Below are 115,343 nucleotides of genomic sequence, written 5' to 3'. Positions count from 1 at the left end.
AATCCTGGCCAAGGCCTATATCAATGGCGCCTTGGCGCAGAGCTATCAGGTAGGCCGTGGTCCCGGCCCCTTAGGTCGGCCCGGGGCTTGTCTGGCCGCCGAGCTTATGCCTGTCATCTGGCCGCTAGAGGATTATCCCTGGGCCAACCCAGCCCAGGTGCTCGGTGCCCCTTGGCTTGCAGCGCCAACCTCTGCTGATGCTGTTAGTGCTAAAGGTGTTGGTGTTAAAGGCGTTAGTGCTGAAGGCTTCAAAACGCTGCCCCATAATTTGGGTATCTACCCGGTCGTGGCCGATGTCGAATTGCTGGAAGCCTTACTCAAGGCAGGTTGCCGCACTATTCAATTGCGTCTCAAGGAGGAAGTGCTGCCCGGCTCGAGCGCCGAGCAGGCGATCATTCGCGCCATCGCGCTCGGGCGCCAATACCAGGCGCGGGTGTTTATCAATGATCACTGGCAACAGGCCATTGCCCACGGTGCCTTTGGTGTGCACTTGGGCCAGGAGGATCTCAGCCAGGCATCCCTTGAGGCCATTCAAGGGGCCGGTCTGGCGCTGGGGTTATCCAGTCACGGTTATTTCGAGGCGCTGCTTGCATTACGCTACAGGCCCAGTTATCTGGCCCTCGGGCATATCTTTGCCACCACAACCAAAGTGATGCCATCTCTGCCCCAGGGACTGGCGCGCCTTGGCGCCTATAGCGAAACTTTCGGCTCCTTGGTGCCGACGGTCGCCATTGGCGGCATTGACGAGCATAACCTTGATGCCGTCAAGCATACCGGAGTGGCCAATGTCGCCGTGGTGCGGGCCATTACCGAGGCCGCCGAACCGGTAACGGCCTTCAGGCGCCTGACACAAAGCTGGTTAGGGCGAGCAGCCACGATTGCAAGCGGGATTAGCTATGCTCAACAAAATGCCGGGCTTAAGGACGATGTCGGGGTTCAGGAAGGTGCAGCTGAGCAGGAAAATACTGGAGTTCAGGACTATGCCGGGCTGAGCGACCGCGACTTTATCCGTTACGGTAGCCAGTTGCTGCTGCCCAGAGTCTCAGAAGCGGGGCAGCTCGCCTTACGGGCAAAGACGGTCGCCATAGTGGGGCTCGGAGGCCTTGGCCATCATCTGGCGCACTCTTTGGCCGCCGCCGGAGTAGGGCGTCTCATTCTTATCGATCCCGATATTGTCGAGCTGGGTAATCTGCCGAGGCAACTGCTCTACAACGAGCAGGATATCGGCCGTTTGAAGGTCGACGTGGCCAAGGAAAAGCTGGCGCGCGATTATCCAAACTGCCTGATTGAGATTGAGCCCGAACTGTTTGGCCCCAAGAGCGCGGAGCTTATTCGCCAGGCGTCACTGGTATTGGATGCCAGCGATAATTTCCTTTGTCGTCATAACCTTAATCAAGCCTGTGTGAAGCTGGGCAAAGAGCTGATTGCGGCGGCGATCAGCGCCGATTCCGGCCTATTGTGTCATACCGCCCCTTGGCTTAACCCCGAGGCGGGCTGTTATGAATGCCTGTTCCCTCGGGATAGCACAGGCTCGGGGCGCTGCCGCGACATGGGGGTGCTGGGTCCTGCGGTGCAAACCCTGGCGGCGATGCAGTCGCTGGCAGCCATCAATACTCTGCTTGGAGAGCGCAGCACCCTGGGGCGGCTCATCAGCTTGGATTGCCGAACCTTAAGCGTGCGTGAGGCTGCGCTTTGCGCCGACCCGGCATGTCTTTGCTGTCAAACCCAAACTCAGGCTGGACATAAAACACAAGCCCAATTTATGACAGGGGGCTCTGAGCTTAGCCGTGAGGAGAATTGCGATGCAAATTAAGATAAACAATCAAGTCAAAGAGTTGCCTGAGGCTATGACGCTGTTACAGCTGCTCGAATGGTGTGAAATAGCGCCTGGCAGCGTGGCGCTGGTGCGTAATGGCGCCGTAGTGCCCAGATCTCAGTGGCCAATGCTTGAATGTCAAAACGGAGACTGTCTCGAGCTGTTTTCCGCCGTAGCCGGAGGTTGATATGTTGCAAATTGGCGAGTTTGAATTTCAATCCAGGCTATTTGGCGGCACCGGCAAGTTTGCTTCGGCAGAGCTGATGCAACGCTCGCTCGTGGCCAGCGGCGCCGAGTTGGTCACTGTGGCGATGAAGCGGCTCGATTTTAACCAGGGCAGTGATGAATTGCTGGCACCGCTCAAAGAGCGCGGCGTGCAGCTGCTGCCCAATACCGCCGGGGCTCGCAATGCCAGGGAGGCAATTTTTGCCGCCGAGCTGGCACGGGAGATGCTGGGCACCCAACTATTGAAGCTGGAGATCCATCCGGATCCCCGTTATCTATTGCCGGATCCGGTAGAAACACTGGAAGCGGCCCGGGTCTTGTGCGCCGAAGGCTTCACTGTTCTGCCTTATGTGCATGCCGATCCCGTGTTGTGCTTGCGCCTCGAAGAGGTCGGCTGCGCCGCCGTGATGCCGCTTGGCAGTCCCATAGGTTCCAATCAGGGGCTGGCCACAGAACCCTTTTTGAAGATCATCATAGAGCAGGCCAATGTGCCTGTGGTGGTGGATGCCGGGATCGGCGCGCCGTCTCAGGCGATGCGGGCGATGGAGTTGGGCGCCGATGCCGTGCTGGTCAATACTGCCATCGCCGCCAGTTCGGAGCCCGTGACCATGGCGGGCTGCTTCAAAGATGCGGTGCGCGCCGGGCGAGCGGCCTATCTTGCCGGACTCGGGACCATCAGCAATCGGGCCCAAAACACCAGTCCGCTGACCGGGTTTCTCAATCTGGGAGAAAACCATGGCTGATTTTCTTGAGCGTTTTACCGCTATCGACAGAGATCTACTGCGCCTTGCTATTGCCAGTGTCAGCGCTGCCGAGGTTGAGCGCTGTCTGGCGCGGCCCGAGACGATAGCGCACAATCCCTCGGCCTTGCCCATTCTCTTGTCACCGGCGGCCCGGGAATTTCTCGAGCCTATGGCGCAGCTCTCTGCTGCGCTCACCCGCAAGAAGTTTGGCGCCAACATAGGTCTCTATGCGCCGCTCTATGTTTCCAATCTATGCGCCAATGATTGCGACTACTGCGGTTTCAGCATGAGCAATAAAATTCGCCGCAAGACCCTAAGCCAGGCCGAACTGGATGCTGAAATTGCCATTCTCAAGCAGCGCGGCTTTGATTCTGTATTGCTGGTTTCCGGCGAACATGAAACCAAGGTAGGGCTGGAATATTTTGCCCAGGCGCTTTTGAGGCTCAAGCAGGACTTCAGCTATCTGGCGATTGAAGTGCAGCCCCTCGCAGAAGCGGGTTATCGACGCCTGGTTGATGAGGGGCTGGATGCCGTGATGGTATATCAGGAGACCTATCAGCCCGCCACCTATGACCGCCATCATCTCAGAGGCAATAAAAAGGACTTTGGTTTCAGGCTCAATACACCGGACAGAGCCGCCAGGGCCGGGGTCGACAAGATAGGCCTGGGGGTCTTGCTCGGGCTGGATGATTGGCGCCTGGACTCGGCACTGATGGGATTGCATCTGGACTATTTGCAGCAAAAGTACTGGCGTAGCCGCTTCAGCGTATCGCTGCCAAGGCTCAGGCCTTGCGTTGGCGGAGTAACGCCGGCTGTGACTCTGGATGATGCCGGATTGGTACAGCTAATCTGCGCCATGCGCTTGTTCAGCCCGGCGCTGGAGTTGAGTCTCTCTACCCGGGAGAGCGCCTCACTCAGGGACAATCTATTGCCTCTTGGGATCACCCATGTGAGTGCCGCCAGCTCAACAGAGCCAGGTGGTTACAGCAATCCCAAGTTGCAGCTGGATCAGTTCCAGATAAGTGATGAGCGAACCGTCCCTGAGGTGGTCAGCGCCATTCGAGCACAAGGCATGCAACCTGTGTGGAAAGATTGGGACGCGAGCTGGCTCGCAGGCGCCTCTTTTGCGGTAACCCATCAAGGTGCATGAACCTTTCGGGCTGTACATTTGCACTGAATTGGCCAATAATTGTTCAAAGCTGTGGCTGAAATGGTAGCAACTGATTTTAACCGCAGAACGAAAATCCACAGTCCAATACAGACAAGGGGCAATCATGCAAATTCCATCGGCTTTTTCGGCGGGAGTTCAAGGGCTGCAAAGCGCCCAGTCCGGCCTGACTCAGGCAACAGTGGATATCGCCCGTCCGGCACCTGCGCAGCAGGCCGATTCGACCCGCCCGGTTGAGGAGGCAGACAAAACCTCGGCATTGGTATCGGCATTGGAATCCAAGGCCCAGGGTCAAGCTTCAGTAGAGGTGATTGAACGCGCATCCGACACCTTGGGCAGTATCATAGATATCGAGGTGTAATATATGGTTGGCGCGCTGGCCGGCGCGGGGCTGACGGCAACAGCCGTGTCCCAGCGGCCAAGCTCGTCAATTGCCAACTTAAGCAGTGGCAGCTCCATAAACCAATCGCCTATCAGCGCCAACCCTGTCGGTAAAATCTCCGCCAGTCAAAATCCCTCTCAGGTAAGTGGCGTAAAGCCAAGCCCAATAAACCTGAGCCCATTAAACCCGAGTCAATTAAACCCGAGCTCGGGAAATCAAAGCCCAGTCAATACAAGCCCAGCCAATACAAGCGCACTCAATACAAGTTCAGTCAATCCAAGCTCAGTCAATTCAAGCCCGCTCCAAGGTTCAGCTTCACAACATTCAGAGCCACAAACCGTAAAGCCGCCGCGGGAAGCACTTGTCAGTTTGACTAAAGGAGCCCTTGGGGCCGCGGCCTTGTCCAGCTCCGGCCATTGGCATGGAGAGGTTCAAGCATCGATGCCGCTCGCGGGGACATCGGCTCAAGCATCTGCCTTTTCCGGCCAAGGGGCTGACATTGTCGGCGGACCTGCGATACCAGTGACTTTAGCGGGAGAAGCGCCTGAGGTTCCCGCTTTTAATGGCATAAATACTTCCGCCAACTCTATGGGTGGGGCAGAGCAGGATTTTGACAACACTTCCGGCAGCTCTTCGAGTCGCTCATCGAGCCAGGCTGGCAGCGAAGTAAAAGAAGGGGACGAAGGGGCGGCTCGTCAGTCAACCGGGGAGTCGAATACGACAAGCTCCGCCGAACCCAAGCCGGATGAGGCGCAACAGAAACAGCAGCAGAACCGTGAGAGTCGTGAGCAACAGGCGCTTGAGCGGGAAATCGACTCCCTGATGAAACGCGATACCCAGGTGCGCTCCCATGAACAGGCTCATGCCGCGGTAGGCGGGATCCATGCCGGACAACCGGCATTTGAATTCGAGAAAGGACCCGATGGCAAACGTTACGCGGTGGAAGGTGAAGTTCAGATAGATGTCTCTGTAGTGAACGGCGATCCGCTGGCGACCATGGCGAAAATGAAACAGGTCTATGCGGCGGCGATGGCACCTGTCGATCCCTCCATGGCCGATATCCGGGTTGCCGCCGAGGCGATGCGTAAATATAACCAGGCAAGAGAAGAGGCCGGAACCCAGAGACTTGCCGCCGCACCAAAGCCTGAACTGAGTCAAAACCTGTTGGGAGCCGCAGATTCGGCTGCTGAAAAGTCCGCGTCTTCATTTGAGCCCAAGGCTGGCGACTCTGCAAACTTCCCCATAGGCCTGTCTCGTTTGATGGGCGCCATAGCGCAGCAGTCAAATGCCTTGAATGAACAGGCTTTCAGTCCACCCAAGGCCGAATTGCAGCTCGAGTCGGGTTCAGTTGCCGATGTGATAGCCGCTGAGCAGCAACAGGCGCAGCGCATTCGGGATGAGAGTCGTTAGCGCTTCGCGCTTTGAATTTACCTTTGAGTCCAACAGCCTTACCGGCCGTCGCAAACACCCTTAGCTCCTTCAACCCTTACATATTTGATATATCTATTGTGGTTGCTGTTCTTTTCAGAGGGACTACCGGTTAGTGCTGGTAGTGCTGGTTTTGGACGAAGGATGTTTTTCATACGCGTTTATTGTTGACTATTTGTCACATTGTAGTAACTTTGTTTCTGTCAGGTTAACCCCTTGATGTGGTTATGTTTGAGAACTCGATGTGATTAAGAAATTCGAGTGACAATAATCTAATGGAATGAAGAATATGACAGCAATAAGTAATGTATCAAACGCAATAAGAGTGGCCTTGTTTGCCTCTTCTGGCGTGGCTTTGTTAGCAAGCCCTGGTGTTTATGCAGAAGAAGAACAACAAATAGAACGTATCGAAGTTACTGGGTCAAAAATTAAGCGTATCGGTGAGTTATCTCCAACGCCAATTACAGTAATTACGGGTGCGCAAATGATGGAGATGGGTATCACTAACGTTGCTGATATCTTGAACAAACTGCCATCATCAACAGTTGGTATTTCACCAGAAACTTCTAATAATACTATTTTTGCCAGCGGGTTAAATAAGACTAACCTACGTGGTTTAGGTAGTGACCGTACACTTGTTTTGGTTAATGGTCGTCGCTTTGTGGCTGGCTCAAGTGGCGATTCTGCGGTTGATTTGAATACCATTCCTACCGCGATGGTTGCTCGAATGGAGGTCATTACCGGAGGTGCCTCTGCAGTTTATGGATCAGACGCAATCGCTGGTGTGATTAATATTATTACGCGTGACGATGTGCAAGGTGTGGAGCTTGATGCTTCTTACACGCAGCCAGAACAGAGTGGTGGGGAAGAGAGCCAATTTTCCGTTACTGCTGGCGGCGATTTTCTTAATGACAAACTTTCAACAGTTTTCAATTTCACCTATGCAAAGCAGAAAGAATTACGTCCTACCGACCGAGATTTTTTAAATAATCCTGTAAGTAGTATTTATAATCCTGATACTTCGGAAGGTGCTCCTACACGAATTCCATATTATGGGCGTAAACCACTTTCTTATATTAATGAGGCCGGTACATTTTTTGCTAATGATGGCCAACAGTATACTTTTGATAAAGATGGAAACATGAAAATCTTCGATTATGGAGAAGGTTTGATTGATGGTCCAGGTACCAATGGTAACTACTGCGGACCGAGTTGTGAAGGCTATGATCCTGTAGACTATGGACAAATCCGTACGCCGCTTGAGCGTAAAGTGTTCACATTAAATACTGATTATGAGATTAATGATAATCATAAACTATTTTCTGAAATCACTTATGTAGATTATCAGTCGAATGGCGAGAGTACACCTGTTTTCCATACAAGCAATAGATTGTATGCGGATAACGCTTTCCTTACTGATGAAGCACGACAGTTGATGACAGATACAGGAATGTCAAGCCTAAACCTTTATCGTATAGATAGAGAGTTCGGTAATCGTACTTATAACCAAGATCGCGAAACACTGCGTGTACTTGTTGGTATCGAAGGTGTTATCAGTGAAAACTGGGATTACTCTTTCCACGCCCAACGAGGTCAGCTAGATGAGACAACGGTTTGGAGAGGTGAAATTTGGGCCGATCGTTACGACCAAGCTAAAGACGCTGTTTTCGCCGCTGATGGTAGCATAGTATGTCGAGATCCTGACGCACAAGCTGCTGGATGTATTCCGCTAAATCTATTTGGTGAAAATCAGGCAAGCCAAGAAGCAATTGATTGGGTTAGCACCAGTGCCGGTCGCACGGCGAAGACTACACAAACGACAGCAGGTTTAGTCGTTAATGGTGCAATGTTTGAGCTGCCAGCAGGATATATCAGTGCAGCATTTAGTGCCGATTATCGTAAAGAAGAGTCGGAAACAACACCTGATCAAGCACTTATCGACGGTACTATTTTTGGTAATACGGCTAACCCTATGAAAGGTGAGTATGATGTTACAGAGCTTGCCGTTGAATTTAGTATTCCATTATTGTCAGATACATTCCTTGCGCATGATTTAGACCTTGATTTAGCTTATCGATGGATGGATTACAGCACGGCAGGCCAAGATGATGCGTGGAAAATAGGCTTAAACTGGGCTCCTATTAAAGATCTGCGTATTCGTGCGACTAAGTCAAAATCTGTGCGGGCGCCCAATATTGGCGAATTGTTTGACCCAGCAGGGCAAACTTTTGAAAGTTTCACCGATGTATGTGATGCTATCAACGTTGAATTAGGTCCAAATGCTAATCGTAAGAAAAACTGTCAAGCTGTTGGATTACCGCAAGGTTGGAACCCTAGTGATGAGTGGTACTTGAGTAATCACCCAGGTAGTAATGCTGGTAACCCAGATTTAAAAGCTGAAACTTCTAACGATTACACAATTGGCGCCATTTATACCCCAAGTTATATAGAAGGTTTGTCGTTAACCGTTGATTACTGGGCGTTTGAGATTACTGATGCTATTGAGTATATTGATGTCGGTACTGCAGTACGTTATTGCTACGACTCTGAATCATTGGATAATGTCTACTGTGGCCGTTTTACTCGTGATGCATCTACCGGTGATATTATCGATTTCGTACAGTCGCCCGTTAACTCGGCATCATTTGATGTTAAGGGGGTAGATATTGAAGCCATATACGATATTCCAACGGATAATTTTGGTGACTTCAAGATCCATGTTATCGCAACATATCTAGAACAGTGGGAAACTAATCCTACAGGATTTGCTGCAGATCTTCAGGTTGATGTTGGTGAGTACACTGATCCACGCTGGAAGGCTATGTTTAGTCTTGCATGGGAATATGATGCACTGAGTCTTGAAGCGAGAAGTAACTACCGTCATTCTGCTGTAGCTTCTAATGATTGGAAACCTGAGAACAACAACTATAACGATATTCCGTCGTATACAGTTTGGGACTTCACGGGTTCTTATGACTTCACTGATTCGTTTTCTCTTCGTTTCGGTGTGAAGAATGCGTTCGATATTGCACCGCCGCGTAACCCATATGTTTATGATGGCGCCGGTTATTACGATACTACCGGACGTGCATTCTTCCTTGGTGCAAACTATAAGTTATAGCCTGATTTTTAAGGTATGATTTATTGATAACAGAAAACCAGTTGTTAACAGCAACTGGTTTTTATCGTAATTAGAAATTATATAATCGGTAAATATGAAGTTGCTCAGTTTTTCACTATTTATAATGAGCTCAGATTTATACTGAGCCAGATTTATGCTGAGCCAGGATCAGTGATTCCAGCAGCTTACAGGCCGGGCCTTGTTTGTCTCTCTGTGGCACTACCAGACTGAGCAGTATCTTGCGACTGCTGGAGCCTTTGAGACTGAGCCGTACCAATTGCCCATTTTCCAGCTCCTGCTTGACCAGATGCGCCGGGATCCAGCAAAAACCTATGCCTTTGGCCAGGATCACCTTGGCTTCGTGGAAGTTGCTGACGGTCCAGCGCTGCTCGGCCTTGAGCCAGCCGATTTCCTGCTGACTATTGACGCCGGTATCTTTGATCACAATTTGCAGATGTTGGGCCAGCACTCTGTCGTCTTCAATTTCAACTTGGGCCGCCAGCGGATGGGAAGGGTGGCAGAGCAGGTAGAAGTCCAGATCGCAAAGGGGCTCAGAGATATAACCCATGGGCGGGGTACCGCAAATCGCAATATCTACCTGATGGTTTTTGATCATCTCCTGGGTGCCGCTGATCACTGTGTCCCGCACTGTGACCCGGGTTCCGCGGCTCTGGGGCAGAAAGGCGGCCAGCGCCTCGGTCAGGGTTTCCATGGGGTAGACCAACTCCCTGGCGATGCTCAGACTCGGCTCCCAGCCCTGTTCCAGATTGCTGGCGAGCTGCTCCAACTCCCCCACAGCCTGAGTGACGTGACGAGAGCGACGAAGCAGTACTTCGCCGCATTCGGTCAGATAGGCCTTGCGGCCACGCACTTCGAGGAGTTGGATCCCCAACTGATGCTGCAGCTTGGCCACAGCATGGTTGAGGGATGATTGGCTCTTGTTGAGCTGCTCGGCGGCCTGGGCGTAACCACCGAAGTCGACGACGGCCTGCAGGATCCGCCACTGTTCCAATGTGGACTTGGGTCTGTTCATTTTCTAAAAACTCGTCAGATTTCGGCCTATCATGGGTGGAAACTGCCAGTTTTTCAAACTATTTAGCCTTTTTCGTCGACTCGGTCGCCTGTTTGACCGACTCGAGTGGCGTCACCTGCATCGGCAGGTATTTTCGGGTCGCCTTGAGCTCACTCAAATAGGGGCCTTTATGCAGTTTTTCCGGCCATTTGAGCAGCATCATCGCCAGCACATTACGGTGTTCACCCAGGGCCAGCGCCGGGTTACCTTTGGGGGAGCGAATAAAGTCTACTTCAGGATCGAAGGAGTTGATTATGTGCGCCTGGGTGGCTTTCACCATGGGATGATCTTTGCCCTTGCCGGCGAGCAGATAGCTTATTCCTACTTCGGCAATAATGTCGTTGGTGGCATCACTGAGGATCCGTTCGCGGTTGGCTTCGAAGTAGTCGAGGATCCAGGCGAATTCCTTGGCATCAACCGGGTGCTGATAGTATTCACTGGCGGCGAAGATAAAGTGAGTCATGCCATAGAGCTTATTGCGATATTGTGCCTTACTGAGCTTGTCATCCTCGGCATCAGGGTAGACACGTTTGAAGGCGGCCTTGTAGTCTTCCAGGTAATCGCCAACGCCAAGCTGCTTGGCCCAGTAAACATAATTGATCAGCTGCGCCGCCCAGGCTTCAATCATGGCTTCGTCGGTCAGGCCGTGCTGCAGATCTGTACTCTTGAGCCCTTTGAGCAACTTGTCGTGGCAGGGCCCGGTAAATCCCAATTCATCTATGCGACTGGCGTAGCGCAGCAGCACATCGGTATAAAACAGAAATTCGGGGAAGGGTTTGAGCGCTTTTTTGCGTGCCTTGGCCCGGGGGCCATTGCCCAGTTGGGATATCGCCTTGAGCGATTCACTTTTGACAAATTCAGGGTCGTCCAGTTGGCAGGCATAGAAGCTTTGCGCTTCAGTAACCGCAAACAGATCCACCAATGCGGCGTTGGCGTACTGCTCGTCACCTGTCATCCGATAGAGACGGATCCCGTAATGACCCTGCACCCTGGGTGGCAGCTGGTAGAGATGCTGCTCCAGATTCTGCTGAATGCGTTGATAAACCTCGTCAGCGCTGGGCTGGCTCTTGGCGGCCAGCGTACTGCTCATCACTCCCAGGCAGAGGGCAAGAGTCAGTTGACCGGTTCTCTTGAGTATTGGCATCGCGTATCCTCCGGATGAGTGTGGCCGCATCGGCAGCGCCAAACAGGCTTTGCAAACGGGCGGCCATAGGTTGGGCTGATTCGTTGACCAGCAAGAGATCAAATAGTTGCGCCGGGTTGCAGCCCCGGGTGTGAACATCTATGGCTTTGGCAAGTTGCTGTTGCCAGAGCCCAAGATAATAGAGCGGCCCCTGATCGCTGATGGCGCCAAAGCTGTAGCTATAGTCACTGACTTCGGGCCAGGAGCCATTAAAACTGGCTTCAAACGCCTTGTGCAGCTGTGGGTATTGGCTGTTGCCAAAGGCTTCAAAGCTGGCGAGGGCCACTTTGGCACGAAACACCTTGAGCTGCTGCTGGTATTCTTCGGCCAGTTGTTCGCGAGAGCCGGGAGCCGGCTTGAGTGAAAATGCAAAGGCGCCGGCCAGATAGCGCTCAAGCCAGGCTTTGCCCACACCGGCGCCATCCTGAGGCAACTCCAGACTGTTGTTGAGATAATAACGGCCGCCGCCACTGAGTTGGGCTATTGCGGCGCTCAGGGAAGAAACTGCGGTCTGATAGTCCTTGAGCTTCACTTGCTGAGGCTTAAGCACCAGCTCGCTCTGGCCGGTTTGTTGGCCGACAACGGCGCGGCGCAGCATTTTATGGCGGTTGTGTTTGCCTTCGCTGATAAGAAGTTCACCCTGCAGCCGACCATGGTGATACACCCTGAGCCAGTCGTCGTTAATCTGCTCTGTGGTTAATCCCAGCGGTTTGAGATGGTCAAACAGGGCTTTTAGTACTTCAGAGCCTTTGAGCGCGACCATTTTGGTTGACTGGGCCTGCTGTAACTCGCGGCCCAGATCCCAAGGGGCGTAATCCAGTTTTTGGGTGCTGGCATCGAGAAACTTGGCCACATCGCTTGGCGTGCTCAGCAACTGAGAACTGAGGATAAAATCACTGTAGCTCGGGTAACCGAGCGCCTTGGCTTGCTCTTGTCTCAGGGCAAAAACGGATGACAGCGGCAGTTGATTGCGTAATCTGGCGCGGCCCTGATAAGTGCGCCAAACCTTGGCGCGACAATCACCATCGGCCTGTTGCATCAAGTAAGAGGCGATATTGACTGCAAAAAAGCCGGGCTTTTGGGCTGATTGAGCGGCTTCCTGCTCCGCTGAATTCTCTTCGGGATTGAGAGCCTGTTGCATGCCGGGCAGGGCACATTGTCCCAACTCCAGCTTGAGATCGTCACTGCGCATTCCCTGGCGAATGCTGGCCTGGGCGCCATGAAGACGGGCCTTTTCCTCTATGCCCAGATGTTGCTGCATCAACCAGTCCAACCTCTGGGCCAATGCCTGAAGCTGTGGCTCATCATCCTGGTTAAGTTCGGATGTCAGGCTTATCAGCGCCGGTTCGCTCAGGAATCTATCCATGGTGTCGGCCAGTTTCAACTGACACTGCAACAGCAACTCATGCTGCGCCGCTGACAGGGGAAAACTCCGATAATAACCGAGGCGGTCATTGATATTGTGCAGCCCGAGGGTTTGTCGCTCAAGCAACTGCAGATCCTGAAATTCAGGTTGAAAATTGCTGCTGTATTCGACACATTGGGCCGTCAGCAAGGGGACGGCATCAGGCGCGGCCAGGGCAGGGGAAATGCCCGAGGCCACAGTCGATGCCAGCAGCGACGCCAACACCGACAGTGGCAGCCTGGACTTGAGGCGAGATGGACTCAGGCCGGAGTTAACGGCTGGCAAAGTGCTTCTTGGCATAAGCGACCCGTTCTTCCACTGACATGGGTTTGCCCGTCATTCTTTCCACATGCTGCAGCCTTGGCAATATCCCCATGCCATTGGCTATCTGGATGGCAAGCCCGGGACGGGCGTTGAGCTCCAGCAGCAGTGGTCCCTTGTTTTGATCCAGTACCATATCGGTCCCCAGATAACCCAGTTCGCACATCTCATAGGCGCTCGAGGCCGTGTGCAACAAGGTATCCCAGTGGGGCACCTCGATTTCAATCAGGTTACGCCCCGTGTCCGGATGCAAATCGACCGGGCAGTCAAACTGCACCGCATGCAGGCCGCGGCCGGTAGCGATATCCAAGCCGACACCAACCGCGCCCTGGTGCAGGTTGGCCTTGCCATCGGAAGCGGCGGTGGACAACCTGAGCATTCCCATTACAGGAAACCCCTTGAACACTATCAGGCGGATATCCGGAACCCCTTCATAGCTGAAGCCATCGAATACGGGATCGAACTCAATCAAGCCCTCAATAATGGCCACATCCGGCTTGCCACCAAGGGAGAACAGGCCGCTGAGGATGTTGGAAACGTGGCGATCGACCTCGCTCGGGGTGACTTCATTGCCATTGGGCTTATAGAAGCGACCATTCTCGACATGGGTGATCACCAAGATCCCTTTGCCGCCCGAGCCTTTGGAGGGTTTGATCACAAAGCCGCTGCGATCTTTTACCTGCTCGGGAATACTATTGATACCGTGTTGCTCGCGCACCACACCTATCAGATCGGGCACGGCAATATCATTGGCAAGCGCCAGTTGCTTGGTGGTGAGCTTGTCGTCCACCCGTTTGTAAAACTTGCGCGGATTGTAGCGGCCAATATAGTCGATATTGCGCTTGTTCATATTCAGCACGCCAGCGCGGCGCAGCTGCCATGGCCAGGCAAAATTCATCTTATTCTCCTGCCAGTGGCTTGAAGCGCTTGAGCTCCAGCAGTCGATAACCCGTGTACTGACCCATCAACAGCACCAGCGCCAAGATCACCAAATGGATACCCAGGAAGTTGAACACCCAGTGCTGTACCCAAGTGGCGCTCATGGCCAGATAAGCCAGAGTGGCTACCAGGAGTGAACCGCCACCTTGCACCATCACCTCTTTGGCGCCTTCCTCTTCCCAGAGGATAGACATACGTTCAATGGTCCAGGCGAGAATGATCATCGGGAAGAAGGTGATAGTCAGGCCTTCACTGAGCCCAAACTTGTACGACAGCAGGGTAAACAGGCCTATGATGCCTATCACCACTATGATCACCGCCGATATTCGCGAAATCAGCAACAGGTTCAGATGCGATAGATAGGAGCGGATCATCAAGCCAAAGGCCACAATCAGCAGGAAACCTATCAGGCCGGTCAGCAGTGTGGTCTGGATAAAGGCCAGGGCGATAAGCACAGGCATAAAGGTACCTGAAGTCTTTATTCCTATGATAACCCTAAGGAATACTACCATCAGCACCCCGATAGGGATCAGCAAAATACCCTTGAACAGGCTCTGTTCTTCCAGCGGCAGTTGATAGAGGGAAAAGTCGATGGCGTTGTTTTTGGCCATCATGTCTATGGAAGTCGCCAGGGCTGAACGTGTGTCTTTCAGCATGGAGAAGTTGACCTGGGAGTTGCTGCCACCCAGTACGTCCAATACCGATTTACCGCTGCGCTCCCACAGCACCATGTTTTCCGGACGGCCCTCTGTGCCTTTGACCAGATCGAACAGGTGCCATTTACCGTCCTGATAGACTTCGACAAAGGGGGATAGTTGCTGCCGACGGCGCTGATCTTCCAGATACAGACCATTGACTTCCTGAGTGGGAATACCGCGGCTATTGAGCATATGGACAAACAGCTTGGTGGGTGAGTTGGCCGACAGCAGCAGCTCTATGTTCTGACTGCGATCGCGACCGGCAATGGCGCGCATGATCTCACGGGCAAAAGAGAGGTTACCGGCACTGCGAGCCCAGGCTTCGTCCATCACCTGCTCGGCGGCGGCTTTCTCGGTCGCAGACCAGATATAAGGTGCCGGAGGCAGAGGTTCTTCCTGAGCCTTGAGTATTTCACGGCCAGTGGGGATCAGGGTGACTTTGTAATAGAGGTCCTGTTGGCCATTGGCTTGACGAATCGACCAAAGCGCGCGGCGGCCCTGTTCATTGTTGCTGATAGTCAGGCCATAACCCGGGGAGGTGGCATTTTCCATCAAGACTTCAAATGCCGGATCCTGTGGCAGGGAGAAAGAGACTTCTGCCGGGCCACCCGTACCCTGAAAACTGACTTTGGCATCGACAGCCCAACTTTGTACCTGCTCACCGGGCAGGAAGGGCACATTGTGTTCAATACCACGATAAATACTGGCGCTGAGCCCAACAATAAACAGCAGAGCTACCACCAGGTAGAAAGGTTTCCGTGAATGCATTACCGCTCCTATTTATGGCTCGAAATCACTAAGTCTTTGGCTTTGCCGTGCAGGTAAGCTTGGCCTACATCGACAACGGCTATGTCTTTCATAAACTTGCGGCCGAGCAGCAAAGGATATTCGAGGTGACTGCGGTCGGTAAGGTTAAGATCGGTTTCGGCGGCATATTTGCCTATTTTGAGGTGGGCGTGGATCACCGGACGGCGATCGTCTTTTTCATCGGCGTCTTGCTTGATACGGACAAAACGTACCACCTTGGATTCGAAAGTTTTTCCCGGCGCATCCGCGCCATTGATCATCACATCGAATCTAACCCATTGGGCGCCGTCACGCTCAAACAGAATAATGTTGCGGGCATCGAGTGAAGAGGATTCGGCACCGGTATCGATACGGGTATCGAAACTGGCATTCAGCTCATCGATAAAGACGCTCTCGACTTCACCGAGAATATATTTGTCGCCAATAGGTGAAGCTTCGCAGGGCGCAGGCACCTGTACTTCCTTGATGGTTTCCTTGGGGGGCTGCTGCAGTTTCTTCATCTGCTGTTGCAAACCCTGAAGCTGAGTATTCAAGGCATCCAGATGCTGTTGCTGTTGATTCTGAGCCTGAGCAATCACATTGACTATGCTGGCTTCCTGAGAGGCGAGGTTGGACTGCAAGGTCTGGGCGTCGACCGGCACCGGGGCATTTGCCACTTCCTGAGTGCTGGCGCAGCCGCCGGCAAGTGTTGCCATGGAGGCCATGACGGCGATTGAAATCGTCTGTTTCAACATAGTGCTTCCTGTATTCTGTTTTCCAGATTGCGTCACTTTTATATAGGGTTCGGTGAACTCGACTTACTTAATCGCGATAAAGGTTGCCCGTTTGGGGGCGGGGTAACCTTCCACTGTCAAATTGATGTCGGTCGGATCGAGGTAATCCACCAGAGATTCGTTGCGCATCCAGGGCGTGGAGCGTTGCTCGGCCAGTGAAGTAACATCAAGATCGACACAGCGAACCTCACGAAAATCGCACTTCTCAAGCCAGAGTTGCAACGCGGCAACGGACGGAATAAACCATACATTATTCATCTTTCCATATCTATCCCGTGGCAGCAGTACGGCATTTTCATCACCTTCTATGACCAAAGTCTCCAACACGAGTTCACCTCCGGTTCGCAATTGATCACGCAATTGCAACAAGTGGTCAATTGGTGAGCGCCTGTGGTACAGCACCCCCATGGAGAACACAGTATCGAAGGCGTCCAGTGGCGGCAGTTCTTCTATACCCAAAGGCAGCAGGTGCACCGGCGGAGTCCCGCCGGTGAGGCGTTTGACCGCTTCAAACTGGCATAAAAACAGTGAAGAGGGGTCGACACCGACAACCATTTTGGCGCCTTCACCATACATGCGCCACATGTGATAGCCGCTGCCGCAACCTACGTCCAGCACGGTTCTGCCTGCCAGTGGGCTGATATGGGGCGCGACCCGCTCCCACTTCCAATCGGAGCGCCACTCGGTATCGATATGAATGCCATGGATATGAAATGGCCCCTTGCGCCAGGGATGCAGCAACTGCAGCAGGTTTTCCAGTTTTTCCCGCTGTCCTGTTGCTAGTTGCTCCCCGGAGCCTATGGTGACACTGTCTTTGAAATCCAGGCTGTCGGGGCTGGGGTAATTGAGCTTGGCGAGCACTTTCTCCCACTTGGGCAGGGCACCGTGCTTGTGCTCTCTTTGCCAGTCGCCGAGTTTGGCCGGCAGTGTTTCCAGCCAATGCTGCAGATTGGAGTCGGCAATCTGTTGATAGAAATTACTGAAACTGATCACTTGATAGCTACCATGGATGTGAAATTGAAGCACTGGAACCAGACACCGTAATGGGCAAAACCGGCCTGGGATAATCTGTTGTAGTGATTGTTGAGTTGATCAGGTTTCATCACGTTTTCCAGTGCGCTGCGCTTTTGGCTGATCTCCAACTCGCTATAGCCATTGGCGCGTTTGAAATCCAGATGATGTTCATCCAGTACTTGCTGGATAACCTCATCGCCGAAGCGGATTTTTTCCGACAGCACCAAGGCGCCACCGGGTCTTAAGCCAGCATATATTTTCTGGATCAGGGTATCGCGATCCTCGGGCGGCAGAAACTGTAAAGTAAAGTTGAGCACCACCAAGGAGGCGTCTTCGATGGCGATATCACGGATATCACCACAAATAAGCTGCACTTTGGTATCGCTGACATAAGCATTGAGATATTCCTGGCAGCGCTCGGTCATCGCCAGCGAGTTGTCGACGGCGATAATCTCGCAGCCCTTGCCTTCAATACGCCTACGAATACTTAAAGTTGCCGCGCCAAGAGAACACCCTAAATCATAGACTTTACTGTCTTGTGTCACAAAGCGCTCGGCGAAGTCGCCAATGGTGTTGATTATCTGGCCGTAACCCGGCACAGAGCGGCGGATCATATCGCTGAATACGCCGGCTACCCTGTCATCAAAAGCAAAGTCTGAGACCTGACCGCAGTCAGTCGCATATATGGTGTCTTGAGAAGTGTTCATCTGAAATCTTGTGCGGGAAAATCAGTGACGTATTTTACCGAATCCCGCGTGAAAGCAGCAAGTGCGCTCTGGTAATTGACGCAAATTTTTTGTCTAATAGTGCAGGAATAACAAAATAATTACATCGCCTTACCAGGAAATAAGCACTTGAAATCGCTGACCTCTCTTTTGAGTCTATTGTGTGTGCTCGTATGTCTGCCGCTGGATGCGGCCACTCAAGTCCAGTCCCCCGCCAAACCACTCGTCATAGTGATGGGGGAGGATAGTTATCCCTACCAATTTGTTGATGATGCCGGCCAGCCGCAGGGGATCCTGGTTGATCTCTGGCAGGAATGGAGCCGGGTCAATCAAAGACCCATCACACTAGTGGCGCGGCACTGGAACGATTCCCTGAAGCAGCTCAAAGAAGGCAAGGCGGATGTACACCTGGCGTTAGCGCTGACCCCAGAGCGCGAGGCCGAATTTGAATTTGCCAAGCCCATCAGTCGTATTGACACCTACCTCTATCTGCACTCTGAACTCAGGCACAAGGACAGTTTTGAGAAGCTGCTGCCGTATCGGATAGGGATAGTCAAAGGCTCGTCCCACGAATCGGATCTTAAGGCTCAGGAGTCCGGCCTGTCATTTGCCTTATACCCAGGTCGCGACGCATTGCTCAAGGCGGTATCCCGCGGAGAAATCAAGGTGTTTGCCGGCATGGAAGGGTATCTTCGTGACCGGCAATTGGCCCGCAGTATTGCCCAGCAATATCCCACAGCCAACCGGATGCTGATAAAGCATTCGCCGGTGGCGCCGGCTGTCGTCAAAGGCAGGCAGGCCTTGGTGGCTGAAATCAATAATGGCTTTGCCCAGATCACTCCTGAGTTTATCGTCCAGACCCAGAGGCGCTGGTTGGGGTATCGTGCCGATCAGCATGGGATCACGGTTGCCATGCCACTGAATATGGAGCCGTTTTCCGATCTTGGCCCGGATGGCTTACCCCATGGCCTGTATGTGGATATCTGGCACAAATGGTCCGCCAAAACCGGGGTGCCGGTGGAGTTTGTTGCCGGTAGCATGAACAGCACTCTGGAGCAGGTCAAGCAGGGGATTGTCGATGCCCATATAGGCTATCCGGAAAGTGACGATCTCAGCTCTGGACTCAAGCGTGCCTGGCACTTACACACCCAAAGCAGCCGTCTGTTTCTCAAAGGCCAGATGGAGAGTCCGCTGGCGCTATTGGACGGCAAACGCTTGGGGATTTTCCCGTCATCGCCTTATATCACAGAGCTGAAACAGGCCTTGCCCAAGGTACAGCTCAAGTATTTCGACTCTCTCGATGCCATGGTCAATGCCGCCGACCGGGGCGATATCTCAGGCTTCGTCTCGCCCTCGGCCTGGACTCAGCACTATCTGTTGACTCATGGACTCTGGGCCGGTTACCAGCAAGCAAAAGCCTTGCAGTTCAGCTCAGATATCTATGTGTTGACCCGCAGGCAGGACGATGGCCTGACCCAAAGGCTGATCGCAGGCTTTAACCTGTTGACCCGCGACGAGTTGGCGGCGCTGGAAAACAAATGGATGCTCAATAGTGACGATCATGTTTACAGCAGGGATCAGAGTCGGCTGCCATTGACCCAGGTAGAGCTAGGCTATCTTGAAAGCTTGCCCGAGCTTAAAGTGGGTTACCTCAAGGATTGGCCCCCCTTTGAATTCAAGGATGAGCAGGGGCAGTTTGCCGGAATTAATGCCGACGTGATGACGAGGGTGGCGCAACAGTTGGGGCTTAAACTGCTGCCCGTGGCTTTCGATGAGTGGCGTGATCTCCTCAAGGCGCTTGGTAGCGGCGAAGTGGTGATGGCCGCCAGTCTGGCGGCGAGGGACGAGCAACATGCTGCGCTGGCTTTTTCCGACGGTTATTGGCCATCGCCCTGGGCCATGGTTTCCACCGTGGATCATCTGAATCTTTATAGCCTGGGACAACTCAATGGCCAGCGAGTGGCGATTGTTGAAGGTTATCAGTTGGCCGGTGAGCTTATGGCCAAGAGCCAGGGCATAAGCCCAGTGTTGGTGCCCGGCATGCGCGAAGGGTTGGAAGCCGTCAACCTGGGAAGGGCAGATCTCTTTATTGATAAAGTGGTATCGCTGGCCTCGGCACTTTCTACCGGGCAATATCCGGCGCTGAAGATGAACCTGATAACCGATATGGCCGATCAAAAGAGTCATATTGGCGTCACGCCCGGCTATAAACCCTTGGTGCCTTTGATTAACCGGGTAATAAGCGGTATAGATGACAGCCAACGGCAAAGGATCCATGAAAAATGGGTTGGCACTGTGATTACCGACAAGAGCCAACAATACAAGGAGTGGTTGGGCTATTTTCTGCTGGCACTCTTGATTGCGCTGTTTATTGTACTGCTGGTGTTGCAGCTCAATCGGCGCCTCAGCAGGGAAATGAGCTTAAGGCGTGAGGCCGAGCTCAAGATGAAGCATCTTGCCAATCACGATCCGCTCACCGGCTTACCCAACAGGGCACTGCTCGATGACAGGTTGGAGCAGGCGTTTTTGCAACATGCCAGAGAGCAGGAGCGTTTTGCGGTGCTGTTTTTGGATGTCGATGGCTTCAAAGCCATAAACGACACCTATGGTCACGAGGTGGGTGACAGAATGTTGGTGCAGGTCACTCAGCGCCTGGCAGCCGTGATCCGTAAATCTGATACTCTGGTGCGCTTTGGCGGTGACGAGTTTGTGGTGATACTCAATCGAATTCAGGATTTCGATGCCGTCTGTCAGGTGGCGGATAACTTGATCCAATCGCTTGCCGGACCACTCAAGTGGCAAAACATCAGTGTGCAGCTGTCACTCAGTGTCGGGATCAGCGTGTATCCGGTGGACGGCGACAACGCCATCGAACTGCTCAAACGGGCCGACCAACTCATGTATCGCGCCAAAGAGAGTGGCGGCAGCTGTTATCGCAGTGCCTGATTGTTGTTATTTTGAACGCTCGTGCCTTGACCTTGGTTCAGCCACTGGTCAAAGGGAGCAAACTGTTTGATACTTCACCGTCTGAAAGTGAAGTACTTTGGTAAGTGGCAGATATTCTCTATAATGCCGCTCTTATCGTGTTGAATCGTTCCAGAGCTCAGCAGGCCGGAATAAAGGATATAAAGCAGATGCGCAGTCATTATTGTGGGGACGTAAACAAGTCCCACGTTGGACAAGAAGTGACCCTGGTGGGTTGGGTGAACCGTAGCCGCGACTTGGGTGGTGTGGTGTTTTTGGATCTCCGGGATCGTGAAGGACTGATCCAGGTAGTATATGACCCGGACTTGCCTGAGGTTTTCGATGTCGCCAGCACACTGCGCAGCGAATTCTGTGTTCAGGTTAAAGGTGTTGTCAGAGCCCGTCCAGACAGCCAGGTCAACGCTCATATGCGTACCGGCGAAATCGAGGTGCTGGGTAAGGAACTGACCATAATCAACGCCGCTGACCCTCTGCCGCTGAGTATGGATAACTTCCAGAACAACAGCGAAGAGCAGCGTCTCAAGTATCGCTATCTGGACCTGCGTCGTCCGGAAATGGCCCAGCGACTGATTTTCCGCGCCAAGGTCACCAGTGCCGTGCGTCGTTTTATGGACAGCAACGGCTTTTTGGATATCGAAACCCCTATTCTGACCAAGGCCACGCCGGAAGGCGCCCGTGACTATCTGGTGCCAAGCCGCACTTACAAGGGGCAGTTCTTCGCCTTGCCTCAATCGCCTCAGCTGTTCAAACAGCTGTTGATGATGTCAGGTTTCGACCGTTACTACCAAATCGTCAAATGCTTCCGCGACGAAGACTTGCGCGCCGACCGCCAGCCTGAATTTACCCAGATTGATATCGAAACCTCTTTCATGAGCTCTGAGCAGGTGATGCAAAAGACCGAGGAGATGGTGCGCGGTCTGTTCCTCGAACTGCTCAACGTGGACCTGGGTGAATTCCCAACCATGACCTATGCCGAAGCCATGCGCCGTTTCGGTTCCGACAAGCCGGATCTGCGTAACCCACTGGAACTGGTGGACGTGGCCGATCTGGTCAAGGATGTTGAGTTTGCGGTATTCAACGGCCCGGCCAACGATGTTGAAGGCCGTGTGGCGGTAATCCGGGTACCGGGCGGCGCCGAGTTGTCCCGTAAGCAGATAGACGACTACACCAAGTATGTCGGTATCTATGGCGCTCGCGGTCTGGCCTGGATGAAGGTCAACGACCTGGCTGCCGGCATGGAAGGCATTCAGTCACCTGTGCTCAAGTTCCTCAATGAAGATATCGTCAAGGCGCTGCTGGAACGCACCGGCGCGCAAAGCGGTGATATCATTCTGTTTGGTGCCGACAAGGCCAACGTGGTTGCCGAAGCTATGGGCGCGCTGCGTCTGAAACTGGGTGAAGATTTCAACCTGCTCAAGGGCGAGTGGGCGCCGCTGTGGGTTGTTGACTTCCCTATGTTTGAAAAGGCCGACGGCCGTTTGTACGCAGTACACCATCCGTTTACCGCGCCAAGGGGCGTGACTCCGGCTGAGCTGGAAGCCAACCCGGCCGAGACGGTATCCGACGCCTATGATATGGTACTCAACGGTACCGAACTCGGCGGCGGCTCTGTGCGTATCCACAATCAGGAGATGCAGGCCACCGTATTCCGTATTCTCGGGATCACAGATGAAGAAGCCAAAGAAAAATTCGGCTTCCTGCTGGAAGCACTGCGCTACGGCACACCACCGCACGCAGGTTTGGCCTTCGGTCTCGACCGTCTGGTAATGCTGATGACAGGCGCCAGCTCGATTCGTGACGTGATGGCATTCCCGAAAACCACTACCGCAGCCTGCCCGTTGACCAATGCACCGGGTGAGGCCAATCCACAACAACTGGTGGAATTGGGTATCAAGGTTGCTGAAAAGGCGGCCGACAAAGCTGAAGTCTGAAGGACTGAGCTTGAAGTCATAAAAGTGTGAATCAAACCGGGGCATAAGCCTCGGTCTGTTTTTTTACCGGTCTGAATTTAAACCGGTATTGAGAGGAGATATACCTATGGCAGGTCATAGTAAATGGGCCAACATCAAACACCGCAAGGCAGCTCAGGATGCCAAACGCGGTAAACTGTTCACCAAACTTATCCGCGAGCTGACAGTATCGGCCCGCGAAGGTGGCTCAGATCCGGATTCCAACCCCCGTTTACGTGCCGCTATCGACAAAGCGCTGTCCAACAACATGACCCGTGACACAGTCGAACGTGCGGTTAAGCGCGGTGCCGGTGAGCTCGATGGCCAGTCGCTGGAAACCGTGGTTTATGAAGGCTACGGCCCAGGCGGCACCGCCGTTATGGTCGAGTGTATGACAGACAACCGCAACCGCACTGTGACCGGCGTACGTAACGCCTTCAATAAGTCCGGCGGCAACCTGGGGACAGATGGCTCAGTGGCTTATCTGTTCACCAAGCAGGGCGTTATCAGCTACGAAGAGGGCGTTGATGAAGATGCCATCATGGAAGCCGCGCTGGAAGCCGGCGCCGAGGATGTGGTCAGCAATGATGACGGCTCTGTGGATGTTTACACAGCACCTGCCGATTTCGGTGCGGTGAAAGACGCGCTGGATGCCATTGGGGTTGAAGCGGTGAATGCTGAAGTGACCATGGTGCCATCTACCAAGGCCGATCTGGATGAAGATACCGCCGCCAAGTTCCTGCGTCTTATCGACACGCTGGAAGATCACGACGACGTTCAGGAAGTCTATCACAACGCGGAAATTGCCGATGATGTGATGGAACGCCTCGGCTAAGGCGGACTATGGCGATTATTTTGGGTGTCGACCCTGGCTCGCGGATCACAGGCTACGGAGTGATCCAGTGTCAGGGAAGGCACCAGATTTACCTCGGCAGCGGTTGCATTCGCACCAGCTGCGAGGATCTTCCCTCCCGTCTCAAACAGATATTCGACGGCCTGTCGGAGATTATCCGTCAATATCAGCCGGAGCAGTTTGCCATTGAGAAAGTGTTCCTGGCCAAAAATGCCGATTCGGCGCTGAAATTGGGGCAGGCCAGAGGCGCGGCCATAGTGGCGGCCACAGTGGCGAATTTACCGGTGGCTGAATACACGGCAACCCAGATAAAGAGCGCCGTGGTCGGGACGGGCAGGGCCCAGAAAACTCAGGTACAACACATGATCCAGCAGCTGCTCAAACTGCCAGCCGCCCCGCAGGCGGATGCGGCAGATGCGCTCGCCGTGGCCGTGTGTCATTATCATACTTGCCAGAGTCTGGTTGCCCTCGGCGGCCGGGCAACGGCCCGCAGCTATGGAAGATACAGATGATAGGGCGTTTACAGGGAATATTGCTGGAAAAGCAAGCTCCGGAAGTGTTGTTGGATGTGCATGGCGTGGGCTATGAACTGCAGATGCCGCTGACCAGCTTTTATGAGTTGCCGGAACTGCAACAGAGCACCACTCTCTATACCCACTTTGTGGTGCGTGAAGATGCTCAGCTGCTGTATGGTTTTATTACCAAGCAGGAAAGAGCGCTGTTCAGGTTACTTATCAAGGCCAATGGTGTCGGCCCCAAGTTGGCGCTGACCATACTGTCGGGGCTGACGGCGCAGGAATTTGTCAGTTGTGTCGAACGCGACGATATCGCCACCTTGGTGAAACTGCCGGGGGTGGGCAAGAAGACCGCCGAGCGTTTATTGGTTGAGATGCGCGACAAGCTAAAGAGCCTGATGGAAGCCTCCAGCGGCAATGAGCGTGAGTTTGTGCTCAAGTCCAACTTTACCCCGGTAGAAGCGCCCAACAGCGCCGAAGAAGATGCCATTGCAGCCTTGCTCTCTTTGGGCTATAAACCCGCCCAGGCCAGCAAAGCGGTTTCCAGCGCCTTTGTTGAAGGCATAGATTCAGAAACCCTGATCAAGGCTGCACTCAAATCCATGCTGTAACATGGAGCGGATAACTGAGGAATGAAGGTAAAGGCATGATAGAGGCCGACAGACTGATCCAACCCCAGAGCTCTCCTCAGGAGGAGCTTATCGATCGGGCGATGCGTCCCAAGTTGCTGGACGAGTACACAGGTCAGAATGAGGCACGCGCTCAGCTCAAGGTGTTTATTCAAGCCGCCAAAAACCGCCAGGAAGCCTTGGATCACATGTTGATCTACGGCCCGCCCGGGCTTGGCAAGACCACCTTGGCAATGATAGTCGCCAATGAGATGGGGGTGAATATCAAGTCCACCTCGGGGCCTGTGCTGGAAAAAGCCGGCGATCTGGCGGCATTGCTGACCAATCTTGAGCCGGGCGATGTCCTGTTTATTGATGAAATTCACCGTCTCAGCCCAGTGGTGGAAGAAATTCTCTATCCGGCGATGGAGGACTATCAGCTGGATATCATGATAGGCGAGGGCCCGGCAGCCCGCTCCATCAAACTGGACTTGCCGCCATTTACCCTGGTGGGAGCCACCACCCGCGCCGGTGCGCTGACGTCTCCGTTAAGGGCTCGTTTCGGGATCCCGCTGCGACTTGAGTTTTACAATGTGGACGACCTCAGCACCATAGTTGCCCGCTCTGCCAACATGTTGGAACTGCAGATGGACTCTGACGGCGCCAGGGAAATCGCCCGCCGAGCCCGCGGAACCCCGCGGATTGCCAACCGCCTGCTCAGGCGGGTGCGTGATTTTGCCGAGGTGAAACACGATGGCCGGATCACCAAGTTGGTGGCCGAGCAAGCGCTGGATATGCTGGATGTGGACGGCGAAGGCTTCGATTACATGGACCGCAAGTTGCTGCTGGCGATCATCGACAAGTTTATGGGGGGCCCAGTGGGGCTCGACAACCTGGCGGCGGCCATAGGCGAAGAACGGGAAACCATAGAAGATGTGCTGGAGCCATTTCTTATCCAGCAAGGTTTTATCCAGCGTACTCCCAGGGGCAGGATAGCCACTGCCAGGGCCTACAGCCATTTTGAGATGATAAAGCCCGAATAACGCACCGGCCAAAGTCCTAGGGCAGAATGGGAATAAGACAAATAAGACGAAAAAGCGGCAGCTGAAATGTTGCCGCTTTTTTTGTGATTTTGGAACAATGCCGAGGCTAGGACAGCAAACTTTTCTTGATAAGCTCGGCCAGGCGCTCGGGCGCTTCCAAAGGCAACATATGGGTGGCGTCTTTCACCAATCTTAGTTGAGCACTCTCAACTAGGTTTGAGGTCTGCTCACTGACCAAGCGAAACAGTGCCCGGGTATCGCTGCCGTGGGCAATTATCAAGGTACAGGTTTGGGGGAGCCTGAAGGCTTTCAAGGCATCTTTCGTGATGGCAGGGCTCTCGGTTTGATTGAGCTGCATCGGCAAAGTATAAGCCAGCGCCAGTTGGGGCTTGCGAATATCCTCGGCCTGGCGGCTAAAGTAGCCGGGCTTACCGCCCGAGCCATCTATCAGGGCTTCAACAGCTGCAGCCAACTCGCCTTTGGCGACCCGTTCAAATATCGGCGCAAACATATTGTTGGCATCTTCCCCCCAGCTTTGCATCACTTGACCTTCGAGTGCCCCAGGGTAACCGGGTTCATAGAGAAATATCCCTGTGGGCATAACAGAATGCTTTAGCAACAGATTGAGGATCACATCGCTGCCATAAGACCAACCGGCAAGGTACAAAGCCTTCTTCTGCGGTAATTTGTTTATCTGTGCACACAGGTCATCGGCGTGGGTATTGAGGCCGAAACCGCCGTCCGTTTGGCCTGTGAAATGGCGTAAGTTGACAGGGATTATCTCAAACTCATTTTCAAGGTGGGGGAGATGCGGTTGCCACATCTCGGCATTGGCCAGCGCACCATGCACCAAAATCAGATAAGGGCGCTTATCTGAACCACTGTTTTCCATGTTTATTTTCCTTTTTGAACTTGGCTTTGCTAACCGGTGTAAACCACGCCGGCCAAGCAATAGAGCAGATACTGGATTGCAGACCTTAACCCAGCTCACTGTCCGAGCAATAATTCTCCCTCTATGGGGAAGAATTCGCTGGCAGCATTGATCAGAGCCAGCGAAGTTAATTCGGGAACGGCGTAAACCTCAACCCGTTTACCTTTTTGACGTAGTTTTTCGGCCAACAGGGCAAAATCGCCGTCACCGGACAGCAGCACTATGGTGTCCACCACATCTGCGTATTCCAGTGCATCTATGGTAATTCCCACATCCCAGTCGCCTTTGGCCGAGCCATCGGCGCGTTGGATAAAGGGTTTGAGTTTCACCTCAAAGCCGATGGCCCGCAGGATATTTTGAAATTCCCGTTGCTTCTTATCGCCCCTGTCTATGGCGTAGGCGAAGGCTTTAACCAGCTGCCGTTGACGGGTGACTTTGGACCAGAGCCGGTTGTAGTCAAGATTGCGCCCGAGCGCTTGCCTGGTGGTGTAGTAGACGTTCTGCACGTCAACCAGGATCAATACTCTGCCTCGCTGCTCACTCATAGCGGGTGTTCCTTCTCTTCAGGGCGCTAACTTTTGTCGGCAATCTGAGCCACTTTCAGGTTCAGAGGCCTGTCAGCTGCATGCTATATTCTCTGTGGCCTGTGTCGGCGCAGGTTTGTTCGCCAATAATCACAGCTCCCCTGCGTTGATAAAAATCGACACTGGCCTGGTTGTCGCAATAAACACTTAAGGTCAGTTGTTCTCTTTGCTGCCTGGCGTGATCGAGTAAGCGACTGCCAATTCCTAATCCCTGCATCGCAGGTTTGACAAATAAAGCCGCCAGGCTGTTCTCGTAGAGAGAATAAAACCCCAGCACTTCGGCGCCATGCTGGTAGACATAGTTCTCGGCTGCTGGAATATAGACCCGGCGCATATTATCCAGTTGGGATTGCCAAAAATCTGCGGCGATAAAATCGTGTGCATCGATGGAGGCGGTCAACCAGATTTCCAATAGTGGATACATGTCTTCCTTGGCGAATGAACGGATCATATAACTTCCTTGTGGATTATTTTAATTGGTTACGGGATTAGGAGGCTTGCCACCCCAATTGGCTAGCGGGCTCGGCAAATCCCTATGATGGGGGGCAGAATAGCAAACCGGGCAAGCTAAAAAAATGATAAATGGCTCAAAGCCTTACTTTTATTGCTTTAATACCGTCAACTTAGGTTGTGTCCCGTCAGTTGTTGGCAACTGAACCAGTCTCGCAGGCAGAAACAGGTGTTAGGCAAAAATTTACACCGTCATTCTGACAGTTAACCGGCATAAGGAAAGTGCGAATAAGTCCTCATGGCTTTCTCTTTTGTCGAGAGTGGCTTGCACAGCAATTGGCGTTCAAGGCATCTGACTGAAGGCATGCCGGGGCCTGTCGAAGTCGGATAACGCAGAGAGCCGTTTGCTGTGAAAGCCCCAAAGGGCGTGGCTTACAGACCTGTTTGCTGTGTTGTGCTTCTTGCAAAGGACTAGGGCCATTTGCCGCGAACCACGCCTTGCATCCAGGCCTGTAAGCCGACGCAGAGCACACATGGGACTTGTTTGCACTTTCCCTAAGCCAAAAGTGGATTACACTTTAAATCAGACATAGCGTACTGTATTGAAAAGTACTTGATGCCGAATTGTGCTGCCGCAGCGATTGCGGTAACCATGCTGATTTCATCTGAACTTCGGCTCTTGGGTTCAGCGACCTGAAGTTCAAGAGCCTAGGTTCAGTAAGTTGGCCGAGGCAAATAGTGCTGAGTACCGGGCAGGGCATAGAGCGTCTGCAGGTTTTGTCCAAGTAATAACGCGGGCAAAGTGACTGAGGGATTAGTGACTATGATCGATGATTTTCTGTTTTCGTCTGAAACATCGCCGGAAGAGCCCCATCAACGCGACAATAAGTGGCGTATTCTGGCGGTGGATGATGATGTCAAATTCCAGAACTCGCTGAGTTTTGCCATCAATAAAATGACCCTGATGGGGCGTCCTCTCGAACTCATACAAGCCTACAGCATGGCTGAGGCGTCCAGTTTGCTTGGTAAAGATGCCGACTTTGCCGTAGTCCTGGTCGATGTGGTAATGGAAACCGAAGATGCCGGTCTCAGGTTAGTCAAGGCGGTGCGGGATCTGCTGGGGATATCCGATACCCGTTTTGTGCTTTTAACCGGCCAGCCGGGAATGGCACCGGCCGAGTCTGTGATGCAAGACTATGACTTGTCTGATTATGTGCTTAAGTCCGATCTCGCCAGCCGCGGCATTCGCAACATACTTACGGGTGCTGTGCGTAATTATCACCAGCTCAAGACCATTTCCTCTGCCCGCCGTGGTTTGCAACTCATTGTCGAGTCCAGCAATCGTTTGCTTGGGCTGCGAACGCTGGCACAGATAGCCTCGGTTACCTTAAGTGAAATCGCCAATCTTATTGATGTGCCGGATGAGGGGCTGGTTTGTGTCAATCGGGGGCGTCATAGCGCAGATGGCTCGGGGCAGGAGATCTTTGAGCCCATGACCATAGCCTGCAGTGGCCGTTTCCGGCAGTATGCCAATCGTGCCCTCAGGGAGTTGCCGGATCCGACCATTCAGTCCATGGTGGAACAGGCGCTCAGGGAAAAACGTTTTGTCAGTACCGATGAGAGCCAGGTGCTGTTTTTCCCGAAATCGGCAGCATTGGCCGAATTTGCCATCTATGTGGCCACAGATCGCACCTTGGACGACACCGAAATGGAGCTGCTAAAGGTGTTTGCCGCCAATGTTTCCAAGGGCTTTGGCAACGTAGCCCTGATAAGCCGGCTCGACAAGATTGCCTACCAGGATGAACTGCTCGGCATCCCCAATCGCAGTGCCTTGCTGCGGGAACTCTCCAGGTTGCAGGCTATGTCCAGCGCAAGTGCGCACAATCTGCTGTTATTGGATTTGGATCATTTCTCCGGCCTCAATAATCTGTTTGGCTCAGTGTTTGGCAATCAGGTGCTGCAGGCGGTAGCCCAAAGGTTACAGGAGGTTTTTCCGCAGCCGACTGTTATTGGACGACTGCATTCAGATCTGTTCGCCGTCGTTGGCCACAAGGAGCAGGTGAATATCGACAGGGCGCAGCGGGTGTTCAGTGCGCCGTTTGAAATCGATAACAGCCGTCATATTCTCACCGCCTGTATGACAGAAGTCTCTCTGGCCATCAGTGGCCAGGATCCCGCCGAACTGCTGCGCACCGCAGGTACAGGGCTCAGAAATGCCAAATCCCGAGGGCCTGGCAGCATACAGGCGTTTGATCCCGAATTTGAGCATCAGGCGGCACACAGATTCAAGTTGATGCAACGGCTGCATACCGCCATTCAACGCCAGGAGTTTGTACTGCACTTCCAGCCACAGATAGATCTTAAGAGTGGTGAGGTTGTCGGCGTGGAGGCCTTGCTGCGCTGGCAGACCGAAGACGGTATGGTACCTCCGGGCACCTTTATCCCGTTGGCAGAGCAGTCGTCTTACATTCACGGCATAGGCGACATAGTGGTTGCGTTATCTTGTCAGGCGGTACATGCGCTGGATCAGGCCGGTTTTACCGATATTCTGGTCAGTCTTAATTATTCGGCCCGCCAACTGGATAAACCGGATGTACTCGACAGGCTCAAACAACAATGCCGTCTGGCAGGTGTTGAGCCTAGCCGTCTGTGTTTGGAAGTCACCGAAACCGCCATGATGCAATCGTTCCAGCAAGTTGCGAAAATTCTCCAGCGTCACCGTGCCTGGGGCGGCACAGTTGCGATAGACGATTTCGGTACCGGGCTTTCGTCACTCGAATACTTGCTGCAGCTGCCGGCCGATCACTTGAAGATAGATATGACCTTTGTCGCCAGGCTGGATGAAGATGAGCGCAGCCGTTTTCTGGCGTCGATGATCATTGAGTTGGGGCGGCGATTGAATATTTCTGTGGTTGCCGAGGGGGTTGAGACCCGCAGCCAGGCCAACTGGCTCAGGGATAATGGCTGCCATATCGCTCAAGGGTGGCTGTATGGTAAGGCCATGCCACTGGATGAGCTGTTGTTGTGGCTCAGTAAACGCTGAATGGGACCCCACTTATGTCGATAGAGTTGCCCGAACAGGCCGTGATGGCACCACTGATTTCGGGGGAAACCTCATCCAAGAGTCAGAAACGCAATAAGTGGTTGACCTGGGTCAGTTATCTTTTGCCTTGGTGGCTGCTGGTACCGCTGGGAAGCTGGCTTATGTACCACTATGCATCCCAATGGCAGATAGATCAGGTGCGTTATGCCCAGCGGGAGCTGGTAGACAGAGACGCTCTGGTACTCGATGCGCAGTTGACCAAGGTACATCAGGATGTCAGCCTGCTATCACAAATGACGGCATCGGTACTGGCCGACCCAAAGCTTGACGAGAGTGAACAGCTGAGCTTGTTACAACGCCTGTTTGTTGATTTCAGCAAGGCCTATCCCAGTTATATGCAAGTTCGCTGGATAGGCACCTCAGGAGTTGAGCGGGTCAGGGTTGATCATACAGATAATCAAAGGCGGGTCGTTGCCAACGACGCATTGCAGGATAAATCATCACGCTATTACGTAATTGAAGCCAACCGACTGGCTCCAGGGGCGGTTTATTACTCTCCTTTTGATCTCAATATCGAAGGCGGTGAGATAGAGAAACCCTATCGTCCCACCTTACGCGCCGCCACCAAAGTGATGGATACCAATGCCAGCGAGCTTGGACTGGCATTGGTAAACCTGGATGGCAGTGGTTTACTCGAGCGTTTACGCCAGTCCGGCAAGACCATGCTGCTGAATGCCGAAGGCTATTGGCTGCTTTCAACTTATGGCCACAGGGAATGGGGCTTTATGTTCGGCGATCCCGAGCAGCGTCTGGCGGTCGTCCACCCCAAGGTCTGGCAGCGCATTCAGCAGACCAGCCAGGGGCAGTTTATCGATGAAACCGGTATGTGGACCTTCTCTCGGGTGGGCCCGAGCTTAAACAATGGCAGCCAAGTGCCCATGCTTTACACCTTGTCCCATGATGAGCAGCCTTTGCTCATTCAAGCCAGGCTGAGGCAGCTCTATACAGGTGTCGGCGCCGTGGTGCTTCTGTGCATGACTTTACTGGGGGCATTTTTGGCGCGATCCAATCTGCGTCTGGGGGATAAGGCTCATGAGTTGCAACAGAGCAACGCGGCATTGGCACTGACATTGGCTCAACTGAGGGCATCACAGCAGGAACTGGTTCGCACCGAGAAACTATCGTCCCTGGGCTTGATGGTGGCCGGAGTGGCTCATGAACTCAATACGCCTATTGGTGCCGCCATGTTGTGTGTCACTGCGCTGAATGAAAGGGTGGATGAGCTCAAGCGTGGGTATCACAGTGGCAATATTAAACGCTCGCAGTTGGAGGAGTTTATTGAATACCAAGCGGAAGGTTTAACCCTGGCCGAGCGCAATCTCAAACGTTCAGCCCTGCTTATTCAACAGTTCCGTCAGGTAGCATCTGACAGGGCCAATGCCGATAGGCAAGCCTTCTGGCTCCACGAGTTGATAGCGGACATCCTGGCACTGAATCACGGCCAGTGGAAACACAGCCATCATAAGTTGACCACGGATATTCCCAGCGATATTCATATGCACAGTTATCCCGGCCCCCTGGGGCAGGTGATCCAGAACCTGGTACACAATGCGCTGATCCATGCCTTTGAAGAACCCGACCGGGGCGAAGTGCATATCTGTGCCCGCAAGCTGCAAAACAAGGTGGAGATCTGCGTGATGGATAACGGCATAGGGATTAAGGAGCAGGATAGTCAAAGGGTGTTTGACCCTTTTTATACCACCAAGCGAGGTAGCGGTGGTACCGGGCTCGGTCTGCATATAGTGCACCATCTGACCACTGAAGTGTTGGGAGGAAGTGTGCGGGTATCTTCGGGAGTCAATGGCATAGGAACGTCGATGATATTGCTGTTGCCGCTGGAGCAAACAGCGGTCAAGCCCGCAGCTAAAGAAGCCGATATGGCATCGGCCTGAAGCCAAAGCTAAAAGTCCTTGCCTGAAATAAAAGCTTATAAAGTTTAACCTCAGCCCCTTGTTATTCTGCGTATTTTTACAATAACCCGATGGTATCTGTCATGTATGAGTGAACTTTTCCCTGGTTGACGGCAAACAACCTTGAGATAGATGCGTTCCATGCATAAAGTATTAACCCTAACTATTTAGAACGAAAAACAGGATGTTATCAATTGGCTACCAATACTAGCAGTACCAGTATCCGAATCGCTAATTCTGCCGATGCCCAGGCTATCAGTGATCTGATTATTCCCCAAACCCGCAAGTTTGTATTGCCCTCCTGTGGTGTTCAGGTTCATGCAATGCTGCTTGATTCCATGTCGCCTGCCAGTGTCAGCGGCTATTTAAACGGAGATTACCATTATCATCTGGCTGTCAATGATTCAGGTGAGCTCCTGGGGGTAGTCGGCATGAGGGAAAATCGCCATCTGTATCATCTGTTTGTTCGCGAAGATGCTGCAGGTCAGGGGCTGGCACGGCGACTTTGGGATGTGGCCAGAAAGGCATGCCTGGACAAGGGCAATGAAGGCAAATTTACGGTTAATTCAGCCGTCACTGCCGAGAATGTTTACCTGAAATTCGGTTTTAAACGTATAGATGGCGTTCGTGAGCGAGAGGGAATGGTGGATATTCCCATGAGCCTGACGTTATAGCAGCCAAAGAGTCGTTAAGGCCTCTTGGGTGGCTTAAAATATGAAAAAGCGCCCTTTTGGGCGCTTTGTACTTTGATACTCAAGTTTACGCAAAATGAGATAAGGCTCAGTCCGCGAGGGAGTCACCTGTCTTGGCTGCTTGGGGCTTGCTGCTTGGCAGCAGCAGGTTCATCACTATGGCCACAATACCGCAAAGGCTGATACCGGTCAGGCTGAATGAACCGATACCGAAAGCCATGCCGCCGATACCGAATACCAATGTTACCCCAACGATGGAGAGGTTGCGGGGCTCGCTGAGATCCACCTGATGTTTGATCAATGAGTTGAGGCCCACAGCGGCAATAGAGCCGAACAGCAAACACATGATACCGCCCATCACAGGTACTGGAATCGTCTGCATCAGGGCGCCCAGTTTACCAACAAAGGCCAGCAAAATGGCGGTAATGGCAGTCCAGGTCATAATTCTGGGGTCGAAGTTGCGGGTCAGGGTCACAGCGCCCGTCACTTCAGAATAAGTGGTGTTTGGCGGGCCGCCAAAAGCGGTGGCCGCTATGGTGGCGACCCCGTCACCGGCAAGAGTGCGATGCAAACCGGGCTTTTTCAAATAATCTTTACCGGTAACATTGGAGATAGCCAAAATATCTCCTATGTGTTCCACGGCAGGGGCTATGGCAACCGGGATCATAAAGGCAATGGCATGCCAGTTGAACTCGGGGGCAACGAAGTTGGGCATGGCCAGCCACGCGGCCTCATGTACCACATTGAAATCCACTATGCCGTAATACAGACTCAGGCCGTAACCTACTATGATACCGGCCAGGATCGGCATCAACCTCAACAGTCCCTTGGCAAAGATGGCCACGGCTATGGTGGTCAGTAGTGATGCCAGAGAAACAATAAGGGCGGTATCCTGGGCAACCAGTACCTGACTGCCGTCACCACTCTTGCCGAGCGCCATATTCACGGCAACCGGTGCCAGACCTAAGCCTATGATGATGATCACAGGTCCCACCACCACAGGAGGCAGGAGCCTCATGATTACGCCGCTGCCACGCAGTTTAACCACAGAGGCCAGTACCAGATAGACGCATCCTGCAGCCATCAGGCCACCCATGGTCGCGGGGACGCCCCAGGTTTGTACGCCGTACATGACAGGTGGAATAAAAGCAAAGGAGGAAGCAAGGAAAACAGGGATTTGACGTTTGGTGATCAACTGGAACAACAGGGTGCCGAATCCGGCGGTGAACAGGGCTACGCTGGTATCTAGGCCGGTGAGCAGCGGCATTAGCACCAGGGCTCCGAAAGCGACAAATAACATCTGTGCGCCTTGCAGAGGACGGGCAAGGTATTTCATTTTTTTATCCGTATTTAGGTTAAACCGGCCAATATTACCAGTTCACTGTAAATCGTGGGGGACTATTTGCCGTTTTAGATCAAATTTTTCACAAATTCTATCGCTAAACCCGAGATGAACGAAGCGGGAGGTTTTTCATCTCCATCGGCTCGCCAAGTGAGGCATATATGATACACTTTTGCCATTCCGACCATTTTTTACCGTCGCAAAGATGCTGAATTCATTTATAAAGCCAGTCGTTTTTCTCTCCCTGTTTTGTGCCACAACTCTGGCCCAGGCTGTTGAGGTCAAACGTTTGGATGAAGCCACAGTAGCCGTGGAATCCCGAACCAGTGCCGAGAAGAGCAAGGGGCTCAAGAAGGCATTGGAAGATGTTATTTTGAAAAACTCCGGCTCCCGTAGCGCCCTCGAAAGCCCGGAAATTCAGGCCAAGCTCGCCAATGCCGATGCCATGGTCAGTCAGTTTGGCTATCTGGATACCGAAGAGGGGCTAAAGCTGAAGGCGAATTTCGATCACCGCAAGATAATCAGCATGCTGCGCGAAGCCGGCTTGCCGGTCTGGGGCAAACAACGTCCCCTGACTCTGTTTTGGCTCAGCACGGATATCAATAATGAGAGGGTTATCCTCAGTGATGATTCGAGTGCCGAAGAGCGCAAGGCGTTTGCCAATGCCTCGATGGAACGTGGTGTGCCTTTGATGTTTCCTTTGATGGATCTGGACGATCTGATGCGCATCAATGTCAATGATGTGCGCGGTTTGTTTGCAGATACCGTCGCTACCGCTTCAGGGCGTTACCAGGCGGACTTCTTTGCCATGGGTACACTGGAAGCCAGCGGCAGTGAATTCAGCTATCAACTGGTGCTTTATCCCAAGACAGATGTCAGTCAGTCTTTTGGCCAACCTCTGCTCAGCCGTCAGGGGCGGGCCGCCAGTAAGGACGAAGCCGTGGCCGAGATGATGCTGTCACTGTCTGATTACTTCGTTTCCCGGTACGCGATTGCCGATTCCGGCGATGGCCTGTTGAGCAAGGTGCGTTTTATCGGCATCAACCAAATGAAACAGTTGGTTGAAATAGAGGCATTTCTCAACCAACTCAGTGCGGTGCGTAAAGCCAGCCTCAGTACTCTGCAGGGTGACAGTGCCACTTTCAACGTGCAGCTTTTTGGCTCGGAAGAGGACTTGAAAAACCTGCTGCGTCTGGAACCACGTTTATCTTCTGCCGAGACTGGTTTTCAGGATGTGGCTGGCGGGCAGGGCAACGACGGCATGAATACATTGCCGCAGCCATCCAAGACCACAGAATTCAGCGATAATGTGAACCAGCCCATAGGCCCATACCAATGGCACAGCCGTTGAGGTTTTAACAGCGGCGCCAGTCATGCTAGACTTGGCGCCCGCATTACTTGATTTACTGCGATTTGGAACGATCCTGAGTGACACAAAACTCACCCTTGCAACTTTCACTGCCCGTTCACTTGCCGGACGATGAGACTTTTAACAGTTATTATCCTGCGGCAGGAAACGATGAACTGATCCAGACCTTGAGGGCCTGTGCCGAAGGCCGCAGCCAGGGAGCCGTCTACCTATGGGGACCGGTTAAGTCGGGACGAACCCACTTGATGCACGCCGCCTGCGCTCATGCCAATGAGTTGGGACGCAGCAGCTTCTATATTCCCCTGGGTATTCATGCCAGTATCTCCACCGCTTTGCTTGAAGGCTTGGAGCAGCTCGATCTTGTCTGTATTGATGATGTCGATGCCATTGCCGGTCACCCTTTGTGGGAAGAAGCGATATTCGATCTCTACAACCGAGTCGCCGAGCAGAAACATTGTGCTTTGGTGGTCAGCGGCAGTGCGGCACCCATAGATGCCGGTTTTGCCTTGCCGGATCTGGTCTCAAGGATGCAGTGGGGGCTCAATTATCAGCTGCAACCCATGGCCGATGAGGAAAAGTTGGTGGCATTGCAGCGCCGCGCCGCCATGCGTGGCTTGCAATTACCGGAAGATGTGGGCCGTTTTCTGCTCAATCGTTTGGCCCGGGATCTGCGCACCTTGTTCGATGTGTTGGACAGGTTGGACAAGGCCTCCATGGTTCATCAGCGTAAGTTGACCATTCCTTTTATCAAAGAGATGTTGCGCCTCTGACTGTCGAGTCTAAGCCTGTTACTTTAAACGCATTCAAAAAGCGCAGCAGAAGCTGCGCTTTTTGATGCTCGAATAAACCGAAAAGCGCGTCAGGGTCTGTTTACTCCTACGGGGGTTTTGTGGCGATCGCCACTTAAACGCAGCGGCACTTGGGTCTGCTCAGGCCCTTGCTGACGCTGGACATTGCTCTTCGGCGCCACAAGTGTGGGTGATATGCCGAGGTTGGCCGCCCAGCTCAGGCCTGGTTGCATCTGCAGCGGCGCCGGCAAACTATCCAGCAGCAGCTGAGCATTGAGCTCAGGCATCATCTCGCTCAGCACCAAGCCTGTACGGTTTCTGAGGACCGAAGCACCGATACGTCCCCGCTGGCCCCAGTCGACACTGATGCTGTTTGCGGTCACTGTTTCGGGTTTGTCTGTAATTGCCACATCACGCTGCACACCAAGACGGTAGCTCATCATGGCTTCTTCAAACAGCATGGCGGCATCTTCCCTGGGGGTGCTGTAGTTGTAAAAGTCATTGGCTCTGTCTGCGGAGAAGAAGCCACTGACATCCCCGGGCATATATGCCTTTTGGGTGGCGGTGGCGGTTTGGCCCATAAAGCTCACGCCGGCCAGGGCGCTCATCTCTGTGCTGCCCAGCGGATAGGCGCTGCTGAGCTGATCCGATATCAAGGCTTTTTGCGCCGTGCGTCGGTAATAGTCATCCAGCAAAGTCGGCCCCTCAAGGCTTTGGTGGACACTGCGCGGGAAAAAGTCATTGGCATGGGCCAACTCGTGATAAAGCAGCGAGGAGAGATCGGTTGTCAACTCGCTGATAGGGCGGTTGCTGCGCTGGCTGCGATCACGATAGACAGAAGCATAATCGTTGTCTTTGACATAACGCCAGGGGATCAGGAACTGCAGCTCATTACCGAAACCGGCACGGTAATCCGGCGCTTCATTGATACTGTCGCGCTCAGTTGCCGTCAACCAAAGATCTTCCGGATCCAGATAGATAGCACCTGTGACCACCCAGTAAAAGGACGGGCGGACATCGTAACTTATCACCACTGCGGTGACAGATTGCAGCAAGGTGGCAAAGTCACCATGAGTGTCCATTTGATCGAGGAAGGCTTCAAAATTACGTCCCATCCAGTCGTGGGATACCAGTACCCGGTTCATTATTGCTTCTTTATCACTGATGCCGCCGGCACCTTGTCCTATCAAGGGCAAGGTACTGAGCTGGCAAGCGCTCAACTGATTGGAATAAGTGCAGCGCTTTAACACTTCGGCATAAGGCGAGTTGCGTTTGTAGGCATGGGTGCGGGCGATGGGCGCATCAAAGTACTCTGAGGTGATTTGCGCTTCATCTGTTATCAGTATGCTGACTTCATCGCTTAAGGTCTCGCCATTGACACTGGCGCTGGCTCTTAAGATCACCCCTGTGTCCTGATTGACCTCGGGCGCAACAAACAAGGGGCGTTCAGGGTTGGTCAGATCCAGGTTGAGCTCAGGTCCGGCGGCAATACACCAACTGATGTTGTTTGCCACAGTGCCGTTGACTCTATCCAGTCGTACGCTGACATTGTTGCCCTCTACCACTTGGTGATCCTGGCGGATATTAAGGCCACTACCGTCCATCACTGTCAGGGTTACCGTCTCCTGCAGGCTGAGATCACTGCTGCTGACATTCAACTGAAAGCGGTAATCACCGCTTTGCGGCGGCACAAAGGCCAGCACAGGGCTGTCATTCATGTCCATATCGACACTGGGCCCGGACAACTGTTGCCACTGGAACTGCATATTACGGCTGTTGAGCGTTCCCAGAGTGGCCAGAACGCTGCTTTGCTGTCCGGCTAAATAGCGGCTTTGCAGCTTAAAAACCAGACCAGAGGCTGTGGTTTGGTTGTCGAATTCACTTTGTTGTTCACAACGCGACAAGGCCGGGGGTGGGGTAACGACAGGAGGGATAAGGTCGCTGCCATCATCGTTGCCACCACCGCCACAGGCGGTGAGCAATAGAGTACAGGTGAAGGGGAGGTAAGGCAGTATCTTCATGGCACGACTCCACTTGGTTGACTGCTTGTTATTATTTGTTGTTGTTTTATATAAAAATGGTTGTGTTGCTTGGGCACTATAGCACGGGCCAGCAGGGTGACCAATAGTCCTTAAGATGGGAAAAATTGTTGCAAATTATGCCAGTATGCGAGGGAGTCAGAGCAAGAGCTGAACAGAGTACAAAAAAGGGGCCATTATCGTCGGCCCCTATCTATTATCCGGGTTTACTCTTTGTCTTTGGCGCGTTTCTTGAGTCCCAGACCCAATTCGCGGCCGCGCTTGCGGGCGTAGAAGGGCATGCTGATAAGTAAGCATGAGATCAACAGACTCTCAATCAGCGCAAACCACCATTCATTGCCCTTGGCTATGTAAAGCAAGGTCAAGCCGTGCAAAAAATAGAGACAGAGAATAAAGCTGGCCCAGGCAAAGGTATAAGGATTACCTTTAAGGATCCCAGGCAACGGCAGCAGCAAGGGCACCAGCCAAAGACTGGTGAACAGCAGCGAGTATTCGCCGTCGAGTCCTTTACCGATAAAGGCATAGGCCAACAAGGCCGTTAGTAGCAGATAGCCCGTGCGTGAGATCTGTAATAACGCATAACTGCTCATTTACAGGATCGCCAACACGTTTTCCGGTGGGCGGCCGATGGCGGCCTTACCGTTGGCCAGGACGATTGGGCGCTCTATCAGCTTGGGGGTGGCAATCATGGCGGCAACCAATTGAGCTTCGGTCAATTCCGGATTATTCAGCCCCTGAGCCTTGTATTCCTCTTCCTTGGTGCGCATCAATTCACGGGCGCTGATGCCCAGTTTAGCCAGCAGTTCACTGAGGGTGGCAGCATCCGGTACCTGCTTCAGATACTCGACAATCTGGATCTCGACGCCTTTGGACTCCAGCAGTGCCAGTGTTTCGCGGCTCTTGGAGCAGCGAGGATTATGGAAAATAGTGACCTGGGTCATGGGTTTTCTCTTTACCTTGGCTGAAAAGTGCGACGATGATAGCAAAAATCTGCGGTTACGTCAGGGGAAAGTGGCCCGATTAACGGGCCAGTGAAAGCCAGCATAATCAAAGTGTAAGCCGATTATTTCTTCAATTCGTCCAGCGCTCGGTCGGCGACACGGAACTGGCGTATCTTGGCCTCGATTCTGGCAATCTGCAGTGGTTGGCCGTCGGCGGCCTTGTAGGCAAAGTTGAGCTGATCGATAGCCCCTTTATAGTCGGCCCTGAGTGCCATGGACTCGGCATTGGAGAAGTGTTCCAGCGCCTTGTTACCGGTTTGCTTGTAGGCTTCGGTCAGCAACTGATAGGGCAAGGGGTTTTGCTTATCCAGAAACGCCATGTCCTCGAGGATCGGGATTGCCCGCTGTGGCTGTTTACTTTCGAGATAAACACTGGCCAGGTTGGCGTTGATCACTTGGGAGGTGGGTTTGAGGCGTCTTTGGGCTTCCAACATCGTTATCGCGCCCTGATAATCCTTACGCTCCACCAGCAGATCGGTTTTGGTATCAAGATAGAAGAGGTTGTCCTGATCTTTTTCCAGTAATTGATCTATGAGCTGCTCAGATTGTTTGAAGTCCTTGAGGCGAAACAGTGCCAATGCCTTGCCATAGAGGGCCGCATCTTTAAAGGCATAGTTGTGCTTGGCTAACTGGGTTTCAAACAGCGACAGTGCCGCATCGTCGCTGTAGCTGGAAAAGCGCACCTGGATCCTGGCCTTGGCCAGGTGGAAGTTAAGGTTGTCTGCCACATATCTGTGGGGATACTGAGCCGCGCGGTTACGGGCATCAGTGATCCGCGACTCGGGCAGGGGGTGAGTCAGCAGCATTTGCGGCGGTTTGGAGGTAAAACGGTAACGGGCCGCCAGTTTGCCGAAGAAGTTGGCCGAGGCGTTGGGATCGAAACCGGACTCCACCAGAATTTGCATGCCTATCCTGTCGGCCTCTTTTTCATGCAAGCGGGTATAGTTAATCTTGGATTGAGTCGAGAGTGCCTGGGTGGTGGCCAGTGCCGCCATCCCGGCTTGAGGCGCTGCTATGGTCAGCAAGATGGCGCCGAGCAACCCGGCAATGGTAGCCGGGCTGGCTTTCTCCTGGGCTTCGAGTGAGCGCGCCAGGTGCCTCTGGGTTACGTGGGTAATTTCGTGCGCCAGTACCGAGGCCAATTCACTTTCATTGTCGGCGTTGAGAAACAGGCCTGTATGGATTGCCACATGGCCGCCGAAAAAGGCAAAGGCGTTGATTTCATCGTTTCGCAACAGGAAAAAATAGAAGGGGGTCTTAACCCCGGTGGCATGGGCCACCAATTTGTTACCCAGTTCGGTGGCATATTGGCTCAACACAGGATCGGATAACACAGGCGCCTGGGAACGAATAACCCGCATATAGGCGTCACCATAAACCATCTCTTTTTCGAGACTGAAGGTGTTGACGGCGGCGGTACCGAGATCCGGCAGGTCGTTATTGGCGAAACTTTGGCTGGCGGTGGCAATTAAAACAGCAGTGGCACCGGCCAGAATGGAATGTCGGAACTTGGAAAAAGTCAATGTACTCAAGCTGATTAGATTTCCTGTATGCCACTAATGCATAACTGCCTGGCTTGTGGTTTGAGTTGCAACTTAGGATAATAGCCGAAGTTTATGTTTAGCAAGCTCATCATGGTTTTAATTGATTTAACTCAGAGTCGTTGTCCCGAAGCCCTGGTCAAGGCCAAGATGGCGATGAAACGTTTGCGGCCCGGTGAAACTCTGTGTCTCTTGCTTTCAGACCCGGGATCGCGGCAGGATGTTCCCCGCTTTGCCAAAAAACAGGGCTATGATTGTCGGATTGAGTCCGACGAGCCGGCCGTATTGCGCTTACAGGTGTCCGTTGCAGAATAGAAGCGCAGGACGTAACTACACAGCTTCTTGAAGAAGCGATAATCAAGATGGCGCAGCCATCATCACCACAGGAATCCCGGATGTTTAGCTATTTGAGTCGTTGGTACCAGGCCCGCTTCAGTGATCCTCAGGCTCTGACACTGCTGTTTATTCTGCTTGGTATTGCCTTGACCATCTATTTCGCCGGTGGCTTATTGATGCCGCTGCTGGTCGCTCTGGTATTGGCCTTTCTGCTGGAGTGGCCGGTGGCACAGATGGCAAGGGTAGGGATAAGCCGCACCGCGGCCGCCTCTTTGGTACTGATCCTCTTTATCGGCTTGATGATCTTGTTGTCATTCGGTCTGATCCCCAGTATCTGGCGCCAGGGTGCTGCGCTACTGACTGACCTGCCCACCATGCTGGACAAGGGGATAATCCTGCTGCAGGAGCAGGCGCAGCAGTATCCGCAGTTTATCTCTACAGATCAGCTCGATACCATGGTGTCCGAGCTCAAAAAATTGCTCGACACCCAGCATCTTTTGGATATCGCCAAGCAGCTTCTCGGCTATTCGGCATCCTTGCTGGTGCTGATGGTTTACGCCATCCTGGTGCCTTTGCTGGTGTTCTTCTTTCTCAAGGATAAAGATGAACTGATCCGCGGCAGTAAGCGTTTTTTCCCCAGCAATCGTGAGCTGGCCCGTAAGGTTTGGTTCGAGATGAATCAGCAGATCTTCAATTACATTCGTGGCAAGGTGATTGAAATTGTAATAGTCGGGGTCGTGAGCTACGTATTCTTCGCCCTGATGGATCTGCGCTATGCGGCGCTGCTTGGGGTGTTGACCGGGCTTTCAGTGCTTATTCCTTATGTCGGTGCCACCCTGGTGACCTTACCTATTGCCCTGGTTGCCTTCTTCCAGTGGGGTGTCAGCCCCGAGTTCGGTTATCTGATGCTGGGTTACGGCATCATTCAGGCGCTGGATGGCAACCTGCTGGTGCCTTTGTTGTTCTCCGATGCGGTGGACTTGCACCCGGTGATCATCATAGCCGCAGTGTTGGTCTTCGGTGGCCTTTGGGGTGTTTGGGGCGTGTTTTTCGCGATCCCGCTGGCTTCTCTGGTCAAGGCTGTATTGAACGCCTGGCCCAACGCCGAAGCAGATGCGGCCAAAGCCGCTTTAGAGGCGCAAGCCGAATAAGGCGGTAAATTTCAAGTTTACTGACACAGGCGGCCTATGGTCGCCTGTGTTTTTTCAACCGCTATTCATTCGGACAACAAGTGATTTCTGGCACTCGCCGCCAATGCCCTGAATACCAGAGTGGTCTGCTTGGCCTTAAGGTTCCAGTGTTGCCAGTAAAGCGGTACCCGCATCCGCATCATGGGTGTCAACTCTATCAAGCGCCCGGATGCCAACAGCGGCTCGGCCTGCAGATGGCCCACCAGGCCATAACCCAATCCCTGTAGAATCGCTTCCAAGAAGCCTTCCGATGACGGCACTGTGTGTTGCCACCATTGTCCCGGCAGCATTTCGAAGTAGCGCTTCAAGTACTTTTCATGCAGCTTGTCGCGGGTGGAGAATACCACTGCCGGCGCCGAGGCCAGCGAGTCGGTATCCGGCAAGCCGTCGAAAAAACGTTCGGCAAACTCAGGCGTGGCCACACAGGCATACTCCATCACCCCGAGAAACTCGCTGGAGCAGCCGTTCATCGCTTGACCCAAGGTGGTCACGCAGCCGACAGCCTCACCGTTTTTCAACAGGTGATGAGTGTAAGATTCATCATCCACTATCAATTCCAACAACCAACCTCGGCGGGCGAATATGGCGCTGATGGACGGTAGAAACCAGGTTGCCAGACTGTCGGCATTCACCGCGATTCTCACCACAGTGGGCATGGCCGGATCGTCGGCGTCCATTTCGGCTCTGAGCTCAGTCTCCAGCAGTTCGACCTGGGCATAGTGGCGCAAGAGCCGCTTCCCTGTTGGTGTCGGCACTACGGGATTACTCCTGACGAGCAGTGCTTGACCCACTCTTTCCTCAAGCTGCTTTATCCGCTGTGATACCGCCGATTGGGTCACATGCAGCCGTTTGGCTGCTCGCTCAAAACCGCCTTCGGCGACCACCACAGACAGGGCTTTGAGGTGACTGTAGTCCAGCATAAAAACTCCTTGGGTTAATCCTTGCTCGATTATAAGTTTTGCTAATGACCAATAAAAAACATTAGTTATATTAATTTTCTTGCCGGGAGTAAACTGCCGCCATTGAAAACTTTTATTGGTCGCCGGCTATCGCGGCGAACTGCTGTTGGAGAGATTATGCAAACCGCTTTCATTCAGGGCATGGGGATAGGTGCCAGTCTAATCATTGCCGTGGGAGCTCAAAACGCCTTTGTGTTGAAGCAAGGTATCAAGCGTGCTTATCCGTTTCCCATCGCCTTGACTTGCTCTTTGATAGACGCCCTGATGATTACTGCTGGCGTTGCCGGGCTAGGGCAGTTGATCTTGGCCGTGCCGGCCATCAAACATCTGGCGAGCTTTGGCGGCGCGGCCTTCCTGCTGTGGTACGGCTTCAATGCACTGCGCTCTTCATTCAAGAGTCAGGGGTTGCAGACCGGGGATGCTGAAGCGGCGGATTCATTTCGCAAGGCGATGATCACCACCTTGGCGATCAGCTTTTTGAACCCACACCTGTATCTGGATACAGTGGTTTTGCTCGGCAGCATAAGTACCCAGTTTGATACCGAGGTCAGGGGCTGGTTTGGTGCCGGGGCGGTGCTGGCTTCCTTTATCTGGTTCTTTAGTCTGAGCTTTGGCGCGCGCCTGCTGGCCCCCGTGTTCAGCCGTCCCGCGGCCTGGCGTTATCTGGACAGATTTATCTGGTTGACCATGTGGTCAATCGCCCTGGCTATTCTGTGGCCCTATTTTCAGGGAAGGGGCTTCTGAGGTAAGTTCAGGTATCTTGCAGAAAAACAAAAGCCCGCATTGCGTAATGCCGTTCACTTAGTGTGAACGGCATTTTTCTTAGGCTTAATGGGATACTTGTTTTTACTCATTTTTAACGCACGTGGATAGGCTCTATCCCGTTTCCCATCAAGCTTGAACTGCCTCGCATTACGCACTATGTCCAAGACCTCTCTCGGGACATTTCCAGGCGTTTGAGATGACAGTTGAGTCAGTTTAAAAATGATATAACTCGATGCATCTCTAAAGCTTAATTGGTTCGGATGTAACGACGGTAAGCTCTTAGCCATCAACATCATCTTGTATCTGATGAGGTTATAGGCCAATAGTACCCCCCACAATTCTTGGATAACCAACTCTGGCAATTGACTACGCAACGTAAAGCGACTCTCCAGAAGATGCTGCTTCATCTCCCGATAGCCCACTTCTATCTCCCATCGATGGGCATATAAATCCGCTATCTCTGCCCCCGGATAACGCAAGGGGTCTGTTAATGAGGTCAAAATGGAAACCGACTTACCTTTTATCGTCTTTGTCAGTAAGCGAGCTTCAATATTGTCAGGTAGCATAGGCCACTTCTTTCTGGCTTGAGGCGTGGTGGCTAACTGCACCAGTTGGTCGTGTTTTCCTAAAGAGCGTACCACTTCATATTGTGTCCCTTTCTTCAACGGCAGCAGCCAGTGACTGTTCGGTTGAGCCTGTTGCCAGGCGTGCAAAAGCCCCAACGAATAAAAGCCTCTGTCAAACAGCGTCAGGCTGTTATTGGGTATGCTTGATATCAGTTCGGCGGCTAAATTCATTTCACTGACAGCAACAGAATCAAAGGCACTGTTCAATACCAGGTGGCTGCTTAACTCCATCATGCAAACCATGCGAATTTGAGGATAGGCAGCATCACCAGAAGCGTTGGCGGTTTTGGCGAACACCTGATTGTTTTGCTCACTATCAGGTGTTCGCCACACGACACCATCGACACCGTAGAGGTTGAGCCCACACCAATGAGGATGCTCTGCTCTTTCATGCCAGGTCTTGGCACTTCGCTTAAACACATCCTGAACAACGTCAGAGCCCAATCGCTTACGCGCTTGCGTGACAGCACTGCGCGCAACGTAATCCACCTCTTGCGGTAAGACGATATCAAGCTTATTGATGAGTGAACGGACGGACTCGCCTCTGAACAGAGCCATACCAATCACCGCCCAAATCATGGCATCCATAGGTAACTTACGTCGTCTTAAACTGGCAACACCATGTGAATCAAGGCACGACTGAATTAACTCAGGCTCAAGTACATCGGCCAGACAGGTGAATTCGGTAAGACGATTGATATGAGTACGCGCCAAAGCTTCTGAAAGTTGCATAAAAAAATCCGATGACATGGGGTCATCGGATTTTGATCCTTTCAGTGAGATCGTCAAGCGATCTGTCTTAACTGATCGGCATTACGCCCTGAAGCGCGTTTTTTGGATAAGAGTTCGTTAGAAGTTGGCGCTTCTTGGGGCGCGAGGGAAGGGGATCACATCGCGGATGTTGGAAACACCGGTAACATAAGACACCAGACGCTCGAAGCCCAGACCGAAACCTGAGTGAGGCACAGTGCCATAACGGCGCAGATCTCTATACCACCAGTAATCTTCCTTGTTGAGGTTCATCTCGGCCAGGCGCATATCCAGTACATCCAGGCGCTCTTCACGCTGTGAACCACCGATAATTTCACCTATACCGGGGGCCAATACGTCCATCGCCGCCACTGTCTTGCCATCTTCGTTGAGACGCATATAGAAGGCCTTGATATCTTTTGGATAGTTCTTCACTACCACAGGAGCCTTGAAGTGCTCTTCGGCCAGATAACGCTCATGCTCGGATTGCAGATCTATGCCCCACTCGACATCGTACTCAAACTGCTTACCGCAGTTTTTGAGGATCTCAACGGCATCTGTGTAATCCACCTGGGCAAAGTCACTGCTGACAAAGTTCTCCAGACGCTCAATCACGCCTTTATCGACGCGCTGGGCAAAGAACTGCAGATCGTCCATCCGCTCTTCCAGCACCGCCTTGAAGGCGTACTTGAGCATGGCTTCGGCCAGACCGGCAATGTCGTTCAGATCGGCAAAGGCCACTTCCGGCTCAACCATCCAGAACTCAGCCAGATGACGGCTGGTGTTGGAGTTTTCGGCGCGGAAAGTAGGGCCAAAGGTGTAAATCTTTGACAGGGCACAGGCGTAGGTTTCGCCGTTGAGTTGGCCGGATACGGTCAGAAACGCCTCTTTGCCGAAGAAGTCTTCGTCATAGTTCACCTTGCCATCGGCAGTGCGTGGCAGGTTTTCCATGTCCAGCGTCGATACCCGGAACATTTCACCGGCGCCTTCACAGTCTGAGGCGGTGATCAGTGGGGTAGAGACCCAGATAAAGCCATTTTCGTGATAGAAACGGTGAATCGCCTGTGACAGGCAGTTACGTACCCGGGCAACTGCACCAATGATGTTGGTACGTGGACGCAGATGCGCCAGTTCCCTCAGGTGTTCAACCGAGTGACGCTTGGCGGCCATAGGGTAGGTATCAGGATCTTCAACCCAGCCAGTGACTTCCACTTGGGTCACTTGCAGTTCAAAGTCCTGGCCTGAGCCTGGGCTTTCAACCACTTCACCTGTGACAATCACGGAGCAGCCGGCAGTGAGCTTCAGCACTTCGTCATTGTAATTGGGTAAGCTATTTGGCACCACGCCCTGGATAGGATCGAAACAGGAACCATCATAGACGGCAAGAAACGAGATGCCGGCCTTGGAATCACGACGGGTTCTAACCCAGCCACGTACAGTGACCTGTGAACCGACCGCATGCTCACCTTTAAATACAGATGCGACAGATGCAATGCTCATTATTGCTTAGTTCTCCAATGAAACGTTTTATGCTTCAACTCGGCCCCGAAAATAGTTCGAGAGCAGAAATCAGGCAAATCCCTGACTATATTGATGACACAGGAAAAAATTTGGAGGTTTATATTACCTTGCTGGTGGCTTTTCTCAAGCTGAAAAAGGTATTCTGGGGGTAATATCCCCCTTCAGACGGAAGGAGTTCGGATGAAGAAGGTGAAAATCTTTCAATATCTGTTGGCAAGCCTATCGATTATAGGCTGGTCACTGGCAATTTATGCCCTGCTGGTATTCGATAAGGCGAGGCCGGACAGGGCCGTAGGCTACTTCTTCAGCAAAGGGGCGCCGGTGCGTTTGTACTGGGACCCTCAGCAAACCATGCTATTGGAATACATCATCTGGGCTTGCGCCGCCATCAGTTTCCTCAGTCTGGCTTTTAACTGGTATGTGGCCCATCACAGCCGTTTGGGTTACTGGTTCAATATTCCACTGTTGCTGCTCTCATCCACCGCCGCCGGCTTGTATCTGCGTTTCTTTATCTAAGCCTTCATGTTGTGTTGTCAGCGCAGTTGCCGACAGAGCATATCGATAATCGCCGCTGTCGCGCCCCAAATAAAGTGCCTGCGATAGGGAATAAAGGTGACAGGGTAGAAATGGCCGCGGCGCTCGAACATTGCCGTGTGACGATTTTCCTCTTCCAGTAAAAACGCCAGCGGCACCCGAAACAGCTCCTGCACTTCGCCCGGGTCAATTTTGGCCTCAAAGGGCGATTTTACCCAGCCAAGTACAGGGGTGATCTCAAAGCCGGTAAAGGTGGGGTGATTGGGAAGTTGACCTATGATTTCGACATTGTCCGGTGCCAAACCTATCTCTTCTTCGGCCTCTCTGAGGGCTGTCATGATAAGGTTCTGATCTTCGGCTTCCGGTTTGCCGCCTGGAAAGCTCACCTGACCGGGATGAGCCTTAAGATGCTTCGGCCTCTGGGTCAGGATAAGCTCCGGTCCCTGTAAACCCGGCTCCAGTGCGATAAGTACAGCGGCGGCTCTGAGTTTGGCCGGGGTCAAAGGGCTAGAATGGTATCGACTCAGGGCTCTGAGTTGAAAACGGGTCAACAGCTCGTCTTTATCCATAGCGTCCTTGAAGTCGATTGAAGTAATCAATAACCCAAGCCATTATTGTCCTGTCTTCGCAAAGAAGTCTCAACCAGCTTGAATGCAGGTATCAGGCTAAGGCGAGTCTGGCTCCGGGGCTAATAGCGGCAGTATTCGACTCACTTTATCATAGGTTTCCTGGTATTCGGCATCCACGTCTGAGTCGGCCACTATACCGCCGCCAGCCCAGCAATAGAGCTGTCCGGAATCGGCAACCAGGGTTCGAATGGTGATGCTGCTGTCCATTTTGCCATCCTGACTCAGATACCCGATGGCGCCGCAGTAGAGTGAGCGGCGACTGGGCTCCAGCTCTTCGATAATTTCCATGGCGCGGATCTTGGGCGCGCCCGTGATAGAGCCGCCGGGGAAGGCGGCCCTCAGCAAGTCTGTGGCCTGATAACCCGGTGCCAGTTCGGCGGTTACTGTGCTGACCAGATGGTGCACCGCCGGAAAGCTTTCTATGGCAAACAGATGCGGCACGGCCACACTGCCGGGGCTGGCAACCTTACCAATATCGTTGCGCAGCAGATCCACTATCATCAGGTTTTCGGCTCGGTCTTTTTCCGACCCCGCCAGCTGTTTGGCAAGTTCCCTGTCTTGCTGTTCATCGGCACTTCGGGGCAGGGTGCCCTTGATGGGCTTGGTTTCAATATGGCGATTGGAACCCAGGGCAATAAAACGCTCGGGTGAGATGGACAGGATACAGTTGTGCTCCAGGCGAATAAAGGCAGAAAAGGGCGCGCCGTTGGCTTGCCTGAGCTTACGATAGGCTTGCCACTCATCACCTTGATAGTCGGCCTGGAATCTTTGGGTCAGATTGATCTGATAACAATCGCCGCTGTGAAGATATTGCTGCACTTTGGCAAACTTGTCGCCATATTGCTCGCGGCTGAGCTGCGAGCGCCACTCACCGCTGAGTCGGAACGCTTTCTGGTCAAGGTGCTTATTGGGGCTGTTTGTGACTTTGGACGTCAGCCACGACAGGGTTGCTGTCAGCGCCTTTTCGCCGCGGTAGTGCACCAATTGCCAGCACTCTAATTGCTTATCGCGAATAAGAGCCCAGTCATAAAGACCGACATTCATCTCCGGCAGAGCGATATCGGCTGCGGCCAGTTTTGGCAGTTTTTCAAGTCTGCGGCCAAGATCGTAGCTGAAGGCGCCCACCGCGCCGCCGCTAAAAGGCAGATTGACCTGCATGGCATTGGGAAAATACTGTTGCAGCAGTTGTTGCAGCAAGGCAAAAGGATCGTCACTTGAGCGTCGTACGCCGCTCGCCTCAGAGATTTGGGTGGTTTCAGCCATGGTCACCAGTCTGGCTATTGGCTCGGCAACTATGATGTCGTATCTGGCGTCACTGTGCTTGGCATCGGCCGAATCCAGCAGCATGGCCCAAGGCTCACTGCTGAAGTGGGAAAACAGCTCTAAGGTTGAGAGTTGCCAATCAAGAACGCGAATGGCGGGAGGGCAAATAGCCTGCTGGTACATCGAACGACCCTATCTGAAAATGTGATGTAGCCCAAAAAGGAACGAAAGAGTATCATAACGGCCACAAAAAACTAATAAAACCACCCCTGGCCCTTGGTGAAAACGCGTTGTATCACGGCTTTGCTGTCGTTTTGAGCATTTTTGTGTCGCAAAACCGACAAGCGGAGCCTGAAATTCAAGGCTTTGGCTTGAATCTCTGTTGAGCGTTGATCCTGAGCTGAAGGGGCGGATCCTTAGGCTAATGGAGCGCCAAACATGTCTGTAATCAAGCAAGCTGACTTTATCGACAGCATCAGTGATGCCCTGCAATATATCTCCTATTACCATCCCAAAGATTTTATCGACGCCATGGCCGCCGCCTATGAGCGTGAGCAGAGCCAGGCTGCCAAGGATGCAATTGCCCAGATTTTGATCAACTCGCGCATGTCTGCCGAAGGGCACAGACCCCTGTGTCAGGATACCGGCATTGTGACCTGTTATGTCTATCTGGGGATGGGCGTGCAGTGGGACAAGACTGATATGACAGTGCAGCAGATGGTGGATGAAGGCGTGCGCCGCGCTTATACCAATCCTGATAACCCGCTGCGGGCCTCAATAGTGGCCGACCCGGCCGGCAGTCGCAAGAATACCCGCGATAACACACCTTCTGTGGTGCATATTCAGATGGTTCCCGGCGATCATATCGAAGTGGCCATTGCCGCCAAGGGCGGCGGCAGTGAAAACAAGGCCAAGATGGTGATGCTCAATCCATCTGACGATATCGCCGCCTGGGTTGAGAAGACACTGCCAACCATGGGCGCCGGCTGGTGTCCACCGGGTATGCTGGGAATAGGTATTGGCGGCACCGCCGAGAAAGCCGCTGTGCTTGCCAAGGAAGCCTTGATGGAGAGCGTGGATATTCACGAGTTGATGGAACGCGGCGCCGAAACCACGGAAGAGAAGCTGCGTTTGGATATCTTCGAGCGCGCCAACAACTTAGGCATTGGTGCCCAGGGCCTGGGCGGTTTGACTACTGTACTGGACGTTAAAATCAAGACAGCACCAACCCACGCCGCCTCCAAGCCTGTGGTGATGATCCCTAACTGCGCCGCCACCCGTCATGTGCATTTCCATCTTGATGGCAGCGGCCCAGCCGAGTTGACTCCGCCAAGTCTTGATGACTGGCCGGAAATCACCTGGGAAGTGGGTGAGAGCGTGCGCAGGGTCAATCTCGATACCGTTACCCAGGAAGAGATTGAAAGCTGGAACAGCGGCGATACTCTGCTGCTCTCGGGTAAGATGCTCACCGGCCGAGACGCGGCTCACAAACGGATCCAGAGCCTGATTGAAAGCGGTGAAGGCTTGCCTGAAGGAGTTGATTTCACTGGTAAATTCATCTATTACGTAGGTCCAGTCGACCCGGTAGGTGATGAAGTGGTTGGCCCGGCCGGCCCGACAACCGCTACCCGTATGGATAAGTTTACCGATCTTATGCTGGATAAGACGGGTCTGATGGGCATGATAGGCAAGGCCGAACGTGGTCCGGCCACAGTCGAATCTATCCGCAAGCACAAGGCGGTATACTTGATGGCCGTCGGCGGCGCTGCTTATCTGGTGTCCAAGGCGATTAAGCAATCCCGTGTGGTGGCGTTTGAAGATCTCGGGATGGAAGCCATCTATGAGTTTGACGTCAAGGATATGCCTGTTACTGTAGCGGTTGACTCCAACGGGGTGAATGCGCACGAAACCGGCCCGGCAATCTGGAAGGTGAATATCCAGAACGCCAAGGCTTAAGCTGAACCTTGAGGGGCCAATTGGCCCCTTTTGCATTGCAATCAACAACCAATAAGAAGATTTATAATGAAAACCAACCCACTATTGATGGCGCTGCTCGCCGCAGGTCTGGCTCTGCCGGCGCTGGCTGCCGATAAGGCACCTTTTACTGTCCAGGATCTGGTCAAGCTCAACAAACTCCATTCTGCCGCTGTATCCAATGATGGCACCAAGCTTATCTACGGCCTGAAGAAGGTCACCGACGATGGCAGCAGCTCAGATCTCTATCTTTTGGATCTCAGTGACAAGAACGCGGCGCCCAAGCAACTGACTTCTGCACCGGGTACTGAGCACGATGTGGCCTTCAGCAGCGACGACAAGCAAGTCTATTTTATCGCCGCCCGTGATGGCAGCAGCCAACTGTATCGCTTGCCGCTGGATGGTGGTGAAGCCCAGGCCGTATCTGATTTGCCTCTGGGTATCGACGGCTACAAATTATCGGCCGATGGCAAGCAGGTGGTGATGAGCATTCGTGTTTTTCCTGAGTGCGACACCCTGGAATGTTCAAAAGCCAAGTTTGATAAAGAAGCCGAGCGCAAGAGTACAGGTCGTGAATACGATCAGTTGATGGTGCGTCACTGGGACACCTGGTCTGACCATGCCCGTAATCACCTGTTTGTGGCGCAGCTTGAAAACGGCAAGCTGGGTAAGCCGGTGGATGTGACCAAGGGCCTGGATACCGAAACCCCACCCAAGCCATTTTCCGGCATGGAAGAGGTGACATTCAGCCCGGATGGCAAATATATTGTCTACAGTGCCAAGGCACCGAGTAAAGATCAGGCCTGGACCACCAACTACGATCTCTGGCAAGTGCCGGTCACAGGTGGCAAGGCCAAGAATCTCACCGAAGATAACCAGGCCTGGGATGCTCAGCCGGTGTTTTCCGCCGATGGCCGCTATCTGGCCTATCTGGCGATGAAAAAGCCCGGATTCGAGGCCGACAGATACCGCATCATGCTCAAAGACACAGTCACGGGTCAGAGCAAGGAAGTGGCGCCCATGTGGGACAGAAGCCCGGCCTCGCTGAGCTTTGGTAAAGATAACAACACCCTGTATGTGACCGCTCAGGATCTGGGGCAGGTGTCTGTATTTGCCATCAACACCCAGTTTGGTGATGTGCGCGCCATTTACAACGATGGCAGCAACAGCCTGGTGGGTCTGGCGGGCGATCGTTTGATCATCAATCATAAGTCTTTGGTGGAACCGGGCGATCTCTACTCCATCAACATGGAAGGGCAAAACCTGACCCGTTTGACTGAAGTCAACAAGGCCAAGCTGGACAAGGTCAAGTTCGGTGAGTTCGAGCAGTTCAGCTTCAAGGGCTGGAACAACGAAGAGGTTTATGGTTACTGGCTCAAGCCGGCCAACTTCAAGAAAGGCAAGCAGTATCCGGTGGCCTTCCTGGTACACGGCGGCCCACAAGGTTCATTCGGCAACAGTTTCAGCTTCCGCTGGAATCCTCAGCTGTGGGCCGGTGCCGGATATGCTGTGGTGATGGTGGATTTCCACGGCTCTACCGGCTATGGTCAGGCCTTTACCGATTCCATCAGCCTGGACTGGGGCGGTAAGCCTTTGGAAGATTTGCAAAAAGGTCTGGCTGCGGTTGCCAAACAGCAGAAGTGGATAGATGCCGATAACGCCTGTGCCCTCGGTGGCTCCTACGGCGGTTACATGATGAACTGGATCCAGGGCAACTGGAACGACGGTTTCAAATGCCTGGTTAACCATGCCGGCTTGTTTGATATGCGCTCCATGTACCATGTGACCGAGGAACTCTGGTTCCCTGAGCATGAGTTTGGCGGCAGCTACGAGCAGGCCAAGGATCTTTATGAGAAGTTCAATCCGGCCAACTATGTGGAAAACTGGAAGACTCCTATGTTGGTGATCCACGGTGAGAAAGACTTCCGGGTACCTTACGGTCAGGGTTTGGCGGCGTTCAGCTATATGCAGCGCAATAATATCCCTTCGGAGTTGCTGATCTATCCGGACGAAAACCACTGGATCCTCAACCCCAATAACCTTGAGCAGTGGTACGCCAAGGTACTGGGCTGGATGGACCGCTGGACCAAATAAAGGTGGCGATAGCGTTTAGTCAACAAAACCGGCCTGATGGCCGGTTTTTTCATGGCTTGAATAAAGGTGTTTTGCAGCCGAAGAGTCCCACTCGTTAATGGGCTGCTGGTAGGCGTTTTTTGTGGTCGCTGTCTTGCTAATTCTACCTTTGGCGCATTGTATTGCGGTGACATCTGGGTTAGATTGAAACAAGTGTTTAAATCTAACGTTTAAAGAGTCTGCTGATGAATCCCTACCAAGCTCCGTTAACCGATATGCGCTTTTTGCTTGAGCACGTCTTTGATGCCGAACAAACCTGGTCTTCATTGCCTGCGATGGCCGATGCGGTCGATCTCGATACTGCCGCTGCCATCCTCGAAGAAGGCGCCAAACTGTGTCGCGACCTTATCCATCCTATAAACCGCAATGGTGATGAACAAGGAGTAAGTTTCGAGGCTGCCAAGGTGATCACACCCGATGGCTATAAAGAGGCCTATGCCGAGTTTGCCGCCGGTGGTTGGGTAGGGCTGTGCGGCGATCCTGAGCTGGGAGGAATGGGGATGCCGAAAATGCTCGGTGTCATGGTCGATGAAATGGGTTATAGCGCCTGTAACGCTTTTACACTTTACAGCGCACTGACCGCAGGTGCTGCACTGTGTATTCATGCCCACGGCAGTGAGGAGCTCAAGGCCAAATATTTGCCAAAACTCTACTCAGGCGAATGGGCCGGCGCCATGGATATGACAGAGCCTCAGGCAGGTTCGGACCTGCGTAATATCCGCACCCGCGCCGAACCGACCGACAGCGGCAGTTTCCTTATCAGTGGTTCAAAAATTTTCATCACAGGTGGCGATCAGGACTTGACCGAGAACCTGGTTCACCTGGTGCTGGCCAAAATCAGCGGCAGCAAAGGCATCTCGCTGTTCCTGGTACCTAAGTTCAAGGTGGCCGATGACTGCAGTTTGGGCGAAGCCAACGGTGTAACCGTCGGTGCCATAGAGCACAAGATGGGCCTCAAGGGCTCGGCGACTTGTGTGATGAATTTTGATGATGCCGAGGGTTACCTTATCGGCGAGCCCAACCGTGGCCTGGTGTGCATGTTCACCATGATGAATTATGAACGTCTGTCCATAGGTATTCAGGGGCTTGGTAGTGCTCAGGGCGCATATCAAATGGCGGCCGACTATGCCAAAGAGCGCCTCCAGGGCGTTGCTGCCGGCGGCTCACCAACCGGTAGCGATTCCGATCCTATATTGGTACACGGCGACGTGCGCCGCATGCTGCTGAATATCCGCGCCATGACAGAAGCGGGAAGGGCCTTGGCCATGCTCACAGGTAAACAGCTGGATCTGGCCAAGTTTGCCGAAGATGAAGCGGTTAAAGCCAAAGCCAGTCGTTACGTGGGCCTCCTGACTCCTGTCGCCAAGGCGTTTCTGACCGATCGCGGTCTGGACGCCACCATAATGGCGCAGCAGGTATTCGGTGGTCACGGCTATATTCGAGAGACAGGCATAGAGCAGTTGGTGCGTGACACCCGTATCGCCCAGATTTATGAAGGCACCAATGGTATTCAGGCCATCGACTTTTTGGGACGTAAGCTCACAGGTGACCGCCTGGCGACCCTGAATGAGTTTATCGCCGATATCAAGGCCGATATGGCGAGCTTCGAAAAAGTATCAAATGAGCAGAAACAGCGCGTTGAAAGCCTTTTCGACCAGTTTGCCAGCGCGATTGCCGCTATTAACGAGCAAAAAGGCGATAAGCCTGCGCTCATTAACGCCTTGGCGGTTGAAGCCTTGGATGCCTTTGGTTACATACTCTACGGTTACCTGTGGCTGTTGATGGCAGATAAGGCACTTGCTGCAACCGATACGCTCGAGCCGGGCTTTGCCGAGGTCAAGAGCCAACTGAAGGAGTTCTACTTTGCCAAGTTGTTGGCCAAAGCCGATTTCCACTTGAGTCAGCTGGTCAGTGGTGATGACAGTGTGATGGCCCTTGCGCCCGAGCTGTTCTGAGAACGCAGAAGTATTCAAGCTAAATTGAAAGAGCCGCGATAAGCGGCTCTTTTCTTATGGCTTTATTACTGTTTTAAGAGCTTTGAAGGTGCTTCACTAACGGGCGCTGACATTAAGCTCTGTCTGCGCTTTGTCCTGCTGTGTTGGTTTGGGCTTGTCTTGCTCTTTTGCCGCCAGTTGGCTTTCTGCGCGGCTGTTTGCACGGTAATCTGTCAGCCCCTGCAGCAAAAGTGTGGCAAAGGGCGCGGCTTCAAGCTCCTTACTCTGGGGGCTCAAACCATTTTCCAGTACCACAAACAGGTATCTGGGCACTTGCTTGTCACTGTTATCGGTAACATAACCGGCCAGATTCACCACACCCTGCATACTGCCTGTCTTGGCCCAGACTCTGCCCTTGAGCGGTTTGTTGGCGTAGCGCTTGCGGTACTTCAAGGTGCCGCTGTGGCCGGAAACCGGCAGCTTGTGCATCAACCACTGGTAATCTGGGGTATCGGCAATCAATCGCAGCAACTGCGCCAGTTGTCTGGCATTGAGCAGGTTGTAGCGTGACAACCCAGAGCCGTCTATCAGTTGGGCTCTTTCCAACACTACGCCCTTTTCCGCCAGCACTTCCCTGATGGCCTTGGCACCGGCACTGAAACTGGCGCCATCACCATAATAGTGTTTACCCAGCTGTTTAAGCAGGCTGTCGGCAATCAGGTTGTCAGATTCCAGCAGCATGGTTTCCAAAAGCTCGGGCAGGGCATCCGAGGCATGACTGGCCACCACCCTTGAGCTGGCCGGTAGCTGATTGGAGGTCAGTATCTTGCCTTTGATACTGAGTTTGCCCTTGATAATGCCGGCGACGCTGTCGATGGCATATTGGCCGGGGTCGTTGACCGCCAGTGCCAACGGCAATACCTGGGAGCCCGGGAAACAGCCACTGAAATGAAAGTGGTTGCCGGGTAATCGGTCGAGTTGCAGTTCGCAAAAGCCCTGCTTGTGGCCCTTGTCGAAGATGGCGTTGGTGGTCAGTTTGACTGGCAGATAAACCGGCGCGGAAATTTTGGCTTTGTCCGAGGCGAGTGTGGGCTCGAGTTTGCCATGGACACAGTTTTGGTTGATCACATAGCTGGAGACGGGCGCCGCGTAGCAGATCCCCAAATCATCCCATACCCAACCGGGCGCTCGCAGCTGCTCATGGGTTTCTCCTATCAAGATAAGATTGCCCTGGACCTGGCTAATACCCGCTTCGGTGACACGCTTGAACAGCTCAGTCAGATCCCGGCGCGTTAAGGTAGGATCGCCACTGAACAGCAAATAGAGATCGCCTTTAAGCACGCCGCTTTTTGGCGAGCCGGTACTGAGAATACTGGTGTGATAGCGAAACTCTTCTCCCAGCAGCTCGGTGGCTGTTACCGCGGTCAGCAGTTTTTGGGTACTGGCCGGGATCATCAGGGTTTCACTGTTGTGGCTCAGCAGTTGCTCGCCGCTTTGCAAATCTTCTATCCAGACGGCAGTTTGCGATGAGGCCGGGGTAATCAGATTTAAAAGATCATCGAGAGAGGTATTATCGGCCTTCAAAGAGGAAGACAGCGCCATGGCGCTCAATAATAACAGTGGACGTGCCAAGCCCTGCAAGGACAGCTGTGGCATGGAAAAGCCTCCGGTTCCGTGAATGCTTTTGAGAGTATAACCTGCAGGGCCTTAGCTGTCGTCCTTGTCCATCAGCGAATAAAGTTTCAATGTGACTATCAACACCAGACCGATAAACAGTGGCAGTACCAAAGGGCCGAGATAGGTTTTGAAGTGAAACAGGGCCCAGGCCGCGAGCAGGGTGCCAATAAGAGTGAACCAGAATTGTTTGTTCATTGTCGTCCAGTTTGAGTTCAGTAAGTGAGAGGCTCAAGGGCATATTAGTGTATAAGGCTAATGCGCTGATAACAGGGCTGCCATCACAAAAGCGTGATCTGGGTCGGCTTAAGAGTGCAAGCCGCATTATAGAGAGCGCTTTTTGGGTTAAATAGCGCCGAAATCGTGAACCAATAGCGACTGTTGGCGAGAAAAGGCTTGCCCGGGCCGGGACAAGTGGGTAATTTCTATTGCCTTATTCGCCCCGCAGCGGATCTTTGTCGATCTCGCCATACAGGGGAAGGACATTCTTGCCGGGAAACACAGGGAGCGAGTGGATTGCCGGAACATACAGTGACAGGAGGATACCTTGCTGGATAAGCTGGGTGGAATTGCCATAGCGCCGGATGCATTGCACTGGTTGCTGACCCCAAGTAACTTCAAACAGACCTTGATTGAGCGGATCCGTAGCGCCAAAGAGGCTATCTATATTGCGGCACTCTATCTGGAAGACGATGAGGCCGGACGCGAAATACTTGCCGAACTGCTGGCGGCCAAGGCAGCCAGACCCGAACTCGAAATCAAGGTGTTGGTGGATTTTCACCGTGCCCGTCGCGGCCTTATCGGCCACAAGGGTGATGGCGGCAACAACCTGATGTACCGTCAGGTGATGGCGCAAGCACAGCAGCGCTTCAACATTTATGGTGTGCCGGTGAAATCCCGCGAGTTTATGGGAGTACTGCACCTCAAGGGCTTTATTGTCGATGATGCCGTGATATACAGCGGCGCCAGCCTCAATAATATCTACCTGCAGCAGAAAGATAGATACCGTTTCGATCGCTACCATGTGCTGGAGTCGACCGAGCTGGCTGCCAGCATGCGAGAGATGATTGACAGTGCCATTTTGAGCGACAAAGCGGTCAGTTGCCTGAGCTGTCCGGAAGAAGAGGAAGTGCTGCCTGAAAAAATTGATGTCAGAAGCTTTAAACAGCGACTGTCGGCGGCAAGCTATCAATTCAAGGGCGTTGAAGAGGGATTGCGGGTCACGCCGCTTTTGGGGCTCGGACGCAAGCGCAATCCGCTCAACAAGGCGGTACTCGCCATGGTGGAGGAGTCCAAGGAATCACTCTTTATTTGCACGCCCTATTTTAACCCGCCCTATGCTTTGGTGCGGGCGCTGGTTAAACACCTGCGCAACGGAAAGCGCCTGGATATTCTGGTGGGTGACAAGACGGCCAATGACTTTTATATCCCACCGGAACAGGATTTTTCCACCATAGGTGCCTTGCCGTATCTCTATGAGCAGTCGCTGCGCAAGTTTGTCAAACGCCAGCAGTGGGCGGTGGATCAGGGGCTACTCAATATCCATCTGTGGAAGCATGACAACAACAGCTATCACCTCAAAGGGGTGAGCATGGATGGTCGCAAACACCTGCTCACCGGCAGCAATCTCAATCCGCGGGCCTGGGCCCTGGATCTGGAAAATGGTTTGCTGCTGCATGATGACAAACAAGTGCTGGCCGAGTCTTTTGTCAAAGAGCAACAACATCTGCTGCTGCACAGCCAGCGTTTGTATCATTACAGCCAGATAGATACCTTGCAGAGTTACCCCAAGCCGGTAAAGAAAATCATGAACCGCATTCGCAGGCTCAAGGCCGACTTTCTGCTGCGGCGTATTCTCTGATAGCGCTTTCCCCAAGCGCTTGGCCGAATGAGAGCATGATTGCAGAACTTCATTCCGTTATGGTTTAACCTTGGCTTATTCAGTCAAGGTTAAATCCAGCCAAGGTTAAACACAGCCAGAATGAGTGATATCGTCCGCTTATCCCGCATCAATTTCCGTCATCTTCTGGTGCTTAGGCAACTGCTGGAAGAGCAAAGCGTCACCCAGGCGGCCACGCGTCTGTGTTTGAGCCCTTCGGCGGTCAGCAAAATACTCTCCCAGCTCAGGGATTGCCTCGACGATGAGCTCTTCTACCGCCAGGGTAACCAGCTGTTGCCGACAGCAAAGGCCAAACGACTCGGGCCGGTTATCAGCGCCATGCTCAGAGAGATGGACAACTTGTTTACCGAAGAGGGCTTTCGCCCGGAAGGATTTCAAGGGCGGATGAATTTGGCGCTGAGGGAAAGCAGCTTCGAACTGCTTGCGAGCGCTATCGCCAGCGTGCAGCAGCAGGCGCCGGGAATGACACTGGCGGTGCATGCCAAAGAGAGCACGGGGTTTCAATCCCTGTGTGAAGGACGGGTGGACTTGCTGGTTCTGCCTCACGATTTGGGACAGCCGCCAACAGGCCGCAATGAACTGATTTGGGAGCGCTTGGCAGAGGACGAGATGTGTTGCCTGATGCGAGCCGAGCACCCGCTGGCAGCAAAAGAGCTGACGCTGGATGCCTATCTGAGCTTCGCCCATGTGGGCATTTTGGATGCCGATCTGCAGCAACCCTTTTTCGAGCAGTCATTGGCACAATTGAGCCGCAGGCGGAATCTGGCGATGGAAGTCGCCGACTTCGGCGCCGCCGCCAGTATCTGTCGTCACTCGGACTTGCTGTTTACCTGCTCGGCGCTGTGGGCTTCAATGGCGGCGCAGGCAAGCGGCATGGTGGTTAAGCCATTGCCCTTTGCCTATGGCAAGGTGGGCTATAGCATGGTGCATCATCAAAGTGGCAGCCGGGATCCGGCGCTGCAATGGCTAAAAGCAACCCTGCTCAATGGCTTTAAGCAGTCCATCAGCCAAGGTTAACCGGTGGCAGACTGATATTGGCTATGCCGGCGCGGCTGAGCGCCTTGGCCAGGTCATTAATCTGCTGTTGGCTCGCCTTGGGCCAGCGCAAGGCCTCGCCTTTGACACCATGATGATTGTAACCGTTTAGGCGTAGCCGCATCGGCTCACCCTTCAGCGCTTGCCGGCGTTGTAAGTCCAGCAAAAACGACGCCAGGGCGTCAAAGTGTTGCCAATAATCACTCTTTCCGGGTACTTCCAGTAGCCTGACTTCCGCCAGTTTCCCTGCTTCGGCCAGCAGTTGCAGGCTCTGCTTGACCTTGATGTTGCCACGGCCTGTCAGTCGTCGGTGAGCCGGCTCATCCCAGGCTTTCAGGTCAACCATGGCGCCATCAAGCCAAGGGAGCAGACGTTGCCAACCACTTTCTCCCAGGCTGCCATTGGTATCCAAAAGGCAAGTCAGGTGTTTGAGCTCTGGGCTTTGTTTAATGGCCTTAAACAGGTTACTGACGAACTTCAGCTGCAAGCTGGCTTCTCCGCCACTCAAGGTGATACCGCGGATAAAGGCTTGCTGCCTTTTAATCAGCGCCAACGCTTTTCCGACTGACAGGCGTTGGGTCTTGGGCTGGCTGCTCGAAGGGCAAACATCGAGACAGGTGTCGCAGCCGATGCAGCTTGTACTATCCCAGGCAAGCCTGAGAGATGCCTTGCTATTGGGAACTGCTTGAGTGTCAGTCGCAGTTGATTTAAGGCTCAAGGCGCCTGCCGGGCAGTGCGCAATACACTCTCGGCAGGCGTCACACAGAGTGATGGTTTCCGGATTATGGCAACCCGGGCAGCGAAAATTGCAACCCTGAAGGAAAAACACCATGCGATTGCCCGGGCCATCTACGGTCGAGAAGGGCAGCACCCTGGCGACTTCGGCACTGGTAACCTCGAAGCCCATAGCCAATGCCGAAGCATCGGTATCGCCGCTACTTAACTCACGGCTATTCGACTCACACCCACTCAGCTTATAGCGATTAAGCTCAGAATGATTGAACGGGTTATCAAACACTCCGGGAGCTGCACTCTTCATAAGTTACGCCCTTACACCGGGGACTTGCCGGCGGCATGGAACTCGGCGCTCACTACCCGTGGTGCCCTTTGGGTTACGGCCGTGGTTTCACTGGCCTCTGTGCCCAGGAAGGTGGTGTTGGTACGTGAGCCTTGTTGCCGGTAACTGGCGATCTGCGACTTTTTCACCATATAACCTGTGATGCGCACCAGATCGGTATCGGCGGTATTGGCGGTAAATTCACGAAAGCCGGCATCCAGCGCGCCGATACACAGCTCAAGCAGGGCTTCAGGATTGGCCTTGATGGTTTCATCCAGAGTCAGGATCTCGCTGATCCCGGAAGAATAGAAAGCGTGTTGAGGCGCCAGCGCTAACACATGAGTGACAGGATCCGGCTCGTGGCCATAGGCGATTCTGGCGCCCGGAGTGGTGCCTTTGTCGATGGAAAGCCCCCCCTGGGCATGAAGTAAGGCGCGGCCATTAAAGCCGAAACTGACTTGGGTCGTGGTCACTCTATCACTGAGCGCGCGGCTAATGGCTAAACCGAGCGCATTGGCCTGCTCACTGTGACCATATTCGCCCCTCATACCTGCCAACTGCTGCAGATGATTGACGGCTTCGGCCATGGCATAGACGCCGAACATGGGTGCAAAGCGGGATTCGTCAATGAGGCCTTCTTTTACCAGGAATGAGTCGAAGAAATGGGACCGGCGGTGTAAAAACTCACAGCGCAGCTCAATCAGTTCATACATCAGGTTGCAGTAATGGGGCAGGGTGCGCTCGAGCATTTCCTCCAGGGTACCGGCTTCTTCGGCGACGGCTTTGAGGTTAAGTCTGACCAGCGTATTGGCCCCGCCTCGGGTGGGGAGCGCGTTATAACAGCTGACAATGCCGAACGTTTGATTTGGCGCCTCACCGGGAGCACAGGCAAAGGTTTGGGCATGTATCGGCCAGTTGCCGATGTGAGGTTTACTGCAGGCAATGATATTGTCTGTTGCCAGTCGCAGCAGCGCTTTGGGGGTGCGCTTGGGGTCATACATAAAGGTTAGATTGGGGGCCACCTGCTTGAGCTCGGCATCAATGCGCAAAATAGTGCGGCAGACACGGTTGTCCTCTGGACCTATGTTGGCATGCATAAAGGCGTCCGGCAGGGTGCGATCCAACTGGATCCAGAAGCGTTTCAGTTTCTGATACAAGGCGTCATCACTGACGTTCTGGCAGTAAGGCAACAATAAACTATCGAGATAGCCAAGAAACACAGGGATATTGGTGACTGACGGTACATGGTGATACAGCACCATCAGCTTCATCAGGGCATCATCCAGATCTTCGGCCGGTGTCAACTCCAGGTACTCGGAGCCTTGCTCTAGAAAACGTTGGTAATCGGGCAAAACATATCTGGGTTTGAACGGGGCATGACCCTCAAACATATCGCAGATAATGCCTTTATCCATGGCTTGGGTCAGTGCTTCACTGCGAGGCAGATAGGGAATACTGGCATCGGCGGCACCGGCCAGCGCCAGGGTCTTTTGCTTGGGGTCAAGCAAGGGATCGGTAATAAGACTGAGAAATTGATTGTCCATAGTGAGACTCCGCTAAAAGCAAGGCGCTAACCGGCGCAATGGCCGAATTGGCTTTCAAACACAATAATTGAAACGGCTTTTAACCTGAGTCTAAGTAGGGGCTTTATTTTCCGGAAGTGAAATGTGCTTGATGATACTTGTCGAAAATGGAAATCCGCTGCTTTGCATCAAGTATTGCATGGGCAATGGAGAAGCTGGGAGATATCGAGTGAACGCAGACGGATAAAAACGGGCTATGGTCGCTTGAGAAAGACCTCGGCCTTGGTAAGACAGAGTAACTGGCATAAAAAACGCCTGCACTCGGCAGGCGTTTGGCTTTGAACTCGGATTACTTGGCTGTCATCAAGGCAACGGCGTTGTCCAGCATACGGTTGCTGAAACCCCACTCGTTGTCGTACCAGGCCATGACTTTCACCAGACGTCCCTTGACGCGAGTCTGGGTGGCGTCGAAGTTGGACGAGAAGGCGTTGTGGTTGAAGTCGATGGAAACCAGAGGCTCCTTATTAACCGCCAGCACTTCGTTCATGGGTGAAGTCTTGGCAGCCGCTTCTATGATGGCGTTAACTTCTTCCACTGTGGTGTCGCGGGAAGCGATAAAGGACAGGTCAACCAGAGACACGTTGACAGTCGGGACCCGAACCGCCAGGCCGTCGAATTTGCCCTGAAGCTCAGGTACAACCAAACCAACAGCCGCCGCTGCACCTGTTTTGGTTGGGATCATCGACAGAGCCGCCGCACGGGCACGACGCATATCGCTGTGATACACATCAGACAGACGCTGGTCATTGGTGTAGGCGTGAATGGTGGTCATCAGGCCGGATTCAATGCCGATAGCATCGTTCAATGGCTTGGCCACAGGCGCCAGACAGTTAGTGGTACAGGAAGCATTGGAGATAACAGTCATCTCTTTGGTGATTTCCTGGTTGTTAACCCCGTAAACCACAGTGGCATCAACATTCTTGCCGGGAGCTGAGATGATAACCTTCTTGGCGCCGGCATCCAAGTGTGGTTGTACCGCTTCTTTGGAAGTGAAGATACCGGTACATTCGAAGACTACGTCTACCTGCAGCTCAGCCCATGGCAGCTTGGCAGGATCGCGCTCCTGGAAGGTTGGGATCTTGTCGCCGTTGACATAAATAGCTTCGTCGTCGTGTTCTACTTTGGCGTTGAAGCGGCCGTGAACAGAGTCATACTTGGTCAGGTGAGCGTTGATGGAAGCGTCTCCGAGATCGTTGATGGCAACGATTTGAATTGGATAGTCTTTCTCGCTCTCGTATAGAGCACGCAGAACATTGCGTCCGATACGGCCATAACCGTTAATTGCTACGCGGATAGTCATCTCATATCCCTCTGGTGAATGTAAAAACAGTAATTAGTAGTAAAATTACAAAAATGACGCGGGTCGTCAAGTTAAATCACGCTGTAACTGGCTATTCCGTTAACAAATTAGGTGTTTTTATTACAGCGATCGCGAAACAATGCTTTTATTGTGCGACCGGCAGGCGTAAATTACAAACTGGCAAGTAATTTGCCGCCCGGAGAATACATCATCAGTTTTGTTTGGCCCCTTCGGTGCTTTTCTCGAGCTTGCTGTCGCTATCAATGGGTTTGCTATCAGCGGCTTGCTTTGTTACCGGCTCAGTCTCAGCTTGTTTCCCATCATCTTTCCCCTCATTGCCTTGCAGGCGTTTGGGCCAATCACTCTCAAGGTAATCACCGCCTTTCAGAGCGTCCGCCAGACTACTTGCCTGCTGATCCAAATGAGTACTCAACTGACTATTGTTGCCTATCATGGCTGTCAGTTGAACCTCATCGACCGGGTTGTCGGTCAAAAGCAGATTGGTTCTCGAGAGCAGATATGCCTGCTCCATATCCTGCAACTGCCTGGAAGCACTTGCCAGCCCCAACAACCAATCAGGGTCGAAGTTCTCTTTGGTGCTCTTTGCCAACACCTTAAGATAGAGTTGTTTCGCTTTGATGGCATCAAACTTGAGATAATAGCCCGCGAGTCCGGCAAGGATCTCGGGCGAATCTATCTGTTGTTGTTTCTCTGCCTCCAGTAATACCTTGAGTGCGGCATCGTCACCCAAATGTGCCCAGTGATAGAAGGCAATATAGATGTCATTGCTGCCCTTGGTAGAGGCTTGCAGCTCAGACAAGCTTTGCGCGCTCAAACCATAGGCTCTGGCTCTGTCATTGGTACGTTCAGGATTGAGAATATGCTGTACTCCGGCGGCAAGCCCCACACAGCGATTGTAGTTTTCCAGATTAACGAGCAAGCGATAGACTTGTTCGCCTGAGGGCTCCGGCGTGGTTTTGACCTGATAGCGCTGAATGATCAGGCTGGCCTTTTCCCGTCTGCACCAGCTGTCCTTATGCAAATCGTCACAAAGTTCAGGATTATTCTTACAAATAGTGGCGGGGTTACCGCCATTATCACAGCCACTAACCCCGGCTAAAAGGATAAATGATGTAATTATTACTAGATTACGCGTCAAAATACGCTCCAATTGACTAAATCTGTAATTTAATTAGAGATTTAGCGAAAATCTCCTACTAGCCTGACGCAGCAGTTTTCATTACAATAGCGCCGACCAAAAGGGGCAGGTTTAGCTGTCATAAATATGATTATTGGTCTTTTCTTTTTGTTACTCAAACCTTTCCCGACAATAAAGTGGAAAAGTGAGATAAAGGATCTGTAAATGAGCGCTGATAAACACCTACAAAGTTGGCAAGAACGCTTCGAACTGGCGGAGGCTATGCAGCCCCTGTTGGGCAAGTTGTATCGCAATCAGGGCGTAGAAGTGGTGGTTTATGGTAAACCCCTGCTGATCGCCTCCACCATCGATATTATCAAGGCCCATCGTCTGGTTCGTCGCCATGTGGGCGATAAGCTGCGCCTGCGTGAGAGCTTCCCCTTCGTAGAAGCCCTGAGCAAACTGGATGTCAAACAGTGCAAAGTGGATATAGGTAAACTGGCGGTTAAATACTGGCGTAACCACACCGACGGCAGCGAAATCGAAGCTTATATGAGCCGCGAGCTGGCCAGTGCCATTGAAAGCAAAGATGAAGTTGAGCCACGTAACGTTGTACTCTACGGTTTTGGCCGCATCGGTCGTCTGCTGGCCCGTTTGTTGATTGAAAAAACCGGCCGCAGCAACAAGCTGCGCCTGCGCGCTATCGTTCTGCGCGGTGGCCGTAAGGGCGATCTGGAAAAGCGTGCCAGCCTGCTGCGCCGTGATTCAGTACACGGACCTTTCAACGGCTCTGTCGAGGTGGATGAAGAGAACAACGCCATCATCGCCAACGGTACTTATATTCAGGTGATTTACGCCAACTCACCCGATGAAGTGGATTACACCAAGTACGGTATTACCGATGCCCTGGTGGTCGACAACACAGGCATCTGGAAAGATGAAGACGGTTTGGGTCTGCACCTCAAGAGCCCGGGGGCGTCCAAGGTTCTGCTGACAGCCCCTGCCAAGGGCAGCATCAAGAACATAGTCTATGGTGTTAACGACAGCGATATTCTGCCGGAAGATGTTATTGTTTCTGCCGCCAGCTGTACCACCAACGCCATTACGCCTGTACTGAAGGCCGTTAATGACAAGTACGGTATCGAAAATGGTCACGTGGAAACTATCCACTCTTATACCAATGACCAGAACCTGATCGACAACTACCACAAAGCAGACCGTCGCGGTCGCAGTGCACCGCTGAACATGGTGATCACTGAAACCGGCGCCGCCAAAGCGGTTGCCAAGGCGTTGCCGGTACTTTCCGGTAAGCTGACAGGTAATGCGATTCGGGTGCCAACTCCGAACGTGTCCATGGCCATCATCAGCCTGAACCTGAACGCCGAAACCAGCAAAGAAGATATGAACGCTTATCTGCGTGATATCGCGCTGCACTCTGAGCTGCAGAACCAGGTAGACTTCACCGAGTCTACTGAAATTGTGTCCTGTGACCTGGTGGGCTCACGCTACGCCGGTGTGGTTGATTCTCAAGCCACTATCGCCGACGGCAAGCGCGCCATCCTCTACGTGTGGTACGACAACGAGTTTGGTTACAGCTGTCAGGTGGTTGGCGTGATGCAGAAGATGCTGGGGCTTAACTACCTGTCTCTGCCTTTGTCTGAAGAGTAATTTCGACTCTTGCTATCAAGGCCCGGTCTGAGTATCGGGCCTTGTTGTATTCAAGTCTTGTGTAGCTAAGGAAGGTGCGAACAAGTCCCATGCGTGCTCTGCGTCAGCTTACGGGCATGGATGCAAGGCGTGGTTCGCAGCAAATGGCCTTAGTCCTTTGTAAGATTCCCGAAGCCTCAATACGCTCATTTTACTGGAATACTTATCAAATATTTTGATAAGGGCCTTGATAAGGGGGTTTTACAACGGCTTTTGTGATGGTATTCGGTGGGAGAGGGCGCTGACAAGCTACTGAATCGGATTGTATTTTAATCATGATAATGAAAATTTGACCCGCTTTGAGCAAATTGCCAGCATCCGAGTGATTTTGGCATAAAAATGCCAATTTGCCGATTGACTCCCTGCCTCAAATCGGTAGAATGCCAATCCGCAGTCAGGGGATAACACTCTGGCTTCCGCTTCAATAGCGGAACAGGTATGCGACATTAGCTCAGTTGATAAAACAGAAGGTTGGTACCTTTGTTGATTGTCAACTCGGAAGATGAAGCAAACAAGTGATGCGACATTAGCTCAGTTGGTAGAGCGGTACCTTGCCAAGGTACAGGTCATCGGTTCGAACCCGATATGTCGCTCCAATCCCAGCCTTATGGCTCGGGGCGCGATGGCAGAATGGCTATGCTGCGGATTGCAAATCCGTCGATCTCGGTTCGACTCCGGGTCGCGCCTCCACTCTTTCAGTGACAATGAGTAATATCTCCTTGTTACACAGTTTGCCCGAGTGGTGGAATCGGTAGACACAAGGGATTTAAAATCCCTCGCTGGTAACAGCGTGACGGTTCAAGTCCGTCCTCGGGTACCATTCTAAATGGTGCAAAAAAGGCTCCCTCGAGGAGCATTTTTTGTGTCCAAACCCAGATGCTTTCTCTTGCTACATTTCCATAGCGTTGCCATTCTGCCGTTTGCTATTTATCTCTGAGTCGTTCCAAAAACGATATAGCCAATGATTTCAAGCATGATGGGACATTTACGTTCCTCGGGTATACACTCGTTTTGTTTGAAATCGATTGGGAGCCAAGAGTTTTGCTGACAAGCCGCCACTATTTGCGCGAAGGACCGGATTATCGTTTCGACGAGCAGGTCAGTTTTCTCGATATCAAGCAACAGTTCGGCTTTGCCAATGTGCGGGTAGGCAAGTGGGTCAGCGCTGAAGAATCACGGCTGGCTGCCAATCTGATATTTGATTCTCTGGCGGACCTGGCTTTTATACTCAAGTTGCCGCCGGACGCCATTGGACTAAGACAAACCCTGAATCTGGACTTTGGTCTAGGCGGTCAGAAAGGTGTCCAGGCGCACTACGCCCCCCATGAAAGGATATTGGCGCTGGCGAAAAATGCCGGTGCCGGCGCCTTGGCCCATGAGTTTTGGCACGCCTTTGATCACTATATTGCCAAAGCAGCCTTTGGCATTCATTCAAGTGTCGACCAGCTAGCCTGCTGCAACGATTCCGGTTTGGCGTTTAGCGTTGGCAGTGCTATTGGTTTTGGCAGTGACCTTTATCTTAAAGATGTTGAGCTTAGACCCCATCCACTCAACCGTCATTTGGCATTCCTTTATCAAACCGTGCTTATAAGCCCGGATGGCCTTGAGCCGAGTGACTATGTGCGCCGGGCCATTGCCTTGGATAAATATTATGGCAGGCGCTATTTTTCGCTCCCTACGGAGTTGATGGCCCGGGCCTTTGAAGCCGCTATCGAGTCTTTTACCGATATACGGAACCAATATCTGGTGTCGGGTACGACTTTCTCACAGCTCAATGATTCAGGGGCCTATCCTGATGAGGCTCATAGAAAAGCGATTCTCAACGCGCTGGCAAATTACTTTGGCATGCTCGGTGAAGCGCTTATCCGCCAGAGTCATCGCGAAAGTAACAAGAAGCCAAACGGAAGTTAACTGGCTTATGATAAGCTCGATCGTTAGCGTCATTTAGCTAATGAGTGACGACAACCTAAAGCCCGAAATTCTCAAGTAAAAGGAGATTAACCCTATGCCACAACTATTGATAACCGGTGCCAACCGCGGCATAGGATTGGCGTTGACCCAAGTCTATCTTGCCGCCGGTTGGGACGTATTGGCCTGTTGTCGCGATCCGGAAACGGCCGACGAACTGCTGGATCTGGTCAACGAATTTCAGGGGCTGGAGGTGTTTGCTCTGGATGTGACCGACTATGAGGCGGTGGCTGATCTGGCTGCAGAGCTTGAGGGACGGGGCCTGGATCTGCTGCTCAACAATGCAGGCTATTATGGCCCCAAAGGTTTGCAGTTAGGACAATTGCCTGTGGATGAATGGCGCACAGTGTTTGAAGTAAACAGCATAGCGCCTTGTAAGCTTGCTGAAGCTTTCCTGCCTCATCTTATCCAAGCAAAAGGCATCATAGCCAATATCTCATCCAAGGTCGGTAGCATGGCCGATAACCAGAGTGGTGGTGGTTATCTGTATCGTTCATCCAAGGCCGCGCTCAACTCGATCACCAAGAGTCTTGCCTTAGATTTGGCTAATGTCGGTGTCAAAGCGGTAGCCTTGCATCCCGGTTGGGTGCAAACCAGCATGGGCGGCCCCAATGCGCTTATTGATGTAGATACCTCGGCAGCCGGTATGAAACAACTGCTGGATAACCTCAGCCAGGCACAAAGTGGCGGATTTTATGATTACTGCGGCAACAGCATACCCTGGTAACCAGATTCTTTTTATCTATGGCGCTTATTTTGCGCTTGGCCGGTAATTTGCTGAAAGGCAAGAGGAAAAAAGGCTGGAAGCTAAGTCTGAGTTTAAAATCATACTTTGGGTTGATAGCTTGCAATTCATCCGGCCCAAAAGTGTTAGCGCTGGGTGGTTTGCTGGTCAAGCAATAGAGTAAAGTAATTGATTTTATTAGTATAACTGGTTCATTTGACGATGCGGGCCCCCGTTTTGTATCGGTTATACTCTTGGCGGATCTTTCTGCTACTTTAGGCTGGGTAATGTAACGTTGTTGTTACATTTGCAATATCGGTTTCCGGCACAGTGCAACGCTGCAATTTAGATGCTGCTTAAAAAATGTCCTAGGTTAAAACGGCCCTCGAGGCAAAATCATAATAACCAAGGAAATCATTATGCAAAGGAAACATTTCATTGCGATTGCAGTTGCTGCAGCCCTGAGCAGCCCGCTCGTTCTGGCACAGGACTATCAAGCCCAGTTACATGCGGTCAATCCTGCCAAAGCCATCAAAGATCAGTACATAGTAGTGTTCAATACCCCGGCGGTTATCAACCTTAATGACCCGAATGGCGTCAGCGCCTACGCCAGCAGTATGGGCGCAAGGCTCGCCAACGAACACGGCATTGAAGTCAGACAAAACTTTGGCAACAGCCTCAATGGGGTATTGGTCAAGGCCAATGCGGCTCAGATCCAGAGTCTGCTTAAAGATCCCAACATCAAATATGTTGAGCAGGATCAAAGGGTGTCCATTGAACCCATGGTGGAAGCCGCCGGCGATCAAGGCGGAGCTACCTGGGGACTTGACCGGATAGATCAGCGGGATCTGCCGCTCAACAGTAACTACCATTACGACTATGACGGCTCAGGCGTCACTGCCTTTGTCATAGACACAGGTGTACGTAACACCCACAATGAGTTTGGCGGCCGTGCCAGCAGTGGCTATGACTTTATCGATAACGATAACGACAGCAGTGACTGTAACGGTCATGGTACTCATGTTGCCGGGACTATAGGCGGCAGCACTTACGGGGTTGCCAAGAATGTCAATATTGTCGGGGTCAGGGTACTTAACTGCTCGGGCTCAGGTACCAACTCCGGAGTGATTTCCGGGATCAACTGGGTGAAAAACAACGCCCAAGGGCCTTCGGTTGCCAACATGAGTTTGGGCGGTGGCGCCTCCCAGGCGCTGGATGATGCGGTAAATGCGGCCGTAGCGGCCGGGATAAGCTTTGTTGTGGCAGCAGGCAATGACAACAGTAATGCCTGTAACTATTCACCGGCGCGGGCCGCCAATGCGGTGACTGTGGGTTCTACCACCAGCACCGACAGTCGCTCAAGCTTCTCCAACTACGGCACCTGTCTGGACATCTATGCTCCGGGTTCGTCAATCACCTCTGCTTGGTACAACTCCAACAGCGCAACTAATACCATTAGTGGTACTTCCATGGCATCCCCCCATGTTGCCGGGGTGGCGGCACTTTATCTGGCGGAAAACCCAGCCTTGAGCCCGACTCAGCTGACTAACTTGCTGGTAAGCCGCGCCTCATCCGGCAAAGTGGGCGATGCCAAGACAGGTTCACCCAACAAGCTGCTCTATTCTCTGGCAGGCGATGACGGCGGTTGTGGCAATGATTGTCCATCGGATGATACTCCATTGGATAACGGCGTGGGGATCAGTGTCAGCGGTGTCCAGGGTTCATCCAACTATTTCTATATCGATGTCCCTGCGGGCGCTGCCGACTTGAACATAGATCTGGCTGGCGGCAGTGGTGATGCCGATCTCTATGTCAGCCAAGGTAGCAAACCCACGTTAAACAGCTACCAATGCCGCCCCTACAAGAGTGGCAACAATGAGAGCTGCAGCTTCAGCTCGCCGGCAGAAGGGCGCTGGTACGTGATGCTGCAGGGTTACAGTGCCTACAGCGGCGCCACATTAACGGCAACACACAGCGCCGGCGGTGGTTGTGGCAGCGATTGTCTGGAAAATGGCGTGCCGAAGAGCAACTTGAGTGGCAGTGCTGGTTCAGAGCAGCATTTCACTGTCCAGGTTCCGGCGGGTGTTAGCCTGAATATTGCTACCAGCGGTGGCAGTGGTGACGCCGATCTCTATGTTCGCGCCGGGGCTGCACCTTCTACGTCTGTGTATGATTGCCGTCCGTACAAGAATGGCAACAGTGAAAGCTGCAGCTTTCAAGTCACCCAGGCGGCGACCTATCATGTGATGATCCGCGGATACTCCGCCTTCTCGGGCATGCAACTCTTGGCAAGCTTCTGAGTATAAAAGGATAAAAAGCCGCCGGAAGGCGGCTTTTTACGGACTCGATAGTACTTATTCACAAAAGAGAACATCCACTTCAGAGACTTGATTTGCATACCAGGATTAATCGCTCGGCAGTGAAGGAGGCCTCCCCAGAGTTCGCGGAAATGCAGCCGAGACACAGGGAATAACCTCAAAACGATAGCCATAAAGCTCGCCGGCGTCGGGCAAGATCTGCAACAGCTCGTAATCATTGAGTTCAACGCCGGTCGCATTGGCAGACATCTGGCAGCGACTGCGGCCATCGGCTTCCATGCCAAAAGCGAAGTCGGCCACAAGCTGCCTGACTTTGTGCCTGTAGGCGGCTGTGAAACGGGCGTATACCAAAGCATCATCTTCCGCTTTTGTTGCGTTATTTTCCGTTTCTTGCGCTTGTGATTTCTGTCCAGCTGGATCCTGGCTTTCAGTATTCAGCTTGTTTGTCTTTTGCTCAGCGCTTAAGACATCTTTTCCTTGGGCGGTGTCCGGGACATGCAAAGGGGAGAGGTTTGCACTTGCTTTATCCTCGTTTGGCTTAAACTGACCATTAAAGGAGAAGCTGACGCCCTTGTCATCGACTCTGAAGCGGCTCTCCATGAAACGCTCCATATCGACCAGCAGCATCAGATGATGCAGGATTAAAAACGATAACATGAGCCTGAGAAAGGTTGTGCTTACAGGATAGGCGTACTTGGGCTGCCACTTGAAGCCGATAAGCCCCACCAGCTTGAGCAGCAGCAGTCCTACCAGGTAGATGGGCAGTAACATCTGCAGCAGCAACAGGGCGATACTGCTGGTGATCACCATCCAAACCGGAAGCTCCAGTAACAGGGCGAAGTTATGGGTATAGTTGAAATGCGCTGCCGAGACGCCGGTGACTTCATTGACTATGGCACCGCTACTGGCCAGCGAAAAGTTGGCTATGGTGGCATAAAATAGCAAAATGACCGCCTTGCCTGCCAAAGAGTGCCACAGTTTGTTGAATAACGGCCAGAACTCAATAACCAACGCGCTGACTGTGAGCAGGGTTGTCAACGAAGGGTGTTGTTCATAAAACGGCAGACTGAATAGCGCCAACAGGTAGAGCTTTTGGGCCGTGCTCAGCTTGGCGAGCCGTTGACTTATACCTGTGCGAAACCTCTGAAGAGAGGTTGAGATCTTATGATATGGCTGCAGGATTGCCTGCCGGATGAGTTCGGCTGTTCCCATTGAAACCCGATGAATTATTGATTTGAAATATGGGCTTATTGTCACCAAAAGATAACCTGCTGGCAACATGCTTATCTATTGATATACAAGGGCTGAGTCGGTAAATAGTGGCAGAAGACAATAGGGGAGCTAGCTGCAAGAGCCTGCGGCATCACAATGGATTATGCTCCAGGTGCAGTTCCGCTACAGGAGTCGCGTAGCTTTTGCCACCAATTCACGTGGCGTTTGAGTTCCTTGTCGAGCCGGATATTTAAGCTGTCTTTGTTAGCGGTTTCGGCAAAGAAGTACGCGACACGACTCTCCACCGCGGTTCCCTGATAGAGTTGCTGCAGCAAATCGCCCAAACGGCGTTGAATGTGGCGACTCTGGCTAAGTTGCCGTTGTATTTGCCCGATGAAGTTTTTTACCAATATTCGCTGCAATATCTCCTGACGCTGATTGTTATGGCCTGGGCGGCACAGCAGGCCATCGAGCCGAGGCTCCAACCAATCGTTGAGGCTCGAAAGCCAGAGCAGGCTGACCGCCTGACTGCGCATATTGCGGGCAATAATCCGACTGCGCGCCAATTCAGCCAGTGCCGCATCCAGAGTCTGGGTGTCCAATGTTTGCCAGGAGAGTTGCCCGACTTGTGCTTTCACTATGTCCGTTTTGAGTTTCACCAGGGCGGCCAGTGCTAATTCTGTTTCGATTAGGCCGGCAAGCGGGGATTCGCTGGATAGAGACTCAGTGCCGATAAACAGCAGTTTGTCCAGTGCCCTGTCTTGCAGAAGCATCCAATCGAACCAGTCCAGTGCATCTTGTTGCTTTTGCAATAGGGCTTCTGTCAGCAACTGTTTGGTCTGACTTTCTAGCCTGGCGTCTATAAGACAAATCGGCGCGGCTTGAATAAAGGCAAGCTGATACTTAAGCAGCTCGCTGGGCTCTGCGACTCTGCCAAGGCTGGAGTTATGTGCGGCAATTAACTCCCCGAGCCTGCAATGCATTAAGCCAAGGCTTTCCAGCAATGGCAGTCTGGCTTCCAAAGCTTCAGGTCTATTTGCTGCATTCAGGTTTTGGTCGACTTCAGGTCGATAGTCCGGAGCGATAAAGTTTTGTGCTGTGACTCTCTCAAGCCTTGCGCTGTAATCTTGCCATAGCGATTCGGTATTATCCCGACATGCGGGTAGGGTGAGCAGTATAAGCACTGCAGCAAGGCTGCGATAGACTGTTGAAGGAAAAGGTGTCATGGCAAGCCTTATTGGGAAAAGGGATTGAGCCGGGCGCAAGTAATGTTCTCATACAGTTACTCGACCATAAGTTTTATAAATTGTGATCCAAGAGGTTAAGCCCTGCCAAGCTGTCGTAACTAATACAACGTAGCGTTACGCAGACTCGTGCAGAGTTGTGCTTGCTGCTATCAGTTGTTTTTGAGCGCCGTTTAACCTTGTATAAAGCGTCGTTGGCTTTTTCACCAAGATCTTTCTGTGCAAATTTGCTACAATGATTGCTCGCTTTTTATTGACCTTCCCCCGGAAATTTTTTGCCCGGGGATGATCTGCTTACCCAGACACTACTGCATAGCTACCGCCAATCTGCCGCGGCCGGGGAACTTTTCCCTCAGCAAAAGGCTTTTGAGTAAGACGGTACTCTACAGTCAAACCTTCTGTACTTGCTTGCGGCAAGAGGTTAATCAAGAAGGCGAAGCTACTGCCCGGGCTACCACGGGCGAGGTCGGGCCCGTCAGGACCTTGGATTCATAGTCAGAAGCGACCCATCGGAGGTAAATGCATTATGACAATAGCTGACGTATTGACAGAGAAACACTCACCACTTTATCACACCGAAGACAAGACAGTTGTCTCCCATACCCAGCGGGATGAAGGCGACTGGATCCAACATACTCTGATGCTGGAAAATTGTGATGCACCTTTTCGCTTCAAACGCCCTAAAAAATACCGTTCATTGAAAGGTTCCCGAGTGTCGGTCGACTATTACCCGCAAACAACCATAGTAGCCGGTTTTGAAATGGAAACCATGAAGGTGGTGCGGATCCGTCGCTGCTGAAAAAAAGCTGCTGGAAATTCTCTACAAATGTTAATATTTGGTGTGTTTCCGGTGGATGTTCGCTGAACCCGGGGCTATAACCCGGGTAGAACCCACCCAAATCATGCCTTGTAAGGATATTCCGGCCACATGAAGCTCGCTGCAACAGCCTACGTTAACTCCTTGCTCCAGCTGTCGTTGACCACCCTCTGCCGACTATTTGTCATTTTACCCCTGTTCCTGCCGACAACGGGCCAAAGCCAGGCCGCTGAAGATACGCACTCGGATACCGCTCAGCAACTCGCAAGAGAACTGGTTATTGCCAACTCCAATTCCTGGAAACCCTTTTTCATATTTGAATGATGCCGGTGAACCGGCCGGGATCCTGGTGGATATCTGGCAAGAATATGCCAAGGCCAATAAGGTCGAAGTCCGCTTTATATTGACAGATTGGCAAGGTTCGCTGGATCTGGTTCGCAGTGGTCAGGCCGATATCCACGCCGGGCTGCTTTGGTCTCAGGACAGGGAACATTACCTGGATTATGCCCAGGGTTTGCTGGGGATCGAGAGTCAACTGTTTTTCAGTCAAGGGTTACTCGGTACCGAGCCGGACGGCTACCTGATCAACGGCGGTGAAGTCGGCGTTGTCCGTGGCGGCTATGAAGAGACGTTTGTGCGTCAGAAATACCCGAAGGCCAGCGTGCTGACTTATGCCAGCAACGATCTAATGTTAAAGGCCGCCTTTGCCGGCAGGTTAAAGGCATTTGTTGCCGATCTGCAGGTCGCCAACTTCTATCTCTATACCTCACGCGAGCCGGCGCGTTTTATTCCAGTCCGCCATCTTTACAGTGCCCAAATTCGTCCGGCTGTCAAAGAGGGGCAGAGCGCCTTGCTGGAAGAGATCCGCCAGGGACTGGCCCGGATCCCAGATTCCGAATACCAAAGGATCCTCAATCGCTGGATGTATGTGGAAACTGTCTATCCACGCTATCTGCTGCAAGGCTTGCTTGGGATACTTCTGCTCGGGATCCTGGTGTATGTGTTTATGCTGCGCCGTACCGTGGCGGCGCGCACAGCCGAGCTTGAGGCTGCCAATACCGAGCTGGCTCACCTGGCGGCTACAGATGGGCTTACCGGTATCGCCAATCGGCGGGCATTTATGGATGCGCTCGAACAAGCCTGTGATGGCCGTGGTTATGACAGTCTGACCTTGTTACTGTTTGATATAGATGATTTTAAGCGGATTAATGACAGTTATGGTCATCATGTGGGTGATGAGGTCATTTGCCAATTGACGCAAATGGTAGTGGCCATCTTGCCGGAGGGAAGCGTATTTGGCCGCATAGGCGGTGAGGAGTTTTGTATTCTGCAGCTGGGCATGACAGAAGCCGAGGCCAAGACCCTGGCCACCCGGCTGCTTTTGTCGGTAGACAGAGAGCCATTTGCCACCAAGGCCGGCAAATTGCCCCTCAGTATCAGCATAGGTGCCGTGTATGCCAAACCCGGTGCCCGGGATGCCCAGTCTGTGCTGGCCGACGCCGACCGCTTGATGTATCAGGTCAAGGCGTCCGGGCGTAACGATCTCCTGTTTAGGCGGATCTGATAGTAATGGCATTCCAGGCTCGTATCCCGAGCCTTAGTTAGTAAACAACTCTCTTTAAGAGTCAGTCAAGTACCATAAGTAGTCTGTACTCATCCAAAGCGTATTGGTCTGTCATGCCGCTGATATAATCCTGCAGCAAACGACACCTGTGGTAAAACTCAGGATACTGATTGGCTTCAATGGCTCTTTTATAGGTGGCCAGGTGCTTGCCAGGCAGCTTATGGAACAACCGGGTTTCGATAAGTGCTGTCTTGGGCAGGCCTTGTACCAGTTTGCTAAACTCATCTTCGCTCAATGCCAGCAGGGAGCGATAGTTATCCAGTAAGCCTGTGATGATCCTGTATCCCTGCAGCTCAAGTTTCTCCACTTCCCGATGGCAAAATACCTGCTTGATAGCAACTTGCTTGAGGGTTTCTGTAATGGCGTGTTCGTAGCCGCCATCTTCAAGCAGCGACTCGTTCAAGTTGCCGTGGTACACAGCTTCAATATTGTCGATAAAGCGCTTGGCGGCGTGATTGACCAAAGGGTGGATCAGTCGAACGCGGAGGAAGGTAAAAAACTGGCTCTGTTGGTTGATTGCCAGGTGGCGGGCGCTGCTGTCTGCCGCCTCAATCGATTTGCTCATAAAGTCTTTGTGTCCGAGAGCGCCTTGCTTGACCCCAATTTGCCGTTGGTACTCGGCTATCAGACTCTGTTTTAGGGTATCCAGCTCTATGATGCCTTTTTCCACTGCGTCTTCAATGTCGGCCAGGCAATATGAGATGTCATCGGCGGCCTCCATGATGTAACTCACCGGGTGGCGACAACCGGGTGCCATCTCCATGGCTTGAGTCAGTTCGGCAACAAACCTGGACTCACTGGCGTAATAACCGACTTTTTTCATCAGATAGCTTTGCTCAGGATTGGCTTTATCTTTCACAAGCGTACCCGGACGGGTGTATTTCAAAATGCCGGCCAGTTGACTGTAGGTGAGATTGAGCCCGAGCAAGGTGTGGATCAAACGAATGCCTTGGGCATTACCTTCGAAATGGGATAAGTCTTGGATCAACTCAGGATACCCGGAATCGAAACCCGAAGGCGCCAGAGAAACAAGGTTGCGCTTGAACCAATCACTGATCGCGGCCTCACCGAAGTGACCAAAGGGTGGATTGCCCACATCGTGCATCAGGCAGCTCATCTCCACCAGGGTTTCCAATTGCCGTTCCAGATATTGCAGCCCCCAGCGTTCGGCACCTGGCCCCAAGAGCTTGAATATCTTCTGCGCAATAAAGCGGCCTACCTGCTGAACTTCCATCGAGTGTGTCAAACGGCTTCGCACCGCGGCATTGCGTTCAAGCGGAAACACCTGGGTCTTTTGCTGCAGACGACGGATGGCGGCCGAGTTAATGATGCGGCCACGATCGCTTTCCAGCGCCAGCTGCAATTTTTCTGGATTATCTACCCGAGTGTCTTCCGGTTTACCAAAGGGGCGCTGCGCAGTAATTTTGCGGCGAAAATCTATCTCAGAATGCATGTCAGACACCGAGAGAACCTCCAACAAGTAGTTGCCTAAGCAAGAAAATGACTTGGAATCCGTATGTTACTCCAATGTGCCACAGTTTATCCCATGGGGCCAATTTGTGACACTCTATGTAAATTTGCGATGAGTACGATAGCGTCTTCAGTCATCGCAGAGTACTATCCTGAAAAATCCTTTCTCAGAGATGTGTTAATGCTCAAGTCCTTAAGTGTGATGTTGCTGCTTATTTTGGCTGCAACGCTCGGTTTTCTGATGTTCCATGGCGATGATGCCATGCCGGACAGGCTCAAAGGGGAGTGGACCACAGGTTGTCTCGGTGACGGTAAACTGGGTAAAGAGTTTGTCATGCGCTTTGAGGAAAACCGCTACCACAGTGTCGCCAATCTTTATGACAACAACCAATGTACAGGGGCGCCGCTGAGCCAAATCAAGGGCAGTGCCTATATCGAGTCCATAGGCGGCAAAGTCACCACTTGTGAAGGCCAGGAAGCGGATGAGGCGATGCTGTATTGGGATGAACTCGGTGATGCCAAAGCTTTTGTCTATTACATCAATGAGCAAGGTGAGCTGTTAACCGGCCGCCCTAACGAAGACAAGAGTGCTAAGGCTCACTGGTGTCTCGATAAGGACGCCAAGTTTCACCGCCGTTGATAGCAGATTTAGGGGGCGAGTATTTGGAAGCGCCCCCAATGATTTGAGCTTCATTGGCTTTACACCATTCTCGATAACAACCCTTTTCAGCCATCCGTCAGGCTATGCCGATGTTGGGCAATATCTAGCTCCCATTAACCAATTCATTCACTGCCGCACGGCCAGTGCACCCTAGTGGGCCAAACTTGGGGCTGTACTGTTATATCGGATATATCAGAGGGTTCGGGTCCATTCAACTTAGAGTGACGTTTTCCGCCTCTGCCAGAGTAAAACTCTGGCAGAGGCGGCTATCTTTGCTTAATCGTATGACGATAGCTGTAATAAGTCCGCATGATTCATCATAGGCACCATTACGCCTTTGATATTGACGCGAACCCGGCGTTGGTAGGCGTCTTCAAACTCATGATTATAGAGCTTGGTCTTTCTTACACAGTTACCTTGCCGTATGACGCGGGCACCCTTTTGGTAGTTGGCTATACCACCAGGATTACCTGTTACCCGGCCAACAGCTTTGCGCGCCTGTTTAGGGTTTTCGCCCTCTGTGTCGGTCCACAAATGTAGCATTTCGGAGTTGCGGGCTGATTTATCTTTGCGCACCGCTCTGTTGAAAACCAAATACCGTACCTGAAATAGTTCCATAGAGGCGCAGAGTTTCAGCCATTCATCGGAAAAGCTGTCAGCGATTGCCTTGGTGAGGGGATCTATATCAGCCACTTGAGTGCAGCGATGGGCGATAACATCCAGGTCGACATTGTTGCAAACAACCCCCAAGCGTTCTTGCCAGGCTCGCTCAAAGGTCATTCTGTCTACCAGTGTCATTTTGACCAAAGTGGCCTTGAGTTCGTTGTAGCAGCTATCGGAAAAATCGAGCTTCACTTGCGCCTTAACATCTTCCCATGGCTGCGCACTATCTTTCCAAAGGGAATAATGTTGTTTTTGGAACTTATTCAGTTGCTTGATTTCGATTTCTGTCAGCGGCTCGGGCAGCCAAAGTTGTAAATAATGCTCGTTTAGTTCGTCGTATTGATCGTCCACCAAACAGCGTATTCCCTGTTGCTTTAACAGTTCCAGTACGTGTTGATGGACAGCATTAAACTTCAGATTCATATTGAATTACGTCCTGTGTAATTTGGCCGCACACGCTAGCGAGTTTTTCGATGCAAATCAAGTGGTCATGCCTATTTGAACCTTCTGCAATGCCATGTAACCGGCCTTCCAAAAATCATAATTGAGCAGGGGTTATCGTTCTGCCTTCTCAACAAAAACCGTATTTCATCTTGCAATGGGGGCTATCAAGCGAACATGGAGTATTCAACCAGAGGCTTAAAGCGGACTGCAAACTGTAACAAAGCATGTCTCTTTAGCAACAATTGCTGAAAAGTCGCCGCGTCCATGATTTACTTGCGCACTATGCACCCGAAAAACCGATAAGAATTCAAATTTCCAACAAACGGGTGCCGGGAAGGAAAATAATATGAAAAAACTCACCCTTTGCCTGGCGGTGTCATTGGCGCTGACAGGGCTGTCTGCATGCCAAACCCAAGGCTCTCCCGAGGCGATGGCGTCCAAAGTCTCTGCTGCTGTAAAACAAGATCAGAACCAAGCGTTCAGTGCGTTCAGTCAAAGCTTTATCGATTCGCTATGGCAGGTTGCGCCGACCTGGGCACTCTATAACGGCTTTCATCAATACGATGGCAAACTCCTGGTACCGGATGCGAACAGCCGCACCGCGACGTTGAACTTTATTCAGCAACAGCGCGCCAAGATGGCGAGCTTTGATTTTGCGGCGCTGACAGCGGCTAACCTGATTGACTATCGTTTGATTGAAAATGTCCTCGGCAGCATGGAGTGGGAAATCAAGCGCTTCAAGTCCTGGCAGTGGGACCCATCCAGTTACAATGTGGCCGGTGGTTTTGCGCAAATCATCAATGAGGACTTTGCACCTTTGGATCAAAGGTTGCGGTCTGCATTGGGCCGATTGGAAAATGTGCCAGCCTATTACCGGGCGGCGCAGCAAAACATAGATAATCCTACTCTGGAGCACACAGAGTTGGCCATCATGCAAAATCAGGGTGCCTTTACTGTATTGTCCGATGAGCTGCTCGCCAAAGTGAACGCCTCCGGCCTGAGCGCTGATGAAAAGGGGTTATTCAAGCAAAGAATGGATAAAGCCGTGGTTGCTATCGAAGGGCATATCCAATTTCTGAAACAGCTGGAGCAGCAGCTCAAGCGCGAAGGTAGCCGTAGTTTCCGGATAGGTGAAGCGCTCTATGAGGAGAAGTTTGCCTTCGATATTCAGGCTGGTATGAGCGCCAAGGCCCTCTATGAAAAAGCGCTGGCCGATAAGACCAGGGTTCAGGGCGAAATGGCGAAAATTACCGATAAGCTCTGGAGCAAGTATTTCCAGGAGCCCAAGCCGCAAGACGAGAAGAAGGCTATCAGGCAGTTGATCGACAAGCTTTCGGCCCGGCATGTAAAGCGGGAAGATTTTGTGGCCGAGGTGAGGGCGCAGATCCCCGAGCTGGTGAAGTTTGTCAATCAACACGACTTGGTGACTCTGGATCCGAAAAAGCCTTTGGTGGTCAGGGAAACTCCTGAATATATGCGGGGTTTTGCCGGAGCCTCCATCAGTGCTCCCGGCCCTTATGAGAAGGGCGGCAACACCTATTACAACGTGACTCCCCTCGATGGCATGACCGACGAGCAGGCCGAAAGTTACTTGCGCGAATATAACCACTGGATATTGCAGGTACTGAACATACATGAGGCGATCCCCGGCCATTACACCCAGCTGGTGTATTCCAATGAGTCACCGAGCCTGGTCAAGAGCCTGTTTGGCAACGGTGCCATGGTGGAAGGTTGGGCCGTTTATGCCGAGCGTATGATGCTGGAACAGGGCTATGGCAACTTTGAGCCGGAAATGTGGCTGATGTACTACAAGTGGAACCTCAGGGTGATTTGCAACACCATTCTGGACTACAGCATTCAGGTCAAGGGGATGACTGAAGAGCAGGCCATCAAGCTGATGACGGAAGAAGCCTTCCAGCAGCAGGCTGAGGCGGAAGGTAAATGGCGCCGGGCAACGCTGAGCCAGGTACAGTTGACCAGCTATTACGCCGGATATCGTGAAATTTACGACTTAAGGGAAGAGCTCAAACAGCAGCAAGGCAAGGCGTTTGATCTTAAGACGTTCCACGAAAGCTTCCTCAGCTATGGCAGTGCCCCGGTCAAGTACATCAGTCAATTGATGCAAGACAAGTAGCAAAGGCCGGCGTAAGCCTTGTACTGCATGGCTTACGTCAGAAGAGAGGGCTTGATTGCCGCTTGCCCAATTGTCTATAGGGACAGTTTGACCATCTGTCCCTTTTTCATTATTCCTTCTGTGTGATCCTGCGCACTTTAGCCAGTACTAAAGGAGGATTTTGCTAGCTCGGTTAGGTTAACTATGTTAACGTAAATGGTAATGGTTCTTATTTGAGAATTATGTTGACGGAAATGACGAAAATTTTGTTAGTGGATGATGACCTGGAGTTCAGGGACTTGCTCAAAGAAGCACTGGAGGGCGAGGGGCACGATGTTGTTTGTGCCGCTGATGGTTTGGATGCGCTGATGAGACTCGACACTTTTACTCCGGATGTTATCTTGCTCGATTTAATGATGCCCAAACTCAATGGCTTTGAGATGTTGCTTGCCCGTAAGGACAACACTCCTGTCATAGTGATCTCGGCTATCGACAGTGAAGAAGAAAGGATCAAAGGTTATGAACTGGGGGCAGACGATTTTCTGAGCAAGCCATTCAGTGTCAAAGAACTGCTGGTGCGGATTCAGGCGCTCATAAGAAGGATCAATATCAGTAAAGGGCAGGACACCGCCGATCTTACGCTCAACAAACATATTCAGTTTGACGAAACTGATTACACTGTGGCCATTGCCGATCAGCAGCTATCCTTGACCCAGACAGAATTTCGCCTGTTTAAGTACCTGTTTGAACGCAAGGGACAAGTGGTTACCAAGCAGGAGCTGCAGCGACGAGTGCTAAAAAAAGAACTGGGGCGGTTTGACCGTAATCTGGATATGCATATCTCCAATACCCGGCGAAAACTGGAACAGACCCGTTTGCCAAGAAGCCTTATCAATACGGTGCGCGGCCAGGGATACAGCTTCAGCCTTTGGTAAGATGCTTTAAACCCTACTGATTTCCCCCTCGAATACCAGAGCCTGTTTCGGCCGCGTTTTCAAGCGCGGTCGATTTGGTTTATCCTATAGCCCACTTGCGTGAGCCTTCCCAGGCTCCACACCCTATAAAAGCAATGAAGGAAAACATCATGCGGATCAGCGCGAATTTTGATGGTGGCAATATTCAGGTCATCAGTCTTGATAACAAGGACGACATCAGACTGGCGATCCGCCCGGATCACGGCGGAGAGTTCTACCAGTGGTTCAATTTCCGTTTTGAAGGCCAGGTAGGAAACAGTTACACCCTCAATATCATCAATGCCGGCAGCGCTTCCTATCCCAAAGGTTGGGAGAACTATCAGGCAGTTGCCAGCTATGATCGCCAGCACTGGTTCCGTCTGCCGACCAAGTATGATGACGGAAAATTGAGTATCAATGTGGAATTGGACGCCGATGCGATTCAGATAGCCTATTTTGCACCTTACAGCTATGAACGCCACCTGGACCTGCTCAGCGCAGTACAGGTGCATCCTGAAGTGAGCCTGGAGCACCTGGGTCTGACCCTGGATGGTCGCGATCTGACGCTGGTCAAGGTGGGTGACGGCGATAACAGCAAGCGCAATATCTGGATCACAGCCCGTCAGCACCCAGGGGAAACCATGGCCGAATGGCTGGTGGAAGGTTTGCTGTATCGATTGCTGGACTCGGATGACCCTGTCTCCAAACAGTTGCTGGATAAGGCCAACTTCTATGTTGTACCCAACATGAATCCGGACGGCAGCGTCAGAGGCCATCTGCGTACCAATGCCGCCGGTGTAAACCTAAATCGTGAGTGGCAAACGCCAAGCCTTGAGAAGAGCCCCGAGGTGTACCATGTGGTACAAAAGATGAAAGAAACCGGCGTGGACCTCTTCTATGACGTCCACGGTGATGAAGGTCTGCCTTATGTGTTCCTGGCAGGCTGTGAAGGCATTCCTTGTTGGGATGAGCGCTTGACTCAGCTGCAGCAGGAATTTGCTTCGGCGCTCTTGCTGGTTAGCCCGGATTTCCAGAGCGAACATGGTTATGAAAAGGACGAGCCAGGCAAGGCCAACCTGACCATAGGTTCCAACTGGGTCGGCGAAACCTTCAACTGCCTGTCAAACACCTTGGAAATGCCATTTAAAGACAATGATAATCTGGCCGATCCGCTGGTGGGCTGGTCCCCCGAGCGTTGCCTGTACCTGGGTGAAGCCTCTTTGACCGCCATGCTGGCCGTCGTGGACAAACTCAGGTAAGGAGCAGCTATGGCACTGGTTGAATGCCCTTTATGCCACAAACGGATCTCCAGTAAGGCACCCAGTTGCCCACACTGCAGTTCCAAACTGGGACCCAACACCGAGTCGCTGTCGAGGATTAGCCATATTCAGCAGTCGACCAAACTGATGAACCAGAGCTTTTTGGCCTTGACCCTGTTTATCGCCGGGGTGGTCATCTGGTTTTGGGGGGGAGAAGTCGTCGAAGGCAATCGAGCTATCGCCGGTGCCGTCTGCTTTACGCTCGGTTTTGTGGGTTACCTGATAACCCGGGTACGTATTATTTTGCACAAGCGGAAAAGTGTATGACAGATATCAACAAAGTGATTGAAGAGATGCCGGTTGAAGTCTATGAAAGACTGCGCAGCGCCGCCGAGATAGGTAAGTGGGAAGATGGTACTGTGCTGACCGAGGAGCAGCGGGAAAACACGCTGCAACTGGTGATGCTCTACCAAGCCAGGCGTTTGGATCAAACCGAGCACTTCACCATAGGCGCCGGGGGGCAGATCAACGAGCTGTCCAAGGCGCAGCTGAAAAAGCAGTTTCGCGGTGAGAGTATTGCTGAATTCAAAGAATCTGATCTGTAATTAATTACTAGGATTCTATTTATAAAAAAGCCCTGTATATACACAACGTAGTTCACTTAAGCGGAGCTGCCTTGTGATTAACAGGATATCGGGTCTTTGATATTTTTACCGCCCTAGGCCGATTTGGCTTAGGGCGTTTGTCTATAAAAAGGATGGACAAGTCTCCTCGCAGACTGTTTAGACGCTTCGGCGTATTACCTGGTGACACCGCTTTGCTCATGACTTTGAGCTGACTTGCGATGAACTGACAAGCGTACTTAAAGCTGATTTCATTGGGCATTCGACCATGCTCTACTGCCGCCTGACTCGCTTCTCGTCTCACCAAGTTATAACCAAGCAGCAGCCCCCATAACTCTTGATAGACAAGTTCGACAGTCTTACTCCTCAGCACTAACGCATTGTGTTGCATCGAACTTTTTATGTCTCGATACCCTAATTCAATTTCCCATCGCTCGTGGTAAAGCGCCGCGACTGATTCCGCATCGTACTGCTCTCTGGGAAGAGACGTAAATACGGTTTTTTGCTTACCTTGTACCTGATAAGTCACGGCTCTCACTTGCCATGTTTCAGGTAGGTTAGGATTTTTCTTGCGTGCTTGTGGAGAGACTTTCATTTCGACTCGCATGTCGTCACTCTCTTCATCGTCCAGAAGGGTGTATTTCACCCCCTTCTTCGCCGGTAACAACCAATGTCTGTTAGCACCACTATTTTGGAGAGAAAGGAGTAAGTCTGCTCCATAAAACCCCTTATCCAATAAGGTCACGGAGTTATCCGGTAAGGCGTCAATAAAGGGCATAGCAAGAGGAATTTCGCCTCGACGATAAGGGCTTATAGCGGCATCGACAATGACATGAGAGCGAACATTCATCATGGTCACCACCCTTAATACTGGATGAGGCGTCTGTCTGTCACTGGATGTATTCCCTGACCCAAAATGGTCTCTTAGCTCCGGTGTGTCAGCGGTTCGAAAAAGCGCGCCATCCACAGCAAAGACTTGCAAACCTTGCCAAGTATCCTCAGGGTAACGCTCTAACCCCCACCTGTGGCTGCATTGCCTAAATAACCATTCTGGGGCTGCTTTGCCAAGGCGTTGCCTTGCTTGCGTTAAAGCACTTTTTGCTAACAGCTCCTCATCGGCTAACCCCTCGGCACAGACATTCATTCGCCGTGCGACTTCGGCAATCGGTTCGTTGCGGAAAAACGCCATTCCAACAATAAGCCAAAGAACCATATCACTCGGTAAGCGACGTCGACGAATCGTCGCTTTATCGGAAAGTGTTACCGCTTTAGCAATCCACTCGTCAGGAATATGCTCGGAGAAGGTGGTTAGCTGAGCGACATCAACAGGACTCTCTTCAAGAAAGTCGGCAAAGCAGTTTTGAATAGACATAAAAAATCGGAAACCTACAAACAGGTTTCCGATTGTCTCTCATCAGGAGGATCGGTCAACCGATCCTTATCTGATCTACGTTGCTGTATATACAGGGCTTTTTGCTATCAATTAAATTCAGTCTGCCGTGAGTTCGCCACAGAGGTTTTGCTGCATCTGCCGTCTTATCTCTTCTGTGCCCAGCCCTTGGGAGAGCAGGTAGTGCAACTTGGTCAAGGCGGCTTCCGTAGTCATATCGGCGCCACTGATAACGCCTGCCTTGGCCAGGGCGTTGCCTGTGGCATAACCGCCCATATTGACTTTACCCTGCAGACACTGGGTCAGATTAATAAGCACAGTGCCCTTGTCGTTGGCCCGTTTGAGGGTTTCCAGCAAGGCGGGATCCTGCGGTGCATTGCCGACACCATAGGTCAGTAATATCAGGGCTTTTACCGGTTGCTGCAGTATGTTGTTGAATACCTCGGTGGAGATCCCGGGATACAGAGTGACCACACCTATGGGATGAGGAGTAATGGGCGCCACTTTCAAGGGCTTATCGCAGGGCGGCGCAATTTTTCCGGCCCGCAGGCGAATTTTGATCCCGGCTTCCAGCAATAAAGGGAAGTTCGGCGAGGCAAAGGCATCGAAGCCGTCGGCATGGGCCTTGGTAGTGCGGTTGCCGCGGAATAGTTTATTGTTGAAGAACAGGCAAACCTCGGCAACCGGATAATTGGCCGCGATATACAAGGCATTGAGCAGATTGGTCTGGCCGTCTGAGCGCAGCTGTGACAGCGGAATTTGCGAGCCGGTGACGATAACCGGCTTACCGAGATCCTGCAGCATGAAAGACAGTGCCGATGCGGTAAACGCCATGGTGTCTGTGCCGTGAAGAATGACAAAGCCATCGTACTTGTCATAGTTGGCCTGAATGTCGTCGGCTATCATCTGCCAGTGGCTGGGGGCCATATTGGAAGAGTCTATCAGCGGACAATATTCCTGGATCACGAACGTCGGCATCTCTTCATGGAAAAACTCCGGCATGGAGTTGACGCATTCTGTCAGGAAGCCGGCGACCGGGGCAAAGCCGTTACTGGTTTTTTGCATCCCTATGGTGCCGCCCGTGTATGCGACATAGATGGACTTTTTTTTGTTCATAATCTGGCTTTAGTTTTCACTGGGGCAAAAGAGAGGCCGGATTATAGCAAATCAAGCCCGGCAGCATAAGGCACAAAAAAGCCCGGCGAGCCGGGCTTTCAGGATTATCAGTAACTGCAGTTATCACAGTAGAGATAGACGCCGTTAGGGTCGTCAAAGGCGGCAAACTCTTCCAGTACCTTGCTCCATTGAGTCAGCAGTTTTTCCAGCACGCTGGACTGCTTGACGCTGTGGGGCAGATAAGCGGAGACACTGGCGAACATCTCCTGAATGAAGAGTTGCTCAGGTGTCAGCTCCTGCTCTATCACTCGGCTGTCGAACTTATCCAGTCCGGCCATTTCGGCGGCCTTGGCGATGGCGCTATCGAGATCGCCCAGTTCATCCACCAGACCCAGCTCCAGGGCTTTCTTGCCGGACCAGACGCGGCCCTGGGCAATCTTATCCACCTGTTCGAGTGTCATATTGCGCTCGTTGGCGACCAGCGAGATAAAGTCTTTGTAGCCACGTTCGATATGGCGTTGTATCACCGCCTTGACGCCATCGGAAAGTGGCCGGGTAACAGAGAGACCGGCCCAGTCAGATGTGGCCACTCCATCAGTATTAACACCGATTGAAGACAGAGAGTCCTCGAAGGTGGTTATCATGCCGAAAATGCCGATGGATCCGGTCAGGGTAGTGGGGTTGGCATAGATATAATCGGCGCTGGCCGAAATCCAGTAACCACCGGAGGCCGCCATGCTGCTCATGCTGACTACCACAGGCTTACCGGCTTTCTTCAATGCCAGCACTTCCTGACGAATTTGCTCGGAAGCAAAGGCGCTGCCGCCGGGGCTGTCGACCCTGAGCACTACGGCCTTGATAGTGTCATCGAAGCGGGCCTTACGTAGCAGGGCAGAGGTACTTTCACCGCCGATATCACCGGCAGGTTGACTGCCGTTGAGAATATTACCCTTGGCCACTATGATGCCCACTCCTTCGGTGGGTACCAGCGCCGGCAGTGGTGCCATCAGCTTGGCATAGTCGTAGTAGCTGACCTGCTTGAAGCTATCTCCTTCCTTGCTTTTGCCTACCAGGTCCAACATCGCCAGGCGGAAGTCTTCTGCGCTGGCCAGTTTATCAACCCACTTGAGGTTAACCGCCATGGTGCCGGAATCACCGTCGGCTTGTTCCAGCTCTGCCAAATAAGCTGTGGCATTAAGGCCCAGGCTGGATTTGTCTATGCCGCGATTGGCGGCCACAGTGTCTGTGTAACTGCCCCAGATGTCGTTGAGCAGTACAGAGTTGGCTTCCTTGGCCGCTTCTGACATGTCATCACGGATAAAAGGCTCAACCGCTGACTTAAAAGTGCCGACACGGAAAATGTGCGCCTTGATTTTTAACTTATCCAGTGCCGACTTATAGTATTGGCGGTAGCGGCTCAGGCCATCTACCGCCACCATGCCCTCTGGGTTGAGGTAAACAGTATCGGCAAAACTCGCCAGGAAATACTGGTTCTGATCATAATAGTTACCTATGGCGACCACAGGCTTGCCACTATCTTTGAATTCGTTGAGTGCCTGGCCTATGGCGCTGAGCTTACTCAGACCGCCGTATTGCAACTCGGACAGATCCAATACCAGAGCCTTGATCCGCTTGTCATTGGTGGCGCTGTGAATGGTATAGAGCACATCACTCAATAAGATTTCGCCGTTGACATCGGGTCCTTTGCTTTGGCTTAACATCGCCTCGAACGGGTCAACCTGGCGCTTTTGATCCACTATGCCGCCGGCCAGGTTCAGTACCAGCGCCGAGCCATCCTCAACTTGGATTTCATCACTGCTGACCATGGCGATGACCACGGCTATCAAAGCGATGAAGAATAGCGGGAAGAACACTATGTTCAACACCAGCTTGCGAATGAAGTTGATCACATTCCAGATCAACATCAGGGTATTCTTGGTTGTCAGGGGTTTTGCGGACATAGCCACTCCATTTTTCCATGCATTCCGTTAATGCTAACTGAAAATAGCTGCAACGGGAAAATACATTTGTAAGTGATTTTATTCCTGAGCTTTCACTGCGTTAGCCGATGAGTCGCCGGCGGCCAATGCTTTATGTTGAGCTTGATGGCGGCTCAGGTTATGCTGATTTAAATCACTTGTTTAAAAAGGATGTTTTAATGTCGGGCTTTCCTCATTTATTAGAACCCTTGGATCTGGGGTTTACCCAGCTGAGAAACCGGGTACTCATGGGTTCCATGCATACCGGGTTGGAAGAAGAAAAGGGCGGTTTTGAGAAACTGGCACACTTCTACAAGGAGCGGGCGCTGGGTGGTGTGGGTTTGATTGTCACCGGCGGCATAGCACCCAACTTTCGCGGCCGTTTGGCCCCGAATGCCTGTCAGCTGAGCTTTCCTTGGCAAGTGGGCAAACACAAAATCGTTACCCGAGCTGTACATGAGGGCGGCGGCAAGATCTGTATGCAGATCCTTCATGCCGGCCGTTACGGCTATCATCCTTTTTCGCTGGCACCGAGCAAGGTCAAATCGCCCATTACCCCATTTACGCCGAGCGCCATGTCTTTGCGGCAAATCCGCGGTACCATAAAGGACTATGCCACCTCTGCCGAACTGGCCAAACGGGCCGGTTATGATGGCGTGGAGGTGATGGGCTCTGAAGGCTATCTCATCAATCAGTTCATTTGTGAGCGGGTCAATCAGCGCAGTGATGAGTACGGCGGCAGTTTTGCCAACCGTATTCGCCTGCCATTGGAAATTGTTCGCGCTATCCGCGCCAAGGTTGGGCCCGAGTTCATCATTATCTTTCGTCTGTCTATGTTGGATCTGGTCGACAAGGGCTCAAGTCTCGAGGAGGTCATTGAGCTCGGCAGAGCGCTGGAACAAGCCGGTGTCACTATCATCAATACCGGCATAGGTTGGCATGAAGCCAGGATCCCAACCATAGCCACCAGCGTACCCAGAGGCGCCTTTGCCTGGGTCACTGAACGTTTGAAAAAAGAACTCAGTGTTCCTTTGGTGGCTACCAACAGGATCAATACGCCTGAGATAGCCGAGCAGATCCTCGCCTCGGGGCAGGCGGATATGGTGTCTATGGCTAGGCCTTTCCTGGCCGATCCTGAGTTTGTCAACAAAGCTGCGGCCAATCAAAGCGAAGCCATCAATACCTGCATCGGCTGTAATCAGGCTTGTCTCGATCATACCTTCTCGCTCAAGCGTGCTACTTGCCTTGTTAATCCAAGAGCCTGCTATGAGACAGAGATTAATTTCCCCAAGACTGAGTTCCCCAAACGCCTGGCTGTGATGGGCGCGGGCCCGGCTGGGATGGCATTTGCTGTTTACGCCGCGGAGCGGGGGCACAAGGTGACCTTGTTTGAAGCCCGAGATGAAGTCGGTGGCCAGTTTAACCTGGCGCGCAAGATCCCAGGTAAAGAGGAATTCAACGAAACCATACGCTATTTCAAGAATCGCCTCGCACATTTTAAGGTGGACCTGCGTTTGAATACGCCGCTCAACGCCTCGGTGCTCAGGGATGAACCTTTTGATGAGTTGGTGGTTGCCAGTGGTGTCGTGCCAAGAGAGCTCAACTTGCCCGGGTTTGATTCTCCCAAGGTGGTCAGCTATCAGCAGGTACTGCGCGGTGAGGTGGAAGTCGGCCAGCGAGTGGCACTTATCGGCGCCGGCGGCATAGGTTTTGACTTGGCGCATTTCCTCGGCGAGCAGGAGTCCAGCACGCTGGAGCCGGAGCGCTGGTATCGTCAGTGGGGCATAGACACAAGTTACGCCGAGCGCGGCGGACTGGCCAAACAAGCCCAGGCGCATGCCCCGGCCAGAGAGCTGTATTTGTTGCAACGCAAGAAGAGCAAGCTGGGTAAAGGCTTAGGTAAGACCACGGGCTGGATCCATCGCATGGTGCTTAAGCAGCACAAGGTGACAGAGCTCAGTGGGGTCAGCTATGAGCGCTTTGATGACCAGGGATTGCACATACTGATTGATGACAAGCCGCAGCTGCTGCCTGTGGATACTGTGGTGATCTGCGCAGGTCAGGAATCCAACCGCGCACTGTTGCCGGAACTGGAAGAGTGCGGCTTGCCAATGCATCTCATTGGCGGCGTTGATGTCGCTGCCGAGTTGGATGCCAAACGCGCCATTCGTCAGGGTGCAGAATTGGCGATGCGGATTTAGTCTCTAACCGGGCTTAACTCCCCGCCACGGCGGGGATTTTTTTGCTTTACTTATAACCTTATTGTCGAAAAGCTGACATACAACAGCATCGGATTGGAGAGATATCAATGATGAAAACTACCATGGCGAGTTGCTGCGCGCTGTCGCTGTTGACCGGCTCGAGTTTAGTGGCAACTGCCGCTGGTGCAGATAATCCGGTTTCCGTTGAAACGCCTGCCTATGATAAGGCGCTGGCCCATGCACTCGGTGCCGATAAATATGGTATGAAACCTTATGTGATGGCATTTTTAAAGGCGGGTCCCAATCGAAGTGGCAGCAAAGAACAGCGCGCCGAGCTTCAAAGAGCGCACATGAACCATATTCAGCGTTTGGCGCATGAGGGCAAACTCGTGTTAGCTGGGCCCTTTATCGATGGCGGAGAGTGGCGGGGGATTTATATCTTTGATGTTGCCAGTTTGGCTGAGGCTGAAGCCTTGACGGCCAGCGATCCTGCGGTTCAGGCCGGTAGCCTTATCATGGAACTTAAAGCCTGGTACGGTAGTGCGGCATTGTTGGAGGTCAACCGTATTCACGCCCGGATAGCCGAGTCACAGCCTTGAGTGACAAGCTTCGATAGCAACACTAAATGAGCGTTTCAAAGTCGCTTGAGAATATCGTTCGGCACTGAGCTCAACCCGGGCGGCGGTAAAAAACCGCCCAAGCCGCGTTCGATACGCAAATGCTGCAAATCCAGCGCTCGGGTCAGGGGCACGAAGAGGGCGCCGGGATGAAGGATATATTCGCTCACCAGGTTGAAGCCGCCGCCACAGATAACCCTTTGATACTGCCAGCCAATATCTGAGGCCGGGTACAGCTGCAGCCGGGTTAATCCGGGTTTGCGCTCTTTGTTGTTGCAGTTGTTGAAGTTGCTCAGAGCACTCTTATCAAGGGATTTGCTATCAAGGGGGTTGTTATTAAAGCCTGCATCGGCGCTTGGGTGCGGCGGCGCAATAATATCTATCGCTTCTCCTGCATTTGCGGCGTGTTCAAGCAGCAAAGCCTGCTCGGCAAGGCTTCCCGAGTGGATCACCAGAGTCTGTTTAGGCTTTTCAAGACCCTTTGGGGTTGCATCTTGGGACTTGTCTTCGCCGAGTAACGGCAGCCAGAAGCGTTGGCCCGTTTGATTGGAGAGCGCCTGTTCCTGCTCCGGGGTCGGCCATTCACAAAACCAGATTTGCTGAAAACGGGGAATATGGGCAACGCGCTGGCGATAGACATTCCAGTTGAGCAATCTGGCGATATAGACAAGTTTGCCAGGCAAGGGGATATCACCAAGCTCGCCCCAAATGCCCCCGGGAAAGGCATCTATCAGCATGAGCCGACACGCTTGTTGCTTGTTGAGCGATGCGAGTAACTGCTTGAGCCAGGCGCTGAGTTCAGCTCGGCTTTGAAGCCTGGTAGGCAGGCTTATGTGTTGAATGCCCTTTGGTAACAGCGTGTCGACCGCTAACGGCAGTGGACTTGTGATCACCAACGCTTGCTGCGCCTTGATAAAGCCGAGCACTTTCAGTGCCCGGCTCAAGTGCCCGAGCCCGCCGCCGGGGGCGTAATAGATAAGCATCAGTGACTCGCCGTTTGAGCGACCAGTGTCTTGATGGCAGCCAAATAACGCTCGGCTTCAGCCTCGGCGCTGCATTGACTCAGTACCGTTTGGTACAAAGCCTGGCTCTTGGCGGCGCGAATCGAAGCCGTATCGGTTTGCCAACGCACCAATGCATCCAAAAGAGACTCCGCCGAAGTTGGATGAAACAGATAACCTGAGTCCGTTTGGCCGCGGAGATTATTTGCTGCATTACTGTCAGTCAAACGGTCATCAAAGACATGCTTTTCGCGCTCATGCAGGCTGTCGAAGATAAGATCGGCCATACCGCCGCAGCAGGCGCCGAGCACAGGGATGTTAAGCGCAGCCGCCTCCAGCAGCACATTGGGCGTTCCCTCATAGAAAGAGGGAATAGCGATAAGGTCGCATACCAGATAACGGCTTATCAGCTGATACCTGTCAAGAAACGGCTCCAGGGTGTAACTGCCCTCGGGCAGGGTTTGCAGCAGCTCGGCGGCGCTTTCATCCAGCTCGCCAATCAACAACAGATGGCAGCTGTGTACCAAGGGGCTGCGTTTGAAAGTCTCGATAAAAAAGGCCAAACCTTTTTTCTCTTTCAAATGGCCGAAAAGGCCAATCACAGGCTGACTGGGATTTTCCAGGTTATTGGAACGCCAGGCTTTGGCTTGCTCTTTGTCCAGCGGCAATGGTTGCCAACGTTCGCTATCCAGGCCATTACTCATGTTGTGCACTCTGACTTGCGGCCACAGGGCTTTGACCCGCTTTGCCTTGTCGGCGCTGACGGTCAATACCAGTGCGCTGGCTTGCAGCGTATCCTGCAGCACTTGATAGCGACGATGATCGAGAATACTCAAGTCGAAGTCGTTGCCGCGCAGCAATGTGATGAGCGGTAGCCCAAGCCAGGCGGCAAAGACTCGCCCGGCATGCATGGAGAAGGGATAGCCATAGGCAACAACAGCATCATATTCACCCTCCAGCTTGTGCCATAGAAGATTGAGCGAGTGCGCCGGGTTTGTACCCATGGGGAAGCTGTGATCGCAACCCTGCTCGGCAAAATAGCCGGTCTCCTTTTCCAGGCCGCCGGAGCGTAAATGATAAAGGGTGATATGTACCCCGAGTCGCCGCAAATGGCGCACCAGTCTATCGCAGGATAGTGCCATGCCACCTTTGGCCGGCGGGTAGTGTTGAGTCAGCCACAGTAGCCTGGGGTTAGCTGTCATAGATATCCCGATATTCGTAATCCGGCAACTGCTCATCATCTTCATCGACAGGGAGCTCAAAAGCGGCAAAGTCCTCGGCATCAAACTCCTTGTTGTAACTGCCGTGTTTGGTGTGCAGTTGGTACCAGGCACTGCCGAGATACAGTTGTTTGAGGGCGAAACCGGCAAGCGGATCCTCGGGTTTAACGCCTTGTAGGCTCAATTGCTCATACTTGGTGCCTGAGCGCGGATCTTCATAGACTTCCTTGCCGACCTTCAAGGGTTTGGCGGCGCACTGAAAACACAGACCGGTTTTGGGATCCAGGTGATGTTCGCAGACACTGGCTTGGCACTCACTGCAACTGCCAACGGCAGGTTGGCCGCAAGAGCTGAGGGTGAAAAAACCGATTTTTAGCTGACACTGACTCATATTATCCCCTGGCTCGAATACTGGTCTGTTGATAGGACTTGGCGATGGTTCTGAGAATATTCTCGGCATCCATCAAACGCGACTCACCGATAAATTTAAAGGTGGAGTTGGATTTCACCTTGGTGATGCCGTTTTGAGTCTGTGCCTTGCTCGTTGGTGCCAGTTTGGTTTTACGCAGATGGTAGTGATCAGGATTCAAGGTCAGGCAGCTGCGAATGCTGCGCCGTCCCTTGTACTTGATTTTGGTTTTGACCTTGCCTCGGGCGTTGCGACGGGTGCGTTTACGACGACAGATAACATCATCCACCCGCAGTTGCAGCTCATTGCCGTCTTTGAGTTTGGCCCTGAATTGCAACAGTGGCACTTCAAAGTAGGCCAGTTGGGTGCTCTTCTCAGGCTTTTCGGTTCGGGCCGGCTTACGTTTGTGTATGGAGTCGAGATCCAGTTTCAGCTGCACGCTGTTGGTCTCCATCGCCAGTACCTGCATTAACTTGATAAGACCGGTGCGCACATTGTCGTTGACGTCCATACGGTTGCAGCTGTGAAGCAGTAATATCGAGGCCAGGGTCAAACCCACCAGGGTATACACCACCAGGTGAGGCACGGGCAGGAATATGCTGACAATAGTGAAACCTATCAACCAATTGCGGCTGCGGCGAAACTGGCGTCTCAATGGGCTGCCCATACGATCCAATCGGGTCAGACGCTTGAGAAACAGTAACCAGTGCTGGGTCGAATGGGTTGCATCCAACTTCTTGGTGCGGATAAATTCCTGCTCCGCCGGGGTTAACTGCTTGAACACTTTGCGCATTCGCCAGTAGTGAAGCGGGGCGTTAAAAGGGTTTATGGCTGTTTCCATATCGTTTCCTTGACATTAAACAGGTGCTATTAAACGAGTAGCTATCAAGCGGTAGCTTGCATTGGGCCTTGGCTCAGCTGTATATACAAGTCGCTGAGCTGAGCGCAGATCTGTTGCCATTGGAACTGCTCTGTCACCCTTTGTTGGCCCTTGAGTCCCAAATATTTGGCCTTGGCCGGTTGACTGAGCAGCTCAATGCAGGCTCTGGCGAGCTCGGAGGGCCTGGAAGGGGGAACCAAGAGCCCATGCTCTTCATGGGTTACCAGCTCACGAATAACCGGCAGATCCGAGGCGATAACTGCGGTGCCACAAGCCATGGATTCGAGCACTTTCAAAGGGCAACATCCCTGAAGCATGTTGCGCCTGCAGGGCGTGAGCGGCGCCAAAGATGCGCTCGCGGCCTGAATTTTTTGCCTGAGACTGGCTTGGTCCAGCCCGAAATGCAGCGAAACACAATCTTCCAGTTCCATGGACTTGAGCCAGGCCTTTACCTGCCGGGCCTGGCGATTTTCGAGTGACAGGCAGAGATCCAGCCGGACCTCCAACTGCTGACGCACCAAGGCAAAAGCTTTGAGCAGATCCCTAAGCCCCTGCCAGCGCTGGGCAGCACCAAAATAGATGAGCCTGGGCAGCCTCGCATCCTGTGCTTGCCTTAATGGCTCGGCAGGCGGTAACTCGGCGCCGTTTGGCAGATAGACTACTGGAGTGGTAGTGCGTTTTTCAAGGCCGGCAGCCGTGAGTTTTGATGGGGTCACAATCAGATCGGCACCATCCAGGCAACGCTGCTCCCAGGCGCTGATTTTGGCCAGGGTTTTTCGCGGCAGCGACAGGTGAATAGGCAGCTCTATGCTGGGCAGGGCATTGACCTCATAGACGAGCTTGAGCGCTGGATTGTCCTTGCGATGATCCAGCAAAGGCACCCCCGCCCAGGGGTCGCGAAACTGCGCCAATGTCAGGGTATCGCGATTTTGCCTGAGTAGCGCCCCAAGCTGATTGGCATAGTCCAGCGCCTTGGCAAGCACGTTATTGCCCGAGCTTGGATTTAGCTGGTGCCTGACGATACTGACCTCGCTGCTTACCTCGTAGGGATTGCTGCCGAGTGACAGGGTTTCCTGCTGCCAGGAAGGCATCTGGGGATCACCTTGTAGATAGAGCATACCAGGGGACTGGAAGGCAAACAGGGTTGACGCCATATAACGTATATGGGTCGAAGCGCCTTTGGGCAGAGGGTAACGATCAAAAGCGCAATAAAGACTTTTGAATGAATAACTTGAGTCTGATTTCATAAGTCCGGCAGAGTACCGGAGCCAGGCAGGATTTACAACGAAAAAACGCTTGTTTAACTGTAGGAGATCTGCCATTGACGGTGTTTTTTGCGCTTGTGTCAGGCCAAGTGTTTAACCCGCAGCAGCGGCATGTCGGCGCCTTCGCTGGAGAGATCCAAGTCCAGATCTTCCGTGGGCACACAGCAGCAGGGCAGACATTCATCCGCCTGTAACTCGGCCAATGGCGTGGTCAGGTAAGTGACCGCGCCACTGCGCACCCGGGTCTTGCAGGCGCCGCAAAACCCGCTGCGGCACTCGGAAAAAATGCTCACCTTACGGGCTTCGAGCGCTGCCAGGAGAGTCCTGTGCTCTGTGGTATACAGCAGCAGGGGCTCTCCGCGCAGCAGCACGATAGGGGCTTTGTTAAAGGTCAAAGTCGGAGAACTCATCGTCGTCGACAGCCGAATCTATCTGGCCGACCAGGTAGGATGATACTTCCACTTCCTGAGGCGCGACCTGTACGGCATCGCTCTCCAGCCAGTTTTTCATCCAGGGCAGGGGATCGCTCTGCTCGCTGTATGGTGCGCCCAGGTTAACCGCCTTCATTCTCTGATTGGTAATGAACTCCACGTACTGACAGAGAATGGTTTCGTTCAGGCCTATCATGGAGCCATCCTTGAACAGGTACTTGGCCCAGGCCTTTTCCTGCTCGGCGGCGCGCAGGAACAGATCGTAAGCTTCCTGTTGGCACTCTTTGGCGATTTCACCCATCTCAGGGTCATCTTTGCCACCCTGCATCAGGTTGATAATGTGTTGGGTCGAGTTCAGGTGCAAAGCTTCATCGCGGGCGATCAGGCGAATGATCTTGGCGTTGCCTTCCATCAATTTGCGCTCGGCAAAGGCAAAGGAGCAGGCGAAGCTGACGTAAAAACGTATCGCTTCGAGCGCATTGACCGATATCATGCACAGATAGAGGGCTTTTTTGATGGTGCGGGTAGTGACTTCAAGCGTGCGACCGTTGACGTCAAACTTGCCTTCACCATGCAGGTGATACAGCTGAGTCAGTTCGATAAGGCGGTCATAATACTCGGCAATATCGCCGGCGCGCTTTAGGATCTCCTCATTGACCACTATGTCATCGAACACCACGGATGGGTCGTTGACAATATTGCGAATGATATGAGTGTAGGAACGGCTGTGAATGGTCTCGGAGAAGGACCAGGTTTCAATCCAGGTTTCCAGCTCAGGCAGGGACACCAGTGGCAGGAAAGCCACATTGGGGCTGCGGCCCTGAATCGAGTCCAACAGGGTTTGGTACTTGAGGTTGGAGAGGAAGATATGCTTTTCATGATCCGGCAGGGCGCCGAAATCGATTTTGTCGCGGCTGACATCCACTTCTTCTGGGCGCCAGAAGAAAGACAACTGCTTTTCGATCAGTTTCTCGAATACTTCGTACTTCTGTTGATCGTAACGGGCCACGTTAACCGCCTGACCGAGAAACATAGGTTCGCGGGTGGCATCGTTGGGGGTTTGACAAAAAATTGAATAAGCCATGATCTACTCTTTCCAAACAACGGGGCCACCTGGGCCCCGAACTTGTTACTTAATCCTGCTTAAATCTTGCAGGCGCCGCCGGCACAACCGTCGTCTTCCTTCTCAATGCTGGTAATGTCATCGAATTTGTCGGAAGCACCATCACGGGTGTTATGGTAGTAAAGGGTCTTGACCCCGAGTTTGTAGGCGGTCAACAGATCCTTGAGCAGCAGCTTCATCGGAACCTTGTTACTTTCAAACTTGGATGGGTCATAGTTGGTATTGGCCGAAATCGCCTGATCGACAAACTTCTGCATAATACCCACCAACTGCAGGTAACCGTCGTTGCCGGGCATCTGCCACAGCAGTTCGTACTTGTCCTTGAGTTCTTCGTAATCGGGCACCACTTGCTTGAGCTGGCCATCTTTACTGGCCTTGACGCTGATAAGGCCGCGTGGAGGCTCAATACCATTGGTGGCGTTGGAGATCTGCGAAGAGGTCTCGGATGGCATCAGTGCCGACAGAGTCGAGTTACGCAGGCCATGCTGCTTGATATCGTGACGCAGAGCATCCCAATCCAGGTGCAGCGGCTCATCACAAATCTTGTCCAGATCCCGCTTGTAGGTATCTACCGGCATGATCCCCTGAGAATAAGTGGTCTCATGGAACAGCGGGCAGGCACCCAGCTCTTTGGCCAGATTCATCGAGGCCTTGAGCAGGTAGTACTGTATGGCTTCAAATGTTCTGTGGGTCAGGCCGTTGGCGCTGCCGTCAGAGTATTTCACCCCGTTCTTGGCAAGATAGTTGGCGAAGTTGATGACCCCGATACCCAGAGTGCGGCGGTTCATCGATGCCGTCTTGGCAGAAGGAATAGGGTAGTCCTGGTAGTCCAGCAGGTTATCCAGGGCGCGCACAGCCAAATCGGCAAGGCCTTCCAGTTCGCCCAAGTCTTTTATCGCACCCAGGTTCAGCGCTGACAGAGTACAAAGGGCGATTTCACCATTTGGGTCGTCAATATTGTTCAGTGGCTTGGTTGGCAGGGCAATCTCAAGACACAGGTTAGACTGACGCACTGGGGCTACTTCGGCGTTGAACGGACTGTGGGTGTTACAGTGATCCACGTTCTGCACATAGATACGGCCGGTAGAAGCACGCTCCTGCATCATCAGCGAGAAGAGCTCGACCGCTTTTAGGGTCTTCTTGCGAATGCTCTGGTCCTGCTCATATTTCACATACAGGCGCTCAAACTCGTCCTGATCGGCAAAGAAGGCGTCATATAAGCCGGGAACGTCCGATGGGCTGAACAGGGTGATGTTCTCACCTTTGATCATCCGCTGATACATCAGCTTGTTGATCTGTACGCCGTAGTCCAGGTGACGGATACGGTTGTCTTCAACACCACGGTTATTTTTCAGTACCAGCAGCGATTCAACTTCCAGGTGCCAGATAGGGTAGAACAGAGTTGCAGCACCGCCGCGAACGCCGCCCTGGGAGCAGGATTTAACCGCAGTCTGGAAATACTTGTAGAAAGGCAAACAACCTGTGTGGAAGGCTTCACCACCACGAATAGGGCTTCCCAGAGCGCGAATGCGGCCGGCATTCACACCGATACCGGCTCTCTGACTGACATACTTGACGATGGAAGAGGCCGTGGCATTGATGGAATCCAGGCTGTCGTCACACTCGATCAACACGCAAGAGCTGAACTGACGGGTCGGCGTACGCACACCGGACATGATAGGGGTCGGCAAAGAGATCTTGAAGGTAGAGACCGCATCATAGAAGTCTTTGACATACTGCAGCCGGGTTTCCTTCGGATAACGGGCAAACAAGCAAGCGGCCACCAGAATATAGAGGAACTGGGCACTTTCGTAGACTTCATGAGTCACACGGTTTTGCACTAGATACTTGCCTTCCAGCTGTTTGACGGCGGCATAGGAGAAGTTCATATCGCGCCAATGGTCGATATAGCTGTCGAGCACATCCAGCTCTTCACGGCTGTAGTCTTCCAGCACATGCTTGTCGTACTTGCCCATGGCGACCAACTTGCTGACATGATCGTACAGTTTTGGCGGCTCAAACTGACCAAAGGCCTTCTTACGCAAATGAAAAACAGCAAGGCGAGCGGCCAGGAACTGATAGTCCGGAGAGTCGGGAGAGATCAGGTCGGCGGCAGCCTTGATAATGGTTTCATGGATGGCCTCGGTGGGGATGCCATCGAAAAACTGCAGGTGAGAACGCAACTCCACCTCGGAAACCGAGACGTTGTTTAATCCTTTGGCTGCCCAGGTGATAACGCGGTGGATCTTATCGAGATCTATCGTCTCGCGTGCGCCACTGCGTTTGGTAACTGTCATAGTGCTATTCATTGAAGATAGGCCTTGGTTGTAATATCTGTGAAATGACGCGACGGCGTCATTAAACCTTCCCTTGTAAAACAATCAACCGAACAGTTAACGACGGCGGCCCGAGTGGGCTCTGTTAACCGGGAGTTTCCAGTGCAAGACTAGTATGTCTGATTGCTACCGATACACAAGATATGGTGTTTTTCTATATCTTGGATAACAAGATAGTGAGGTATGGCACTTTTTGCAAGCCTGAGTTTTGGGTATATCTTGTGGATATCTTGAGGATATTGACTGGCCGATTCCGCAAAGCGGCATCATTGCTGGTGCACAGTCGTTATGGTCAAAATTCAAGCGATCTCACTCAAGGTGATCGACTGCTAAAATAAGCAGCGATCCGCGATCCCGCGCAGATCCGGTCGGTTAAAGCAGTATCCGGACTGCGATTTTCTTTAAGGTCTTGTCTACTCAGGAAAACAGTGCCAATTTAGCGCTTGTCTTACTTTGTTACCACAATGGCAGCGACATCACTGCCTGTGGATGATTTAACTGCCAATCGGCACCCCATTCCGCCGGTTTATCCTCGGCCGCCAGATATCCCCACATGGCGATGGCAGAGGGCATATTCACCGCCTGCGCCGCTGCTATGTCGCGCTCGGCATCGCCAAGATAGAGAATACGTTCGGGAGCGCAGTTAAGCTGCTGAGCAGCCAGCAACATAGGGGCTGGGTGGGGCTTACGATAGAGGGTTGTATCGGCACTGACCACAGCATCAAAGCGCTTAAGCAGCCCCATGCGCTCTAACAAGGGCCGGGTAAAACGCGCCGGTTTATTGGTGACAATCCCCAGCGGTAAGGCTCTTGATAGGGCACTGTCCAGCAAGGCTTCTATGCCTTCAAACAAACAGGCTTTTTGGCCGTTAACCGCATCATATTCCCTGAGCATCGCTTGCCGGAGATGCTCCTGTTCCTCGGCTGAGGCTTGGGGCACGGCGGCTTGCACCATGGCAAGCGAGCCGTGAGAGGCCAGAGTGCGAAGAAGTTTGCGCTTATCCTCTATCGATACCCCATGGGATGCAAGGGCCAAGGCCAGTGCTTCGGTCAGGTCCTCGGCGGTATCCACCAGAGTCCCGTCCAAGTCGAACAGAATCCCTTGAAACGGCAGCTTAGGCGTCATGGCATCAGTCCTGGCGTTGGCAGGCAATCATATAGTTGACTTCAACGCTCTTGGTGTAACTGAATACGCCACTCAAGGGGTTGTATTTGATGCCCAGCGCGTCACGGCACAATAGTTCGGTGTTTTCTGCCATGGCAATTAATTCGGATGGGCGGATAAACTTACTGTGGTCATGGGTACCTGCCGGCAGCATTTTCAGCACATACTCGGCACCGAGTATGGTTTGCACCCAGGACATGATGTTGCGGTTAATGGTGGAGAAGAACACCCAACCTCCGGGCTTGACCATATCGCAACAAGCCTGGATCACAGATTGCGGATCCGGTACATGCTCGAGCATCTCCATACAGGTAACAGTGTCGTAATGCCCCTGATGATTCTGGGCATGCACTTCGGCGGTTTCCTGCAGGTAGTCTATGCTGACGCCGGCTTCCAGTGCATGCAGCCTGGCGACTTCCAACGGCTCAAAACCCATATCCAACCCGGTGACCTTGGCGCCAATGCGGGCCATGCTCTCGGACAGAATGCCACCGCCGCAGCCGACATCCAGTACCTGCTTGTCAAAGATACCGCCGGATTGAGCGTCTATATAATTAAGGCGCAGGGGGTTGAGTTCATGCAGTGGCTTGAATTCACCGGCAGGATCCCACCAACTGGCGGCCATACTTTCAAACTTGGCAATTTCCTGAGGGTCGACATTGGGTTGAGAAGACATATTCAGACCTGAAACAGCAATAATAAAGATGTGCCCATTATAACCATATAAGCCATAGGGAAGGGCAGCATAAATTGGCGCCTCAATGTGATCGATAGCACTAAAGGCCAAAAGCTGCACAAAATATCGGCAAGATTCGGTTTTTGATGATAAAAACAGCAACGGAACTCATGTCTATGACGGTGATATCTGCCCCCGCTCGCGACTTGTATCATGCCCTTGGCGTTTTTGGCTGCAAAGGCGGCTTTAAGGACTTCCGACATTAAATAACTGTGTTAGAATGCCAAATCACGTTTGTTGGGCTCGACAATGACACGGATTACAAGTTGTCAGCTAATTTAAGGGGATCGAGCAGTTTATGACTGATCTGGCTTTATCAATTTCGCCAATAAATATTGAAGACGAACTAAAGAACTCCTATCTGGATTACGCCATGAGCGTTATCGTCGGGCGGGCATTGCCAGACGTACGCGACGGCCTCAAGCCGGTGCATCGCCGCGTACTCTTTGCGATGAACGAGCTGAAAAACGATTGGAATAAACCCTATAAGAAGTCGGCACGTGTTGTCGGTGACGTGATAGGTAAGTATCACCCTCATGGTGATAGCGCCGTATACGACACCATAGTGCGGATGGCACAGCCTTTCTCACTGCGTTACACCTTGGTGGATGGCCAAGGTAACTTCGGTTCCATCGACGGCGATGCCGCGGCGGCCATGCGTTATACCGAAATTCGTATGGAAAAGCTGGCGCATCAACTGCTGGCTGACCTTGAGAAAGAAACCGTCGATTATGTCCCCAACTACGACGGCACAGAAATGATCCCGGCCGTGTTGCCGACTCGGATCCCCAACCTGCTGGTCAACGGCTCCTCCGGTATCGCCGTGGGTATGGCCACCAATATTCCGCCGCACAACCTGACCGAAGTGGTTAAAGGCTGTTTGGCACTTATCGAAGAACCTGAGCTGTCTATCGAACAGCTGATGGATTATATCCCGGGTCCGGATTTCCCGACTGCTGCCATTATCAATGGCAAGAAAGGCATAGAGGAAGCGTACCGTACCGGCCGCGGCAAGGCGATTATGCGCGCCCGTGCCGAGGTGGAAACCGAAGACAATGGCCGCGAGCGGATCATTGTTACCGAGATCCCATACCAGGTGAATAAGGCTCGTCTGATTGAAAAGATCGCAGAGCTGGTAAAAGACAAGAAAATTGAAGGCATCAGCGGCCTGCGCGACGAGTCAGATAAAGACGGTATGCGCATTGTCGTTGAGGTCAAGCGCGGCGAAGTGGCCGAGGTGGTACTCAACAACCTCTATGCCCAGACCCAGATGCAAACTTCTTTTGGTATCAACATGGTGGCCCTGACCAATGGTCAGCCCAAGTTGTTTAACCTTAAGGAGATGCTGGAAGCCTTTATTCTGCACCGCCGTGAAGTGGTGACTCGCAGAACCGTGTTTGAACTGCGTAAGGCCCGCGAACGCGCTCATATCCTGGAAGCCCTGGCTATCGCCCTAGCCAACATCGACCCTGTGATTGCGCTGATCAAGGCCTCGCCAACACCGGCCGAAGCCAAAGTAAAACTGGTGGAAACCGGTTGGCAGCTCGGCAACGTGCAGGGCATGTTGGAAAAAGCCGGTGATGACGCCGCCCGCCCTGAATGGTTGGAGCCGGAGTTTGGTATTCGCGATGGTCTCTACTATCTGACTGAGCAGCAAGCCCAGGCTATCCTCGAGCTGCGTCTTCACCGTCTGACCGGCCTTGAGCACGAGAAGATCCTCCAGGAATATGAAGAGCTGTTGGAGCTGATCGCCGGATTGCTGCATATCCTCAGAAGCCCAGAGCGTCTGATGGAAGTGATCAAAGAAGAGCTGGAAGAAGTGCTCGAGCAGTATGGCGATGAACGCCGCACCGAGATCAACGCTTCTGCCGTGGATATCAGCCTCGAAGACCTTATTTGCGAAGAAGATGTGGTAGTGACCCTGTCGCATTTGGGCTATGCCAAGTATCAGCCACTGAGCGATTACCAGGCGCAGCGCCGAGGTGGTAAGGGCAAGGCCGCCACCAAGGTCAAAGACGAAGACTTCGTTGAGAAACTATTGGTTGCCAATACCCACGACACCATTTTGTGTTTCTCTGACTTTGGCAAACTCTACTGGCTCAAGGTCTATCAGTTGCCGCTGGCCAGTCGTCAGTCGCGCGGTAAGCCTATCGTTAACCTGCTGCCATTGTCCGAAGGCGAGCACATTACGGCAATTTTGCCGGTTCGTGAATACGAAGCCGACAAGTATGTCATCATGGCCACTTCCCACGGTACCGTGAAGAAGACATCGCTTATCGAATACAGCCGCCCCAGAGCCAACGGCATTATCGCCGTTAACCTGAAAGACGGTGACCAGTTGATTGGCGTTGACCTGACCGACGGCAGCAATGAAATCATGCTGTTCTCCAACGAAGGTAAGGTGGTACGCTTCAGCGAAGATCAGGTGCGTGCTATGGGCCGTACCGCTACCGGTGTTCGCGGTATCAAACTCGAAGACGGTCAGGAAGTGGTTTCACTGATAGTGCCAAAAGAAGATGGCGCCATTCTGACTGTGACAGAGAACGGTTTTGGTAAGCGTACCGAGCTGAGTGAATACCCAACCAAGAGCCGTGCTACCAAGGGCGTGGTTTCCATTAAGGTCAGCGAACGTAACGGCGCGGTAGTCGGTGCGGTTCAGGTCGGCGACAATGATGAGATCATGCTGATCAGCGACAAGGGCACATTGGTGAGAACCCCAGCGGCCGGTGTTTCCATCATAGGCCGTAATACCCAGGGCGTGACCATTATCCGCACTGCCGGTGACGAGGCCGTGGTGGGTTTACAGCGTATCGATGAAATCCAGTCTGATGAAGACGAAGTGGAATTCGATGAAAACGGCGAACCCATAGTGGCCGAAGCTGCAGCCGAGGATACTGAAGGCCAAGCGCCCGAAGCACCTGAAGCCGAGCAGGAATAACAGCATCAAGCATATCTGAGCGTCCATCTGGACGCTCTTTTTTTCAAGGAGAACAATGAAGTGAGCACGATTTATAATTTCTGTGCCGGACCAGCCATGTTGCCGGCCGCGGTAATGCAAAAAGCCCAGCAGGAATTACTGGACTGGCAGGGGCACGGAGTCTCCGTCATGGAGATCAGTCACCGCAGTCAGGCCTTTATCGATCTCACCAAGGCTGCAGAATCCAGATTGCGCTCACTGATGAATATTCCCGAAGATTACCATGTACTGTTTATGCATGGCGGTGGTCGCGGTCAGTTCTCGGCTGTCGTGAATAATTTTTTGGGCAATAACGGCAGAGCCCTGTATTTGGAGAGTGGTCAGTGGTCAAAGTCGGCCACGGCAGAGGCCAGAAAGCTGGCCGGAGATGACAGGATTGATAGCCAGAGCATTGTTGAAAAGGTCAATGGACTCAACAAAGTAACCTTACCTAAGCTGGAAGGTGATACTGGTAAGTATCGCTATGTGCACTATTGCCCCAACGAGACGGTAGATGGTGTCGAAATTTTTGAAGAGTTGGAGTCTCCCTGGCCAATAGTCGCGGATATGTCATCCACTATCATGTCCCGTGAAATCGATGTCAGTCGCTACGGACTCATTTATGCCGGGGCACAGAAAAATATTGGTCCTTCAGGTTTGGCCATAGTGATAGTGCGTAAAGAGATGCTGGCTTTGCCGGCCATGCCACAGTCGTCCATCATGGATTATCGCTTGGCGGCCGAAAACGATTCTATGTTTAACACTCCTCCTACTTTTGCCTGGTATCTGGCGGCCGAAGTGTTTGAGTGGCTGCACCGGGTGGGCGGTATCGAGGCGATTGCAGAGCTTAACAAGGCCAAGGCCGAACTGCTTTACGCCTGTATCGATGAACTGGACTTTTACCGTAATGGGGTGGCGGCGCAAAACCGCTCGCGGATGAATGTAACTTTCCAATTGGCCGATGAGTCGCTCAATGGTGAGTTCCTGAAAGAGGCGGAGGCTGCAGGTTTGGTGGCTCTTAAAGGGCACAGAATTGTCGGCGGGATGCGCGCCAGTATCTATAACGCCATGCCTTTGGCCGGCGTTGAGGCCCTGGTTGCCTTTATGCAGGCGTTTGCGGCCAAGCACAGCAGCTGAACCCCGGCGAAAATCGCTTTATTGCAACAAGTTCCATAAAAAAGCGAATGCCGAGGCATTCGCTTTTTTCATCTAACTCTCCAATTTTAACCTTGCAACACCTTGGCGATAGACTTGGCAAGGTAATCGACATTGCTATCGCTTATCCCGGCGATACTGATCCGGCTTGAATCCACCATATAGATACCGAACTCCTGCTTAAGTTGTTCAACCTGCTCTGGCGACACCCCAAGGAAGGAGAACATCCCTTTTTGGCGGGCGATAAAGCTGAAGTCCTGCTCGACGCCTATCGCCTTTAAACGCTCAACCAGGATGGCACGGTTACCGTTTATCCTGTCACGCATCACCTTGAGTTCATCCAGCCACTGTTGTTTGAGCTGATTGTCGCCGAGAATGGTTTCCACCAACGCGGCTCCATGTGCCGGCGGCATGGAGTAGAGGCAACGCACCACGTAAAGCAGTACCGACAAGGCTACATCGGCGGCAGCACTGCTGTTGGCTATGATGCTGCAGGCGCCGATACGTTCGCGATAAAGGCCAAAATTCTTTGAGCAGGAGGAGCAGAGCAACATGTCTTCCACGGCGGCCGCCATCTTGCGAACGCCGTAGGCATCTTCCTCGACACCGTCACCAAAGCCCTGGTAAGCCATATCGATTAGCGGGGTAAAGCCGCGTTTGACGGCGACTTGTACCACTCGGTCCCACTGCTCAGTGCTGAGGTCCTGGCCCGATGGGTTGTGACAACAGGCATGCAGCAGCACAACATCGTTTTCACCAAGGGTGTTGAGTTTGGCGAGCATTTCATCAAACTTCAGGGCCTTGGTGGCGTAGTCATAGTAAGGGTAACGCTCAACCTTGAGACCGGCCGCCTCAAAAAGTCCGGTGTGATTGGCCCAGGTCGGATCGCTGACCCAAACGGTTGCGCCTGGGCGACAACGTTTAATAAAGTCGGCTGCGACCCGCAGCGCGCCTGTACCGCCGGGAGTGGATACGCTGCGAATGCGTCCGGCGCTCAGGGTAGGGTGCTGCTCACCGAATGCCAGCTCGGCAATGAGCCGATTGAAATCACTGCTACCGGCAGGGCCGATATACACCTTGGTGGTTTCCGTGGCGGTGCGGCGCTGCTCGGCGGTTTTAACGCAGTCGAGGATGGGGGTATTTCCCAAGATGTCTTTATAGACACCAACGCCCAAATCAATTTTTTCACCGCGAGGGTCGTCGCGATATTGGCTGAGCAGCCCAAGAATGGGATCGGCTGGCATCGCCTTGAGTGTGCTGAACATAGGGTTCCCTGGATTGAATACTTGTTGAAGAGGATTAGCATAACGGCATTTAGGCTATTTGTTAACGGCTGGCGAGGCTGCAGCAAGCGATAGTCAGAGTGGTGCAACTGGCAAGCTGGGCTTCCAGGGTGTAAAGCTCAGTTGCAGGAAAGGAGAGTCGCATCTGTGAGTCACGTCTTCGAAAGTCAATCGGACAGCAAAGAGCTTATTTAGCGCTGCTTGAATAATTTTCCGCTGAAATCGGCTTTTTTCAGCAAAAAACGGTTGAATCCCTGTGGCGCTCAGGTAACTTTAATGCCACGAACACTTAATTCAGGCCTATCAGCACTCGCTGTATCTAATCTTTTGTCTTGATTTACCGGTTTTATCCCATAATCGGTGACAAGGTCTTTTAACCCGCTTTGGCGGTACGTGGCGTGACGCTGCAACTCCGTCAAACACAGATGCAAGAATCCAAAAAAGATGAAGCAATTGCGACTGGATCCCATAAGTAGAATGCATGGGGAGGTCAACATCCCCGGCTCCAAGAGTATCTCCAACCGGGCGCTGCTATTGGCAACCCTGGCCAAGGGCACCACAGAACTGACCAATCTGCTCGACTCAGATGATATTCGCCACATGTTGGCAGCGCTCAAACAGCTCGGCGTGCAATTTGAGCTTTCCGAAGACAAGAGCCGCTGCAGCGTGCAGGGCCTTGGCGGCGCTATCAACAGCAACAAGCTGCAAGAGCTGTTTCTCGGTAATGCCGGCACCGCGATGCGGCCATTGTGCGCCGCGCTGACCCTGGGGAACGGTGAGTTTGTTCTCACGGGTGAACCCAGAATGGAGGAGCGGCCGATAGGCGATTTGGTCGACAGCCTCAAGGCGTTGGGCGCGGATATTCAATATCTGAAGGATCCCGGCTTCCCGCCATTAAAAATCAAGGCAACGGGCCTCAGTGGCGGGGATGTGGAAATTGCCGGTAATCTCTCCAGCCAGTTTCTTACCGCGCTCCTGATGGTTGCGCCGCTGGCTGGTGCCGCTGTCAATATCAAGGTCAAGGGTGAACTGGTTTCCAAGCCCTATATTGATATTACTTTGGCTTTGATGGCGCAATTTGGTGTCAAGGTTATCAACCACGACTATCAGCGTTTTGAGATCCCATCCGGTCAAAGCTATCTGTCACCGGGCAAGGTAATGGTGGAAGGCGATGCTTCATCGGCGTCTTATTTCCTGGCCGCAGGCGCCATCGCCGGCGGCGAAGTGAAAGTCACCGGAGTTGGCCGTCTCAGCATTCAGGGGGATGTCAAGTTTGCCGATGCGCTGGCGGCCATGGGCGCCGAGATTGAATGGGGAGATGACTTTATTATTGCCAGGGGTAGCCAGCTCAAGGGCATAGATATGGACATGAACCATATACCCGACGCAGCAATGACCATAGCCACAGCTGCGGTATTTGCCAAAGGGCCGACCCGCCTCAGTAATATCTACAACTGGCGTATCAAGGAGACAGATCGTCTCAGCGCCATGGCGACAGAACTGCGTAAAATTGGTGCCGAGGTGGAGGAGGGTGAGGATTATATTCTGGTTAATCCACCGCTTGCGCCCAAGCATGCCGCCATCGATACCTATAACGACCACCGCATGGCCATGTGTTTTTCGCTGCTGGCATTTGCCGATTGCGGCGTCACCATCAATGACCCGGATTGCACCTCAAAAACCTTCCCGGATTACTTCCAACGCTTTGCGGCCTTGGCCTGTTAAGCGGCTGAATTTCGGGCTGTTGACAGCAGCGGCCCGAAATTGACCTTGAATTCAGCATACGGAAAGCATGCAGTTGATATATAATATTGGCCGCTCATTTTCGGTGAACTCATACTGTGTCCTCATGGAAGATGACAATTACTGCGGAGGAATTTATGTCTGAACGGGCGCCTGTTGTCACAATTGACGGCCCAAGCGGTGCGGGAAAAGGCACTATAAGTCAGTTGCTTGCCAACAAACTTGGATGGAAACTGCTCGATAGCGGTGCCATATATCGAGTGCTGGCACTTGCCGCTATTCACCACGATGTGGAACTGGATAACGAAGAGGCCATCACCCTGTTGGCCGCGCATCTGGATGTACAGTTTCTGGCGGGAGCCGGAAATGAAGCCATAAAAGTGGTGCTGGAAGGCGAAGATGTCAGCCATGCCATTCGTACTCAGGAATGTTCTGACGCAGCCTCGAGAGTGGCGGCGTTTCCCCGGGTGAGAGAAGCCTTGCTCAGAAGGCAGCGTGCTTTCAGAGTTGCCCCTGGCCTTATAGCCGATGGCCGGGATATGGGAACCGTTGTTTTCCCGCATGCACCGGCAAAATTGTTTTTAACAGCCTCGGCTGAAGAAAGGGCCCAGCGGCGCTATAATCAGTTGCAGGACAAGGGCTTCGATGTTAATATCGAGCGTCTTTTAACCGAGATCCAGGAAAGAGATCACCGGGATATGAATCGCGCAGTTGCGCCTTTGGTGCCCGCAGAAGATGCCCTGGTGATAGACACTACAGGACTCGGGATTGAAACTGTGCTGGAGCTGGCGCTCAAGCACATAGTTGACAAGTTATCTGACGTCAGTCTTTGAGACTGGCGAGATAGGCATTCGCCACAGGGAAGAGGCGAGTTATTTTACTGACTCCACGTTCAGGATAGATACGTGGTTTATTACTTAAAGTTAATTAACATGACTGAATCTTTTGCTGATCTGTTTGAACAATCCCTTCAACAACTGGAATTCCGCCCAGGTTCTATCGTTCGTGGTACTGTAGTTGCCATCGAAAACGGTATGGTACTGGTTGACGCCGGTCTGAAATCTGAGAGCCCAATCCCAGCTGAGCAATTCAAAAACGCTCAAGGTGAACTGGAAATCGCCGTTGGCGACCAAGTTGACGTTGCGCTGGATAGCGTTGAAGACGGTTTCGGTGAGACTCAACTGTCTCGCGAGAAGGCCAAGCGCCACGAAGCCTGGATCGTTCTGGAAAAAGCTTACGAAGATGCTGAAACTGTAATCGGTGTCATCAATGGCAAGGTTAAAGGCGGTTTCACCGTTGAGCTGAACGGTATCCGTGCGTTCCTGCCTGGTTCTCTGGTTGACGTTCGCCCAGTACGCGATACTGCTCACCTGGAAAACAAAGAACTGGAATTCAAAGTTATCAAGCTGGACCAGAAGCGCAACAACGTTGTTGTTTCTCGTCGTGCTGTTATCGAATCTGAAAGCAGCGCTGAGCGTGATGCTCTGCTGGAAAACCTGCAAGAAGGTCAAGCAGTTAAAGGTATCGTTAAGAACCTGACCGACTACGGTGCATTCGTAGATCTGGGCGGTGTTGACGGCCTGCTGCACATCACCGACATGGCTTGGAAGCGTGTTAAGCACCCATCCGAGATCGTGAATGTTGGTGACGAAATCAACGTCAAAGTACTGAAGTACGATCGCGAGCGCACTCGTGTATCTCTGGGTCTGAAGCAACTGGGTGAAGACCCATGGCTGGAAATCAGCAAGCGCTACCCAGAAAACACTCGTCTGACTGGTCGCGTAACCAACCTGACTGACTACGGCTGCTTCGTTGAAATCGAAGAAGGCGTTGAAGGTCTGGTACACGTTTCTGAAATGGATTGGACCAACAAGAACATCCACCCATCCAAGGTTGTTAACCTGGGTGACGAAGTTGAAGTTCTGGTTCTGGACATCGATGAAGAGCGTCGTCGTATTTCTCTGGGTCTCAAGCAGTGCAAGACCAACCCATGGGAAGACTTCGCTAACCGTTATGCCAAGGGCGACAAAGTTACCGGTAAGATCAAGTCTATCACTGACTTCGGTATCTTCATCGGTCTGGACGGCGGTATCGACGGTCTGGTTCACCTGTCTGACATCTCTTGGAACGGTAGCGGCGAAGACGCTGTTGGCGAGTACAAGAAAGGCGACGAAATCACTGCAGTGGTTCTGTCTGTTGATCCAGAGCGTGAGCGTATCAGCCTGGGTGTTAAGCAGACTGAAGACGATCCATTCAACGCTTACCTGGCCGACAAGAAGAAAGGTACTATCGTAGTTGGTACTGTTACTGCTGTTGACGCCAAAGGTGTTACTGTTGAGCTGGCTGACACTGTTGAAGGTTACATCCGTGTATCTGACATCAGCCGTGACCGTGTTGAAGATGCATCAAGCGTCTACAATGTAGGTGACAGCGTTGAAGCCAAGTTCATGGGCGTAGATCGCAAGAACCGTGCAATCAGCCTGTCTGTACGTGCTAAAGACGAAGCTGAAGAAAAAGAAGTGATGGCTAACCTGAACAAGCAGGACGACGCTATCATGACTAATGCAATGGCTGAAGCGTTTAAGGCAGCTCGTAAGTAAGTGCCTGTAGTACAGGGGGCTAGCCCCCTGTTAGGTGACTGTGTTTGGCTTGATAATAGGGGTAGCTAGGATGACTAAATCCGAACTGATCGAAAAACTCGCCACTGGGCAGTCGCAACTGTCGGCGAAAGAAGTAGAAGGCGCCATCAAAGAGATGTTGGAGCAAATGGCGAAGACATTGGAAAGCGGTGATCGCATAGAGATCCGTGGCTTTGGCAGCTTTTCACTTCACTATCGTGCACCTCGCACTGGTCGTAATCCCAAGACGGGAACATCAGTCGAGTTGGATGGCAAGTACGTCCCGCACTTTAAGCCAGGCAAAGAACTGCGCGAACGCGTTGACGCTTATAACCGTTAATCGCTGTTGTATTAAAAGCCTCCGAAAGGGGGCTTTTTTATGTCTGGATCTTGGCTAAAGCTGGTCAGCTCAGTCAAATTACTGGATAATCAGAACATTGAAACGCGTTTATGGAGTGCAACGTGAAGTCATTTGTCGCAACCGTACTGGTGGCAATGCTGTTTGTAGTGGCACTGGTATTTGGCTCCCGCAATGAGCAGCTGGTCACCATCAGTTATTTTGTTGCACAGGGAGAGTTCCGCTTGCCTGTAGTGTTGGCCGTGGTATTTCTGGCGGGGTTTATCCTAAGTTGGATCATCGCCTTCTACTACATCATGAAGCTGAAACTGTCATTGCGTAATGCCCGCAAAAAGATCCAGACCTTAACTCAGCAGCAGGGGCAAGACGCCTAGTATGCTCGAACTTCTCTTTCTGTTGCTGCCTATTGCTGCGGCTTACGGTTGGTACATGGGCCGCCGCAGTTTGAGGCAGAAACAGAATTCAGCGCAAAAGAAACTGAGCCGTGACTACTTCACCGGGCTCAATTTTCTGCTCTCCAATGAGTCGGACAAGGCGGTCGATCTCTTTATCAGCATGTTGGATGTCGATGATGAAACCATAGACACTCATCTGTCGCTGGGTTCCTTGTTTCGCAAGCGTGGTGAAGTAGACAGATCCATTCGTATTCACCAAAACCTGATAGCAAGGCCCAATCTCGCCACAGAGCAAAGAGACATGGCGATGATGGAACTGGGCAAGGACTATATGGCCGCCGGGTTCTACGATAGAGCCGAGGAGATATTCCTTAATCTCGTCAGTCAGGACGATCACAGCGAAGAAGCTGAAACCCAACTGATCTCCATTTACCAAATCACCAAAGAGTGGCAGAAAGCGATTGATATCACCAAGCGCTTGCCACGTAAACGACAGCAGGGTCTGAAACCCGTTATCGCTCATTTCTATTGTCAACTGGCCGAGGAAGCCGGCGATGAAGCGGGAAAACTCAAGGGCTTTCAAGCGGCACTCAAGCAAGATTCTCAATGTGGCCGCGCCTTGTTGTCATTGGCCAAGACCTACCTGGATGCCGGGCAATTGCCTCAGGCCAAGCAGATGCTCAACCAACTGATTGACGCTGATGCCGAGCTTTTTGCCGATGCACTCGCTTGTGCCCGCCAGCTCTATCAAGAGCTCAAAGATATCGATGGTTATCGCGAGCTATTGGCTCACGCGATAGATAAGGGCGCCGGTGCCTCGGTTGTGGTGGCATTGGCGCAACGCATGATTGAAGACGGCAACATCAAAGGCGCCGAAGACATGGTGATGGAAGCTCTATATCGCCACCCCACCATGCGGGGGTTCCAGCACCTGATGCAGATGCATATCAAGCAGGCAGAGCAGGGGCAGGCGCGAGATAGCCTGGCGATGCTGGAAAAACTGGTAGAACAACAAATAAGATTCCGTCCAAGTTACCGCTGTCGGGAGTGTGGTTTCCCGGCACACACCCTATATTGGCACTGCCCATCCTGCAAGAGCTGGGGCAGTATCAAGCGGGTGCGTGGCTTGGACGGTGAATAACCCTCAGATAACGGAGTAAAAATGACAGAGACACCTATTGTGGTCGCCTTGGACTTTGATAACAAATTCAAAGCATTGCAACTTATTGATAAGTTGGATCCGTCTATGTGCCGCCTTAAGGTAGGCAAAGAGATGTTTACCCTGTTCGGGCCTCAACTGGTGAAAGAGATCCATGACCGTGGGTTTGATCTGTTTCTTGACC

At 52.5% G+C, this 115,343-nt stretch carries 96 protein-coding genes and 3 tRNA genes (2 of these 99 cut by a window edge); 54 read left to right on the top strand and 45 right to left on the bottom strand.

The features are described 5' to 3' along the window. From thiE to ACSHSR_RS11180, 7 genes are all read left to right on the top strand, one after another. Positions 1–1,813, top strand: the 3' portion of a protein-coding gene (gene thiE, locus ACSHSR_RS11210; protein WP_479631495.1) for a thiamine phosphate synthase. It extends 758 nt beyond the left edge of the window; 1,813 of the gene's 2,571 nt are visible here — the last part of the coding sequence; the start codon falls outside the window, past its left edge; it ends in the stop codon at positions 1,811–1,813. Next, positions 1,803–2,003 carry a sulfur carrier protein ThiS gene (gene thiS / locus ACSHSR_RS11205; RefSeq protein WP_156019760.1) on the top strand — a complete coding sequence of 67 codons (201 nt, stop codon included), beginning with the start codon at positions 1,803–1,805 and terminating at the stop codon, positions 2,001–2,003. The genes thiE and thiS overlap by 11 nt, the downstream gene beginning before the upstream one ends. A gap of 1 nt (position 2,004) precedes the next feature. After that, complete coding sequence (locus tag ACSHSR_RS11200) at positions 2,005–2,784, top strand: thiazole synthase (RefSeq protein ID WP_219011920.1); 780 nt, start codon at positions 2,005–2,007, stop codon at positions 2,782–2,784. Next, complete coding sequence (gene thiH / locus ACSHSR_RS11195; protein ID WP_144216261.1) at positions 2,777–3,934, top strand: 2-iminoacetate synthase ThiH; 1,158 nt, start codon at positions 2,777–2,779, stop codon at positions 3,932–3,934. Before ACSHSR_RS11200 ends, thiH begins: the two co-directional genes overlap by 8 nt. Positions 3,935–4,058: 124 nt before the next feature. Continuing rightward, the gene (locus ACSHSR_RS11190; protein ID WP_025009680.1) at positions 4,059–4,313 is read left to right on the top strand and encodes a hypothetical protein; all 255 of its coding nucleotides are present in this window, start codon (positions 4,059–4,061) and stop codon (positions 4,311–4,313) included. Between the two features lie 3 nt (positions 4,314–4,316). Next, the gene (locus tag ACSHSR_RS11185) at positions 4,317–5,744 is read left to right on the top strand and encodes a putative metalloprotease CJM1_0395 family protein (protein ID WP_479631494.1); all 1,428 of its coding nucleotides are present in this window, start codon (positions 4,317–4,319) and stop codon (positions 5,742–5,744) included. A 307-nt stretch (positions 5,745–6,051) separates the two neighbouring features. Then, entirely contained in the window at positions 6,052–8,883 is a 2,832-nt protein-coding gene (locus ACSHSR_RS11180; protein ID WP_025888108.1) for a TonB-dependent receptor domain-containing protein, read from the top strand. 136 nt (positions 8,884–9,019) lie between these two features. On the opposite strand, the gene ACSHSR_RS11175 is transcribed toward ACSHSR_RS11180, so the two are convergent. From ACSHSR_RS11175 to cmoA, 8 genes are all read right to left on the bottom strand, one after another. Further along, on the bottom strand, positions 9,020–9,916 hold the full coding sequence (locus ACSHSR_RS11175) for a LysR family transcriptional regulator (protein WP_025009685.1): 897 nt from the start codon (positions 9,914–9,916) through the stop codon (positions 9,020–9,022). Between the two features lie 58 nt (positions 9,917–9,974). After that, a complete protein-coding gene (locus ACSHSR_RS11170; RefSeq protein WP_243891887.1) occupies positions 9,975–11,045 on the bottom strand; it encodes a DUF3541 domain-containing protein in 1,071 nt (356 codons plus the stop codon). After that, positions 11,005–12,843 (bottom strand): M3 family metallopeptidase, encoded by a 1,839-nt coding sequence (locus ACSHSR_RS11165; protein WP_208184735.1) that lies wholly within the window; start codon positions 12,841–12,843, stop codon positions 11,005–11,007. Before ACSHSR_RS11165 ends, ACSHSR_RS11170 begins: the two co-directional genes overlap by 41 nt. After that, positions 12,815–13,762 (bottom strand): alpha-L-glutamate ligase-like protein, encoded by a 948-nt coding sequence (locus tag ACSHSR_RS11160; RefSeq protein WP_025009688.1) that lies wholly within the window; start codon positions 13,760–13,762, stop codon positions 12,815–12,817. Before ACSHSR_RS11160 ends, ACSHSR_RS11165 begins: the two co-directional genes overlap by 29 nt. Before the next feature lies 1 nt (position 13,763). Further along, positions 13,764–15,269, bottom strand: coding sequence for an inactive transglutaminase family protein (locus ACSHSR_RS11155; protein WP_028779244.1), 1,506 nt, complete (start codon positions 15,267–15,269; stop codon positions 13,764–13,766). Positions 15,270–15,277: 8 nt separating this feature from the next. After that, on the bottom strand, positions 15,278–16,042 hold the full coding sequence (locus tag ACSHSR_RS11150; RefSeq protein WP_037436565.1) for an ATP-dependent zinc protease family protein: 765 nt from the start codon (positions 16,040–16,042) through the stop codon (positions 15,278–15,280). A gap of 63 nt (positions 16,043–16,105) precedes the next feature. After that, positions 16,106–17,074: a tRNA 5-methoxyuridine(34)/uridine 5-oxyacetic acid(34) synthase CmoB gene (gene cmoB, locus ACSHSR_RS11145; RefSeq protein ID WP_037436567.1), complete on the bottom strand. Its 969-nt coding sequence runs from the start codon at positions 17,072–17,074 to the stop codon at positions 16,106–16,108. Then, entirely contained in the window at positions 17,071–17,802 is a 732-nt protein-coding gene (cmoA, locus tag ACSHSR_RS11140) for a carboxy-S-adenosyl-L-methionine synthase CmoA (RefSeq protein WP_144164112.1), read from the bottom strand. Before cmoA ends, cmoB begins: the two co-directional genes overlap by 4 nt. Before the next feature lie 147 nt (positions 17,803–17,949). Between cmoA and ACSHSR_RS11135 the strand changes: the two genes are divergently transcribed. The 6 genes from ACSHSR_RS11135 (at position 17,950) to ruvB (ending at position 25,773) form a co-directional block, all read left to right on the top strand. After that, the gene (locus ACSHSR_RS11135) at positions 17,950–20,766 is read left to right on the top strand and encodes a diguanylate cyclase domain-containing protein (RefSeq protein WP_243891879.1); all 2,817 of its coding nucleotides are present in this window, start codon (positions 17,950–17,952) and stop codon (positions 20,764–20,766) included. Positions 20,767–20,954: 188 nt separating this feature from the next. Then, entirely contained in the window at positions 20,955–22,736 is a 1,782-nt protein-coding gene (aspS, locus tag ACSHSR_RS11130; protein WP_025009690.1) for an aspartate--tRNA ligase, read from the top strand. A 106-nt stretch (positions 22,737–22,842) separates the two neighbouring features. Continuing rightward, positions 22,843–23,589, top strand: coding sequence for a YebC/PmpR family DNA-binding transcriptional regulator (locus tag ACSHSR_RS11125; protein WP_025009691.1), 747 nt, complete (start codon positions 22,843–22,845; stop codon positions 23,587–23,589). 8 nt (positions 23,590–23,597) lie between these two features. Then, a complete protein-coding gene (ruvC, locus tag ACSHSR_RS11120; RefSeq protein ID WP_025009692.1) occupies positions 23,598–24,119 on the top strand; it encodes a crossover junction endodeoxyribonuclease RuvC in 522 nt (173 codons plus the stop codon). Beyond that, a complete protein-coding gene (ruvA, locus tag ACSHSR_RS11115; protein WP_025009693.1) occupies positions 24,116–24,733 on the top strand; it encodes a Holliday junction branch migration protein RuvA in 618 nt (205 codons plus the stop codon). The genes ruvC and ruvA overlap by 4 nt, the downstream gene beginning before the upstream one ends. A 35-nt stretch (positions 24,734–24,768) precedes the next feature. Further along, positions 24,769–25,773, top strand: coding sequence for a Holliday junction branch migration DNA helicase RuvB (gene ruvB / locus ACSHSR_RS11110; RefSeq protein WP_025009694.1), 1,005 nt, complete (start codon positions 24,769–24,771; stop codon positions 25,771–25,773). 106 nt (positions 25,774–25,879) lie between these two features. Here the strand turns inward: ruvB and ACSHSR_RS11105 are convergent, their stop codons facing one another. From ACSHSR_RS11105 to ACSHSR_RS11095, 3 genes are all read right to left on the bottom strand, one after another. Beyond that, positions 25,880–26,665: an alpha/beta fold hydrolase gene (locus tag ACSHSR_RS11105; protein WP_107110374.1), complete on the bottom strand. Its 786-nt coding sequence runs from the start codon at positions 26,663–26,665 to the stop codon at positions 25,880–25,882. Between the two features lie 95 nt (positions 26,666–26,760). Further along, the gene (locus ACSHSR_RS11100; protein WP_025009695.1) at positions 26,761–27,249 is read right to left on the bottom strand and encodes a LabA-like NYN domain-containing protein; all 489 of its coding nucleotides are present in this window, start codon (positions 27,247–27,249) and stop codon (positions 26,761–26,763) included. 61 nt (positions 27,250–27,310) lie between these two features. Beyond that, complete coding sequence (locus ACSHSR_RS11095; protein WP_208169650.1) at positions 27,311–27,739, bottom strand: GNAT family N-acetyltransferase; 429 nt, start codon at positions 27,737–27,739, stop codon at positions 27,311–27,313. 822 nt (positions 27,740–28,561) lie between these two features. On the opposite strand from ACSHSR_RS11095, the gene ACSHSR_RS11090 reads away from it, so the two are divergent. The 3 genes from ACSHSR_RS11090 to ACSHSR_RS11080 all read left to right on the top strand — a co-directional run bounded on the left by ACSHSR_RS11090 (position 28,562) and on the right by ACSHSR_RS11080 (position 33,425). Further along, positions 28,562–30,781: a GGDEF/EAL domain-containing response regulator gene (locus ACSHSR_RS11090; RefSeq protein WP_144160064.1), complete on the top strand. Its 2,220-nt coding sequence runs from the start codon at positions 28,562–28,564 to the stop codon at positions 30,779–30,781. 14 nt (positions 30,782–30,795) lie between these two features. Continuing rightward, positions 30,796–32,733, top strand: coding sequence for a sensor histidine kinase (locus tag ACSHSR_RS11085; protein ID WP_208184736.1), 1,938 nt, complete (start codon positions 30,796–30,798; stop codon positions 32,731–32,733). Between the two features lie 212 nt (positions 32,734–32,945). Then, a complete protein-coding gene (locus ACSHSR_RS11080; protein WP_243882696.1) occupies positions 32,946–33,425 on the top strand; it encodes a GNAT family N-acetyltransferase in 480 nt (159 codons plus the stop codon). 106 nt (positions 33,426–33,531) lie between these two features. On the opposite strand, the gene ACSHSR_RS11075 is transcribed toward ACSHSR_RS11080, so the two are convergent. After that, complete coding sequence (locus ACSHSR_RS11075) at positions 33,532–34,779, bottom strand: uracil-xanthine permease family protein (protein WP_101058811.1); 1,248 nt, start codon at positions 34,777–34,779, stop codon at positions 33,532–33,534. Between the two features lie 211 nt (positions 34,780–34,990). Between ACSHSR_RS11075 and ACSHSR_RS11070 the strand changes: the two genes are divergently transcribed. Then, complete coding sequence (locus tag ACSHSR_RS11070) at positions 34,991–36,136, top strand: DUF2066 domain-containing protein (RefSeq protein WP_208184737.1); 1,146 nt, start codon at positions 34,991–34,993, stop codon at positions 36,134–36,136. Between the two features lie 77 nt (positions 36,137–36,213). Then, entirely contained in the window at positions 36,214–36,924 is a 711-nt protein-coding gene (gene hda, locus ACSHSR_RS11065) for a DnaA inactivator Hda (protein ID WP_025009703.1), read from the top strand. Between the two features lie 89 nt (positions 36,925–37,013). Here hda and ACSHSR_RS11060 read toward each other — a convergent pair whose 3' ends face one another. From ACSHSR_RS11060 to bepA, 4 genes are all read right to left on the bottom strand, one after another. After that, complete coding sequence (locus ACSHSR_RS11060) at positions 37,014–38,963, bottom strand: PKD domain-containing protein (RefSeq protein WP_479631493.1); 1,950 nt, start codon at positions 38,961–38,963, stop codon at positions 37,014–37,016. A 224-nt stretch (positions 38,964–39,187) separates the two neighbouring features. Beyond that, positions 39,188–39,571 (bottom strand): DUF2069 domain-containing protein, encoded by a 384-nt coding sequence (locus ACSHSR_RS11055; protein WP_345852281.1) that lies wholly within the window; start codon positions 39,569–39,571, stop codon positions 39,188–39,190. Next, positions 39,572–39,922 (bottom strand): arsenate reductase (glutaredoxin), encoded by a 351-nt coding sequence (arsC, locus tag ACSHSR_RS11050; RefSeq protein WP_208156121.1) that lies wholly within the window; start codon positions 39,920–39,922, stop codon positions 39,572–39,574. A 122-nt stretch (positions 39,923–40,044) separates the two neighbouring features. Next, positions 40,045–41,514, bottom strand: coding sequence for a beta-barrel assembly-enhancing protease (gene bepA, locus ACSHSR_RS11045; protein WP_051472599.1), 1,470 nt, complete (start codon positions 41,512–41,514; stop codon positions 40,045–40,047). A 102-nt stretch (positions 41,515–41,616) separates the two neighbouring features. Between bepA and ACSHSR_RS11040 the strand changes: the two genes are divergently transcribed. After that, a complete protein-coding gene (locus tag ACSHSR_RS11040; protein WP_025009707.1) occupies positions 41,617–41,838 on the top strand; it encodes a sulfurtransferase TusA family protein in 222 nt (73 codons plus the stop codon). A gap of 80 nt (positions 41,839–41,918) precedes the next feature. Beyond that, complete coding sequence (locus tag ACSHSR_RS11035; RefSeq protein WP_044734452.1) at positions 41,919–43,010, top strand: AI-2E family transporter; 1,092 nt, start codon at positions 41,919–41,921, stop codon at positions 43,008–43,010. A 65-nt stretch (positions 43,011–43,075) separates the two neighbouring features. On the opposite strand, the gene ACSHSR_RS11030 is transcribed toward ACSHSR_RS11035, so the two are convergent. Beyond that, positions 43,076–43,969, bottom strand: a complete 894-nt coding sequence (locus tag ACSHSR_RS11030) for a LysR family transcriptional regulator ArgP (RefSeq protein ID WP_025889758.1) — start codon at positions 43,967–43,969, stop codon at positions 43,076–43,078. Positions 43,970–44,125: 156 nt separating this feature from the next. Here ACSHSR_RS11030 and ACSHSR_RS11025 point away from each other — a divergent pair, with 156 nt between their 5' ends. Beyond that, positions 44,126–44,752: a LysE/ArgO family amino acid transporter gene (locus tag ACSHSR_RS11025; protein WP_025009710.1), complete on the top strand. Its 627-nt coding sequence runs from the start codon at positions 44,126–44,128 to the stop codon at positions 44,750–44,752. A 53-nt stretch (positions 44,753–44,805) separates the two neighbouring features. Here ACSHSR_RS11025 and ACSHSR_RS11020 read toward each other — a convergent pair whose 3' ends face one another. Together ACSHSR_RS11020 and asnS are read right to left on the bottom strand one after the other, a co-directional pair. After that, complete coding sequence (locus ACSHSR_RS11020) at positions 44,806–46,131, bottom strand: IS4 family transposase (protein ID WP_208184440.1); 1,326 nt, start codon at positions 46,129–46,131, stop codon at positions 44,806–44,808. A 117-nt stretch (positions 46,132–46,248) separates the two neighbouring features. Then, complete coding sequence (asnS, locus tag ACSHSR_RS11015) at positions 46,249–47,649, bottom strand: asparagine--tRNA ligase (RefSeq protein WP_025010304.1); 1,401 nt, start codon at positions 47,647–47,649, stop codon at positions 46,249–46,251. 201 nt (positions 47,650–47,850) lie between these two features. Between asnS and ACSHSR_RS11010 the strand changes: the two genes are divergently transcribed. Beyond that, complete coding sequence (locus ACSHSR_RS11010; RefSeq protein ID WP_025010305.1) at positions 47,851–48,186, top strand: hypothetical protein; 336 nt, start codon at positions 47,851–47,853, stop codon at positions 48,184–48,186. Positions 48,187–48,203: 17 nt separating this feature from the next. Here the strand turns inward: ACSHSR_RS11010 and ACSHSR_RS11005 are convergent, their stop codons facing one another. Both ACSHSR_RS11005 and pabB read right to left on the bottom strand, forming a co-directional pair. Further along, positions 48,204–48,773, bottom strand: a complete 570-nt coding sequence (locus ACSHSR_RS11005; protein WP_096141932.1) for a CoA pyrophosphatase — start codon at positions 48,771–48,773, stop codon at positions 48,204–48,206. A gap of 96 nt (positions 48,774–48,869) precedes the next feature. Next, positions 48,870–50,279, bottom strand: a complete 1,410-nt coding sequence (gene pabB, locus ACSHSR_RS11000; RefSeq protein ID WP_479631492.1) for an aminodeoxychorismate synthase component 1 — start codon at positions 50,277–50,279, stop codon at positions 48,870–48,872. 255 nt (positions 50,280–50,534) lie between these two features. On the opposite strand from pabB, the gene ACSHSR_RS10995 reads away from it, so the two are divergent. The 3 genes from ACSHSR_RS10995 to ACSHSR_RS10985 all read left to right on the top strand — a co-directional run bounded on the left by ACSHSR_RS10995 (position 50,535) and on the right by ACSHSR_RS10985 (position 56,158). Next, complete coding sequence (locus tag ACSHSR_RS10995; protein ID WP_025887332.1) at positions 50,535–52,052, top strand: fumarate hydratase; 1,518 nt, start codon at positions 50,535–50,537, stop codon at positions 52,050–52,052. Positions 52,053–52,118: 66 nt separating this feature from the next. Further along, positions 52,119–54,164 carry a dipeptidyl-peptidase 5 gene (locus ACSHSR_RS10990; RefSeq protein WP_025887333.1) on the top strand — a complete coding sequence of 682 codons (2,046 nt, stop codon included), beginning with the start codon at positions 52,119–52,121 and terminating at the stop codon, positions 54,162–54,164. A gap of 224 nt (positions 54,165–54,388) precedes the next feature. Further along, positions 54,389–56,158: an acyl-CoA dehydrogenase gene (locus tag ACSHSR_RS10985; RefSeq protein ID WP_208221820.1), complete on the top strand. Its 1,770-nt coding sequence runs from the start codon at positions 54,389–54,391 to the stop codon at positions 56,156–56,158. 96 nt (positions 56,159–56,254) lie between these two features. On the opposite strand, the gene dacB is transcribed toward ACSHSR_RS10985, so the two are convergent. Together dacB and ACSHSR_RS10975 are read right to left on the bottom strand one after the other, a co-directional pair. Then, a complete protein-coding gene (gene dacB, locus ACSHSR_RS10980; RefSeq protein ID WP_208221818.1) occupies positions 56,255–57,793 on the bottom strand; it encodes a D-alanyl-D-alanine carboxypeptidase/D-alanyl-D-alanine endopeptidase in 1,539 nt (512 codons plus the stop codon). Positions 57,794–57,844: 51 nt separating this feature from the next. Next, positions 57,845–58,009 carry a hypothetical protein gene (locus ACSHSR_RS10975; RefSeq protein ID WP_093982798.1) on the bottom strand — a complete coding sequence of 55 codons (165 nt, stop codon included), beginning with the start codon at positions 58,007–58,009 and terminating at the stop codon, positions 57,845–57,847. 349 nt (positions 58,010–58,358) lie between these two features. Here ACSHSR_RS10975 and pssA point away from each other — a divergent pair, with 349 nt between their 5' ends. Together pssA and ACSHSR_RS10965 are read left to right on the top strand one after the other, a co-directional pair. Further along, positions 58,359–59,672 carry a CDP-diacylglycerol--serine O-phosphatidyltransferase gene (gene pssA / locus ACSHSR_RS10970; protein ID WP_479631491.1) on the top strand — a complete coding sequence of 438 codons (1,314 nt, stop codon included), beginning with the start codon at positions 58,359–58,361 and terminating at the stop codon, positions 59,670–59,672. A 120-nt stretch (positions 59,673–59,792) separates the two neighbouring features. After that, complete coding sequence (locus ACSHSR_RS10965) at positions 59,793–60,728, top strand: LysR family transcriptional regulator (protein WP_037474466.1); 936 nt, start codon at positions 59,793–59,795, stop codon at positions 60,726–60,728. Here the strand turns inward: ACSHSR_RS10965 and ACSHSR_RS10960 are convergent. From ACSHSR_RS10960 to ACSHSR_RS10945, 4 genes are all read right to left on the bottom strand, one after another. Further along, complete coding sequence (locus tag ACSHSR_RS10960; protein WP_479631490.1) at positions 60,715–61,785, bottom strand: YjjW family glycine radical enzyme activase; 1,071 nt, start codon at positions 61,783–61,785, stop codon at positions 60,715–60,717. The genes ACSHSR_RS10965 and ACSHSR_RS10960 overlap by 14 nt on opposite strands. Positions 61,786–61,796: 11 nt before the next feature. Beyond that, entirely contained in the window at positions 61,797–63,347 is a 1,551-nt protein-coding gene (locus tag ACSHSR_RS10955; RefSeq protein ID WP_144131056.1) for a YjjI family glycine radical enzyme, read from the bottom strand. Positions 63,348–63,675: 328 nt separating this feature from the next. Next, on the bottom strand, positions 63,676–64,686 hold the full coding sequence (gene gap / locus ACSHSR_RS10950; protein ID WP_044734523.1) for a type I glyceraldehyde-3-phosphate dehydrogenase: 1,011 nt from the start codon (positions 64,684–64,686) through the stop codon (positions 63,676–63,678). 211 nt (positions 64,687–64,897) lie between these two features. Beyond that, complete coding sequence (locus ACSHSR_RS10945) at positions 64,898–65,845, bottom strand: DUF2989 domain-containing protein (RefSeq protein ID WP_107111636.1); 948 nt, start codon at positions 65,843–65,845, stop codon at positions 64,898–64,900. A 204-nt stretch (positions 65,846–66,049) separates the two neighbouring features. Here ACSHSR_RS10945 and ACSHSR_RS10940 point away from each other — a divergent pair, with 204 nt between their 5' ends. From ACSHSR_RS10940 to ACSHSR_RS10910, 7 genes are all read left to right on the top strand, one after another. Continuing rightward, complete coding sequence (locus tag ACSHSR_RS10940; RefSeq protein ID WP_028779943.1) at positions 66,050–67,492, top strand: glyceraldehyde-3-phosphate dehydrogenase; 1,443 nt, start codon at positions 66,050–66,052, stop codon at positions 67,490–67,492. Positions 67,493–68,051: 559 nt separating this feature from the next. Next, positions 68,052–68,127, top strand: a tRNA-Gly gene (locus ACSHSR_RS10935). A gap of 20 nt (positions 68,128–68,147) precedes the next feature. Beyond that, positions 68,148–68,221: transfer RNA gene (locus tag ACSHSR_RS10930), tRNA-Cys, on the top strand. 43 nt (positions 68,222–68,264) lie between these two features. Next, positions 68,265–68,351: transfer RNA gene (locus ACSHSR_RS10925), tRNA-Leu, on the top strand. Between the two features lie 221 nt (positions 68,352–68,572). Beyond that, positions 68,573–69,442 carry a CLCA_X family protein gene (locus ACSHSR_RS10920; RefSeq protein ID WP_144133616.1) on the top strand — a complete coding sequence of 290 codons (870 nt, stop codon included), beginning with the start codon at positions 68,573–68,575 and terminating at the stop codon, positions 69,440–69,442. A 94-nt stretch (positions 69,443–69,536) separates the two neighbouring features. Beyond that, on the top strand, positions 69,537–70,226 hold the full coding sequence (locus ACSHSR_RS10915; protein WP_054744399.1) for an SDR family oxidoreductase: 690 nt from the start codon (positions 69,537–69,539) through the stop codon (positions 70,224–70,226). Positions 70,227–70,642: 416 nt separating this feature from the next. Further along, a complete protein-coding gene (locus ACSHSR_RS10910; protein ID WP_025010441.1) occupies positions 70,643–72,523 on the top strand; it encodes a S8 family peptidase in 1,881 nt (626 codons plus the stop codon). Between the two features lie 105 nt (positions 72,524–72,628). Here the strand turns inward: ACSHSR_RS10910 and ACSHSR_RS10905 are convergent, their stop codons facing one another. Together ACSHSR_RS10905 and ACSHSR_RS10900 are read right to left on the bottom strand one after the other, a co-directional pair. Further along, positions 72,629–73,753, bottom strand: a complete 1,125-nt coding sequence (locus tag ACSHSR_RS10905; protein ID WP_479631489.1) for a hypothetical protein — start codon at positions 73,751–73,753, stop codon at positions 72,629–72,631. A 161-nt stretch (positions 73,754–73,914) separates the two neighbouring features. Then, positions 73,915–74,979, bottom strand: a complete 1,065-nt coding sequence (locus ACSHSR_RS10900; RefSeq protein WP_479631488.1) for a DUF3080 family protein — start codon at positions 74,977–74,979, stop codon at positions 73,915–73,917. Positions 74,980–75,523: 544 nt separating this feature from the next. On the opposite strand from ACSHSR_RS10900, the gene ACSHSR_RS10895 reads away from it, so the two are divergent. The 3 genes from ACSHSR_RS10895 (at position 75,524) to ACSHSR_RS10885 (ending at position 77,378) form a co-directional block, all read left to right on the top strand. Continuing rightward, entirely contained in the window at positions 75,524–75,796 is a 273-nt protein-coding gene (locus ACSHSR_RS10895; RefSeq protein ID WP_044734518.1) for a hypothetical protein, read from the top strand. Between the two features lie 129 nt (positions 75,797–75,925). Next, the gene (locus ACSHSR_RS10890; protein WP_479631487.1) at positions 75,926–76,138 is read left to right on the top strand and encodes a hypothetical protein; all 213 of its coding nucleotides are present in this window, start codon (positions 75,926–75,928) and stop codon (positions 76,136–76,138) included. After that, the gene (locus ACSHSR_RS10885; protein ID WP_479631486.1) at positions 76,131–77,378 is read left to right on the top strand and encodes a transporter substrate-binding domain-containing diguanylate cyclase; all 1,248 of its coding nucleotides are present in this window, start codon (positions 76,131–76,133) and stop codon (positions 77,376–77,378) included. The genes ACSHSR_RS10890 and ACSHSR_RS10885 overlap by 8 nt, the downstream gene beginning before the upstream one ends. A gap of 61 nt (positions 77,379–77,439) precedes the next feature. Here the strand turns inward: ACSHSR_RS10885 and dgt are convergent, their stop codons facing one another. Beyond that, entirely contained in the window at positions 77,440–78,891 is a 1,452-nt protein-coding gene (gene dgt / locus ACSHSR_RS10880) for a dGTPase (RefSeq protein ID WP_109248156.1), read from the bottom strand. Positions 78,892–79,089: 198 nt separating this feature from the next. Here dgt and ACSHSR_RS10875 point away from each other — a divergent pair, with 198 nt between their 5' ends. Continuing rightward, the gene (locus tag ACSHSR_RS10875) at positions 79,090–79,548 is read left to right on the top strand and encodes a hypothetical protein (RefSeq protein WP_028779936.1); all 459 of its coding nucleotides are present in this window, start codon (positions 79,090–79,092) and stop codon (positions 79,546–79,548) included. A gap of 297 nt (positions 79,549–79,845) precedes the next feature. Here ACSHSR_RS10875 and ACSHSR_RS10870 read toward each other — a convergent pair whose 3' ends face one another. Next, positions 79,846–80,586 carry a hypothetical protein gene (locus tag ACSHSR_RS10870; RefSeq protein ID WP_167667751.1) on the bottom strand — a complete coding sequence of 247 codons (741 nt, stop codon included), beginning with the start codon at positions 80,584–80,586 and terminating at the stop codon, positions 79,846–79,848. Positions 80,587–81,022: 436 nt separating this feature from the next. Here ACSHSR_RS10870 and ACSHSR_RS10865 point away from each other — a divergent pair, with 436 nt between their 5' ends. The 5 genes from ACSHSR_RS10865 to ACSHSR_RS10845 all read left to right on the top strand — a co-directional run bounded on the left by ACSHSR_RS10865 (position 81,023) and on the right by ACSHSR_RS10845 (position 85,606). Next, positions 81,023–82,810 (top strand): DUF885 domain-containing protein, encoded by a 1,788-nt coding sequence (locus ACSHSR_RS10865; protein WP_208184769.1) that lies wholly within the window; start codon positions 81,023–81,025, stop codon positions 82,808–82,810. A 233-nt stretch (positions 82,811–83,043) separates the two neighbouring features. Next, positions 83,044–83,724 (top strand): response regulator transcription factor, encoded by a 681-nt coding sequence (locus ACSHSR_RS10860; protein ID WP_025010433.1) that lies wholly within the window; start codon positions 83,044–83,046, stop codon positions 83,722–83,724. Between the two features lie 149 nt (positions 83,725–83,873). Continuing rightward, positions 83,874–85,001 carry a M14 family metallopeptidase gene (locus ACSHSR_RS10855; RefSeq protein ID WP_107004838.1) on the top strand — a complete coding sequence of 376 codons (1,128 nt, stop codon included), beginning with the start codon at positions 83,874–83,876 and terminating at the stop codon, positions 84,999–85,001. Positions 85,002–85,010: 9 nt separating this feature from the next. Beyond that, on the top strand, positions 85,011–85,328 hold the full coding sequence (locus ACSHSR_RS10850; protein ID WP_479631485.1) for a zinc ribbon domain-containing protein: 318 nt from the start codon (positions 85,011–85,013) through the stop codon (positions 85,326–85,328). Then, positions 85,325–85,606: a YeaC family protein gene (locus tag ACSHSR_RS10845; RefSeq protein ID WP_025887363.1), complete on the top strand. Its 282-nt coding sequence runs from the start codon at positions 85,325–85,327 to the stop codon at positions 85,604–85,606. Before ACSHSR_RS10850 ends, ACSHSR_RS10845 begins: the two co-directional genes overlap by 4 nt. A gap of 52 nt (positions 85,607–85,658) precedes the next feature. Here the strand turns inward: ACSHSR_RS10845 and ACSHSR_RS10840 are convergent, their stop codons facing one another. From ACSHSR_RS10840 to sppA, 3 genes are all read right to left on the bottom strand, one after another. Then, a complete protein-coding gene (locus ACSHSR_RS10840) occupies positions 85,659–86,996 on the bottom strand; it encodes an IS4 family transposase (protein WP_186264650.1) in 1,338 nt (445 codons plus the stop codon). A 117-nt stretch (positions 86,997–87,113) separates the two neighbouring features. Next, on the bottom strand, positions 87,114–88,130 hold the full coding sequence (gene ansA, locus ACSHSR_RS10835) for an asparaginase (RefSeq protein ID WP_044734515.1): 1,017 nt from the start codon (positions 88,128–88,130) through the stop codon (positions 87,114–87,116). Between the two features lie 107 nt (positions 88,131–88,237). Further along, positions 88,238–90,091, bottom strand: coding sequence for a signal peptide peptidase SppA (sppA, locus tag ACSHSR_RS10830; protein WP_107111613.1), 1,854 nt, complete (start codon positions 90,089–90,091; stop codon positions 88,238–88,240). 197 nt (positions 90,092–90,288) lie between these two features. Here sppA and ACSHSR_RS10825 point away from each other — a divergent pair, with 197 nt between their 5' ends. Next, positions 90,289–92,310 carry an oxidoreductase gene (locus ACSHSR_RS10825; RefSeq protein WP_479631484.1) on the top strand — a complete coding sequence of 674 codons (2,022 nt, stop codon included), beginning with the start codon at positions 90,289–90,291 and terminating at the stop codon, positions 92,308–92,310. Between the two features lie 107 nt (positions 92,311–92,417). Further along, positions 92,418–92,909: a YciI family protein gene (locus tag ACSHSR_RS10820; RefSeq protein ID WP_243880960.1), complete on the top strand. Its 492-nt coding sequence runs from the start codon at positions 92,418–92,420 to the stop codon at positions 92,907–92,909. Between the two features lie 35 nt (positions 92,910–92,944). On the opposite strand, the gene ACSHSR_RS10815 is transcribed toward ACSHSR_RS10820, so the two are convergent. The 10 genes from ACSHSR_RS10815 to ubiG form a co-directional block, all read right to left on the bottom strand. After that, positions 92,945–93,910, bottom strand: coding sequence for a hypothetical protein (locus ACSHSR_RS10815; protein ID WP_208184767.1), 966 nt, complete (start codon positions 93,908–93,910; stop codon positions 92,945–92,947). Further along, the gene (locus tag ACSHSR_RS10810; protein ID WP_208149536.1) at positions 93,910–95,130 is read right to left on the bottom strand and encodes a glycosyltransferase family 4 protein; all 1,221 of its coding nucleotides are present in this window, start codon (positions 95,128–95,130) and stop codon (positions 93,910–93,912) included. The genes ACSHSR_RS10815 and ACSHSR_RS10810 overlap by 1 nt, the downstream gene beginning before the upstream one ends. Next, positions 95,120–95,539, bottom strand: a complete 420-nt coding sequence (locus ACSHSR_RS10805) for a hypothetical protein (RefSeq protein WP_144131023.1) — start codon at positions 95,537–95,539, stop codon at positions 95,120–95,122. The genes ACSHSR_RS10810 and ACSHSR_RS10805 overlap by 11 nt, the downstream gene beginning before the upstream one ends. Before the next feature lies 1 nt (position 95,540). Continuing rightward, positions 95,541–96,398, bottom strand: coding sequence for a hypothetical protein (locus tag ACSHSR_RS10800; RefSeq protein ID WP_045282790.1), 858 nt, complete (start codon positions 96,396–96,398; stop codon positions 95,541–95,543). A gap of 44 nt (positions 96,399–96,442) precedes the next feature. Beyond that, positions 96,443–97,684 carry a glycosyltransferase family 4 protein gene (locus ACSHSR_RS10795; protein WP_219159458.1) on the bottom strand — a complete coding sequence of 414 codons (1,242 nt, stop codon included), beginning with the start codon at positions 97,682–97,684 and terminating at the stop codon, positions 96,443–96,445. Positions 97,685–97,782: 98 nt separating this feature from the next. Next, the gene (gene yfaE / locus ACSHSR_RS10790) at positions 97,783–98,112 is read right to left on the bottom strand and encodes a class I ribonucleotide reductase maintenance protein YfaE (protein WP_037436974.1); all 330 of its coding nucleotides are present in this window, start codon (positions 98,110–98,112) and stop codon (positions 97,783–97,785) included. After that, positions 98,087–99,217 (bottom strand): class Ia ribonucleoside-diphosphate reductase subunit beta, encoded by a 1,131-nt coding sequence (nrdB, locus tag ACSHSR_RS10785; protein WP_479631483.1) that lies wholly within the window; start codon positions 99,215–99,217, stop codon positions 98,087–98,089. The genes yfaE and nrdB overlap by 26 nt, the downstream gene beginning before the upstream one ends. Before the next feature lie 59 nt (positions 99,218–99,276). Then, positions 99,277–101,565: a class 1a ribonucleoside-diphosphate reductase subunit alpha gene (gene nrdA, locus ACSHSR_RS10780; protein ID WP_025010420.1), complete on the bottom strand. Its 2,289-nt coding sequence runs from the start codon at positions 101,563–101,565 to the stop codon at positions 99,277–99,279. A gap of 483 nt (positions 101,566–102,048) precedes the next feature. Next, a complete protein-coding gene (locus ACSHSR_RS10775) occupies positions 102,049–102,717 on the bottom strand; it encodes an HAD family hydrolase (RefSeq protein ID WP_044734508.1) in 669 nt (222 codons plus the stop codon). A 4-nt stretch (positions 102,718–102,721) separates the two neighbouring features. Beyond that, positions 102,722–103,432 carry a bifunctional 2-polyprenyl-6-hydroxyphenol methylase/3-demethylubiquinol 3-O-methyltransferase UbiG gene (gene ubiG, locus ACSHSR_RS10770; RefSeq protein ID WP_044735812.1) on the bottom strand — a complete coding sequence of 237 codons (711 nt, stop codon included), beginning with the start codon at positions 103,430–103,432 and terminating at the stop codon, positions 102,722–102,724. A gap of 358 nt (positions 103,433–103,790) precedes the next feature. On the opposite strand from ubiG, the gene gyrA reads away from it, so the two are divergent. Continuing rightward, positions 103,791–106,430, top strand: coding sequence for a DNA topoisomerase (ATP-hydrolyzing) subunit A (gene gyrA / locus ACSHSR_RS10765; protein ID WP_044734507.1), 2,640 nt, complete (start codon positions 103,791–103,793; stop codon positions 106,428–106,430). A gap of 60 nt (positions 106,431–106,490) precedes the next feature. Continuing rightward, on the top strand, positions 106,491–107,585 hold the full coding sequence (gene serC, locus ACSHSR_RS10760; protein ID WP_479631482.1) for a 3-phosphoserine/phosphohydroxythreonine transaminase: 1,095 nt from the start codon (positions 106,491–106,493) through the stop codon (positions 107,583–107,585). Positions 107,586–107,671: 86 nt separating this feature from the next. Here the strand turns inward: serC and ACSHSR_RS10755 are convergent, their stop codons facing one another. Continuing rightward, the gene (locus ACSHSR_RS10755) at positions 107,672–108,868 is read right to left on the bottom strand and encodes an amino acid aminotransferase (protein ID WP_025010416.1); all 1,197 of its coding nucleotides are present in this window, start codon (positions 108,866–108,868) and stop codon (positions 107,672–107,674) included. Positions 108,869–109,330: 462 nt separating this feature from the next. Here ACSHSR_RS10755 and aroA point away from each other — a divergent pair, with 462 nt between their 5' ends. The 7 genes from aroA to pyrF all read left to right on the top strand — a co-directional run. Next, positions 109,331–110,611, top strand: coding sequence for a 3-phosphoshikimate 1-carboxyvinyltransferase (gene aroA / locus ACSHSR_RS10750; protein WP_144216193.1), 1,281 nt, complete (start codon positions 109,331–109,333; stop codon positions 110,609–110,611). 155 nt (positions 110,612–110,766) lie between these two features. After that, the gene (cmk, locus tag ACSHSR_RS10745; protein ID WP_025010415.1) at positions 110,767–111,462 is read left to right on the top strand and encodes a (d)CMP kinase; all 696 of its coding nucleotides are present in this window, start codon (positions 110,767–110,769) and stop codon (positions 111,460–111,462) included. Between the two features lie 99 nt (positions 111,463–111,561). Further along, entirely contained in the window at positions 111,562–113,229 is a 1,668-nt protein-coding gene (gene rpsA, locus ACSHSR_RS10740) for a 30S ribosomal protein S1 (RefSeq protein WP_025010414.1), read from the top strand. A 70-nt stretch (positions 113,230–113,299) separates the two neighbouring features. After that, a complete protein-coding gene (gene ihfB, locus ACSHSR_RS10735; RefSeq protein WP_025010413.1) occupies positions 113,300–113,587 on the top strand; it encodes an integration host factor subunit beta in 288 nt (95 codons plus the stop codon). Between the two features lie 122 nt (positions 113,588–113,709). Continuing rightward, positions 113,710–113,979 (top strand): LapA family protein, encoded by a 270-nt coding sequence (locus ACSHSR_RS10730; protein WP_025010412.1) that lies wholly within the window; start codon positions 113,710–113,712, stop codon positions 113,977–113,979. Position 113,980: 1 nt separating this feature from the next. Then, positions 113,981–115,141: a lipopolysaccharide assembly protein LapB gene (gene lapB / locus ACSHSR_RS10725; RefSeq protein WP_044734503.1), complete on the top strand. Its 1,161-nt coding sequence runs from the start codon at positions 113,981–113,983 to the stop codon at positions 115,139–115,141. A gap of 21 nt (positions 115,142–115,162) precedes the next feature. Next, on the top strand, positions 115,163–115,343 hold the start of the coding sequence (gene pyrF, locus ACSHSR_RS10720; protein WP_025010411.1) for an orotidine-5'-phosphate decarboxylase. 515 nt of this gene lie beyond the right edge of the window; the window shows 181 of its 696 coding nt (coding positions 1–181); it begins with the start codon at positions 115,163–115,165; the stop codon falls past the right edge of the window.

The sequence above is a fragment of the Shewanella sp. VK101 genome (assembly GCF_056497865.1).
This window is presented reverse-complemented; position numbering and strand designations above follow the sequence as displayed.

Coding starts and splice junctions, on each gene's coding strand:
- thiS (WP_156019760.1), top strand. CDS start 1,803: ATGCAAATTAAGATAAACAATCAAGTCAAAGAGTTGCCTGAGGCTATG.
- ACSHSR_RS11200 (WP_219011920.1), top strand. CDS start 2,005: ATGTTGCAAATTGGCGAGTTTGAATTTCAATCCAGGCTATTTGGCGGC.
- thiH (WP_144216261.1), top strand. CDS start 2,777: ATGGCTGATTTTCTTGAGCGTTTTACCGCTATCGACAGAGATCTACTG.
- ACSHSR_RS11190 (WP_025009680.1), top strand. CDS start 4,059: ATGCAAATTCCATCGGCTTTTTCGGCGGGAGTTCAAGGGCTGCAAAGC.
- ACSHSR_RS11185 (WP_479631494.1), top strand. CDS start 4,317: ATGGTTGGCGCGCTGGCCGGCGCGGGGCTGACGGCAACAGCCGTGTCC.
- ACSHSR_RS11180 (WP_025888108.1), top strand. CDS start 6,052: ATGACAGCAATAAGTAATGTATCAAACGCAATAAGAGTGGCCTTGTTT.
- ACSHSR_RS11175 (WP_025009685.1), bottom strand. CDS start 9,916: ATGAACAGACCCAAGTCCACATTGGAACAGTGGCGGATCCTGCAGGCC.
- ACSHSR_RS11170 (WP_243891887.1), bottom strand. CDS start 11,045: ATGAGCAGTACGCTGGCCGCCAAGAGCCAGCCCAGCGCTGACGAGGTT.
- ACSHSR_RS11165 (WP_208184735.1), bottom strand. CDS start 12,843: ATGCCAAGAAGCACTTTGCCAGCCGTTAACTCCGGCCTGAGTCCATCT.
- ACSHSR_RS11160 (WP_025009688.1), bottom strand. CDS start 13,762: ATGAATTTTGCCTGGCCATGGCAGCTGCGCCGCGCTGGCGTGCTGAAT.
- ACSHSR_RS11155 (WP_028779244.1), bottom strand. CDS start 15,269: ATGCATTCACGGAAACCTTTCTACCTGGTGGTAGCTCTGCTGTTTATT.
- ACSHSR_RS11150 (WP_037436565.1), bottom strand. CDS start 16,042: ATGTTGAAACAGACGATTTCAATCGCCGTCATGGCCTCCATGGCAACA.
- cmoA (WP_144164112.1), bottom strand. CDS start 17,802: ATGAACACTTCTCAAGACACCATATATGCGACTGACTGCGGTCAGGTC.
- aspS (WP_025009690.1), top strand. CDS start 20,955: ATGCGCAGTCATTATTGTGGGGACGTAAACAAGTCCCACGTTGGACAA.
- ACSHSR_RS11125 (WP_025009691.1), top strand. CDS start 22,843: ATGGCAGGTCATAGTAAATGGGCCAACATCAAACACCGCAAGGCAGCT.
- ruvC (WP_025009692.1), top strand. CDS start 23,598: ATGGCGATTATTTTGGGTGTCGACCCTGGCTCGCGGATCACAGGCTAC.
- ruvA (WP_025009693.1), top strand. CDS start 24,116: ATGATAGGGCGTTTACAGGGAATATTGCTGGAAAAGCAAGCTCCGGAA.
- ruvB (WP_025009694.1), top strand. CDS start 24,769: ATGATAGAGGCCGACAGACTGATCCAACCCCAGAGCTCTCCTCAGGAG.
- ACSHSR_RS11105 (WP_107110374.1), bottom strand. CDS start 26,665: ATGGAAAACAGTGGTTCAGATAAGCGCCCTTATCTGATTTTGGTGCAT.
- ACSHSR_RS11100 (WP_025009695.1), bottom strand. CDS start 27,249: ATGAGTGAGCAGCGAGGCAGAGTATTGATCCTGGTTGACGTGCAGAAC.
- ACSHSR_RS11095 (WP_208169650.1), bottom strand. CDS start 27,739: ATGATCCGTTCATTCGCCAAGGAAGACATGTATCCACTATTGGAAATC.
- ACSHSR_RS11090 (WP_144160064.1), top strand. CDS start 28,562: ATGATCGATGATTTTCTGTTTTCGTCTGAAACATCGCCGGAAGAGCCC.
- ACSHSR_RS11085 (WP_208184736.1), top strand. CDS start 30,796: ATGTCGATAGAGTTGCCCGAACAGGCCGTGATGGCACCACTGATTTCG.
- ACSHSR_RS11075 (WP_101058811.1), bottom strand. CDS start 34,779: ATGAAATACCTTGCCCGTCCTCTGCAAGGCGCACAGATGTTATTTGTC.
- ACSHSR_RS11070 (WP_208184737.1), top strand. CDS start 34,991: ATGCTGAATTCATTTATAAAGCCAGTCGTTTTTCTCTCCCTGTTTTGT.
- ACSHSR_RS11060 (WP_479631493.1), bottom strand. CDS start 38,963: ATGAAGATACTGCCTTACCTCCCCTTCACCTGTACTCTATTGCTCACC.
- ACSHSR_RS11055 (WP_345852281.1), bottom strand. CDS start 39,571: ATGAGCAGTTATGCGTTATTACAGATCTCACGCACGGGCTATCTGCTA.
- arsC (WP_208156121.1), bottom strand. CDS start 39,922: ATGACCCAGGTCACTATTTTCCATAATCCTCGCTGCTCCAAGAGCCGC.
- ACSHSR_RS11040 (WP_025009707.1), top strand. CDS start 41,617: ATGGTTTTAATTGATTTAACTCAGAGTCGTTGTCCCGAAGCCCTGGTC.
- ACSHSR_RS11035 (WP_044734452.1), top strand. CDS start 41,919: ATGTTTAGCTATTTGAGTCGTTGGTACCAGGCCCGCTTCAGTGATCCT.
- ACSHSR_RS11030 (WP_025889758.1), bottom strand. CDS start 43,969: ATGCTGGACTACAGTCACCTCAAAGCCCTGTCTGTGGTGGTCGCCGAA.
- ACSHSR_RS11025 (WP_025009710.1), top strand. CDS start 44,126: ATGCAAACCGCTTTCATTCAGGGCATGGGGATAGGTGCCAGTCTAATC.
- ACSHSR_RS11020 (WP_208184440.1), bottom strand. CDS start 46,131: ATGCAACTTTCAGAAGCTTTGGCGCGTACTCATATCAATCGTCTTACC.
- asnS (WP_025010304.1), bottom strand. CDS start 47,649: ATGAGCATTGCATCTGTCGCATCTGTATTTAAAGGTGAGCATGCGGTC.
- ACSHSR_RS11010 (WP_025010305.1), top strand. CDS start 47,851: ATGAAGAAGGTGAAAATCTTTCAATATCTGTTGGCAAGCCTATCGATT.
- ACSHSR_RS11005 (WP_096141932.1), bottom strand. CDS start 48,773: ATGGATAAAGACGAGCTGTTGACCCGTTTTCAACTCAGAGCCCTGAGT.
- pabB (WP_479631492.1), bottom strand. CDS start 50,279: ATGTACCAGCAGGCTATTTGCCCTCCCGCCATTCGCGTTCTTGATTGG.
- ACSHSR_RS10995 (WP_025887332.1), top strand. CDS start 50,535: ATGTCTGTAATCAAGCAAGCTGACTTTATCGACAGCATCAGTGATGCC.
- ACSHSR_RS10990 (WP_025887333.1), top strand. CDS start 52,119: ATGAAAACCAACCCACTATTGATGGCGCTGCTCGCCGCAGGTCTGGCT.
- ACSHSR_RS10985 (WP_208221820.1), top strand. CDS start 54,389: ATGAATCCCTACCAAGCTCCGTTAACCGATATGCGCTTTTTGCTTGAG.
- dacB (WP_208221818.1), bottom strand. CDS start 57,793: ATGCCACAGCTGTCCTTGCAGGGCTTGGCACGTCCACTGTTATTATTG.
- ACSHSR_RS10975 (WP_093982798.1), bottom strand. CDS start 58,009: ATGAACAAACAATTCTGGTTCACTCTTATTGGCACCCTGCTCGCGGCC.
- ACSHSR_RS10965 (WP_037474466.1), top strand. CDS start 59,793: ATGAGTGATATCGTCCGCTTATCCCGCATCAATTTCCGTCATCTTCTG.
- ACSHSR_RS10960 (WP_479631490.1), bottom strand. CDS start 61,785: ATGAAGAGTGCAGCTCCCGGAGTGTTTGATAACCCGTTCAATCATTCT.
- ACSHSR_RS10955 (WP_144131056.1), bottom strand. CDS start 63,347: ATGGACAATCAATTTCTCAGTCTTATTACCGATCCCTTGCTTGACCCC.
- gap (WP_044734523.1), bottom strand. CDS start 64,686: ATGACTATCCGCGTAGCAATTAACGGTTATGGCCGTATCGGACGCAAT.
- ACSHSR_RS10940 (WP_028779943.1), top strand. CDS start 66,050: ATGAGCGCTGATAAACACCTACAAAGTTGGCAAGAACGCTTCGAACTG.
- ACSHSR_RS10915 (WP_054744399.1), top strand. CDS start 69,537: ATGCCACAACTATTGATAACCGGTGCCAACCGCGGCATAGGATTGGCG.
- ACSHSR_RS10910 (WP_025010441.1), top strand. CDS start 70,643: ATGCAAAGGAAACATTTCATTGCGATTGCAGTTGCTGCAGCCCTGAGC.
- ACSHSR_RS10905 (WP_479631489.1), bottom strand. CDS start 73,753: ATGGGAACAGCCGAACTCATCCGGCAGGCAATCCTGCAGCCATATCAT.
- ACSHSR_RS10900 (WP_479631488.1), bottom strand. CDS start 74,979: ATGACACCTTTTCCTTCAACAGTCTATCGCAGCCTTGCTGCAGTGCTT.
- ACSHSR_RS10895 (WP_044734518.1), top strand. CDS start 75,524: ATGACAATAGCTGACGTATTGACAGAGAAACACTCACCACTTTATCAC.
- ACSHSR_RS10890 (WP_479631487.1), top strand. CDS start 75,926: ATGAAGCTCGCTGCAACAGCCTACGTTAACTCCTTGCTCCAGCTGTCG.
- dgt (WP_109248156.1), bottom strand. CDS start 78,891: ATGCATTCTGAGATAGATTTTCGCCGCAAAATTACTGCGCAGCGCCCC.
- ACSHSR_RS10875 (WP_028779936.1), top strand. CDS start 79,090: ATGCTCAAGTCCTTAAGTGTGATGTTGCTGCTTATTTTGGCTGCAACG.
- ACSHSR_RS10865 (WP_208184769.1), top strand. CDS start 81,023: ATGAAAAAACTCACCCTTTGCCTGGCGGTGTCATTGGCGCTGACAGGG.
- ACSHSR_RS10860 (WP_025010433.1), top strand. CDS start 83,044: ATGACGAAAATTTTGTTAGTGGATGATGACCTGGAGTTCAGGGACTTG.
- ACSHSR_RS10855 (WP_107004838.1), top strand. CDS start 83,874: ATGCGGATCAGCGCGAATTTTGATGGTGGCAATATTCAGGTCATCAGT.
- ACSHSR_RS10850 (WP_479631485.1), top strand. CDS start 85,011: ATGGCACTGGTTGAATGCCCTTTATGCCACAAACGGATCTCCAGTAAG.
- ACSHSR_RS10845 (WP_025887363.1), top strand. CDS start 85,325: ATGACAGATATCAACAAAGTGATTGAAGAGATGCCGGTTGAAGTCTAT.
- ACSHSR_RS10840 (WP_186264650.1), bottom strand. CDS start 86,996: ATGTCTATTCAAAACTGCTTTGCCGACTTTCTTGAAGAGAGTCCTGTT.
- ansA (WP_044734515.1), bottom strand. CDS start 88,130: ATGAACAAAAAAAAGTCCATCTATGTCGCATACACGGGCGGCACCATA.
- sppA (WP_107111613.1), bottom strand. CDS start 90,091: ATGTCCGCAAAACCCCTGACAACCAAGAATACCCTGATGTTGATCTGG.
- ACSHSR_RS10825 (WP_479631484.1), top strand. CDS start 90,289: ATGTCGGGCTTTCCTCATTTATTAGAACCCTTGGATCTGGGGTTTACC.
- ACSHSR_RS10820 (WP_243880960.1), top strand. CDS start 92,418: ATGATGAAAACTACCATGGCGAGTTGCTGCGCGCTGTCGCTGTTGACC.
- ACSHSR_RS10815 (WP_208184767.1), bottom strand. CDS start 93,910: ATGCTTATCTATTACGCCCCCGGCGGCGGGCTCGGGCACTTGAGCCGG.
- ACSHSR_RS10810 (WP_208149536.1), bottom strand. CDS start 95,130: ATGACAGCTAACCCCAGGCTACTGTGGCTGACTCAACACTACCCGCCG.
- ACSHSR_RS10805 (WP_144131023.1), bottom strand. CDS start 95,539: ATGAGTCAGTGTCAGCTAAAAATCGGTTTTTTCACCCTCAGCTCTTGC.
- ACSHSR_RS10800 (WP_045282790.1), bottom strand. CDS start 96,398: ATGGAAACAGCCATAAACCCTTTTAACGCCCCGCTTCACTACTGGCGA.
- ACSHSR_RS10795 (WP_219159458.1), bottom strand. CDS start 97,684: ATGAAATCAGACTCAAGTTATTCATTCAAAAGTCTTTATTGCGCTTTT.
- yfaE (WP_037436974.1), bottom strand. CDS start 98,112: ATGAGTTCTCCGACTTTGACCTTTAACAAAGCCCCTATCGTGCTGCTG.
- nrdB (WP_479631483.1), bottom strand. CDS start 99,217: ATGGCTTATTCAATTTTTTGTCAAACCCCCAACGATGCCACCCGCGAA.
- nrdA (WP_025010420.1), bottom strand. CDS start 101,565: ATGAATAGCACTATGACAGTTACCAAACGCAGTGGCGCACGCGAGACG.
- ACSHSR_RS10775 (WP_044734508.1), bottom strand. CDS start 102,717: ATGACGCCTAAGCTGCCGTTTCAAGGGATTCTGTTCGACTTGGACGGG.
- ubiG (WP_044735812.1), bottom strand. CDS start 103,432: ATGTCTTCTCAACCCAATGTCGACCCTCAGGAAATTGCCAAGTTTGAA.
- gyrA (WP_044734507.1), top strand. CDS start 103,791: ATGACTGATCTGGCTTTATCAATTTCGCCAATAAATATTGAAGACGAA.
- ACSHSR_RS10755 (WP_025010416.1), bottom strand. CDS start 108,868: ATGTTCAGCACACTCAAGGCGATGCCAGCCGATCCCATTCTTGGGCTG.
- aroA (WP_144216193.1), top strand. CDS start 109,331: ATGAAGCAATTGCGACTGGATCCCATAAGTAGAATGCATGGGGAGGTC.
- cmk (WP_025010415.1), top strand. CDS start 110,767: ATGTCTGAACGGGCGCCTGTTGTCACAATTGACGGCCCAAGCGGTGCG.
- rpsA (WP_025010414.1), top strand. CDS start 111,562: ATGACTGAATCTTTTGCTGATCTGTTTGAACAATCCCTTCAACAACTG.
- ihfB (WP_025010413.1), top strand. CDS start 113,300: ATGACTAAATCCGAACTGATCGAAAAACTCGCCACTGGGCAGTCGCAA.
- lapB (WP_044734503.1), top strand. CDS start 113,981: ATGCTCGAACTTCTCTTTCTGTTGCTGCCTATTGCTGCGGCTTACGGT.